Source organism: Erwinia sp. PsM31, from assembly GCF_030433775.1.
GTDB lineage: Bacteria > Pseudomonadota > Gammaproteobacteria > Enterobacterales > Enterobacteriaceae > Erwinia > Erwinia aeris.
The window spans coordinates 230,687-313,759 of sequence record NZ_JARUWZ010000002.1; the positions used below are offsets into that span (position 1 = coordinate 230,687).

Here is an 83,073-nt window from a genome sequence, read left to right on the forward strand (position 1 = left end):
CATATAGTTCAGCTGGCCGATCGCTCGGGCTACACCCGCTGGCATTTTCAGCGTCAGTTTAAAGAGATAACAGGACGCTCTATATCAGAGCATGTCAGGATCCGTCGTTTGGTCCGGGCCGCTGAGGCTATTATGTATACCGCTGGGCGCTTAATGGATATTGCCTGTGACTATGGATATACCAGTCAGCAGGCTATGTCTCGTGTTATACGTTCGGCATTTGGTATGACGCCAACAGAGCTGAGGAACCGCGCTAATGCACATCACTGTACTGAAGAAATCAAAAGCGACCTGGATGCACTGAAGCTCCGGGGCTTACAATAAATTTTAACAGGGAGTCGCAAAGACTCCCTCTGTACTACTCAGTCCTGATCCCTCTGCGCGCGACTTTATATCCATTACTCGTCCCTTTGCCTGTTAATTTTTACCTGGCAATGTCAGTTGCTTTTGATTGACAACTGAGGGTATTCCCTTACCAGCCTTTTATCCTGCGGATAAATCATCAGATATTCAGAAAGTCCGTGCCAGGGGAAACCAGTCCTGCCAAAAAGTCATTGCGGTGGTTTACTGAGGGATTAATAAAATAAAACTTTAATAAAATACCCGTACTCTGCCAAGAGCAGGTTAAGGAGCATTAACTTTCGCCCAGCTAAATATAGCGGAATTATGTAAAGCGCTTACATTATTAAAAAGCCCGGCAGTTGTGCCGGGCCGGAGATGCTATTTGTAAATTATCGCCGTTCCATAATAACGATTTCCGCCGTATGCAGAAGTGACTTTAAGATCCTTAGCGCCTGCTTTCGTCGCTGCCGTTTCAAGGGCGCCAGTCATTTCATCAAGGGTGGTACCCCACGCAGATACATGACCAGCAGGTGAAGTTTTAATGTTTTCTGCTGCATTAGCAGTAGCAAATGCAGATGAGACCAGCAGTGATACAAGTACTGAATTACGGAGTTTCATGGTATTACCTCAATTATTTTTGTTGTTATAATTTTATGAGGTAATGCATATGAGATAAACAAGTAAAAAAGAAATTCATAGTTATGGGTTTCAGAAACAATGAATGAAGATAACGGTATTTATAGGCTTTTAAAATTCTTACGGATTGTGTTATTTATATCCTGGTGTTGATTTGAATGATTTCGGGCGCGAATTTTGATCGATTTTAATATTAAAAAAAAGCCCGTGAGACCTTCTGTCTCCGGGCAATTTATCGCTTGCTTTACTTGTTATAATACGCTTCTTTTTTATGCAGGGTGGAGGAAATTAATTAACAGTTACTACAATTTTGCCTACCTGACCATTTGCTTCCATATAACGCTGTGCATCGGCAATATCTTCAAGAGTAAAAGTTTTATCGATGACAGGTTTAAGTTTGCCTGAGCGCAAACCTTCAGTGACAAATGCTTTAGCACGAGCCATTTTTTCAGGGTTTGTGGTGATCTCAAAGAGTTCGTAACCACGGAGGGTGAGATGTTTGCCCAGAATATCGAAAACAGGTACAAGCATGTCACGGCTATCAAGTGCGCCATACTGGAAGAACATCCCCAATGGTGCCATCACCTGGGTCAGCTTAGCGACGTCCGGGCCACCAACGGGGTCGAAGACGATGTGAGCACCAACGTTATTTGTCTCACGATTAATCTCCGCGACCATATCCTGTTCAGCCGTCGCAATGACGGCTGCAGCGCCCGCCTTAAGAAGCAGATCGCGTTTTTCGCTGGTGCGGGTCAGTGCAATGGGTTTAGCGCCCAACATATTGGCAATCTGAATGGCTGCAAGGCCAACGCTGCTGGAAGCAGCACGAATGATCACGTTTTGACCAGCCTGAAGGTTGCCATATTCTACCAGCGCGCCAAACGCTGTGACATACATCATCCAGCTTGCAGCGGCTTGTTCAAATGACAAATTTTCTGGGTGCTTAACAACCGCATGAACAGGCGCATTCACGATCTCGCCATACATACCGTATTCGTTAAACATAAAGGATGGGATCACGCTGACAGGATCGCCTTTGGCAAAGTCTTTCACATTTTCACCTACGGCCTCAACGGTACCAGCTGCTTCATAACCGAGTCGTGCTGGAAACACGGGTTCGATAACATACTGACCATTGCGATACATGATCTCAGCCCGGTTCAGGCCAATAGCCTTAACGCGGATCTGGACTTCATTGGCTGACGGAGCCGGAACCTGAACATCGACAACTTCCAAAACTTCCGGTCCACCTGTACGGTTAAACGTTACTACTTTTGACATAATCAGGCCTCGTGAGTGGGGGGCGGCTTCAGGCGTGTGTGGTAAAGCACGCCCGTTTCATCTGCCGATAATTTACGCGCTTATAAAACGTATAAAAATAGGTATTCAGGAACTTCAGTATTATCCAATCAGTAACAATCAACCATTGACCTGGCCTGTTGAGAAAACAGTTCGCTGAACCAATCGATGAAGACCCTGACCTTCGGAGAGAGATATTCCCTGTCCGGATACATGACTGAGACAGGCTTGGAGACGGGTGGATACTGAGTCAGTATTTCGACCAACTCACCCGCATCGATATGAGGTTTAAGCGCAGGATAAGTCGCCTGAATGATACCCAGGCCGGACAGGCCACAGCTCAGTAATATGTCTGAGTTGTCTACAAGCATACTGCTGGCAGAACGTTGCGAAACGACGATATTTTTATCGATGAATTTCCACTCCATAACCTCACGGCTATGGTCACTGAAGAAATTTACTGCCTTATGGTTTTGCAGATCGTCTAATGACTCAGGGTTGCCATGGGCCTCAAGGTAAGCCGGAGAAGCACAGGTCACCATGCGGATCTCTCCGAGTCGTTTCGAGATAAAGCTCGAATCCTGTAACTCGCCCAGCCGTACCACACAATCCACCCCTTCGGTAATGAGGTCCGTTTTCTTGTCGGAGGAAAGCAAAACGACTTCAATATCCGGGTATTTTTCTTTGAACTTTATAAGATGCGGAATCAGGATGGCATGCGCTAATGAAAGTGGCACGTCCAGCCTCAGACGCCCACGAGGAGGCAGCGTCGTTGAAAAACTGGCCATCATGTCATTCACTTCAGAAAGGATAGTTTTTGAACGATGGTAGAATTCTTCGCCTTCTGCGGTAACGCTGAGTTTTCGAGTGGTGCGGTGGATTAACTTAACACCAAGATCGTCTTCAAGATGTTGAATGGCTTTGCTCACCGCAGGGCGATGTAATTGTAGAAATTCAGCCGCTTTGGTGAAGCTCCCTTGCTCAACGACTTGCATAAAAATATTAATATATTCAATCATCTTTGAACGCATATTACCGCCTGAAATTGTTGTTCTTGCGTCAGTCATATTCACTGATCCACGGAATTTTAAACCTGATTATTCCATGAGCGTAGTGTAAGGCATGCGTCAGAGACGGCATGATCTCCTGTGCTTTAATACGACAAGCTGTCAGGCCTTAACATAGTCAGCATTGTTATTTTTAAGGAAAAAGTGAAGTACTCTTTGAGTAATTTTTGCTCTTCATTTGCTGAATTAAAATGCCATTCCTGCCGCTATGCTGCGGTACTCAAAAACCTGAAACAGGTGCTGGCCTCCGGAAACCTTCCGTTTAAAGCCTGTCAGATAAGGAAATGAAAATGCATTACGTCTCCGGTCTTAAATTGAAACCTGAGCTCCAGACACATCCCGGGTTTAGCCGGGTCTTTCAGCCAGGCAAGCTCACGTTTGGTTTTATCATGCCTCTTGTGGGATATCCTGACTCACCCTTTCCGCTGCTGGAAGATCATCAGAAAATGGCTCAACTGGCAGATAAACTGGGATTTTCAGCGCTATGGATGCGAGATATTCCTTTCTATGATCCGTCTTTCGGCGATACCGGGCAGGTTTTTGACCCAATGGTATACCTTGGATTTCTTGCCGCTGTCACACGTAATATTGCGTTGGGAACTGCTGGCATAGTCCTTCCGTTGCGCGAGCCTCTGATTGTAGCGAAGCAGGCAGTGTCAGTAGACCAATTGAGCCATGGCAGGCTAATCCTGGGGCTATCCAGCGGCGATCGTCCCGCTGAATATCCGGCGTTCGGCGCTGATTTTGACAACAGAGCTGAAAGGTTCAGAGAGGCTGTTAATCTCATACATCGGGTCACGACTGAAAGCTTCCCTCATATCGATACGAAGCATTACGGCAAATTAAAGGGCATGCTTAATCTTGTTCCCTCCCCACGGGCAGGAAGAATTCCTACACTGATTGTTGGTCGTGCACAGCAGGATATAGACTGGCTGGCGGCGAATAGCGATGGATGGATATGGCATCGCGGAAGCTTTAACCAGTTACCTGAAATTGTAAATACATGGCATCAGAACCGTCCGGATGAATATTTCCGGCCCTATGGATATGGTACTTTTTTTGATCTGGCCGAAGATGCAAATGAGCCGGTTCGCCAGAACTGGGGTGGGATCCGTGCGGGCAGAAATGCGTTAATTGCCATGTGGAAAAAGCATGAGTCAGCGGGTGTTAACCACGTTGCACTTAACCTAAAAACATTACAGCGGCCAGCAGAAGAAGTGCTTCAGGAACTGGCTGAATATGTGCTGCCTCACTTTAAAAATGACTAATAACAGCATGCTGATTAACTCTCTTTTCGGGCTGACGCCGCATACTCTCAGATGACAGAGATCCTGCAAATTCCTGACTGTAAAATTATGACTGATTGCAGCCCCAAAGCAACGCTTGAAAAGCCATTATTTAACAGGAGAACCTCAGAGTATGAAAACATAACGATTCTACAGGTTTTTAACTTCTTTCAGCACTTGTGGGAAAAATCGCTTCAAAAATCATACAAGAGGAAAATGAAAAATTCACGCCAGTTAATAAACGACATGACATGTGGTAAGGGATATGAAAGTAATATCACCACTTAAACATTATTATTTATCGGCCCTTCCCTTTATTTGACAAATATTCGTAGAGCACTAATGTTTTTTAAGCTTTACCTCAGGCAGGAACCAACCAACCTCGCCTGAAAAAACCAATTAAATCAAAAAGATATGCACAACCCCATTCAGAGGTTGATTGGTATTAAATTTAATAACTTAGTATAATCAAAATCCTGTCTTCTGACATTCAGGACAAGCGGATATATTTCTCACCACGGAAATCATTCCGACCCTAAATAAGAGAGACATTATGAGTATCATTAAAAAACCTGCGCGTGATTTTTCTTCCCTTGAGCAGTCGGCTGGATTTCAGCGTCGTATTCTGGGTGATTACACTATTACCGCAGTTTATGACGGCATTGTAGCAATTAATCCTGAAGCATTCGCAGGCGTTACTGATGATAAACGCCAGGCCGCCCTGCAGCGTCAGTTGCACCCTGTAACCGGTGAAATTGATACTTCGGTTAATGCATTTATCGTTGATACCGGTTCAAAAATCGTTCTGATTGACGCGGGCTCAGGTAATAAATTCGGGCCGACCATGGGCCGTCTTGAAAGTAGCATCAGAGCCTCTGGTTATTCTCCTGAAGACATTGATGCGGTTCTGATTACCCATCTGCATCCGGATCACGTTGGCGGCATTTCTGATGATAATGGTAATGCAACCTATCCAAACGCAACTGTCTGGGTGCCTGAAGCTGATGCTGAATTTTGGCTGGATTCAGCAACGACTGCAAAAATTCCGGAAATGCAGCACTGGTTCATCGATGTTGCACAAAACGCTACCGCGCCCTATATCAAAGCTGGCCGTTTCCAGACTTTTGAAAATGGAGACGACCTGCTAAATGGTCTGGTGAAAGTGATTGGCCTGCCGGGTCACACGCCAGGGCATTCCGGCTTCCGTATTGAATCTGCTGGTGAAACTATTTTGTTCTGGGGTGACATCACTCACTTACCAGCAGTGCAGTTGTCTCATGCTGAAGCGACGATTAATCTGGACATTATTCCGGAAAAAGCAGTGAGTTCACGAGAGTGGGCTCTGAAGGAAACGTCGTCAACGGGTATCTGGATCGGCGCGGCGCACCAGGCATTTCCGGGAATCGGTCGTCTGCGCCAGGACGCAGAGGGTTACACCTGGATTGGCAGTGAATATGCCTGGCTGACCGCACGCGGCTAAGTAATTATCAGCCCCAACGATGATTAAGCAAAGGGCCCGTCTGTGTGGAGATGAGGCCCTTTTTGCATAGGGTAATTTTCATTGTTAATACAGTAGCAGCAGTAAAATTCCTGCTGTAAATGGCGATTTACATTCTCTCTGTTTCCTTCAGCTATCCGGCTGGTGCAACACTGTTTTACTCTTCCTGAAGATCAAAGACGCCAACATCCTGAAGGCGCCCTCCGGTTCCCTTGCGCGGCCGGGTTGCCAGCCCTCACCTGATGTGCTGGCGTGGAAGGTGAAGCGGAGGGTCATGTGCTGCAAATCAAGGTTCAGTGTTGTAATGAACTGAAGGACGAGGACGGGCTCACTCTGCTTCGGTGGTGGTAGCTAATCACCACATAATGTCAGATACAAGCAAGAGAGTTTACCCGTAAGTTAATTATCTCACTTCGGCAGCGTTGATTTTATCATCGGCTTTCCAGATACGATATTTAACCTCAATATTCTCTGGCGTATAAACCACGACGGGAAGTTTACTGTTATACCTCAACATGCCATCCGCCCCGAGGTTGGCGGGCACAAATTTCTTTTCCTTTTTACCTGCCGGGCAGGCCATTCTGGTCGAGATGTGCATTGCGCCGGAGTCTGGCGATTTCGCTGCCTCATAGACATAATAATCATAGCCCCAACCATCAACTGTCTTGCTGTGCAGCTGGCCGAGGAGAAGATGCTGGTTACAGTCAACTTCCAGTGTCTGACCAATCATCAGTTCCACTTTATATAACTCTTCATGTTTACGTTCTGGCAGCTGTATTATTTGTCGGCTGATGCCTTTTTCCGGTTTGGGATAAGGGGCAAGATTATCTGAAGACTGTTGCTGAGCAAAAGTGCTGGCTGAAAGGCAACCGGCGGTTATCAGCAAACATACAGCCAGCGTAGGGGTTCTGATCATTCTATAAGTCCTTAGTAGTATTTAATCCAGATTAATTCATTACCATAAATTAATTTAATAGCATTAACTACTGCCATTCTATTAAAGACCAGTCTTTACTGTCACCTCCTGACGAATGATAGACGCTTAACCCCCGTAAAAAATAATTTACACGGCGTGATCCCAGGCGCGAGCGATGGGTGATTGCGCTCAAAACATCCCTGCCCTCAGAGCAAAAGAAGAAAGGGTGCTATATTCCGATAAGCGCTTAATTAACCTATTTCATTTATCCAAATAAGAAACAGCGTTTTTATCCCTCACGCATTTTGTTAACACGGAGTAAGCATGACTGAACCACTGGATACCCTGCTCAAACTGGATCTGACTACCCCTTTGAAAAAGCCCGGCGCCAGTACTGCCCGGACTTTCAAGTCCGCTGAGCTTGTCGAATCGGTGCTGGCCGATCTGGAAGCCAAAGGTCTGATCCGACGCGGTGCGGATTACTTCGACGTGATCGCGCCCACGACTGGCGCCACTACCGGTTCCGTGAAGCGCACTCGCACCGAGTTCAAATTCCCGGAGCCGATCTTCCTGAAGGACTACACCGAACTGCTCATCCGCCTGAAGGGCGAGCTGCTGGCCGTAAACTACGACGGTGACGTGGTAGTGCTGCAACTGCACTGTGACGACGGCAATGACCCTACCATTAAGGGCTTCTACGACAATGGCGAGATCAAGGTAGGCGTGCGGGACTATGACGAAACCAAAGACCCCAACAAAGTCAAACTCGTCAACGTCGGCGCAACCCCGGCGCTTCTGGAGCTGGAATACCGCATCAGAGGGAACAAGCTCACCGTGGTTTGTGGACATGGCGAATCTGCCAGCCGTAAAGAGTTTACGCTCACTGCCGGACGATTAGCTCGCCCGCACGTTCCGCATGTTGGCGTGTACAATCAGATCGACCAGGGCGCTGACACAGAACCTGCCGGCGACCGCTCCGCACTGCGCATCTATGAGTTCTATGTAGGCGAAGCGCCTGATGCGGCGCAGCCTGACCTGGCTCAACAGCTTGACGTCGAGCTGGACAAGCTGTTGCAGGACTACCGGAGCGGCGCGATCGCTCTGAGTGCTGCCAGGATCGTGCTGAACGATATCTCTACCCGCATCAAAGCGGTAGAAGACGCCGACGCCCGCTATGCCTTAAACGTCAAGACGGCCGCCGTTAAAGCCCAACTTAAGTAGAAAGCCGCCTGCGGCCGCGCGCTGCTTCTGTTTTGCGCCAGAAGCAGACGCCCGCGTCAGGGCGTAGCAAGCTTGCGTGGCGATCAGCCCTGAAAAAGCGCGTTATGCCCTGTGCCTGCCGGTTATGCAGCTCCTCGTACGTTATGACTGCACCCTGCTCAAAAAGCAGGCGTCATAACTGGCTTGATACATTCCCGCTTTTATAAAGGAAAATGATGCCGAGGCTATAAAGAAACAGGGTCGCCGGCTCTGTTGCGCCGTTCAGGGTTTTTCGATCCGGGTCACTTTCATAAAGGCGTTATCCGCTCTGCCATAAACGCGACCGCTGACGCGAACCTTGTCATCAGCCTGATAGGTTTTGCCGAGAAAAGCATCGGCAGAAGCCTGTAGCCGAACCTCGTCGCTGGCATCACGAAACAGATAGCTGCCCGGTCTTTGCTCCTTGACAATATATCCCTCAAGCGTTGTGTAGCCGCCCTGTCTGAAATCACGGATCAGGTTTGCTTTCGTGGCGCGCGTGTCCTCTGTGCCTTTCTGTGCCGCATCTTCCTTTTCAGGCGGCGGAGCCTTTTCTCCCGCCTTAAATCCGCCTTCAGCGGCCGCGACGCCGCTGCTTAGTGCGGCAAGCAAAGCCGTGAGCATCAATTTTTTCTTCATCTGTTCTCTCCATTCAGGTGGATGGTTTCATCTTAAACGTGAGTTCATCTGGCTTATCAGCACCGCTCAGCGTGCGATAAGGGCAAAACCGGGAAAGATCAACTGTAGCGCGGATATTTTATTCTGCAACTGATTGACTTATATACGCATTATGCGCAAACCCATTTTTAATGGTTAAAACGGCGTCTTCAGTTAACGGCAAACTGCGGGCGTTGCCGGTGTCCGCGTACCCTGCGCTCTCTTCTGCCGGGGCTTACGCCTGCGCCAGCACCATGCGGCCGCGGTGCGCCAGATGACAATATGGTCATCTTTCTGACAGGTAATGACGACAGCCACGCGGGTATAACAGCAGGGTGATTAATACAGGAGAATTAACATGAAAAGGTTTGTCACTGCCCTGCCTCTCGCTGCCAGTAAAAAACCGTTAAGCGGTATCGGGGGAGCCGAGCACAAATGAAACATTTTATGATTGCCCTTGCGCTCGCTACGACGCCAGGCATGGCTCTGGCTACCGGGCCAGCAGCCGTCTATGACATGACGCAGGAACTCAGCAGTAAGCTGGCCACGGAAGCGCTGTCCGTATGTCACGGTATGAATCGCCAGGGCGTGGTGGCCGTCGTGGATCGTGGCGGAAACCTGGTTTCGCTGATGAGAGATGATAACGTGGGGCCGCATAATACGCAGGCAGCCTGGCGCAAAGCCTTCACGGCGCTGTCTACCAAAACGCCAACAAAAGAGTTTACCCGTAAAGCTCAATCCTCGCCGGATACCGTTAACCTGAACACCGTTAACGAGCTATTGCTGCTGGGCGGCGGCGTACCGATTAAATATCGCGGTCAGTGGATTGGCGCTATCGGCATGGCGGGAACCGGCGGCGCCGAGTCCGACGATCGGTGTGGAACCGAAGCCATTAACAAAGTCATTGGCGAAAGCGAACAGCAAAAATAAAGTAAAGCGCGAGCAGCCAGCAACGGCGGGGGAAAAGTGCTGTCTTCCGTGGTTGCTGGCTATGATGACTTGCGGGTGGCCGCGCGCCGGGCCTGCCCTGCTTAACTGCACTGCAACATCCGTTTATTGCGCAAAGCAGACCGGCGTCTCGCATAGCGGCTGCCCTGAGCAGGAAGCGGCTATTTCTGGCGCTATTTCTTCTTGTTAAGCAGCGATTTTAAATCGGCGAAAGGGCTATAGGTGGCGGCGCCCACATCGTCTTGCGCGTCTTCCCCCGCCACAACGCTGGTACCGTACTGGTCAGCCTCAGTGTATTTTGAGTGTTCGTGATCGTGACAATACAGGCACAATAATTCCCAGTTGCTGCCGTCTGCCGGATTATTGGTATGGTCATGATCGATATGATGGACGGTGAGTTCACGCAGGTTTGAGTAAACAAACTCTCGCGAGCAGCGTCCACATACCCACGGGTAGATTTTTAATGCTTTCTCGCGGTAGCCGCTTTCCAGCCGCGCGTAGTTTTTGGGGATCAAAGCCATTGCCGATGTTACCTGTCATAAAAAGAGATTTATATTCGATGCAGGCAGGCTACCGCGCTTAACAGGCTACTTCAAGCTGTCTGTTGCGGCCGTTTTTCACTCTGCGCGAACGCTCTCAAAAGCGGGCAAGAAGGCTCAGGAAGTCTGCGGCTCCAGCAAACTTTTCAGCAGCGCTAACACCTGCTGATTTTCGGCGGGCGTCAGTGCGCCCTCGCGGGCAAAACGCACCCGCCCTTCGCTGTCCAGCACCATGACTGCCGAGCCGCCCGCTTTTAGCTGCCAGGCTCGCCTGACCGCGCCGTTAGCATCAATAATAAACTGCGACCAGGGCGACGCCTCCTTTGCGGATTTCAGGCTGGCACGGACAAATACCGCGCTGCCCGGAATGGCGTCGTCGGTGTTAACAATGGTGGTGGTCTGGTAGCGATCGTGCGGCAGGTTCGCCTTGCTCAGCGCGTCAATCAATGCGGCGTTCTGATCTTTAGCCGAAATTCTTCCGGCCATATGCAGCAGCACCCGTACTTTGCCACCAAGCTGGGCGCTGTTCCAGGGCCGTGCAGAAATTTGCTGCTGCTGCCAGATTAGCTCACCCTGTACGGCCACGCCGGCAGCGGGAACGCGCTGATTGATCACTATGTTGCTGGCCGATGCGCTGGCGGTGACGATCGTCAAAAGAGCAAACAGAACTGGCTTCATTTTTTCTCCGCAAAAAAGCGTATAAAGGGACAGATCGGCACGGCCTGCACCTGCGTTCTGTGACCTGCGATCCGGAACCTTAACCATAGTCCGTTCTCAGCCAAGCGATTGTTTTAACACCGCCAGAAAGGCGGTTACTCTGCGCGGCGTATAGCGCCGCGTCGGCAGCAGCGCCCAGACGGCCAGCGCGGGCATCGCCATATCCTCGAGCATCAGCGGCACCAGCTCGCCTCGCGCCGCTTCTTCCCGAATGTCCAGCGCGGTCAGCTGCGCAATGCCCGCCCCGGCCACGCACATTTCCCTCACGCCTTCCACGCTGCTACAGCTGAAACGGGCATCCGGCGTGTAGCTGACCGCGCCGCCCTGATTTTCAAACAGCCACCACGGCAGCGCGGACAGCCGCAGGCAGGCGTGGTTTTTCAGATCCGCCAGCTGCTTTGGTGCACCGTTACGCTGCAAATAGGCCGGAGAGGCGCAAAGGACTCTGGGGTTATCCGCCAGCCTGTGCGCCACCAGCCGGGAATCCCGCAGCGGCGCGATGCGGATGGCGATGTCATAGCCCTGCGCCACGATATCGACGGCATCTTCGCTTAAATTCAGCTCGACCTTCATTTGCGGATTAGCGGCCATCAGTTCAGGCAGCAGTGGCAAAACGTTGCGCCTGCCAAAGCCGGACGGCGCGGTCACGCGCAGCAGCCCGAAAGCGCCCGTCGCCCCGGCGCTGAACATATTTTTCGCCGTCTGCTCTGCTTCAACCATCGCCCGCGCATAGGGCAAAAACTCTTCGCCCTCGCTGGTCAACGAGACGGCGCGCGTGGTGCGTTGCAGCAGCCTGACGCCCAGCTCGCTTTCCAGCAGCGCCAGACGGCGGGAAACGGTCATGGCGGTCGATCCCAGCGTTCGGGCGGCCCTGGTCAGGTTGCCCACGGCTACGATCGCGCAGAAAACCTCAACGTCTTTCAGGTTCATTATAACGGTTTCCGTTATTCATCTAGTCAGTTTGCGGCGGTTCTGCCGTTGCATCGCGTTCATTATACTGGATCCTGTATTCATTTATCTTCAGGAACTATTATGCATCCTTTACTGTTTAAAGCGGGTCAGATCGCCCGCATCGCTTTTAAAAACCGGGCGCTCGTCGCGCCGATGACGCGTATCTCCGCTTCTGAAACGGGCCTGCCCGGCGAGATTGTACAGCGCTACTACGCCAGCTTCGCGCAGGGCGGCTTCGGCGGCGTCATCACCGAAGGCCTCTATATCGATAGCGCCTGGTCGCAGACCTATGCTTACCAGCCCGGCATCGTCAGCGACGAGCAGGTAGCCGGATGGCGCAAGGTTACGGATGCGGTAAAAGCAGCGGGTTCGGTGGTTATCGCTCAGCTGATCCACGGCGGCGCGCTTTCCCAGGCGAATATTCACCGCACCACCACCATCGGCCCTTCCGCTATCAAACCGCGCGGCCAGCAGCTGGCTTTTTATCACGGCAAAGGCGATTACGCCGTACCGGAAGCGATGACCGCACAGCAAATTGAGGAGGTCATCGCCAGCTTTGCCAACAGCGCGGAACGTGCCATCACGCGGGCCGGCTTCGACGGCGTGGAAATTCATGCCGCTAACGGCTACCTGCTCGATCAGTTTTTTACCGACTATCAGAATCAGCGTGAAGATGCCTGGGGCGGTTCGCTCGAAAATCGCCTGCGCCTGACGCTGGAAGTTATCCGCGCGGTACGCAACAAAATTGGCCGCGAGGCGATGCTGGGCGTGCGTATTTCTCAGGGTAAGGTCAACGACTTCCAGCACAAATGGCAGGAAGGCGAAGCGGGCGCGCTAAAAGTATTTGCCCTGTTGCAGGAAGCGGGCGTCGATTATATCCATATCACCGAATACAAAGCCTGGCTGCCGGCATTTGAAAATAACGATCGCTCGCTGGTTGAGCTGGCACGCGTCGGCGCGCCGGATACGGTCATTATCGCCAACGGCGGGCTGGACGACGGCGAACGGGCTGAAGAGCAGCTGCTCGCTAATGCGGATTTTGTCGCCATTGGCAAGGCCGCGCTGGCTAACCACGACTGGCCGCAGCGCGTCCAGCAGGGCCAGGCGCTGCGCCCGCTGGCGGAAACGGTTCTGGCGCCCGTTGCCAATATCAAGGAAGACGAATACTAACGGCCGCCCTTTCCCATCAGGAAAGAGAAAGCTACACTCACCGACACCCTGCGCGTCGGTGAGTCCGGCCTGTCGCGCGCCCTCTTTTTTTGCCGAGCGACAAGCCGCCATGTCAGATAGCCTTCTGCAACACCCCGTTGTCCGCCAGCTGCAGACGCTGGAAGCCACCACCTGGTTTAATCCCCATCTTGCCCGCGTGGAAGAAGGCCTGAAGCTGGTCGGCCTGAGCAGGCAGGATGCGCAAGAGGCCGAAGCCAGGCTCCAGCGCTTTGCGCCGCTTTTAGCGCAGGCCTTTCCGGAAACCGCTGCGGCGGGCGGCATTATCGAATCGCCGATCATCGCTATCCCCGCCATGCAGCAATGGCTGGCGGCCGAAAACGGCGCTATCCCCGGCGCGCTGTGGCTGAAAAAAGACAGCCACCTGCCCGTTTCCGGCTCTATTAAGGCACGCGGCGGTATTTATGAAGTGCTTGCCCACGCGGAACGGCTGGCGATAACCGCAGGCCTGCTGACGACAGAGGCGGATTACCGCATCCTGCTGTCGCCACGCCTGCGGGCATTCTTCAGCCAGCAGCGTATTGCCGTAGGCTCAACCGGCAACCTCGGCCTTTCTATCGGCATTATCAGCGCCGCGCTGGGTTTTGACGTCACGGTGCATATGTCTGCCGACGCCCGCGCGTGGAAAAAAGAGAAGTTGCGCTCGCACGGCGTAAAAGTGGTGGAATACGCGGAAGACTACGGCGTGGCCGTGGCGCAGGGACGTCGCGAGGCGGAACAGGATCCGCACTGTTTTTTTATCGATGATGAAAATTCCCGCACGCTGTTTCTGGGCTACGCCGTGGCGGGGTTGCGCCTGCGCGTGCAGCTTGAGGCGGCAGGCAGAACGGTGGATGCCGCGCACCCGCTGTTTGTTTATCTGCCCTGCGGCGTGGGCGGCGGGCCGGGCGGCGTGGCCTTTGGCCTGAAGCTTGCCTTTGGCGATGACGTGCACTGCTTCTTTGCCGAACCGACGCATTCGCCCTGCATGCTGCTGGGGATGAGCACCGGGCTGCACGAGGCCGTCGCCGTCGCGGATATCGGGCTTGATAATAAAACGGCGGCGGATGGCCTGGCGGTCGGCCGTCCTTCTGGTTTTGTCGGCCGGGCGATGGCGCAGCTGATCGACGGCTGCTATACGCTCAGCGATAAGAGGATGTACCAGCTGCTGGCCGCGCTGGCCGCCACGGAAAATCTTCGCCTTGAACCCTCCGCGCTGGCCGGAATGGCCGGGCCGCAACGCCTGAACGCCGACTATCTGGCACAGCATCGCCTTAATGCAGAGACGATGGCCCGCGCCACGCATCTGGTCTGGGCCACGGGCGGCGGCATGGTGCCGGAAGAAGAGATGCAGGCTTATCTGGCGGCGGGCCAACGCGCGCTCAGCGCCGGATAGTTTTCAATAAGGCGATATCGGGCCAGCGCTGACCCGGAAAAAGCGACAGGCGAACGTTAAACAGATAAAACAGCGGCGCAAACACGGCCTCGTCTTTGCCCGCCAACGCTTCCAGCTTCAGCAACAGCAGATCCAGCTCCTCCAGCAAATGCTGATGCGGCTGCGTCTGTAACGATTTCATGCGCCGCTTTAAAAACAGCGCCAGCTCGTGAAACATCTGGCCGCTGTCAATGCGATAGCTTTCCAGCAGCTCGCGATGGCGGGCATAGTAGTCATAGCAGTTAGCGCCCAGCCAGGCTTCCGTCAGCAGATTGCCGCCAGAAACCAGATCGGGATGCGGATCCAGACGCATACGCGGCAGGATAATATTGACCCGATCCAGCATCCGCACCACAAAGTGCTGCCGCGCCAGCAGCGAAGATCCGTTGCGCTCAATCTCTTTCACCAGCCGCAGCAAATCGCTCAGCCCTTTGCGCAGCGTGCGTTTGGCGGTCCATGAAGGGCGCTTGTTGCGGATCAGCGCCGTAATGGTCACCGCCACGATAATGCCGACCATCGATGAGATGGCCGTATTGATCAGGCCGGTGAGATTTGGCGTGAAGTGGTGAGTCATGCCCAAAAACGCCGGGATCTGCGTCGCCACGCTGATGCCGATCAGATTGGTCGAGGGACGGGCAATAACCAGCCCCAGCAGCAGCAGCCCTGGCGTCAGGATCAGCAGCAGCGCCTCGAAGGTGGTTGCCTGCGGGATCAAAAAGGCCACGTAGAACAGGCTGATCGCCAGCGCGATAAACACGCCTTTGATAAACCTTTTCATCGGCACCAGCGGCGTATCCATGCTGGCGAAGAACGACGCCACAATCGCCGCCATCATCGGTGCCGTCGCGCCGTCGGCCCAGCCGCTGCCGATCCAGAACAGGCTGGAAATAAAGGTCGCCAGAAAAGCCGTGGCGGCCGAAAGCAGCAGCAGGCCGTTATCAATATGGCGCTCCGCTCGCGTCTCCTTCGCCAGGCTGGTGTCGCCGGAGAGATCGCTGACCAGCACGCTGACGCTCTGATAGGCGCCTGCGATGCGTACAAAATCCGCCAGCCGTTCCAGCAGGCCCATCAGCAAAATGCTCTCCTCCGTGGCGAGCGCCCCGCTCCGCCACTGCTGTTTCAGCGCCGTCTGGGTCGCGGCAAGCTGCTGCTGCATTTGCGCCGTCTCTGCAATCTCGCCACGATTAAGCCAGCCGACAAAATCGGCAAAGACGTCCGTGACCTCCTGCGGAAAGCGGATTTGCTGTTCGGCCAGAATGCTCAGCCGCGCTTCGATAGCGGTCAGCGTAGGGATCAGGTACGACAGGTGCTGGTACTGCACGCTGACCAGCCGGATTAGTTTGCGTGCCGCATCGCCTTCATAGACGCAATGTACAATCAGCGTTTCCACATTGGTCGGATAGTTTGCCATCTGGATCAGAATATCCTCCCGCTCCAGCGACTTATCTTTTGGCCTGACCGTAATCAGCTCGTGGCACAGCTTCTGCGCGTTCAGATACCAGACGCTGACGCTCTGCTCCAGCAGGCTGCGCATGGAAACCGGAAGGATCAGCTGGTGCACCAGGCTGCTACAGATAATCGCCAGCGTAATCTCCTCAATGCGCGAAATAACGATATCGCTGATGGAGAGCGGCGACACCACGCCGGGAAATCCCATAATGGCGGCGCTGTAGCCTGCCAGCATAAAGATATAGCTTTTTGGCGTGCGGTCGTGCAGCGAGAGATAGAGGCAGACGGCGACCCACAGCGAGACGCACAGGCTGAACAGCAGCGGATACTGCACGGTTTCCGGGTAAATCAGGAAAATAAACAGCCCGCCCAGCAGCGTGCCCAACAGGCGAAAGATCGACTTGGAGATGGTGGCAGCGGAATAGAGCTGTGAAGCCACAAAGACCGTCGTTAACGACCAGGCTGGTTTTTCAAAATTAAGTTCAAGCGAAATATAAAGTGCCAGAAAGGCGGCCAGACAGGTTTTAGCGGAGAAGAGTACCGCGTTTTGGGTAAACCACTTCATGGAAATTATTGAACCGGATGCACATTGCGTGGATGCGTATCCTGCCAGAAGGCGGATGCCGCTGCCCGTCAATTAGTACTACAAATTATTAATGACTTAACTAAATGATTTAGCAGGTAAACCTGTTCAAAAACGGCTTAAATCACCTGAAAAAAACGGGAGAATGGCGAAATTTACGCCAGATCAATTATCGCCTTTTGTGCGGTTTTACTTTTTCTGCGGCCACCCGGCAACGGCTTCGATAAGGATTGCGTCTTATTGAGGCCACCTTGCGCCGCGGCTGGCGTGGATGCTGGTTTACTCGCCTGAATTATTTATACCGCCAGTCCTCTCTCCGCTGAAGATAAAAGCTGACTTACTCAGCGGAGAGCAGCATGTTTGACAGTAAAATCGCACTGATTGTGCGCGAGGATCTTGCCATCTGGCAGCGACTGAACGTAACGGCCTTTTTAGCCAGCGGTATCGCTTACGCCGCGCCGGAAATTAGGGGCGAACCTTATATAGACGCCAAAGGCCAGCGCTACGGTTGTATGGCCGGGCAGCCGATGCTGGTGTTTGCCGCCGATCTCGCCGGTTTACAGGCTGCGCATTGCAAAGGACTGGCGCGCGAGCTGACGCTGATCCCTTATGTTCAGGCGATGTTTTCGACCGGTCACGACGAGGCCAACCGACAGGCTTTTCAGGCAGAAGACCCGGACAATCTTAATTTAGTGGGGCTGGCGATTCGCGGCCCTAAGAAAGCGGTCGATAAAGCGATTAAAGGCCTTGCGATGCATAGCTAAACGGCGTTTCTTGTTGGGCGGCACGGGCAGGCTGTTCCGCCCTTGATGCTGCCCTCTTTTAAGAAGAGCCTTTCTGCTTTGGCTTATTTTAAGCGAGGTATTGTTACCTTATAAGCCTCTCATAATAAAGCATTATACGGCATCTCAATTTACGCTTTACCCTACAGACTATAGTAATGACAAAACGCTATAGGCCAGATCGCTGTAACGTACTAAAAAAGCCTCTTAATGGTTCAGCTGATGGAACATTTCTTGCGCTGTAGCAGGTTATTTGCTGCGTGGCGCTGAACACTTTACCCACCGATTTTGATTATTCAGAGCATTTATTTATCCCACCCGTCAGCGTTTTTAAAAAATAATATTCAGGTTGTAAACCATAGTTACCTTTAACTTCTCGTGGCAAATAACTGCAAAAATCAGCATCTGGCTTTACGATAAAGATCAGGACAAGAATAAAGCCTTAATAATTAATTGATTATTTCTATTCATGAGCGCCACTCATTAGCTTATTCGGTTCAGTCAGCTTATTCTCGCCTTCGTTTTGCGCTACGCTTATCGTTAATCTCATTTCGTCCGCCCTCTTCGCTTGTTCTGCGGCGCAGTCGGCCTTTCATCTGCAAGGAAAAAATAATGACTGATATCTATCAATGCGGTTCTCAGGCTTCTTATGCAGGCCCTGAAGATTGGTTTACCGGCACCGTGCGCGTCGATCCGCTTTTTCCTGCCAACGAACCCGCACGCGCCAGCGGCGGCAGCGTCACCTTTGAACCAGGCGCCCGTACCGCCTGGCATACGCACCCGCTGGGCCAGACGCTGATCGTAACCGCAGGCTTTGGCTATGTGCAGACCTGGGGCGAACCGGCGCGTGAAATCCGTCCCGGCGACGTGGTATGGATCCCACCGTTTGAGAAGCACTGGCATGGCGCCAGCGCCAAAACCGCGCTGACCCATATCGCGATCCAGGAAGCGCAGGATGGCAAAGTTGTGGAGTGGCTCGAAAAAGTCACCGATGAGCAATATGGCGGCGAAGCATAGGCAGAGCGCCGGTGGTCACGGAGCGCGCTACTCTTTCAAAAACGCCTGAAAGCGCGCTTTGTTAGCCACCAGCCAGCCCGGCAAATGCTCGTTATCGACCGGCACTATCTTCATTTTGCGCGGGCGGTTCCAGATGTCGATATTGTTCTCGACGCAGCGGCGAATATGGTCGGGATTATTAAATTCCGGCCGATCGTGCTCAATATGAGAAATAGTCGACATCTTTTCGCTGATGCGTTCATCAGTCATCACCCAGGAGAAATGCCAGCCACCCCGCTGAACGATTTTGGTACGAAATTTCAGCAGGTTCCAGCGTAGCCAGCTGTCCCTAATCGGCGTACCTTTACGCTTCACGTTGCGCAGCAGCTCGGGCTGGCCGTGAAAAAAGCCTTTCAGGTTTTTATAGGTCACCATTTTAGGCAGCTTGCACAGGCGCGGCGTCCCGTCTTCGTTCATGACCTGCAAATTAAATTTAAAATTATAGAAATGCTGATAGAGCGTGGTGCAAAGGTGCCTGTGGCTGAACTGCGCCAGCGCCTGAGGATGGGGGATCTCATCCACATCGGATATGATAATGATATCTTCATCCCGCGCGTCCGTCAGGCCTTGCATAATTGCGTTACGCGCATGGCTTTCGTTTTGCCAGGGATCGGTCTCCCCTGCGTTGACCAGAGAACTGTTGGAATAAAAAGCCTGCTGATAAATAACCGGCACGCGATCGTTAACAACATAAATAATTTGATCCCTGAAGGCCGCAAATTTTTCGATATCAAAATGCAGACGTTCACGTTTCTTGCCCGTAAACGTATAAAGCGACTCAACGACGACAAACTTATCTACGTGTTTATGGAGCGTATTAAGCCGGATTTCCAGCAGCATATCTTCGTCATAGTATAAAAAGCAGTCGTAAATCACGGTAATAATGCCTGTATCGTAAAAAGCAGTGCCACAAATTAACAGAAATTGACACGGCGCTACAGCATTTTGTCAGATTTGCGTAATTACCTGTAAGCAGATGTACGACAGTCTCCTTCCACAATCCGGCCGTCACGGCCCCGTTCGTCAGTCCATCGTTTTCGAGTGCCAGCCGCCTGCCAGCAGAAACGATACGCTGTCGTCAGAAGCGATGGCCGATCCCGTATAAAGTCCCAGCAGCTGCTGTTTTTCGGCGTCATAAAACAAAATTCCGGTCAGCGCCAGGCTGGCGGCCAGGTAAAAATGGGCCGTATCCCGAAACAGCAAGGCATAGTCCGCGCTGCTGAGCGTGCCGGTGCTGGCAAGCTGCAGGGGGAAAATAGCCGGAGCGGCCTTGCCGGTGCAGGTGTTGCTATAGCCTTCAATGATCTGACAGTGAATAAGATGCTCTTCACCCTGCCCTGAAAGCGTGACTTCGGCATTGACCTCCTGAGGCGGCTCGGTAACTAAAATTGCGTTAACGCTGCTCTCCATATCCTCCGGCAGATGCGGAAAATGTTTGCGGAAAAGGGTAAGGATCTCCTCAGCGTTGATATTTAACAGATTGCTCATTTCCGCACTCCCGTTTCAAATTGTAAGCCCGCGTTATTTAATTTGAGTACAGCCTATGATTTAGCTCAGAGCGAGAAAATTGTTTCATTATCGCGCAGGCTTTGCTTGCTCTATAATTAAAAACAGCAGGTTAAGCCGTCTGCTTCTATTTTGTTTAAGACTTTCCTCAGGGCATTTATAAACGAAGCGGCGCGTTACGGCCGCTGCGCTTAATAAGCCCAGGGGTAAGCGGGTTTTATTGCCGCTGCGCTTATTAAGCACGCGGGTAAATGTCAGCTCGTTGGCCGTTAAAGCGGTTTTTGCCCCGGTAGAGCAACGCCTTGCTCGCCTTTTGCGCGCCACAAAGCGTTCAAAAAGGCCTTTTTTGTGCTTTGTTGTAGAGATGTTAATAACGCATCGGGCTGATAATGGGTCAGAAAACCAACAACATATTGATTACTATAGGAAAAACTTAAAGTAATCTTAACAAAATTAATGATTGAGTCGGGGGCTGAAAAGTCCTATATTGGCCGCGCTTTTTTACAGCGCTCACACTTTTAATTTATTTTTCAACTACGGCGTTATTTATAACCCTGGTTGTAGGAGAGATATGATGACGGATAAAGTCCGTATTGATAATTTTGGTGCGAATTCATCAGGAAACAATGAAGCGTTTTTAGCCCGTCAGGCTGAATATGAATCGAACGTGCGGAGCTACCCGCGCAAGCTGCCGTTCGCCATTGCTAAAGCACAGGGAGTCTGGATTACAGATGTTGAGAATAATCAATATCTTGATTGTCTTGCCGGTGCAGGTACGCTGGCGCTTGGCCACAACCATCCTGATATGCTGCAGAGCATCCAAAATGTCATTACCAGTGGCTTGCCGTTACATACGCTCGATTTGACGACGCCGTTGAAAGATGAATTTTCTGCCTACCTGCTCTCTTTACTGCCGGGCCAGGGCAAAGAATACTGCCTGCAGTTTACCGGCCCTTCCGGCGCTGACGCCGTTGAAGCCGCGCTGAAGCTGGCGAAAAAATACACCGGCCGTACCGGCGTGATTAGCTTCTCCGGCGGCTACCACGGCATGACCCACGGCGCGCTGGCGGTAACGGGCAACCTGTCGCCGAAAGAAGCCGTTAACGGCATGATGCCGGAAGTGCAGTTTATGCCTTATCCGCATCTGTACCGCTGCCCGCTGGGTATCGGCGGCAAGGCGGGCGAGCAGGCGCTGGCTTACTACTTTGAAAACCTGATCAACGACGTGGAAAGCGGCGTGCGCAAACCTGCGGCGGTGATTTTGGAAGCGGTTCAGGGCGAAGGCGGCGTGAACCCGGCTCCGGTCGAGTGGCTGCAGCGCATCCGTAAAGTGACCCAGGAACACGGCATTCTGCTGATCCTGGACGAAGTGCAGGCTGGCTTCGCGCGTACCGGTAAGTTCTTCGCCTTCGAGCACGCGGGCATCGAGCCGGACATCATTGTCATGTCCAAAGCCGTAGGCGGCGGTCTGCCGCTGGCCGTGCTGGGCATCAAAAAGCAGTTCGACGCCTGGGCACCTGGCCACCACACCGGCACCTTCCGCGGCAACCAGCTGGCGATGGCAACCGGCCTGACCACCCTGCGTCACCTGAAAGACAACAATATCGCCGATAAAGTTGCCGAACAGGGCGAATGGCTGAAAGCGAAACTGGCAGAGATGCAGAAGCGCTATCCGGTCATCGGCCACGTGCGCGGCCTGGGCCTGATGCTGGGCATTGAGATCGTCAAGCCGAACGAGCCGCAGGATCATATGGGTTGCTACCCAGCCGATGGCGAGCTTTCCGCGCTGTTGCAGAAGAAATGCTTTGAAGCTGGCCTGATCCTGGAGCGCGGCGGCCGTCACGGCTGCGTGCTGCGCCTGCTGCCTTCGCTGCTGATCAGCAATGAAGAGCTGGGTATTTTCCTGGATAAATTTGAAGTCGCCCTGGTTGCTGCCGGCGTTAAACCTGTTTCTGCGGAGTGAAGTTGATGTCCCGGTCCAACCCTATTCTGGCAGCTTCGGCGCAGAGCACCGAAGCCTACCAGCAGGCTATTGCCCAGACCAGCCAGGCCGTCGTGCAGTGGCTGCAACAGCCTGAGATGTATCAGGGCAAAAGCGTAGCCGAGCTGCGTGAGCGTATCGCGCTGGATTTCACCACGGAGGGCCTGGGCAACCAGGCCGCCATTGAGCGTGCGATCGAGTACTTCCTGAAAGACAGTCTGTCTGTGCATCATCCGCAGTGCGTGGCGCACCTGCACTGCCCTAGCCTGGTAATTAGCCAGGCGGCGGAAGTGCTGATCAACGCCACCAACCAGAGCATGGACTCCTGGGATCAAAGCCCTTCAGCCACCATCATTGAGATGAAGCTGATTGAATGGCTGCGCGCTCAGGTCGGCTATCAGGCCGGCGACGCGGGCGTCTTTACCAGCGGCGGCACCCAGAGCAATCTGATGGGGCTGATGCTGGCGCGCGATGCGTTCTTTGCGCGTCAGGGCCACTCTGTCCAGCAGGATGGTCTGCCGGGCGATCTCAGCAAGATCAAAGTGTTCTGCTCTGAAAACGCCCACTTCTCCGTGCAGAAGAATATGGCGCTGATGGGTCTGGGCTACCGCTCCGTGACGCTGGTGAAAACCGATCGCTTTGCGCGTATGGATACGGCGGATTTGGCTGACAAACTGGCGCTGGCAAAAGCCAACGGCGAAAAGGTGCTGGCTATCGTTGCAACGGCGGGCACTACCGACGCGGGCGCTATCGATCCTTTGCGTGAAATCGCGCAGATCGCAGCAGAAAACGAGACCTGGCTGCACGTTGATGCGGCATGGGGCGGCGCGCTGCTGCTTTCTGATAAGTATCGTCATTATCTGGACGGCATCGAGCTGGTGGATTCCATCACCCTGGACTTCCATAAGCAGTTCTTCCAGACCATCAGCTGCGGCGCGTTTCTGCTGAAAGAAGCGCGTCACTACGAGCTGATGCGTTACCAGGCGGCCTACCTGAACTCTGAGTTCGATGAAGCTCAGGGCGTGCCGAATCTGGTTTCCAAATCCCTGCAAACCACGCGCCGTTTCGACGCGCTGAAAATGTGGATGGGTCTGGAAGCGCTGGGCCAGAAGCAGTATGCCGAAATCATCGATCACGGTGTAACGCTGGCGCAGCAGGTTGCGGCCTGGGTTGCCGAACAGCCTGCGCTGGAGCTGGTGATGGAGCCACAGCTGGCAAGCGTGCTGTTCCGCTTCCGTCCGCAACAGGGCGACGATGCGGCAATCGCCCTGCTTAACCAGAAGATCGGCGATGCGCTGCTGGATTCCGGGCGCGCCAACGTAGGCGTGACCGAACACAACGGCGTAACCTGCCTGAAGATGACGCTGCTGAACCCAACCGTGACGCTGGAAGACATCAAGCTTCTGCTGGCGCTGGTAGAGCGCACGGCGGCTTCTCTCGCATAGTTATCTTGTACGGATCAAAGCCGGTAACGCCCGTTACCGGCTTTTTTATTAGCCTTTATTCATCCCATCAGACTGTTTTCAACAACAGGACAATGCGCTTCGCGCCATCGGCTCTTTTCAGGCTGTCAGCGTTTCCTGGTTAGCTGTTGCCGCTGGTCGCACCCGTTTCTGCTTTTATATCTTGAGGGCCATATGTCTTCCGGCGGCATTTCCAGAGCCTTTGCTATCAGGCGCTCTCCTTTGGGCCAGGGTCTTCGTAAGGCATTAGCCAAAGTAGAGGCGGCCAGCCCCGCTTCTCGTGATACAGCGGATAGGTTTGTGCCCTTCTTTTTCAATAAGGCAATAATATCTGCCGGGTGGATATCATTTTTGTTCATCGGATCCCCTTATAATGGGCAGGCCGCATTACTTTCCGTAGAGCTAAGTGGATAGCATAATCCGGATGATATACGGCTCAGGCTTTTAATTTTTATCAATTGATATTGTTAATCGTGTCTCTGGTATTGGCACCCCAGCCTGTTTTACGTTATTTATAGCAGGTGAAAAAAGGTCTGTTTGATGTAAGGTTTATCTCATGTAGGGTTCTTTTTATGTAGGGTTACCGCTATGAAAATTCAGTCGCTTCCGAAAAATCTTATTAATATGTTTGAAAACGATCCGATTACTGGATGGGCCGTCAAAGACATTAATTCCAACTTTGTTTACGTAAACAATGCCTTTAAGATATGGCAAACTATTTCAACCCGCTTCGATTATGAAGGGTTAAATATACGTGATGTCCCTGTTCCCGTAGCCGAGTTTGCTGATATATTTGCACAGCAGGAAAGAGAGATTGAGCAAACCGGCAAAGCGGTACGTGCTATTACCACGCATATTCAGGGCAAAGAGAAAATTTTACAGCCCGCTTATAATATCCAGGAGCCGTTATTTAACGAACAGCGCCAGTGCGTCGGCACGGTGATAAGCGTCAGGCATGTCAATATTATCACGCCGGGATCGCTGCTTAACGGCAAACTCTGTCAGCATGTCACTCTTCAGCCGCCTTCGGCTGTCTTTACGGAAAAAGAGTGGGAAGTGGTTTATCTGTTACAGTGTAACTTAAGCCTGAAAGAAGTAGCGCATGTGCTGGGAATTTCTATCCATGCCGTCAGTGGACGCCTGAGAAGCTGCTATCGCAAAGCGGAAGTGAGCTCATCCTCCATGCTAATTGAATTTTGTAGGGAGAAAAATATAGATAACTACGTTCCTGCCTTCTTTTTGAAAAAAGGACACATTATTATTTCTGGATAATAAAAATGGACTATTACTTTAGCTACTCCCTGTTCGGGTGGGTGATAAAAGACGCCTCTTCTCGTTACGTATATGCCAATCAGAAAGCCTGCCGTTATTTCAGCCAGCCTTTCGAAAAAATAAAAGGCTGTACGGATAAAGACCTGTTCCCCGACCTCTGTGATTTTCACGACAGAATCACAAAGGATGACAAAAAAATTATAGCCACAGGCGCTATGAGCATGGTTTTAAGGATATTTAATCAAGAAGGAAATAACAGAAAACAGGCTTATTTGGTTGAAAAGCGGCTCTGGCGATTGCCTGACGGATCACCTGGCATAATTTGTAATTATATTGAAATCACAAACGTCTACTTTTCAACATTTCTGTGTCAGCACTCTCGTAAACCTCTTACTTTTACGGCACCTTCCCCGCTTTTTACCAATCGGGAGTGGGAAGTTATCCTGCTGCTTTTATGTGGGATGAAAAGAGATCGCATGTCAGCTATGCTCAACGTTAGCAAACTTACGTTAAGAAACAGAATAGCCCGCTGCTGTGAAAAAGCTAACGTAATGCACGGAATCGCGCTTACTCAATATTGCCAGCGTAAAGGATGGGATAATTATATTCCGCCGTTTTTTCTTAAAAAAGGCTATATCACTTTTTCTGGCAAATTCGGCTAAAAATTTAGCAGGCGTGAAAGAAAGGCGTCCCGCAGGACGCCTTTACGCTTACATCTGCACCAGATTTTTGATTTTCACATCCGGGTTGACGTCGGCGTCGTAATCCACGCCGTCCAGGCCAAAGCCGAACAGGTGCATAAACTCTGTTTTGTAGCCAACGAAGTCGGTCAGCTCGTTCAGATTTTCGTTAGTGACGGTCGGCCACAGCTTCACCACTTCATCCTGCACTTCTGGCTGCAGCTCTTTGTAGTCGGCACGCAGGCGGCCAACATCGTCAAGAATTGGTGAGGCGTTATACAGGCTGTCTTTGAACAGGCCGTAAACCTGCTCGATGCAGCCTTCGTGAGTGCCCTTTTCCTTCATCACTTTAAACAGCAGCGACAGGTAAAGCGGCATCACCGGAATAGCAGAGCTGGCCTGGGTAACCACGGCTTTCAGTACGGAAACACGCGCGTCGCCGCCCTTTTCCGCCAGCGTGTCGCGAATAGTCAGGACGCGCTTGTCCAGGTCTTTCTTGGCTTCGCCGATAGAACCGTTCCAGTAGATATCGTGGGTGATCTGCTCGCCAAGATAGGTAAAGGCGGTGGTTTTCGCGCCTTCAGCCAGCACGCCGGCCGCGTTCAGATCGTCAATCCACATCTGCCAGTCTTCGCCGCCCATCACCGCTACGGTGCCGTCGATCTCTTCCTGAGAAGCGGGTTCCAGCGTGATATCGGTAATGGTTTCTTTATCGGTGTTCAGGCCGCGCGTGTGCAGCGTTTTGCCAACCGGTTTCAGCGTAGAGTTAAAGACTTCGCCGGTTTTTGGATGGGTACGACGCGGCGCAGCCAGGCTGTATACCACCAGATCGACCTGACCCAGATCCTGTTTAATCAGCTCAATGGTCTTTTGCTTTACTTCGTCTGAGTAAGCGTCGCCGTTGATGCTTTTTGCATACAGGCCCTTCGCTTCCGCCAGCTCTTCAAAAGCCGCAGAGTTATACCAGCCAGCGGTAGCCGGTTTGTTTTCTTCGCCCGGACGCTCGAAGAACACGCCCAGCGTATCGGCTTCGCAGCCAAAGGCGGCAGAGATGCGGGCAGCAAGGCCGTAACCCGTAGAAGCGCCAATCACCAGCACCTTTTTAGGGCCGTTGGCAATTTTGCCCTGGCGGGTCACGTAATCAATTTGTTTTTCAACGTTAGCTTTGCAACCCGCCGGATGGGCGGTAACACAGATGAAGCCACGAATGCGTGGTTTAATAATCATGTCGACCTCAATAACCGTCTCAGTAAATATGGCCCGTAGAATACCTGCTTGTGGCGTTTCAGGCAAAGTTGACAGTAGCTTATCGTCTACAGACGCTTTTAACACGAGCGCTTTGCATATTATTTATTCAGTCTTTATACAACCGCTCGCGCCTGAGCGGGTGAAAAGCGGCAGCGGAATACGAAAACGCCGTGAACCCATCCGTGGCGGCTCGTTTCGCGCGTCCATGCGCGTTTGCTTTCCGCTCAGCCTTTGCCGTAATGAAGCGATGGTATTGCTGCCAAAAACGGCAGTATTCCGCCAGACCATTGCGTTTGTCATCAATCTTACGGCAGTCCTGAGTCTGCCTGTTAACAGTCTGACTCAGGGCACGTGACACCAGTTACGCAACTGATTAATACCGCCGTCCGGCGAGGTAAAGCCCGCGCAGCCTAACAGGCTGTCGTACAGCTTTTCGTGGAATACCGGCGTTTTATCCTGCGCCATTTTTTTCAGCTGATTAAAGGCCGCCGCGTGATCGGGGTGCTGTAAAAATTTGTCGGATGCCCAGACCATGATCGGCACGCTGCGCTGCGCCATCGGTGCCTGATTGCGCGGCGTGCCGTGGAAATGCATATTTTGCGAAATCGACTCGCCGTGATCGGAAGCATAAAACACAATAGCGTTACGATCGCGCAGTTGGTTAAAGACCTGCTCCAGCACGTAATCGGTATAAAGCAGGCTGTTATCGTAAGAGTTAACCATCTGCTGCGTGGTGCAGTCGTCGTCAATGCCCAGGCATTCCGGCTGATAGCGCGCAAAGCTACGCGGATAACGCTCGGTATAAAGATAGTGCGACCCTTTGGTATGCAGAATAACCAGGTGTTTGCCCTGCGAATGACGCTCGACAGAATCCTTCAGCTCGCTGACCAGCGCCATATCGTCGATAGGCTTGCCGACGTTGCGCTTTTCGGACTGAATGGTTTCCCGCAGCGCATAGTCGTCCGCCAGCGCTTTGTTATAGAACCAGGCCTCGCTCTGCATGGCAAACAGCTCGGAGGAGAAGCCCTGCTTTTTCAGCACGGAAAACACGTTCATCTCTTTCAGCGTGCGCTCTGGCGCTTCCGACGCGCCGCCCTCGCGCACAAACATGCAGCGCAGCGAGAGTTTGGTTGAGGTGTCGCAGGAGTAACCCTGGAGCGCAGCCAGATTAGGCTCTTTATCCAGGTAAGGCGTATTGTCGCGCTGGTAACCGTAAACCCCCATATGATCGCGCCGCGCGCTTTCGCCAATCACAAACACGATATAGAGGCTGTCCGCATCTTTTGGCGGCTTATAGGTAAAGTGCGCGGCGGGATCGAACAGTTTACGACTGTCTTCTGCCTGGCTCCAGCTGCTGTAGGCCAGCAGCCCCATGCCCGACAGCCAGTTTGATGGCGAATAGGTGCCGGCGACCACGCCGCCGTAGCTGGCCATCATGCGGTTATGCTGGCGATCCAGATTATCCTGGTGCTCGCCCATCACCTTCAGCGGCAGCCAGCAGCAGAGGCCTGCGGCCAGCATGACGCCGATGCGCCGGGCGATAGCGCCACCGTTACGCCGCCGCAGGGCCGCTTCCGGCAGCGGCGCGAGCCACAGGATCAGCAGCGGCAGCAGGCTCACCAGGCCCAGCCAGACGCCAAAATCCCAGCCGACCGACTCCCTGGACAGATCGAAACTGTCGGTGGTCATCACCGCCGCGATAATGCCGTAGCCGATATCGACGTTGAAAAAGATCATGTAATAGCTGGCGGCCACGGAAAACACCACCAGCAGCGAAGTCAGAACACGGAACAGCAGCCGGCCGGCCAGCGAGGCCAGCAGCGTGGTAAACAGCACCAGCGCAAAAGCCGCGACCACCTCAATGGCGATCGACAGCAGGGCGTCGTAATGAAGCTGATGAAAGCGGCGGAGAAAAATCGGCAGGTTTAATAAAATGCCCGTGTAAAAGGCAATAAAGCAGCAGACCCGATACTGCGTCAAAAAAAGCAATCTTTTCATCTGTCCCGTCATTGTTATGGCAGTGAATGGCATGACCAAAGCGGCTTTGGTATTGAAAACGTTATTATTCTAACGATACGGCGTAAGACAAGGTAAACGCAGGTGAGTTTACCGTTGGTACTGAAAAAGTGAGTGTTATAATGTAACAAAAGATGTGGCAGACGTTAACCTTTTCGTGCAGCGCGCGCGCCTGGCAGGCTTTCGGCAAAGTTTGAACCGGCTCAAAGTTCTGATAAATAAAGGCGTACCGAACTACATGCAGTGGATATGCATAATTATTCCCAAAGCCTGATACAAAGGCTGGCTACGGGTCAATGCGGTAATTAATTATTCGCCTGCCCTCAGCCGATCCACCTTCCCGTGCTCTTATTAACATTAATTTAATGAATTAAAAACAACTCATTAATGTTAGATTATGCCGCGTTCAGGTCAGAAGCACTGGCTCCCTCATCATTTCGTAGCATTTATAACTGTCAGGAAAGCATTGTTATGGATAAGCTATCTTACGCGTCAGAAAGCCCCAACACCGCCTGGTCCACCTACCTGCAGCAGATCGATCGCGTCGCGCCCTACCTGGGCGAGCTGAGTCGCTGGGTCGATACGCTACGCCATCCTAAACGCGCGCTGATCGTGGATATTCCTCTTCAGATGGACGATGGCTCCATTCGTCACTTTGAAGGCTTTCGCGTGCAGCACAATCTGTCGCGCGGGCCGGGCAAGGGCGGCGTTCGCTATCATCCCAACGTCGACTTAAATGAGGTCATGGCGCTTTCCGCCTGGATGACCATCAAGTGCGCCGCGGTGAACCTGCCTTACGGCGGCGCCAAAGGCGGCATCCGCGTCGATCCCTTTAAGCTTTCCGAAGGCGAACTGGAGCGACTGACCCGTCGCTACACCAGCGAAATCGGCCTGGTGATCGGCCCGCAAAAGGATATTCCGGCGCCGGACGTGGGCACCAATGCCAAAGTGATGGCCTGGATGATGGATACCTATTCCATGAATCAGGGCACCACCATTACCGGCGTGGTGACCGGCAAGCCGGTGCATCTCGGCGGATCGCTGGGCCGTGAAAAAGCCACCGGTCGGGGCGTATTTGTTACCGGTCGTGAAGTCGCCCGTCGCCTGAATATCGAAACGGACGGCGCGCGCCTTGCCGTTCAGGGCTTCGGCAACGTCGGCAGCGAAGCGGCTCGACTGTTTGTCGCCGCTGGCGCGCGGGTGGTGGCCGTTCAGGATCACTCCGCCACGCTTTACAATGCCGAAGGCATCGATCTGACCGCGCTGACCGACTGGCAGGCGACGCATAAAAATATCGCCGGGTTCAGCGGCGCGCAGACGATTGACGCGGAAGCGTTCTGGCAGCTGCCGATGGATATTCTGATCCCGGCGGCGCTGGAAGGACAAATCACCCGTGAGCGCGCGGAAAAACTGAGCTGCAAGCTGATCCTGGAAGGCGCTAACGGCCCAACCTACCCGGACGCAGACGATATGCTGGCGTCGCGCGGCATTACCGTAGTGCCGGACGTTATCTGTAACGCGGGCGGCGTAACGGTCAGCTACTTCGAGTGGGTGCAGGATATGGCCAGCTTCTTCTGGAGCGAGAGCGAGATCAATGAGCGAATGGACAAAATTATGTCCGAAGCGATGATCCATATCTGGGACAAAGCGCGGGAAAAAGAGTGCAGCCTGCGTACCGCTGCCTATATCGTTGCCTGTGAGCGTATTTTGATGGCAAGGAAAGATCGCGGCATTTATCCGGGCTAGGCAGCCTGCAAAAACAGAACGCCGCCTCTTATGGGCGGCGTTTCTTTTTACTGCTTACCCCAGCGGCTGCGCAGGTAGTTCACCGCCTGCTGCGTTTGCGGCTCGTCAAGAAAAGCGTCGCGAAACAGAATGGTTCCGGCCACGCCGGGCTGCGTCTCGTTGAGCTCAATCTGCCTTTTCAGCTCGGCCACGCCCTGCTCTTCGCCCCACTGCGGCTCGGTAGCCGTAGGCTTGCCCACTTTATACAGCGCCACGCCGATATAGAGTTTGACGGGGCCGCTGCCGACCACGTCAGCCCACCATTTCGCCAGCGTGGGATAACGCACGATTTTCCGCTCGAACGGCCAGTAAAGCTGGGGCGCAATATAATCTAGCAGCCCTTCTTTAACCCACAGTCGGGTATCGGCAAAGGCCTGATCGTAAGCCTCGGCGCCGCGTGTATCGGAACCGCGCTCGTCTTTGTCCGCATTGCGCCAGACGCCTGCCGGACTGATGCCGAACGCCACCTCCGGCTTCAGGGACTTGATCGTCGCCGCCACCTCTTTAACCAGCAGCAGCGTATTGTTGCGCCGCCAGCTGGCCTTATCAGCAAAGCCTGCGCCGTATTGCTGCCAGCTGCGGCTGTCATCCAGCGGCGACGAGGGCGTTTCATAATAGAAATAGTCATCGAACTGCACGCCATCGATCGCATAGTTTTTTACCAGCTCGGCGACCACGCTGTTGATCCACTGGCGAACCTGCGGCAGTCCCGGATCCAGCACGTAGCGATCGCTGGCGACGCGCACCCAGTCGCGATGCAGCACGAAAACGCTGGCCGGTGACTGACGCAGCGTTTTTTGCAGCGCACTGACCGTGGCTGGCGAAGTGTTCATCGTGATCCGGTAAGGATTAAGCCACGCGTGTACCTTGAGGCCTCTTTTATGCGCCTCGGTGAGCAAAAACTGCAGCGGATCGTAACCGGGATGCTGGCCGATTGCCCCGGTCAGCTCGGCAGACCAGGGCAAAATCGCGGAGCGATAAAGCGCGGTGCCGTCAGGCTTCACCTGGAAAAAGACCGTATTGATGCCCAACGCCACATACTTATCCAGCCGCTGAACGAGCGCCTGCTGCTGTCGCGCGATGCGCAGTTCGGGATCGGCAAGCGTTAGAGAAGCAGGCGGCGGCCAGTCGAGGTGGTTCACCGTTGCCAGCCAGACGCCGCGCACAGGCTGAGGCTTTAGTACGGGCGTGGGCGGCACATAAGGCGTGACCAGCGATTTGACCTCAGACTTATGGCTACAGCCTGCCATAAGCAGCACCAGCATCGCCCCAAGCCAGCCTGAACCCCTTTTTATTAACATCTTGCCTGCTCCCTGGTTATGGCGTCAGATATTTCTCCACCAGCGCTAAAGCAATGGTTTCCGTCTTTGCGTCGGCGTTGCCGCTGATATCGACCGGGCGGAAATGCATTGGAAAGCGCGGACAGTTATGCGGGTTTCCTCATCCGGAACGCCCGTTAGCGCTATTTTACTATAAGCGTGCGCGCCGCCTGATAATGCGTTTTAAAGGCTTCGTTTTCTTCGCTCAGGCGGATAGCCGCTTCAATCATCTCGTTCTGGTTCAGCGAGGTCGCGCCTTCGCTGGTGCGCCAGTGGATATAGAGCACGCAAAGCGCGGCAACCTGCAACATCTCGTTTTCCGCACTGTCGCCGTCAAAGCCATATTCCTCGTCACACCAGCGGTAAACGTTGCCGACAAAAGGCATATCGCCCTGCTCGTCCAGCGGCGGCAGGCTGGCGAACAGCTCGATCATTTCGGGTGTGGCGACGTAGCTGCTGCGGCCGACCGCATCCAGCTGTTTGCCACGCGCGCGGGCGTTGTTGGCCTGTTTGGCTTTGAGTTTGGCGCGCTTGCTGCGCTTGTCCTGCTTGCTCACCGGTTTCTCCTGGCGAAAAAAAAGAGCGTCATCATAGCAGAGAACGCTTTCTGCGGACGGCTACATTTTACCGATAAACAGCGAAACCAGCCCGGCGGCGATCAGCGGCCCGACCGGCACGCCGCGAAACAGCGACACGCCGATAATCGTGCCGATCAGCAGGCCGCCGACGATAGTAGGCTGCGATCCCATCAGGCTGACGCCGCGCCCGCCTACCCAGGAGACGAAAATGCCTACCGCGATCGCCAGCAGGGATTTCCAGTTCAGAAAGGAGTGCATCAGCGTGCTGGTCGGCAGCGCGCCGCTGGCAATGGGTGCCATGACGCCAATGGTCAGGATCACAATCCCGACGGTGACGCCCTGCTTTTCAATCCACGGGAACAGCGCGTTCAGCGGCGTCATGCGCACCACGATCAGCACCAGCAAAGCGATAGCGACGGTCAGGTTGTGGCTGAAGTAGCTGAGCCCCGCCAGAAACAGCAGAATAAACAGCGTTAAATCGAACATAGTGGTTTCCTGTCAAAGCGTGGGGCTACACCTTAAAACGCTTTGCCGCTGCGCTCTAGCTCTTTTTAACGCCTTAAAAATTAAAGAATAGCTTCGAGCGCGGCCTGCAGGCTGGTTTCCGGGCCGGTCAGCACCGCCAGCGTGGTATTGATCTGCTTTGCCGCGCCCGCCATCGAACTTTGCGCCAGCACGATACAGCCCAGCGCACACTCGTGGCGATCGCGAATATAGTGCGCGATCTCACGATGGTAGCCATCCATATCCCCCTGGTTGAAAAAGGCCCAGGCGCGCGGGATCAGTTCTACGGCCAGACGGCTGCCGGGAATAAACGCCTCGAACAGCCGCGTGGTGGCCGCAAGCGTAGAATGGGCGGTGCAGAGCACCAGCACCGCGCCGTGATAGTGCGAGGCCGCCTTCGCCAGCGCCGCGTCCACGCGAATAACAGGCTTGCTGAAACGTTTAGGATCCAGTGCCACCACGCCCAGCGTGGTACAGGTGACGATCACCGCATCGGCCTGCTGGCACAGCTCGTCGAGGATATGGCTGACGGCCGCCTCAATGTCGGGAGTCACTTCGCCCGCTTCTGCCGCCTGAGTTAACAGCTCGCTTTGCACGCAGTGCAGCAGCTGAACCTCATCATAATCCAACGCTTGCAGCGCCTCTTCAAACAGCACTATGTTGCTTCTTGCCGCATGCAGACAGGCTATGGTTGCCATCTTGCTTTCTCCTGAAAAAGGTCTTTTGCCACTGTGGCAAATTCTTTAGCGCTTTGCCAACACTTCGGCCTTTCCGTCACTTTTGTTTCACTGATGGATCACCATGCTGGTGCAATGCGCCAGCCTGAAGCAGGAATTTAACGAAACGATCGTTTCACCAGGCGCGCGGACTGGACGCACTCCGTCGCCATAACGCCTGTATAGTTCAGATTGTTTCACCCCGCGCGAACCGGACGGCGCAACTGGTACAAAAGTTGCAAAGCCTCCAGGGAAGCCTGAAGGAGAAACAGATGAAAGCATTGATTATGGGCGCGGGGATCGGCGGCATGTGCACCGCCATTGCGCTGCAGCGTTTTGGTATCGAAACCGCAGTATTTGAAGCGGTAAAAGAAATTAAGCCCGTCGGCGCGGCCATCTCCATCTGGCCCAACGGCGTGAAGTGCCTGAATTATCTGGGCATGAAAGAGCAGCTGCGGGCGCTGGGCGGCATGATGCAGACCATGGCCTATCATGATGCGCGGACGGGCAATCCTCTGACGCAGTTCAGCCTGGCGCCGCTGATTGCCGAGTCCGGCGAGCGCCCTTACCCGGTCGCGCGCGCGGAATTACAGTCCATGCTGCTGGGACACTATGGCTTTGACCGGGTACGGTTCGGCAAACGCGTGGCGAGCGTGGAACAGCACGATCGGGGCGTGACGGCCTTTTTTACCGACGGCAGCGAGGCGCAGGGCGATTTGCTGATTGCCTGCGACGGCGCGCACTCCGCCGTCCGTCCTTACGTGCTGGGACAAACCGTGCCGCGGCGCTACGCGGGCTATGTTAACTGGAACGGGCTGGTGGCGCTGGACGAAAGCATCGCGCCAGCCCGGCAGTGGACGACCTTTGTCGGCGAAGGCAAGCGCGTTTCGCTGATGCCGGTGGCGAACAACCGCTTTTACTTTTTCTTTGACGTGCCGCTGCCGCCGGGGCTGGCGGAAGATCGCAGCACGCTGCGCGCCGATTTGCAGCGCTATTTTCAAGGCTGGGCCGCGCCGGTGCAGAAGCTGATTGCGCAGATCGATCCGGCCACCACCAACCGTGTGGAAATCCATGATATCGAACCGTTTCCTCAGCTGGTAAAAGGCCGCGTGGCATTGCTGGGCGATGCGGCGCACAGCACCACGCCCGATATTGGTCAGGGCGGCTGCGCGGCAATGGAAGATGCGGTAGTGCTGGCAAACTGCCTGCAAACGCATTCGATGGGTATTGAAGACGCGCTGCTGCGCTATCAGGCCCGGCGCGCCGGACGCGTGAAGGATCTGGTATTGAAAGCCCGCAAACGCTGCGACGTTACACACGGCAAGGATATGGCCGTCACGGAGCAGTGGTATCGGGAACTGCAAAGCGAAACCGGCGAGCGCATTCTTCAGGGCATGTGCGACACCATTCAGGGCGGGCCTTTCGCCTGACTCACGCCAGCGCGACGGTGACTGCCGTCGCGCTGAAGACGCCGTCAGCCTTCCTCTTTTAATCCCCGGTTAATCAACATGGCTTCGATTTCCGGCTCTCTGCCGCGCCACTGTGCATACAGCGCTTTCAGATCCCCGCTGTTGCCGCGCGACAGAACGGCGTCGCGAAACCGCTGGCCGTTTTCCCGCGTCAGGCCGCCGTGCTCGCTGAACCAGACAAAACCGTCGTCGGCCAGCATCTGCGTCCACAGATAGGCGTAGTAGCCTGCCGCATAGCCGCCGCCCCAGATATGCTGAAAATAGCTGGAGCGATAGCGTGGCGGCACGGCGGCGAGCGCGATTTGCTCGGCCTCCAGCGCCTGCTGTTCAAAAGTGGCGACGTCCTGCTCCTGCTGGTCAGCGGCCAGGCTGTGCCAGTGCATATCCAGCAGCGCCGCGGCCAGCAGCTCGGTCATGTCGTAGCCTTTATTGAACTTGCTGGCGTTGATGATTTTCTTATGCAGCGCCGTGGGCATCGGCTCGCCGGTTTGATAGTGGCGGGCGAAATGGCTGAATACCTGCGGATCGCTGGCCCAGTGTTCGTTAAGCTGAGAGGGGAACTCAACGAAATCCCTGGGCGTGGCGGTACCGGAAAGCGAGGGATAACGCTGTTCGGCGAACAGACCGTGCAGCGTGTGGCCGAACTCGTGGAACAGCGTAATCACGTCGTCCCAGGCGAGCAGCGCGGGCTGCCCTTCAGGCGGTTTGGGATAGTTGCAGACGTTATAAATAACGGGCTTAGTGCCGAGCAGCGTGGACTGTTCAACAAAATTACCCATCCACGCGCCGCCGCCCTTGTTGTCGCGCTTGAAATAGTCGGTATAGAACAGCGCCATCGGTTCGCCATCGACGTCCAGAATTTCATAGACGCGTACGTCGGGATGGTAAACCGGGATATCGCTGCGCGCCTTAAAGGTAATGCCATAAAGTTGGGTGGCTGCCCAAAATACGCCGTTTTCCAGTACGTTATTCAGCTCAAGGTAAGGTTTGATCTGGTTTTCATCCAGATCGTAATTCGCCTTGCGCACCTGTTCGGCATAGAACAGCCAGTCCCAGGGCTGAAGGCGGAAACCGCCCTGCTGCTGGTCAATCACCGCCTGAATATCCGCCGCCTCGCGGTTAGCACGCGCGGTGGCAGCAGGCACGATGGCACGCATAAAATCGAGTGCGGCCTGGGGAGTTGAGGCCGTCTGATCCTGAAGCTTCCAGTCGGCATAGCTGGCAAACCCCAACAGCTGCGCCTGACGCGCGCGGATGCTGGCCAGATTAGCGATCGGCGCGCGGGTATCGTTGCCGTCGCCCTTTTCAGCCCGTTGCCAGGCAGCCGAAAACAGCGCCTCCCGCGTGTCGCGGTTGCTGAGGCTTTGCAGAGCCGGCTGCTGCGTGGTGTTTTGCAGCACCAGCAGCCACTGCGGCTGCAGGCCTTTCTCCTGCGCCGCTGCGGCGGCGGCGCTCAGTTCGGCCTCGCTTAACCCTGCCAGCGCCGCCGCATCGTTGACGGCAAGCCCGCCCGCTTTGGTCGCCGCCAGCAGCTTATTGGTGAACTGCGTGGTCAGCGTGGCCGCCTGCTGATTCAGCACCTTCAGCTGCGCTTTTGTGTCGTCACTGAGGCTGGCCCCGGCGAGCTGAAACGCCTGCCAGGTTACTTCCACCAGGCGCAGCGATTCGTCGTCCAGCCCCAGGCTCTGGCGCTGCTGGTAAACGCTGTCGAGACGTGCAAACAGCTGGCTGTTTAGGCGGATATCATCCTCCAGCGCCGTCAGCCGTGGCGACATCTCCTCGTCAAGCTGCTGGAGCAGATCGCTGGTGTTGGCTGACGTCATGGCGTTAAACACGCTCTCCACGCGCCGGAGCATCAGTCCGCACTGCTCCAGCGCCTGATAAGTATTGGCGAAGGTCGGCGGCTCGGCGCTGTTGGCGATGCGCTCTACCTCTTCCCGTTTTTGCCGCATTCCCTCTTCCAGCGCCGGACGATAGTCGGCTTCGGTAATGCGATCGAAAGGCGGCGCCTGAAACGGCAGCGGGCTGGGCTGGCTGAACGGATTAGTGGGCATGGCATGACTCCTTATCGACTCTCCGAATAGGCGAAACGGGCGGCATCAGGCAGGCATGCTGAACAGCCTGGTCAGCGTCTGGATTTGCCGATCGTCCGATGATAAATCTTTAACAATCAGATGTAAGGGTGTAGCACGTCTGCCGCCGTGCGTCATGGGAAGAATTTTCAGCGTGCCGGCAGCCAGCTGCGAGGCGATACGCTCTTCCGGCAGCCAGCCGTAGCCGACCTGCGCGATCACGGCCTCCGCCGCGGCATCAATGGTGGAGAAAGTCCAGCATTCGGCCGCATCGAGGCTGTCGTCCTGGCCGTCGGGTTCCCGCTCTGCGATGCGGATAAGCGGGTAAGCCGCCAGATCCTCGCCGCTCAGCGGTGCCGCCTGCTGGTGCAACGGATGATCGCGATGCGCCACCGCGACAAAATCAATATTCATCAGCCATTCTCCCCGACCGGTCAGATCCTGACGACGCGTCAGCACCATCACGTCCGCTTCCGGCCTTTCTGCCGCATTGCTTTCCAGCACTTCGGTAAGGTTTACCTGCGTATGCGGATGCTGCTGCTGAAACTGCCGCAGAATGGTAAACAGGCGCCCGCGCGGGAAAATGGCATCCACCACTAAATCCAGGCGCGTCCGCACGCCCGTGGTCAACAGAGCGGCATGGGCTTCCACATACCAGAACGCTTTCAGCAAGGGTCTGACCCGCGCCAGCAGCTGCTCGCCCGCCGTCGTCAGTACGGTCCGCCGCCCTTCAGGCCGCAGCAGCGCCACGCCCAGCCTTTCCTGCAGCAGCGCGAGGTTGTAGCTGACCGAAGACTGGCTGCGGCAGGTCGCCTCCGCTGCTTTCGCAAAGCTGCCCGACTCCACCACTTTCTCCAGCAGCGCCCACTGTTCCAGCGTCGTTTTATGCATGATTGATTTAATTATCAGATGAATTTGACTTAAAATTAGCGTTATTAATTCAGAAAATAAACCGATAAAGTGTCAAAAAAAACACAGGAGGATAAGATGAAATTCGATCGAAATGACCTGAGCGGCTTTATCGGTAAACACCTGGTTTATACCTACGACAACGGCTGGAATTACGAAATTTACGTCAAGAACGAGCAGACGCTGGATTATCGTATTCACAGCGGCATGGTCGGCAACCGCTGGGTGAAAGATCAGCGGGCTTATATCGTGCGTGTCGGCGAGGAGAGCTATAAAATTTCCTGGACGGAGCCGACCGGCACCGACGTCAGCCTGATAGCTAACCTGGGCGACCGCCTGTTTCACGGCACCATCTTCTTCCCGCGCTGGGTCATGAATGACCCGCAAAAAACCGTTTGTTTCCAGAACGAGCATATTGTGGAAATGGAACGCTATCGCGAAGCCGGCCCGGCTTATCCAACGGAAATTATCGATGAGTTCGCGACGATCACGTTTATCCGCGACTGCGGACCCGATAACGACAGCGTGATTGACTGTGCGGCCAGCGAGCTGCCTGCAAATTTTCCTGATAACCTCAAATAATCAGTCAATCAGATTTTATCGCGTGACCTGACGCGCTTCTCCTTTTCCCGGCCAGCCATGCTGGCCGTTTTATTGCCCATAGCAGGCAATAATCTCACCCGCTACCGCTACCGCAATCTCGGCGGGCAGCTTGCCTTTCACGTCAGGCAGGCCAATCGGGCAGCGCAGGGTATCCAGCTGCTGGCGACTGAAGCCCTTGCCCTCCAGCCGATAATCAAACCGCTGACGTTTGGTCGCCGAGCCAATCACCCCGAAGTAACGATAGTCGCCGCGCGTCAGGATCGCCTCGCAGAGCGCCAGATCGGTGGGATGATGGTGGGTCATCACCACGTAATAGCTTTCCGGCGGCATCTGTTTCACCGCGTCGCGCGGATCTTCCGGGCAGCAGATCGTCACCCCTTCCGGCACCTGAACGAACTGCTCTTTACGCTCGTCTACCCAACAGACATGACAGGGCAGCGTCGCCAGAATGGTGACCAGCGCCCGGCCTACGTGGCCTGCGCCAAACACCGCTATCTGCGGCTGCGGCTGGATCAACGGCTCAAACAGCACGGAGGTCATGCCGCCGCAGCACTGCCCAAGCCGGGCGCCCAGGTTGAAATGCTCGCTGCGCGGTTCGCTGCTGCGCGTCGTCAGCATCTCTCTGGCAAGGGCGATGCACTGATATTCCAGATGGCCGCCGCCGATGGTCAGAAAAGATTGCCCGGCGGTGACAATCATTTTGCTGCCGCTGTCGCGCGGCACCGAGCCTTTTTCCTCCAGCACCGTCAGCAGTACGCAGGGCTCACGCTTTTCGTGTAGCGAGGCCAGTATTTTAATCCAGTCGTCAGGTCGCATTATGTTCCCTCATTTTTTCTGCCCCCCAGAAGACCCTTTCCGGCGTGGCGGGCGCATCCAGCAGCGGGTGCTGACGGTAGTCGCCAACGCTGGCTACGGCATCCTGGAGCGCGCACCAGGCGGCAATCCCCAGCATAAACGGCGGCTCGCCCACCGCTTTGGAATGAAACACCGTATCTTTGGGGTTTTTACGGTTTTCCACCAGCGTAACCCGCAGATCCGCAGGCACGTCGCCAATCGCCGGAATTTTGTAGCTGGCGGGGCCGTCGGTCATCAGGCGGCCCTGCTCGTTCCACACCAGCTCCTCGCTGGTCAGCCAGCCCACGCCCTGCACGAAGCCGCCCTCAACCTGGCCAATATCGATCGCCGGGTTCAGCGAGGCGCCGACGTCATGCAGAATATCCGCCCGCAGCAGCCGATATTCGCCGGTCAGCGTATCGACAATGACCTCCACGCAGGCCGCGCCAAAGGCGTAGTAGTAAAAAGGCGTGCCGCGCCCTGCTTCACGATCGTAATGAATGCCGGGCACTTTGTAGTAGCCGGTCGCGGCAAGCGGCACCTGGTTCAGCCAGGCCAGCTGCGCCACGTCCGCAAAGGTGAAATGTTTTTCGCCTGCCTTGACGATGCCGTTGCTGAAGCTGACCTGCTCAGCGCTACAGTTATGCAGGCTGCACAGCATAGCCGTTAATCGGTCGCGCAGGATCTGCGCCGCGTTCTGGGCGGCCTTACCGTTAAGATCGGTGCCGCTTGAGGCGGCCGTCGGCGAGGTATTAGGCACTTTGCCGGTATCCGTTGCGGTGATCTGGATGCGATCGACGTCGATTTGCAGCACTTCCGCCACGATCTGCGCAACTTTGGTATTAAGGCCCTGGCCCATTTCCGTGCCGCCGTGGTTAAGCTGTACGGTGCCGTCGGTGTAGATCAGGATCAGCGCGCCCGCCTGATTAAGGAAGCTGGAGGTAAAAGAGATGCCGAACTTCACCGGCGCCAGCGCCAGGCCACGTTTCAGATAAGCGCTGCCGTGATTAAAGGCGGTGATTTCGCGGCGGCGGGCCGCATAGTCCGCGCTGGCCTCCAGCTGCGCGGTCATCTCCTCCAGCAAATTGCCTTCCACCTGCTGGTGGTAGTGCGTGACGTTACGCGTTTCTTTGCCGTAATAATTGCGTTTGCGTACCTCAAGCGGATCGAGGTTCAGCTCGCGGGCGATATGATCCATGATCTGCTCAATCGCCACCATGCCCTGCGGGCCGCCAAAGCCGCGATAGGCCGTGTTGGACGCCGTATTGGTACGGCAGCGATAGCCGGTGATCAGCGCGTCGCCAAGATAGTAGGCGTTGTCGGCATGAAACATGGCGCGATCGACGATCGAACCAGAGAGATCCAGCGAATAGCCGCAGTTGCCGGCCAGATCGATTTTTACGCCGCAGAAGTGCCCATCGTTATCCACCCCTACGTCATAGCGCACGTAGAAGGGATGCCGCTTGCCGGTTATGTGCATATCGTCACGTCGCGCCAGCCGCATTTTCACCGGTCTGCCCGTCTGCCGCGCCGCTACCGCGCACAGGCAGGCGACGCCGGCGGCCTGCGTCTCTTTACCGCCAAAGCCGCCGCCCATCCGCCGCATATCTATCGTCACCTTGTTCATGGTGATCCCCATCACCGACGCTACCAGCTTCTGCACTTCCGTCGGATTTTGCGTGGAGGAAAAAACCTGGAGCGACTGGTCTTCGCCCGGCACCACCAGCGCAATCTGCGTTTCCAGGTAAAAATGCTCCTGGCCGCCGATGTGGAACTCGCCCTGAAGCCGATGGCTGGCGCGAGCGAGCGCGGCTTCCGCGTCGCCCCGCTGGTGCACGTGCGGCTGCTGCACAAAATGCGCTTTCGCCAGCGCCTCTTTGACGTCCAGCACCGGCGTCAGCGGCTCGTACTCAATAATAGCCGCTTCCGCCGCCCGGCGGGCCGCCTGCGGGCTTGACGCCGCCACCGCCAGCACGATCTGTCCGGCATACTCTACGACGTCTTTTGCCAGCAGCGGATCGCCCGGCTCCAGCGGCCCGATATCCCCTTCGCCCGGCACGCTTTGCCAGGTCAGCACGCTGACCACGCCGGGGATGGCGTAGCAGGGATCGGTATCTATGCTGAGGATGCGGGCGTGCGCATGCTCGCTAAGGCGGGGACAGAGATGCAGCATGCCCGGCAGCTCCAGCCTGTCGTCGATGTAGATCGCCTCGCCGGAGACGTGCTTATCCGCGCTCTCGTGCTTATTGCTTTTACCGACGCCGCTCTGAATGCCTGCCTGATACTGCCGGGCGATAACGTCAGCCGCCACTAAGGGACGATTATTGGACATAGTCTGTTACCTCCAGCAGGGTTAGCTCTTCCGTAAGCGAAGCGTGATAGCGACGCAGCAGGTTCTTCGCTATCTGTAACCGGTAGGCCGCGCTGGCGCGGAAGTCGCTCAGCGGCGTAAAGTCCTGCTCCAGCGCACGGCAGGCCAGCGCCAGCGACTGCTGCGTCAGCGGTTTGCCCACCAGCGCGCTTTCGCAATGGACGGCACGTTTTGGCGTTGCCGCCATGCCGCCGAAGGCGATACGCGCGGCGGTTACCCGGCCGTCGGCGTCGCGCTCCAGCATAAATGCACCGAAAACGGCGGAAATATCATCTTCCAGCCGCTTGGACACCTTCCACGCGCGGAAATGTTGTGACGCGGTCACTTTTGGCACGCTGATTGACAGGATAAATTCGCCGGGCCGTAGCGCAGTTTTGCGATAGTCCACGAAAAATTCATCCAGCGGCAGCGTGCGGATTTGCGAGCCGCGCTGAAGCGTCAGCGTTGCGTTGAGCGCCAGCAGCATCGGCGGGGTATCGCCGATGGGCGAGCCGTTGGCGATATTGCCACCCAGCGTGCCGCGATTGCGGATCTGCAACGAAGCGAAACGCTCCAGCACCTGCGCGAAGGCAGGAATATGGGGCCGCAACAGCGTGGCGCAGGATTGAAGGGAAGCGCCCGCCCCCAGCACAATCGCCTGCTCCTCTTCCCGACAGGCTTTCAGTGCTGCTATCTGATCCAGGGCGATAACCAAAGGCAGCGGTTTATAGCTTTGCGTCACCTGGAGCGCTAAATCCGTGCCGCCCGCCAGCAGCTTCGCCTCCGGATGCGCCAGCAGCAGTTCCGCCAGGCGATCGAGGCTTTTCGGCAGCAGGCAGCGGTTGCCGTTGAACGCCAGCTCCTGCTCTTCGCCGTTGTGGATCGCCATCAGTTTTGCCACCGTCTGCGCCTCGCGCTGCGCAAAGCTGTCCGGCTGCGGCCGTTCGCAGACCTGACGCGCCGCATCAATAATCGGCCGATAGCCGGTGCAGCGGCACAGGTTGCCCGCCAGCGCCTGCTCCGCCTCTTGCCGCCGCCAGCCTTCACTGTTTTTTTGCAGCGTAAACAGCGACATCGCAAAACCCGGCGTGCAAAAGCCGCACTGCGAGGCGTGGCACGTCGCCAGCGCTTTTTGCACCTCGTGCAGCTCGTCGCCCTGGCGGAGATCCTCAACGGCGATCAGCTGTTTGCCCTGAAGGCTGCTGACAAAGGTGATGCAGCTGTTGACGGTTTCATACACCATTTTGCCCGCCTCGACGCGCCCCAACGTGACCGTACAGGCACCGCAGTCGCCCGAAGCGCAGCCCTCTTTGGTGCCGCAGCGGCGCTGGTTCTGGCGTAAATAGTTCAGTACGGTGGTTTCAGGATCGAGACTTTGCTCGGTGACCAGCGTCTGGTTCAGTAAAAACTGGATCATGCGGCTTTCTCCTCGCTCTGCGGCTGCCAGACCAGTTTGCCGTTGACCCAGGTACAGGCGATATTGCGATCGTCGCCCAGCGTCATCAGCACAAAAAGTTTCTCCCAGATATCGCGGCTGTTGGCGCAGCGCAGCTTTTGCAGCGCCGAGACGGCCGGATCGAGCACCACGAAGTCCGCCTCTTTGCCGGGCTGGAAGTTACCGATCTTATGATGCAGATCCAGCGCCTGCGCGCCGCCGAGCGTGGCGTGGTAGAACGCCTCACAGGCGGCCATTTTATACTGCTGTAGCTGCCCGACCTTGTAGGCTTCGCCCAGCGTTTGCAGCATATTAAAAGTGGTGCCCGCGCCGACATCCGTACCGATGCCCAGCCTGACGTTTTTTTGCCAGCAGGTTTGTAGCTTAAACAGGCCGCTGCCGAGAAACAGGTTAGAAGTAGGACAGAAGGCGACTGCCGAATCAGTCTGATGCAGGCAGTCCCACTCGCTATCCTCCAGATGGATGCAGTGCGCGAAGACGCTGCGGCGGCCCGTCAGCTGATAATGGTGATACACGTCCAGATAGCCGTCGCGCTCGGGGAAAAGCGCGTTGACCCAGGCAACTTCCTGCGGGTTTTCGCTCAGGTGGGTGTGCAGCCAGATATCCGGATAGGCTTCCTTCAGCTGCCTGACCTTTTCCAGCAGCGCTGGCGAAGAGGTTGGCGCAAAGCGCGGCGTCAGCGCATAGCTCAGGCGCCCGCGATTGTGCCAGCGCTCAATCAGCTCGCGGGTTTGCCGGTAGCTCTGTTCGGGCGTCTCGGTCAGGTAGTCCGGCGCATGGCGATCCATCATGACTTTCCCGGCGATCAGACGCATTCCCAACCCTTCGGCGGCGCTGAACAGCGCATCCACCGATTCCGGATGCACGGTGCCGAAAACCAGCGCCGTGGTGGTGCCGTTACTCAGCAGCTGGTGCAGAAAAAAGGCCGACATCTTCGCCGCGTGCTGCGGACAGTGATACTGGCTCTCTACCGGGAAAGTGTACTGTTGCAGCCACTCCAGCAGCTGCTCGCCGAAAGCGCCGATCATCTCCGTTTGCGGATAGTGAATATGGCTGTCGACAAAACCCGGCACAATAAGCTTACCCCGGTAGTCGGTTATCGGCTGCCCGGCGGCGAGCTGATGCTGCCCCGCTTCCCACGTCTGAAGCGAAAGAATTTCGCCTTCGCGCAGCAGCAGCAGGCCGTCTTCAATGTAGCGGGCGTGGGCCGGCAGTTCTTCAGGCTGGCTGACCGGTGCGGTGATATCAAAAAAACTGCCGCGAATGGCGGTGATGGATGGCATAGCGCTTCCTTCTGAACAAGTCTTCGGCAATCAGTGAACGGCCTGCGTTCAGAGTTGCAATTGCTGTGCCACATTAATAATCGGAATTTATATGCTATTTATCAGTTACTTAAATATGGATGCATTAAGAAACCCTGAATGAATCGAGGCAATCGTATGCGCAACCGATTGCAGCAATCAGCAAACGATTGCCTGCCTTTTTTTCTTGCGCAGCGAGCAGTTTTTCCCTGTGCCATTGCACCGTTTTCTGGCGTTTTTACGCAGAACGCACCTCGATCGTGCAGCCTGTATTATCAACCATAACCAATCCTTCTTATCAGAATCGATCTGAAGTGTTATCGTGTTGAGAATCCAAAATGCGTTGAGGAACAGTGAGATGATCGTATTTGTTACGGGTGCCACTGCCGGATTCGGCGAAAGCATTACCCGACGCTTTATCCGTGAAGGACACAAGGTAATCGCCACCGGCCGTCGTCAGGAGCGTCTGCAAACGTTGAAACAGGAGCTGGGCGACAACCTTTATACGCTACAGCTTGACGTCCGCAACCGTGCGGCCATTGAAGAGGCGCTGGAGCAGCTTCCCGCCGAATGGCGCAATATCGACGTGCTGGTCAATAATGCCGGGCTGGCGTTAGGCATCGAACCCGCGCATAAAGCGAGCCTGGACGATTGGGAAGCGATGATCGACACCAATAATAAAGGGCTGGTCTATATGACCCGCGCCGTGCTGCCGGCGATGGTTGAGCGCAACGTGGGCCATATTATCAATCTGGGATCGATTGCCGGCAGTTGGCCTTACGCGGGCGGCAACGTTTATGGCGCGACTAAAGCCTTCGTGCGGCAGTTCAGCCTGAATCTGCGCACCGATCTGCACGGCACCGCTCTGCGCGTGACCGATATTGAGCCGGGACTGGTGGGCGGCACGGAGTTTTCCAACGTGCGCTTTAAAGGCGATGACGCTAAGGCCGATAGCGTCTACGACGGCACCGAGCCGCTGACTGCCGAAGACGTGACCGAAGCGGTCTGGTGGGTTGCCACGCTGCCGAAGCATGTCAATATCAACACGCTGGAAATGATGCCGGTCGCGCAAACCCTGGCCGGGCTGAAAGTGCATAAGTCGTAATGTGCTATCTGGCCCGGCGGCTACCTTCTGCCGGGCCTGTTCTGATTTGCTACCCTCTTCCCCAACCGGCCACGATAATCAGCATCCCGCCCAGGGCGATTGCCGCGCCCGCCCAGTCGTAATGACTTAGCTTTACGCCATCCACAAAACGCAGCCACAGCAGCGCCGTCGCCACATATACGCCGCCGTAGGCCGCATAGACGCGCCCGCTCGCCGCCGGATGCAGCGTCAGCAGCCAGACAAACAGCCCCAGGCTGGCCGCCGCGGGCAGCAACAGCCAGGCGGAGCCACCCTTGCGTAGCCACAGCCAGGGCAGAAAACAGCCGACGATCTCGGCCAGCGCGGTCAGAAAAAAAAGCAGGACGGTTTTCAGCAGCATGTTTCCTCACTACAGGCTAAACGGATGCGCAAGTCGGCTGGTTAGCCCGCGCGCGCAGATGATATACTATTCGCGGCGTTCGATGCAGCCGCGCGGCTGTAAAACAGGAATAAGGAATTGATGATGAAAAAGATGACTTTCTGGCAATCTACGCTGGTCAGGGCTGCGCTGCCGCTGGTTCTGTTTGGCGCGCTGGCCTCTTTTCAGCAGACCGCCGAAGCAAGAACGGACAGGCTGATCATTCAGGACGGCGACAGCTCGCTGACTAAAGAGCAGGCCCGCCAGGAGAAAGAGCAGTGGGATGAAACCCATCGTCTGCGCAGCAAAGTGAATCAGCGCGTGGAAAAGAATTTTGATAAGGCTGACCGCGCCATTGATACTCGCGACGCCTGTGAGCAGAGCCTGAACGTTAATGCCTACTGGGAGCCGAGCACATTGCGCTGCCTGGATCGCCGCAGCGGACGTCCCGTCGCGCCCTGATAGCGGATAGCTGCTATAGTTAGCGTAATTTTCAGGCAAAAGGAAAGGACGATGAAAGCGATAAAATGGCTGTTACCGGCGTTGATGGTCGCCGCTCCGCTGGCTGTACAGGCTTCCTGCGAGACGGTTAAAGCGGACATTAATCAGAAAATTATCAATAACGGCGTGCCTGCTTCCGGCTTTACGCTGGACGTGGTGCCCAGCGACCAGGCCGATCAGGCTGGCGGTCAGGTGGTAGGCCATTGTGAAAACGATTCGCAAAAAATAGTCTACAAGCGTGAACGCAACGGCGATAGCGACGCAGCCGTACCGGCCAGCGCCGGGACCTCTCAGGATGCCCCCTCTTCCTGATGGATAAGGGCCGCCTGCGCGGCCCTTTCTTTATTCCGGTTTCTTCGCCGGGATAAATCGCGCCACCGCCAGGCTGGCGAAGGCGATGACCAATGAAACGGCAAACACCCAGTGCAGCGAGCTGGCCACTTCGCCAATCACATGCTGCAAACTCCCTTGCGATAAAGCTTCTCTCTGCGCCTGCGCCATAATCTGCTGCACCGGATCGTCGTGCTGCGGCAGCCGCTGCGCCAGGTTATAGTTGAGCACCGCGCCCATGACCGCCGTGCCTGCCGCCGATCCCAGCAGGCGACTGAACATCACCGAGGCGGTACAAATGCCGCGTACTGAAAACTCCGCGCTGTTTTGCACGGCGATCAGGAACGTGGTGCTGGTCATGCCCATACCGGTGCCAATAACGAACGCGGCGACCCCCGCGTAGCTAATGCTGCTGTCCACGTGCAGCGTCAGCAGCAGCGCCGTACCGGCAATCAGCAGCAGCGAGCCAAGCTGGGCGGTGAAACGGTAAGAGGTGCGCAGCATCAGCCTGCCGCTGAGCGTACTGGCCAGCGGCCAGCCGATCGACATCATCGCCAGCGCGCTGCCTGCCTGGAGCGGCGTGCCGCCGTTAACGCCCTGGATCCACGTGGGCAAAAATGCGCTGATGCCCATCATTGCCGCGCCGATAATCAGGTTGCCGAGGTTGCCCGCCACGATTGTCCGGCTACGCCATATCACCAACGGGAACAGCGGCGCGGGCGCCCTTTTTTCATGCCGTACCAGCATAAAAGCCGACAGTATGGCGACGCCAGACAGCACAAATGCCCAGTTACCGAGCAGCTGTGCCTGCAGCAGCGCCGTCAGCAGCGCGCTGACCGTCAGCATCAGCCAGCCGCTGCCCGCCAGGTTAAGCCTCTGTCGCGTTTCACCTCGCGATTCCGGAAACCAGCGCGCCAGCATCAGCATCGAAACGATCCCTACCGGCACGTTAACCCAGAACACCAGCGACCAGCTGAAATGCGCCACTATCCAGGCGCCGGTCAGCGGCCCGACCACCGCCGCCACGCCCCAGACGCTGGAGAGCCAGCCCTGGATACCCGCCCGCTCTTTTGGCGAGTAGACGTCGGCGATAATAGTCGCGGTCAGCGGCATAATTGCGCCCGCGCCCAGCCCCTGGACGGCGCGAAACAGGATCAGCCAGCTCATGGCGGGCGCGAAACCGCACAGTACCGAGCCAAGAAGGAACAACGACGTGCCGATAAAGAAGACGCGTTTCCTTCCCCACAGATCGGCAAGCCTGCCGTAAAGGGGCACGCTGACCGCCTGAGTCAGCAGATAAACGGAAAAAACCCAGCCAAATTGTGAAAATCCGCCCAGCTCCGCCACGATGGTGGGCATGGCCGTGGCGACGATGGTCACCTCAATGGCCGCCATAAACATCGCCAGCATCGCGGCGATCAGTATCCAGTGGCGATGGCTCACCCCGGTGTGTGCTGTTTCAGTCATACCGCTCCTTAGTGTTGTCCGTTCTTATTCTGGCCTGGATTGGCGCCGGATGTTTCCTGTTTGTGCGCTGGCGCGATAAAAAAACCGCTACAGCAGGTGCTGTAGCGGCAGGCAGAAAAGAAAACGTAAGGGGAACGGCGGCAGTTGCTATGGCTGACGCAGCACGCTCAAATCCAGATAGCGGGCCAGCTCACGCTGTTCCGGTTTCGGCAGGTAAGGCAGCTCGCCCAGCAGCGGTGCCTGAATTTTTTGGCTCAGCACGTCGATAATTTCCGCATAATGCGCCAGACCGGGATTAATGCGGTTGGCGACCCAGCCCAACAGCGGCAGGCCGTCGTTGGCTATCGCCTGCGCCGTCAGCAGCGCATGACTGATGCAGCCCAGCTTGATGCCGACCACCATCACTACCGGCAGCCGCTCATCAACCGCCCAGGCGGAAAGCGGACGCAGATCGTTCATCAGGCTGTGCCAGCCGCCGGTGCCTTCCACGACTACGGAATCAACCTGGGCTGACAGCGCGTGCAGGCTCTCGCTCAGCTTCTGGTAGTTGATAACGGCATCGCGGCTGGTGCTGATCTCATCATCCAGCAGGGTCAGCGGATTAATGGCGGAATAAGGAAGCGTAACGGAAGAAGAAGCCTGTAGCACGAGCGCGTCCTTGTTGCGCGGCCCCTCATCGGTTTGCTGGCTGCTTTTGGCGACGGGCTTATAGCCAGCCACCCGCCGCCCCCCTTCGGACAGCGTCTGCAAGAGTGCGCGGCTGACCACTGTTTTACCCACTTCTGTATCGGTGCCAGTGACAAATAAACGCTTTAACATACTCTCTCTACGCTCCGATTCTGTCGATAATTTATAAACAATAATTAACAATTAAGACGCAACATCTTAGGGTAGCGAACAGGAGTGAGGCTTGCGTTAGCGCAATCTTTTGCGTAATAAAGGGCGTGGCGTCAGCCCTGGAGAAGTTTCACCAGCAGCGTGCCGTTATAGAGCGCATCCTTGACCAGCGCGGCCCCTGGCATGGTGCCCTGATTGTAAAACTGGGTAGGTTCGATGGCGATATGCTGGCCGTAAACCGGCAGGGACTGACGGCGCACGCAATCGGCAATGGCGGGATAGAGGATTTCGCTGGCGCGATTAAGCGGCGATCCTATAACTATTTTTTCAGGGTTAAAGAGGTTAACCATAATGGCCAGGATACGACCCACGTGATGCCCGACGCCGGTGACAATCCCTTTCGCCAGCGGATCGCCCGCCAGCGCGGCATCGCAAAGCGACGCGGCGGTAAGCGGCTGCTGATGCAGCAGGCAGTCCGGCGCGGCCTGCATTTTTTGCGCGGCCAGCTCCAGCACGCTTTCCAGGCTTGCGACCGTCTCCAGGCAGCCATGATTGCCGCAGTAACACTGTTTGCCCCATGGCTCGACCTGCGTATGGCCTATCTCTACCAGCGTGCTGCTGCCGCTGTGCAGCAGGCGGCCACCGGTAATCACGCCCGCGCCGACGTTGTGATCGATAACGACCTGGATAACGTTATTAAGATCGCGCGAGGCGCCAAACAGCGCTTCCGCCATAGTCCAGGCGCAGATATCGTGCTGGATATAAACCGGCAGGCCGGTACGCGCCGACAGCGCCTCGCCCAGCGGCATATCGCTGACGCGGTAAAAAGGCATGCGATGCACGATGCCTTTTTGCGCATTGAGAATGCCCGGCAGCGTGATGGCAATAGCGGTTAGCCTTTCCAGTTTCTGCTGGTGGCGAATAAAGAAAGCGTCGATTTCATTAATAATGCGCGACAGCAGCGGCTGCGGATCGTCAACGGGCAGCGGCCGCACCTCTTCCACCACCAGCAGGCTGCTTAAATCCCGCAGCGCCAGCGTGAACTCGCCGTTGCCGATGCGGGCGGAAAGATAGTGCCAGGCCGGCGTATCCACCACCAGGCCGACAGCCGGGCGGCCGCGGCTGCCCGCTTCCTGAAACTCCGTTTCCTGCACCAGATGCGCTTCCAGCATCTCGCGCACGATTTTTGTGATGCTTGCCGGGGCCAGCTGCGCTTTTTTCGACAGGGCAATGCGCGATATCGGGCCGTAGCGGTCGATCAGGCGATACACCACGCCCGCATTGGTCTGTTTGATCTGATCGATATGGCCAGGCTGACTATCGGCTATCACTTTATTTTCGCGCCTCAAAATAAATCTCTGCTCATGGTGAAACAGTTCCGCTGGCTCGTCAACGCTTTGATTTTTATTGTGATTAACAGCACAGAATAACGCTTAGCTACTTGATCATTACAAATCATCGTTTCTTAACATCAGGCTCAGCATATGCTGCGTAGCGGCGCTGATTTCGCCCTGCTTTTGCCATACCAGCCAGACTTCCGACAGCGCATCTTCTTCCTGCAGCGTCAGCCAGCTGAGCTGCTCCAGCCGCGCCCGACGAAACGACGCGGGCAGGATCGAAACGCCCAGCCCGGTGGCGACCAGCCCGAGGATGGTCATCGCCTCGCCCACTTCCTGAGCAATATTGGGCCGGACGGCATAGCGCTCCAGCAGCGTCAGGGTTTCGCTGTAGAGCGCCGTGCCTACCTGGGGATCGAAAAAAACAAAGGGTTCAGCCGCCAGCTCGCGCAGCGAGACAGAGCCGCGCCCGGCCAGACGATGCGCGCGATGAACCACGGCGCAAAGCGGTTCCCGCAGCAGCAGCCGGTGCTCCAGCGTGTCCGGCAGCGGCGTATTGCGCATCACGCCCAGATCCAGCCGTCCTTCATGCAGCGGAGCCAGCTGCTGGCGTGTATTAATCTCCTGCATCTGTAAATGCACGTCCGGGTAGCGCTGGCGAAAGCTGAACAGCGCGTCGGAAACCGCAGAAATAAACGGCGCGGAGGAGGTAAAGCCGATCCGCAGCGTGCCCTCTTCCCCGCGATGCAGCCTGGCGGCCTTATCGGCCGCTACGGCCACGTTTTGCAGGATTTGCCGGGCGCTGACCAGAAACTGGGCGCCAGCAGGCGTGAGCCGTACGCTACGGTTGGTGCGGGCCAGCAGCCTGGCGCCAATTTGCTGCTCCAGCTGCTGGATCTGCTGGCTGAGCGGCGGCTGGGAAAGGGCAAGACGCTGAGCGGCGCGACCAAAGTGCAGCTCCTCCGCGACGGCAATAAAATAGCGCAGATGACGAAGCTCAATATTCATATCTTAAAAATCTCAATCGAGAGGATTAATAGATTATACAACCTGCTCAATGTTACATAAAATTAACATCAACTTTTCTACGTTTAAGGACAGGCAGTGAACGTTACGACCCGACTCGTTACCGCAGAAGAAAGCGTTACCCCACCCGCCGAAATCTACATTAAGCGCGGCACGCCGCAGTTTATGCGCGTGACGCTGGCACTGTTTTCTGCGGGTTTAGCCACCTTTGCGCTGCTGTATTGCGTACAGCCCATTTTGCCCATTCTGTCGCAGGCATTCGGCGTTTCGCCTGCCGCCAGCAGCCTTTCTTTGTCTATCTCTACCGGTCTGCTGGCGCTGGGCCTGCTGGTAACCGGCCCGCTTTCCGATGCGGTCGGCCGTAAAAACGTTATGGTGACGGCGCTGATGCTGGCAGCGCTGTTTACGCTGCTGTCGGCAGGCATGTCCAGCTGGCACGGCATTCTGCTGATGCGGGCACTGACCGGCCTGGCGCTGAGCGGCGTGGCGGCGGTGGGAATGACTTATCTGAGCGAAGAGATCCACCCCAGCGCCATCGCCTTTTCGATGGGCCTGTATATTAGCGGCAACTCCATCGGCGGCATGAGCGGCCGTCTGTTAAGCGGCGTGATCGCCGATTTTACCAGCTGGCGAGTCGCGGTCGCGGTTATTGGCTGCTTTGCGCTGGCGGGGGCGCTGATGTTCTGGAAAATTCTGCCGCCCTCGCGCCATTTCCGCCCCGCCTCGCTAAGGCCGCGCAGCCTGCTGATCAATTTTCGGCTGCACTGGCGCGACAGCGGCCTGCCGCTGCTGTTTGCAGAAGGTTTTTTGCTGATGGGCGCGTTCGTCACGCTGTTTAACTATATTGGCTACCGGCTGCTGTCACCGCCGTGGTCGCTGAGCCAGGCGGTGGTAGGATTGCTTTCCGTGGTCTATCTCACCGGCTCCTGGAGCTCGCCGAAAGCGGGCGCGATGACCGCTAAATACGGCCGGGCGGCGGTGCTGCTGGCGTCGGTAACCCTGATGCTGGCTGGCGTGCTGATCACGCTGGCGAATACGTTATGGCTGATTTTTCCGGGCATGATGCTGTTTACGGCCGGCTTTTTTGCGGCGCATTCCGTTGCCAGCGGCTGGATAGGCCCGCGCGCCAGACGTGCCAAAGGACAGGCCTCTTCGCTTTATCTTTTTAGCTACTATCTGGGATCGAGCCTGGCGGGTACGCTTGGCGGCGTGTTCTGGCATCATTTCGGCTGGCCGGGCATTGCCGGTTTTATTACGCTGCTGCTGCTGCTGGCGCTGATGACCGGCTTCCGCCTGCGCAGTAAAAAGCTGTAAAAAAAGCGGGCTGGCTGCCCGCTTTCAGAAGTAACGCCTTATTTATTCTGGCTGGCGTAGTGCTTGCGCAGCTTCTGCAGTTTTGGCGGGATCACGGCCAGGCAATAACGGTTTTCCTGCCCTTCGCCTTCCCAATAGTTCTGATGATAATCTTCCGCCGGATACCATTCGCTGGCGCTCTCGATAGTCGTTACCACCGGCTCCGCCAGCTCCGCCTGCGCGCGCGCGATAGCCGCTTTGGCTTCCACCGCCTGCGTTTCATTCAGCGGGAAAATCGCCGAACGGTATTGGGTACCGATATCGTTACCCTGACGGTTTAGCTGGGTTGGATCATGGGTAGCGAAGCTGATATCCAGCAGCTCGCCGTAGCTGATTTTTTCCGGATCGAAGCCCAGGCGGATAGCTTCCGCATGGCCGGTTTCGCCCGTGCAGACCTGCTTGTAAGTCGGGTTGGCAACGTGGCCGCCAATGTAGCCACTCTCTACCGATTCCACGCCGTTAATCTGTTTAAACACGGCTTCGGTACACCAGAAACAGCCACCCGCGATAATTGCATATTCAGTCATCATAATTCCTTATTTGCTTTTGCAAGCCTCGTTAATCATTGCAGCATAAGTTTTTAATTATTGCTACGCCCTTCCATGCGGTGCTGGTTATTAGAGTAAAAGCCAAAACCAATAACGCACAGAAACTATAAGGTCTGATGCGATGAATTTATCGCTTTGTTATTTTTAATTGAATGCTCAATCAATAAAAACTATCATGTGGAGCTTATTTTTAACAATTGAAGGAAGGAGACAGAGCAAACAGCTAAATAATCGACAAAGATCAACCTCATAAACTACCTGCCCGAGCGGTTCCCCAGTGTAGTTAGCGGATATGCGGCGGATGTTTCCCAGTATGCGCTAAGGCACGCTTTGTGAAAACCGGGTTTATTCTTGAGCATTTTTTCGGAGAATCTATGCCGACGACTGAAATACCCAGGAAAGATCAGCAAGACCGCATTAATCCCGTGGTCTTTTATACCTCAGCAGCGTTAATTCTGCTGTTCTCGCTTGCCACTATCTTTTTTACCGATTTATCCGATCGCTGGATAAATAATACCCTGCAATGGGTCTCCAATACGTTCGGCTGGTATTACCTGCTGGCGGCCACCGTTTATATCGTCTTTGTGGTGCTGATTGCCGCTTCCCGTTTTGGTTCTATCAAGCTCGGCCCGGAGCAGTCCAAGCCGGAGTTCAGCCTGATGAGCTGGGCGGCGATGCTGTTTGCCGCCGGCATCGGCATCGATCTGATGTTTTTCTCCGTAGCGGAACCCGTCACGCAATATATGATGCCGCCGGAAGGCCAGGGGCAGACGCTGGAGGCAGCGCGACAGGCGATGGTCTGGACGCTGTTCCACTACGGTTTAACCGGCTGGGCGATGTACGCACTGATGGGCATCGCGCTGGGCTACTTCAGCTATCGTTACGGCCTGCCGCTGACTATCCGCTCTGCGCTCTACCCTATCTTCGGCAAGCGGATCAACGGCCCTATCGGCCATTCAGTGGATATCGCGGCGGTTATCGGGACTATTTTCGGTATCGCCACCACGCTGGGGATTGGCGTGGTGCAGCTGAACTACGGTCTGAAGGTGCTGTTTGACGTGCCGGAAGGGCTGACGGCCCAGGCAGCGCTGATTGCGCTGTCGGTAATTATGGCGACTATTTCGGTGACTTCCGGCGTGAATAAAGGGATCCGTCTGCTGTCGGAACTTAACGTGCTGCTGGCGCTGGGTCTGATCCTGTTCGTGCTGTGCATGGGTAACACCAGCTTCCTGCTTAATGCGCTGGTGCTGAACGTTGGCGACTATATCAACCGCTTTATGGGCATGACGCTGAACAGTTTTGCCTTCGACCGCCCTACCGAATGGATGAACAACTGGACGCTGTTCTTCTGGGCGTGGTGGGTTGCCTGGTCGCCGTTTGTCGGCCTGTTCCTGGCGCGAATTTCACGCGGCCGCACCATCCGCCAGTTTGTGGTGGGCACGCTGACCATTCCGTTTATCTTTACCCTGCTGTGGCTGTCGATTTTCGGCAACAGCGCGCTGTATGAAATTATTCACGGCAACACCGCGCTGGCGCAGGAAACGCTGGCTCACCCGGAACGCGGCTTCTACAGCCTGCTGGCGCAGTATCCTGCCTTTACCTTCAGCGCCTCTGTAGCCACTATCACCGGCCTGCTCTTTTACGTCACCTCGGCGGACTCCGGCTCGCTGGTGCTGGGCAACTTTACCTCGAAGCTGAGCGACATCAATAACGATGCGCCTAACTGGCTGCGTATTTTCTGGTCGCTGGCGATTGGCCTGTTGACGCTGGGTATGCTGATGGTTAACGGCGTGACCGCGCTACAGAAAACCACGGTGATTATGGGTCTGCCCTTCAGCTTTGTGATTTTCTTTGTGATGGCCGGTCTCTATAAGTCGCTGCGCGTGGAAGATCACCGCCGCGCCAGTACCATCGTCAGCACGCCGCCAGCGCCGGTTTCCCGCGAGGATCGCCTGAACTGGAAACAGCGTATCTCCCGCGTGATGAACTATCCCGGCAGCACGCATACGAAAAAGATGCTGGATAACGTTTGTCGACCAGCGATGGAAGAAGTCGCGCTGGAGCTGGAGCGACGCGGTGCTAAGGTGCAGGTCAGCGAGCTGCCGCCGCTGGAGGATGAACGCCTCAACCATCTGGAAATGGTGGTCAACCTGGGCGACGAGCAGAGCTTCCTGTATCAGATCTGGCCGCAGCGCTACTCCGTACCGGCGTTTACCTATCGCGCCCGCAGCGGCAAGTCGGACTATTTCCGTCTGGAAACCTTCCTGCTTGAGGGTACGCAGGGCAACGATCTGATGGACTATACCAAAGAGCAGATCATCAATGACATTCTCGATCAGTACGAGCGTCATCTGACCTTCCTGCATATTCATCGGGAAGCGCCGGGCAGCACCATGCCTTTCCCGGAAGCCTGATAAAAAAACAAGGGCCGGACTTTTAGTCCGGCTTTTTATTGCCTGTCAGCTGCCGCGCGCCTGCCCGCTTCGCTAACCATTTAGCTAAAAGCGGCCCGGTAAGCAGCACCACCATAAAACGCCCGGTTTGCATGGCCATAACAAAGGAAAGATCGACATGGCTGGACGCGGCAATAATGGCTACGGAGTCGGCGCCGCCGGGGCTGGTTGCCAGGTAAGCGGTTAAAGGATCGATACCGGCGAAACGTACCAGTAAAAAAGCCAGCCCGCAGCAAACGGCCACCAGGCTAAATATCGCCAGCAGCAAACGCGGCAGCGCCTTTGCCGCATAGATAAGGATAGCGCGATTGAAGCGCAGCCCAATGCTCCAGCCAATCAAAGCATAGGCCGTCATCAGTAAAACAGGCGGTAATTCCAGTTTTACCCAGTGGGTATTTTGCACCAGTAGTCCGCCAGCCAGCGAAATTAATAAAGCGCCCGCAGGCAGCCTTAACAGGCGGCTAATTCCCACGCAGGCCACAATCACTAATAAAGTGGCGCCGAACGCGGGCCATGCCACCGGCTGAATAATGGCAAACGCCGAAGCTGACGAGGCTGTTGGCGAAGGCGCCCAGATACGTGCGATGAAGGTAGCCAGCACCGCGACAATAACCACACGCAGATATTGCATAAAGGCGACCAGCCGCACGTCGGCATCATAATTTTCCGCCATCAGCGTCATTGCTGCAGCGGCACCGGGCGACGATCCCCATATTGCCGTTGAGCCTGGCAACACCTGCCAGCGGGTTAACAACCATCCCGACAGCGCGCTGGCGATAATAACGGAGAAAATAGCCGCGCCGAACAGCGGCCAGTTTGCGGCTATTTCTGTAAATATCGAGGGCGGCATGGCGCGGGCGATCATGCACCCCACCACGCCCTGCGCTAAATAAAAGAGCGGTCTGGCAATGATCACCGGCTTATCGCGAGCGGCAAAGACAATCGCCACCAGCATGGGGCCAAGCAGCAGCGCGGCGGGCAACCGTAGCTGTTCAAGAAGGCTTACTACAAGCGCAGACAACAGAATGAGAACGGGCCAGCGTAAAAAAGAGGCGTGCATTAATTTATCCTGCTGAAACAGATAAGTTTATCCTGGCACATCAAAACAAACCGTACCAGTATCGCTGGTTATTACCTGCCCGAGCTATAAAGCTTTAGTTCTCTGTTTTAAAGCCACAGAGGAGCTGCGTGTAATAGCGGACTTAACGCCTCCTTTAAAAACCTGACTAAAAGTATGTTGTAACTACAAAGATAAGCCGAACGGATGAATTTGACGATAATTAGTGAAACGGGCAAGGCGAAGCAGGGCAACTTTGTATCCTGATATTTTTATCTTTGCCGCTTTCATTATAAGCGGCGGCTTTACTGATTTTACCTGGCGGCAGAGTTTAAAGCCGTGCAGCATAACAGGCCGATAAACAATCCTGCTGGCAGCTTGCAAAAATTTCTTACGATGCCGTTACAGCAGATTAAATCAGCTCTCTTTACCCGTGCGCTTCGGCGCTGTAATTGTAGAGGTGTTTGATAAGCCTGGCGTGCCTTTTTATTGTCACACTTCAGTATGGCGTTAAGAATTTTCCCATTCATAAAAAAATATAGCGTCATTCTGCCGGCGCTATTTTGCAAAAAATATGAAAAAGTCGCGTAATTAAGGATTTTTTTTGAGATTTAGTGTTTTTAACTGCGGCAATTCTATGTACACTGTCCTACGATACATACACTGATTATGTTTTTTAACTAACTTAACGCTACGGATTCCTTTATGAGCGAAACTCTGAAAGTACTAAATAACATTCGAACTCTTCGTGCACAGGCTCGTGAAGTTTCTTTATCTGAACTGGAAGAGATGCTGGAAAAACTCGAAGCAGTCGTTAACGAACGTCGCGATGCAGAAGCGGCTATCGCTTCTGAAATCAAAGAAAAAGAAGAGAAGCTGGCGAAATATCGTCAGATGCTTCTGGACGACGGTATCGATTTAAGCGAGCTGACCGCAGCTGAAACTAATTCAGGTAAATCTCGTGCCAAGCGCGCGCCGCGTCCTGCTAAATATCAATACACCGATGAAAATGGCGAAACCAAATCATGGACCGGCCAGGGCCGTACGCCAGCGGTGATTAAGCAGGCGCTGGATCAGGGTAAAAAGCTGGAAGATTTCCTGATTTAAATCTTCAGCCACGCTGGTCATTCAGCGTGGCAGCTTTTATTCCCTTTCTGACCGGTTCCTTTATTCCCTCGCTTGCGTAGTTAATCTTTACTCTCTACCCTCTTATAAGTATGTTGTAACTAAGGACATATGATGAGTCGATACGACGCCGTTGAAAATCTGCACCGCTGCGCCACGGATTTGCAGGCCGCTTTAGGCGAGCTTACGCAACGGCTTTCCGGGCAGCGCCTGCTGGCCGCCCGCGTGTTTGAACTGCCGCCTGTTCAAAAAGGTCAGGAACACGATCCCGTCACGGAAATCGCCGTCGTGCAGCATCTGGCGCAGCCCGCCTTCGCCATGGCCCTCGCCCACTACGGCCGCCTTTATATGCAGCACCAGTCGGAAACGGTCAGCACCAAGGCCGCCGTTCGCCTGCCCGGCGCCATTTGCCTTGAGGCTTCACCGGAACAGGCCGATGCTTTACGGCAGCAGGTAGAGACCGTTAATAAACTAAAAAAACGGCTGGAGGAAATTATTACGGTAGAGTCGGGCGTGCCCAGCGAAGATCGTTTTGAATTTGTGCACAGCCATTTGCGGGGGCTAATAACGCTTAACGCTTATCGCTCTATCTCTTTACTCGACGCGCCCGATTCCGTGCGTTTCGGCTGGGCAAATAAACATATAATTAAAAACGTTAGCCGCGAAGAGATAGTGGAAAAACTGAAAAAAAGCCTGCGCTCCGGTCGCGCTATGGCGCCCTGGACGCGCGAACAGTGGGGGGAAAAATTACAGGATGAGATCGCCATGCTTAATTCGCTGCCCGCTACGGCAAAGCTGAAGATAAAAAGGCCGGTCAAGGTGCAGCCGATTGCCCGCGTATGGAATAAGGAACAGCAAAAACAAACGCAGCTCGCCTGCCCTTCTCCCTTGCTGGTGCTCTGCCCCGATGCCTTATCCGTCCCTAAGCTGGGCGAATTATTAAATTACGATGCCGGTAAGATCGTGCATCGATTTAAACCGGAAGCAAAAAAGCTCTTTTCGCTGATCCCTCGTTTACACCTTTACAGTGACCGCCTTGCATAAAAAAAGAGCGGAAACATTTCCGCTCTTATTCAGCTATTACGCTTTCATGCTGCCGACCATCTCTTCCGGCCTGACCCAAAGGTCAAACTCTTCTTCCGTCAGGTAGCCCAGCTTCAGCGCGGACGCTTTCAGCGTCAGGCCTTCTTTGTGCGCTTTTTTGGCAATTTCCGCCGCTTTGTCGTAACCGATATGGGTATTCAACGCCGTTACCAGCATCAGCGATTCATTCAGCAGTTGTGAAATACGATCGCGGTTCGGCTCAATGCCTACGGCGCAATGGTGATTAAAGCTGTCCATACCGTCCGCCAGCATCCGCACCGATTGCAGGAAATTATGAATAATCATTGGACGATAAACGTTAAGCTCAAAATTACCGGACGCGCCGCCCATATTGACCGCAACGTCGTTGCCCATCACCTGACAGCAAAGCATGGTCATCGCTTCACACTGCGTCGGATTCACTTTACCTGGCATGATAGAGCTGCCCGGTTCGTTTTCCGGGATGGCGATCTCGCCGATACCGCAGCGAGGGCCGGAAGAGAGCCAGCGCACGTCGTTAGCGATCTTCATTAACGAGGCCGCCAGTCCTTTCAGCGAACCGTGCGCGTGCACCAGCGCGTCGCAGGTTGCCAGCGCTTCAAATTTGTTTGGCGCGGTGACGAAAGGCTGCTTAGTCAGCTCCGCCAGCTCTTTGGCTACGCGTACCGCATATTCCGGGTGCGTGTTCAGCCCGGTACCAACCGCCGTGCCGCCCAGCGCCAGCTCCGCCACGTGCGGAATGCTCTGCTCAATATGCGTCAGATTGTGCTTCAGCATGGCCACCCAGCCGGAAATCTCCTGGCCCAGCGTCAGCGGCGTGGCGTCCTGAAGATGGGTACGGCCAATCTTCACGATGTCCTTATAGGCCTGTGCTTTTTCATCCAGCGTTTTTTGCAGCACTTTCAGCTGAGGGATCAGGTGCTCTTTCAGCGCGATAACGGCAGCAACGTGCATGGCGGTAGGAAAAACGTCGTTAGAGCTTTGGCTCTTGTTAACGTCGTCGTTAGGGTGCACCAGACGCGACATGCCGCGCTCGCCGCCCAGGATCTCGCTGGCGCGGTTGGCCAGGACTTCGTTCATATTCATATTGGTCTGGGTACCGGAACCGGTCTGCCAGATAGCCAGCGGAAACTCGGTTGCGTGCTGGTTGGCCAGAACCTCGTCGGCAGCCTGCACTATCGCCTGCGAGCGTTCTGCGGGCAGCAGGCCCAGATCGCTGTTCACCTTCGCCGCTGCGCGTTTGGTTAACGCCAGCGCGTGCACCAGTTCAACAGGCATCTTTTCGCTGGAGATGCGAAAATGCTCCAGAGAACGCTGCGTTTGCGCGCCCCAAAGTTTATCTGCCGGCACTTCGATGGAACCCATTGAATCTTTTTCAATGCGGTTGGCGGCCATGTCTCTCTCCTTTACTGGTTATGATGAAACCCAACTTGCCCGTCCGGGCGTTTTGCGCGGGCCATAGTATGACATACAATAATTTAACATTTTGCGAGCCGGTCGTCCTTATCGCATTTCGCCGCCGCCGAAAATTTCTTTCATATAACACAGAGTTAATACTTTTTTTTCTTTCTGCCTGGCCCGCATTTATTCTGGCGACCTGCCGCATTCTTTTTACATTACGCACGGAAGCCAGATTGCGGCTGACGCCGCGAGCCACAGTTGCTATCATAATTAACCTGTTATACAGAAACGTTTTTCTTGCCGGATTGCGCCGGATGCGATTGTCGGCATCGGTGACTTAAAAAAGGACGATTTTACAGATGAAAAAAACAAAAGTAGCGGTGGGCGTGATTGTCGCTCTTGGCGTGATTTGGACCGGTACGGCGTGGTTTACCGGTAAACAGCTGGAAAAGAACAGGGATGAACTGGTGCAGGAGGCCAACGCTCGCCTGAATGTGCTGGCACCGAACAGCCGCCTGAAGGTAAGCTATCAGGACTGGCAGCGCGGCGTTTTCAGCAGCTCGCTGCGCCTGGTGGTCCAGTCTGACTCACAGACCGAAGATACTTCGCCGCTGAAGCCGGGCCAGAGCGTGGTGTTTGACGAAAAAATCGATCACGGCCCTTTCCCTTTCGCCCAGCTGAAAAAATTCAATCTGATCCCCAGCATGGCTTCGGTACATACCCAGCTCGAAAATACCGACGCGGTGAAAAAGCTGTTTGAGATGGCTAAAGGCAAGTCGGCGTTGCAGGCGGAAACCCGCGTAGGCTACGGCGGCGCGACCGCTTCCGTTATTAAGCTGCTGCCGCTGGACTATACCAATGCCCAAACCGGTGAGCGCTTTGCCTCTAACGGCGGCACCATCAACCTCAGCGCCGATAAAAAAGGCGATAAGGTCGATTACGACGGCAAGCTGGAAAGCCTGGTGCTGACCATGCGCAATCAGCTTAATATGCCGGTTATGTTTACCCTGAACGGCCTGACCCTGGACGGCAAAACGCACCTTAACGCCCAGGGCCTGCGCATTGGCGATCAGAAAAGCAGCCTGGATAAGCTCAGCTCGACCGTAAACGGCCAGCCCTCTTTCGAACTGCACGGCATTAAGCTGAACTCCGCTTACGATAGCGTGAACAATCAGGTTTCCGGCACCACCGACCTTGCGCTGGACGCGATGAAAATCCGCGATAGGGACTTCGGTCAGGTCAAACTGTCGCTCAAGCTTTCCCAGTTTGACGCCGACGGTCTTAAAGCCTTCAGCGATAACTATCAAAGCCAGGTGCAGGCGCTGATGAACGAACCGGGCGTGAGCGATAACTTTGCGCTTTATCAGCAGCGTATCGGCGAAATCCTCAACGCCAACCTGCCGCTGCTGCTGAAAGGTAACCCGGTCATCACTATTGCGCCGCTGAGCTGGAAAAACGACAAAGGCGAAAGCAACTTTAACCTTTCCGTGCACTTTAAAGATCGCGTTGCCGGTGCGCCGCAGCCGCAAACCCTGAGCCAGGCGCTGGATAACGTGCTGAAAACGCTGGACGGCAAGCTGACTATCTCTATGGATATGGCCACGGAGATGATGACGCAGGTTGCTATGGCGGAAGGCTATAAGCAGGAAGAAGCCGCTAAGCTGGCCGATCAGCAGGTGAAAGGCGTGGCCGCAATGGGCCAGATGTTCCGTCTGACCAAACAGCAGGACAACAATATCGTCACCAGCCTGCAGTATGCGAGCGGCCAGGTTACGATGAACGGCGAGAAAATGACGCTCGACCAGTTCTTTGCCCGCTATATGCTGGGCGGCGAACCGGCGGCAATGCCGCAGCAGTAACCCCATCGTTAAGCTACCAACCGTACCGTGCGCAAGGCCGGTACGGTTTTTTATTGCGCCAGCGGGCAATTAATCGGCAGTTGGCCCGACAATCGCGCAATTCGCTGGTACAGCAGCGCGGAATGTTTTTATACTGTTATGCACTTTTATCACTACAGAGTGCACCGCCATGATTGATTCCCGTATTCCCCTTACCGATATCCATCGCCATCTTGACGGCAATATCCGTGCACAAACCATTCTTGATTTAGGCCGTGAATTTAACCTTACGCTGCCCGCCACCACGCTGGAAACGCTGCGCCCGCACGTGCAGGTAATGAAAAACGAGCCGGATCTGGTCAGCTTTCTGCAAAAGCTGGACTGGGGCGTCAAGGTGCTTGGCTCGCTGGAAGCCTGCCGCCGTATCGCGATGGAGAACGTTGAAGACGCTGCCCGCGCCGGTATCCACTATGCGGAACTGCGTTTTTCTCCCGGCTATATGGCGATGACCCACAACCTGCCGATCGCGGGCGTGGTGGAAGCCGTTATTGACGGCGTACGCGCGGGCTGCGAAAAGCACAACATTACCGTACGCCTGATCGGCATTATGAGCCGCACCTTTGGCGAAGAAGCCTGTCTGCTGGAGCTGGAGGCGCTGCTGGCGCACCGTGACGCCATCACCGCGCTGGATCTGGCTGGCGACGAGCTGGGCTTCCCCGGCAGCCAGTTTTTAAGCCACTTTACCCGCGCGCGCGACGCTGGCCTGCGTATTACCGTTCATGCCGGTGAAGCAGCAGGGCCGGAAAGCATCTGGCAGGCGATCCACGAGCTGGGCGCCGAGCGTATTGGTCACGGCGTGAAAGCGGTAGAAGATGCAAAACTGATGGATTACCTGGCGGAAAAAGGGATCGGCATTGAGTCCTGTCTGACCTCCAATATCCAGACCAGCACCGTCTCTTCGCTGCTGCACCATCCGCTGGCGACGTTCCTGGATCACGGCATTCTGGCGACCATCAATACTGACGATCCTGCCGTGCAGGGTATTGAGATTGGGCACGAATACAAAATCGCCGCGCCGCAGGCAGGCCTGAGCCAGCAGCAGATCCGTACCGCCCAGGAAAACGGCCTGAAAATCGCTTTCTTAAGCGAAGCGGAAAAAGAGGCGATTCGCGCCAGCGTAGCGGCCTGATCGCTAAAACTGCCCGGCAGCGCGCCGGGGCAGTTTTCGCTAAGCCTGCTGCAGTGCCATAAGACTACTTCAGCGACAGGGTCTGACGCTTCTCGGCGGATTGCAGGCCCAGTTCGATCAGCTCCATCACCTGAATCGCTTCCTGCGCCGTTACCGGATTCGCGCCGTCGCCGTTGATGGCGTCGCGAATGCCGGCGTAATAGGCCGGATAGTTGCCCGGCGTGGTCAGCAGCGTCTCTTCCGCCATCATTTCGCCGTTAGCCAGCGTGACCACGCCGTCGCGCATATCGTAGCCCCACTCTTCCTGCGGCGGACGCGCGCCCGCTCTCAGGCTGTCTTCCTGCGGATCCAGACCATATTTTACATAGCTGCCGCGCGTGCCGTGTACCTGATAGCGTGGCGATTCCGCCGCCGCCAGCATGCTGGCATGCAGCACCACCCGACGCTTTGGATAGGTCAGTACGGCGTGGAAATAGTCGGTAGTCTGCGCGCCCGTGCGTAGCTCCGCCAGATCCACATTAATCGCCACCGGCGAACCGAACAGCTGGAGCGCCTGGTCGATCAGGTGCGGCCCTAAATCGTACCAGATGCCGCTGCCCGCGCCCTTCTGCTCGCGCCAGCGGTTACGCACTTCCGGCCGGAAACGGTCAAAATGGGATTCAAAGTAGCGCACTTCGCCCAGCGTGCCTTCTGCCAGCAGCGTTTTCAGGGTCAGGAAATCGCTGTCCCAGCGGCGGTTATGAAAGACCGACAGCAGCAGGCCTTTGGCAGCCGCCAGCGCTTCCAGCTCGCGCGCCTGTGACAGTGTCACGGTAAAGGGCTTGTCCACCACCACGTGCTTGCCTGCGTTAAGCGCGGCTTTGGCCAGCGGGAAATGGGTGTCGTTAGGGGTGGGAATAACAATCAGCTTAATGGATGGGTCATCGAACAGCGCCTGCGGTTCGGCCACGACCGTGGCGGTGGGCCAGTCGGCGTGTACTTTAGCAGCGTCGCTGCTGGATACGGCGGCCAGTTCCATGCCGGAAGTGCCGCTGATTAGGGGCGCGTGAAACGTCTTGCTGGCAAAGCCGTAGCCCACCAGGCCAACGCGAATAGTGTCGTTCATGTCAATTCCTCTTGTCGCTTACCCGAATGATTTAAGACTATCGTTCGGGCAAGGACAAGACGGATTAGGCTGAATGTTATAAGAAAGTTACTGACTGGCGCTCAGCAGATCCCAGCTTTCGCGCGTCACCAGCGTGTCGGCGTCCAGCGAGCGACGACGGAAATCGCTGGGGCTGACGCCTACGCGCTTGCGAAACACGCGGGAAAAATAGAGCTGATCGTCATAGCCCACAATGCGCCCCACGGTGGCGATAGGCTCCTGAGTGGTCTGCAACAGCAGCCTGGCGCGAATGATGCGCTGATCCTCTCGCCAGCGCAGCAGATTGATGCCCATCTGCTCGCGGAACAGGTGCGCCAGCCGCGACGGCGACAGGCACACGTGGTTGGCGACCTCGTCAATCTTCAGCTCGCCCGCCAGGTTGTTGGTCACGTACTGGCAGGCTTCGATGATACGCGGATCGCGGATCTGCTGATGGCTGCGCGGATCTTCTTCCACCGCGCGCAGCAGCAGCCTTTCCAGCAGGTTCATCGCCAGCTCTTCCGCAAAGCGTTTGCCGGAGGTGTGCGTCTGCTCAATGGTGGTAAACAGCCGTTCGAACTCGCCCCACAGCCGTTCGGGCAGCCGCAGCCTGCCGACGCCGCGCTTCTCATCCTGCCACACCAGCCAGCTGCTCCAGTAGGCGCGCGGGCGGAAGTAGATCCAGCGATGGTGCCAGCAGTCGCTCTCCGGCGAGCGGCCGTAGTAGTGCGAGGTTTTAGGCTGAAACAGCAGCAGATCGCCCGGCTCGCACTCAAACGCCTCTTCGCCGCTGAAGACCTGGCCACGGCCCTTGATGGTCAGGTTGATAATATAGCCTTTCATCCCGGAGGGCCGATCGATAAAGAAGTCGAGCGGATCGCCCGCGCCGATTGGCGTCAGGCCCGCCACCAGCCAGGCGTTAAAGGGATAGCCGGGCAGCAGCGGATTGGATTGCGCCACCGGCGCCAGACGATGATACATAACGCCTCCTCAGGCCGTTTTGGCTTTTTGTTTGTAGCGGTCGAAAATCACCGCCGCCAGCAGGATCAGGCCGCGCACCACATACTGCGAGAACGGCGAGATATTCAGCAGGTTCATCGCGTTTTCCACCGTGCCCAGGATCAGCACGCCCGCCACCACGTAGGAGATTTTGCCGATGCCGCCCTTCAGCGAGACGCCGCCCAGCACGCAGGCGGAGATAACGATCAGCTCATAGCCCAGCGAGGTCATCGGCTGGCCGCTGGTCATGCGCGAAGCGAGGATAATGCCCGCCGCGGCGGAAACCAGCCCGGAAAGAATGAAAATGATGATACGCGTGCGCACTACCGGTACGCCAGCCAGGCGAGCCGCTTCTTCGTTGCCGCCGATAGCCAGCGTGTTGCGGCCAAAGGTGGTTTTGTTCAGCAGAAAGCCAAAGACAATCAGCGTGCCGATGGTCAGCCAGACCGGTGCCGGAACGCCCAGCCAGCTGGCGTAGCCCAGCGCGAAGAAACGTTCGTCTTCAATGCCCACGGCCTTGCCGTCAGAGAAAATATAGGCCAGGCCGCGCACGATTTGCATCGTCGCCAGCGTGGTGATCAGCGCGTTGATTTTGAGTTTGGCGATCACGAAGCCGTTAACGAACCCGCAGAGCACGCCCAACAGCAGGCCCGCCGCAATGCCGATCCACAGGCTTTCCGTCATATTGATCACTACGGCGGCGGTGACGCCGGCGCAGGCAATCACCGAGGCGACCGAGAGATCGAAGTCGCCGGAGGCAAGGCAGAATAACATGCCGCAGGCCACCATGCCGGACATCGACATCGCCAGGCCCAGCCCTTTCATATTGATCAACGTGCCGAAGTTGGGCACAAAGATCGTGCAGCCGATAAACAGCACGGCAAACACCACCAGCATCCCGAAATTATCCCAGATGCGGCTCAGGTTGACGCGCTGCGTTGGCGGCGTGGCGGAAGAGGTAGTTAAAGACATGATTGACTCCTTAAGTCAGGCTACGCGCTGCGTGGTTTTCGGCATGGCAAGCGCCAGCGTCAGGGCTTCGGTGGCTTCCTGATGGCTCAGCTCGCCCGCGATGGCGCCCTCGCGCATCACGAGAATGCGATCGGCCAGCCCCATCACTTCCGGTAAATCGCTGGAGGCGAAGAGCACGGCGATGCCCTCTTCCGCCAGCGCGTAAATCAAACGGTAAATTTCATTCTTGGCGCCGACGTCAATGCCTCGCGTTGGCTCGTCCAGCAGGATCACTTTCATCTCTTCCGACAGCCAGCGTCCCAGGATCGCCTTCTGCTGATTACCGCCGGAAAGATTCATGATTAGCTGGTCGGCGCCGGGCGTTTTAATATTCAGCGAGCGAATATGGCTGGCGGCGTTTTTACTTTCCCACTGGTTGTCGATCAGGCAGCCTGCGGTGAGGTTATTGCGCCGCGCGCTGATATTGATGTTGTCGCGCACGGAATGCACCGCGATGATGCCGTCCGCCTTGCGATCCTCCGGACAGAGCAGGATCCCGGCGCGGATAGCGTCGGACGGCTCACGAATGGTTAACGCTTTGCCGTCAAGCTGCACTTCGCCGCCGCTGATGCGCGTGCCGCCGAACAGCCCTTTCAGCAGTTCGCTGCGGCCCGCGCCCACCAGGCCAAACAGGCCGACGATTTCTCCCGCGCGCACCTCCAGCGAGATCGGCGTCCGCACGCCTTTGGCCTGCACGTTATCCAGCTTCAGGCGCACCTCGCCGGTTTTACGCGGCGCGTAGCCGTAAATATCGCCAATTTCGCGGCCAACCATTGCCTGCACCAGTTCATCATGGCTGGTGGCGCCGACATCCTGAAAGGTCCGCACGTAGCGGCCGTCTTTAAAGACGGTAATGGCGTCGCTGAGCGCGAAGATTTCTTCCATGCGGTGCGAAACATACAGCACCACTTTGCCCTCGTCGCGCAGCTGGCGGATCACGCGGAACAGCTGCTCGATTTCACGGGCGGAGAGCGAGCTGGTCGGCTCGTCAAAAGCGATGACTTTGGCATTCCTCGCCAGCGCCTTGGCGATTTCCACCATCTGCCACTGGCCAAGCGACAGCGACTTCAGCGGCGTATCGGGATCGATATCCATCCCTAAGTTTTTTAGCTGTAATCCCGCCTCGTAGCGCAGCAGCGAGCGGTTAACAAAGCCCGCGCGCTGCGGCAGCTGGCCCAGATAGATGTTCTCCGCTACCGACATTTCCGGCACCAGGTGCAGTTCCTGATAGATAATCGCCACGCCCGCGTTCAGCGCGTCGAGCGTGTTGGCAAAATTAACCGGCTGGCCTTTCAGGCGGATTTCGCCGCTGGACGGCTGATAGCTGCCGCTCAGGATCTTCAGCAGCGTCGATTTGCCCGCGCCGTTTTCGCCCATCAGGGCGTGCACCTGGCCCGCCGCACAGTCGAAGCTGATATCCGTCAGCGCCTTAACGCCGGGAAAGGTTTTGCCGATATTGTGAAAGCTCAGATACGGGGATGCCATGGTCATTCCTCGCTATAAGGTGCGCCGGGAGCCGCAGTGCGGCCCCCGTCCGATTACATCAGGCCTTTTTTAGCCAGCTCGGTTTTAAAGTTGTCGCGGGTGATCAGCACCACGTCGGTGACTTCGGTAAACTTCGGCGGCTCGGCGTCTTTGGTCACCCAGTCGTGGAGCATCTGAATGCTTTTATAACCGTGTACGTCCGGGCTTGGCAGCAGCGAACCGAAGAAACCGGTCGCCTTGCCTTTGGAGAGTTCGCTGATGGCGTCCACGCCGTTAATGCCGATGCCGATCACGTCCGGCGCCTTAAAGCCCTGGCCTTCGGTTGCGCGCACGCCGCCGAGGACGGTGTTGTCGTTCATGCCGACAATCAGCCAGTGTTTCACTTCCGGATGCTGCACCAGCAGCGAGTTGCCCGCGTCGAAAGCGCCGGGGATATCGTTGGATTTGGTCGGTACTTTATAAATCTGAGCTTCCGGGAAGCCTTCCGCCTTCAGCGCGTCCACTGACCCACTGGTGCGGCGACGCGCCGTATCCAGCTCGTCCGCCGTAATCGCCATGACGCCCGTTTCTTTCGCGTCCCAGCCGCGCTTTTTCATCTCCTTATAGAGTTCCTGCCCCTGACGCTCGCCAATTTTGGTTGCCGCCATCATCACCAGCGGCACCGTATCCATCGGCTTGCCTTTGGCCGTAACAAACTGATCGTCCACGGCAATCACTTTCAGATCGTAACTGCGGGCCTTCGCCACGATGGCGGAACCGAGTTTAGGATCGGGCGTGCAGATCACAAAGCCCTTCGCGCCGCTTGCGGCCAGGCTGTCGATAGCGTTCAGCGTTTTTTCACCATCGGGCACGGCGATTTTAATTACCTCAAAGCCTAAATCTTTGTCCGCCTTATCGGCGAACTTCCATTCGGTCTGAAACCAGGGTTCTTCCGGCTGCTTGACTAAAAAACCCAGCTTCATGGTGTCAGCGATAGCTGAATGTGACATAACGGCGGCGAGGCCAGCGATGGCTAACGCCTGAGTAAATTTGTGCATGAGGCTCTCCGGCTCAGTGCCCGCTTTTGGCGGTTTAATGTAAACGGTATCATTCGGTCCTGGCACGCTGTAACGCCAGCATATTCGGCATTAGCGCAGACGCCGATAAGCGCTAGTTGTAATGGTAAAGATGCGTAGAAAGGGAGAGCGCTATCACACCCTGAGCTTTTAGCTGTTTAATCCATATATTTAGCAAAATTAACACAAATCAAACATTTGAAGTCGGTCACAAAACACTGCGCGACGACAGAAAAGTGCATATTTGCAGCGCCCTTTAGACTAACCGCCTGGCGCGCGATTTCTTAGGGTAGTCATATCGTATTCATTGACCGCCCGGAGAGAAAAATGCAGTTGGACGCCATCACAATCGGTCTGGACTTTGGCAGTGATTCCGTACGCGCGCTGGCAGTAGAGTGTGCAAGCGGTAAAGAGCTGCAAACCGGAGTCGTCGCCTATCCGCGCTGGCAGGCGGGTCTGTACAGCCAGAGCCGCATCAATCAGTTCCGTCATCATCCGCAGGACTATATCGACGCCTTTGAGCAGGCCATACGTGACGTTGTCACTAAATTAACGCCCGCTCAGCGCCAAAACATCGTGGGGATCGGCGTTGATTCCACCGGATCCACGCCAGCGCCCATCGATCGCGACGGCAACGTGCTGGCGCTGCGCCCGGAATTCGCCGAAAACCCCAACGCCATGTTTGTGCTGTGGAAAGATCACACGGCCATTAAAGAAGCGGAAGAAATTACCGCGCTGTGCCACAGCGGGCGTTTCGAGGACTACGCTCGCTTTATTGGCGGCACCTACTCCTCGGAGTGGTTCTGGGCAAAAATCCTGCACGTCAGCCGCGAGGATAAAGCGGTGCGCGAGGCGGCGGTCGCCTGGGTGGAGCTGTGCGACTGGGTGCCCGCCCTGCTCAGCGGCACTACCGCGCCGGAAGCGATCCGCCGTGGACGCTGCGCCGCCGGGCATAAATCGCTGTGGCATCCTGCCTGGGGCGGCCTGCCGGGCGCGGATTTCTTTAACGCGCTGGATCCGCTGCTGACGGAGCATCTGGATACGCCGATGTTCAGCGAAACCTGGACGGCCGAACAGCCCGTTGGGCAGATTACGGCGGAATGGGCGACGCGGCTTGGCGTGCCGTCTGGCGTGATGATTTCCGGCGGCGAGTTCGACTGCCATATGGGCGCCGTTGGCGCGGGCGCCACGCCTTACACGCTGGTAAAAGTGATTGGCACCTCAACCTGCGACATCCTGATCGCCGATGTGGACCGCGTCGGCGAGCGCGCCATTGACGGCATCTGCGGCCAGGTTAACGGCAGCGTGGTGCCGAATATGATCGGGCTGGAAGCGGGCCAGTCGGCGTTTGGCGATATGTACGCCTGGTTCAGCCGCCTGCTCAGCTGGCCGTTAATTCAGGCCGCTGAAAAACACCCGCATCTTCAGGCGGAGCTGGCGGAGATACAGAAAAATCTGCTTAACGAATTAACTCAGGCCTGGGCTGCCGATCCACAGCTGGATCATCTGCCGGTGGTGCTGGACTGGTTTAACGGCCGCCGCACGCCTTTTGCCAATCAGCGCCTGAAAGGCGTCATTACCGATCTTAACCTGGGCACCGACGCGGCCACGCTGTTCGGCGGTTTTATCGCCGCCACCGCCTTTGGCGCACGCGCCATTATGGAATGTTTCGAGCGTCAGGATATTCCGGTAGAAAACATCCTGACCCTGGGCGGTATCGCCCGTAAATCCCCGGCCATTATGCAGGTCTGCTGCGATGTGATGAACCGACCGCTGGATATCGTCGCGTCGGACGAATGCTGTGCGCTGGGCGCGGCGATTTTTGCCGCCGTGGCCGCCGGCGTCTATCCCGACGTGCCTGCCGCCCAGCAGAAAATGGCCAGCCCAATTGCTACCACGCTGCAGCCCGACGCCAGCCGCGTCGATCGCTATCAGCAGCTTTATCAGCGTTACCTTCAATGGTGCGACGTGGCCGAACCCCTGTTCGCCCCGCGCCAGCTCAACAGTTAAGGAGAAAGTATGGCTCAGCTCAATGCGCTCAGCGTCTGGTTTGTTATCGGTACACAGCACCTTTACGGAAGTGAGACGCTGCGTCAGGTGGAGCATCATGCTCAGCAGGTGGTGGACGGGCTTAACCGCGACGGCAATCTGCCGTTTCGTCTTCAGCTCAAGCCGCTGGTGAAAAGCCCTGACGAGGCGCTGGCGCTCTGCCGCGAGGCGAACTATGCCGACGAGTGTTTAGGCATCATCACCTGGCTGCATACCTTTTCGCCCGCCAAAATGTGGATTGGCGGCCTGTCGGTGCTGAACAAGCCGCTGTTGCAGTTCCATACCCAGTTCAACGCGGAGATCCCGTGGGACAGCATGGATATGGACTTTATGAACCTGAACCAGACCGCGCACGGCGGCCGCGAGTTCGGCTTTATCGGCGCGCGGATGCGGCTACCGCACAGCGTGATCACCGGCCACTGGCAGGATAAAACTGCCCAGGAGCGCATCGGCAAGTGGATGCGCGCCGCTGCCGCTAAGCAGGCCAGCTCGCAGCTTAAGGTCGCTCGCTTTGGCGACAATATGCGCGAAGTAGCGGTAACGGAAGGCGATAAGGTGGCGGCGCAGATCCAGTTCGGCTACTCGGTTAACGGCTGGGGCGTGGGCGACCTGGTGGAGGTGATTAACGGCGTCAGCGATGGCGACGTCAACGCGCTGATTGACGAATACGAGAGCCTGTATGACTTTACGCCAGCGGCGGCAGCCAACGGCGAGAAGCGACAGAACGTGCTGGATGCGGCCCGCATCGAGCTGGGGATCAAAAGCTTTTTGCAGGCCGAAGGCTGCATGGCGTTCACCACCAACTTCCAGACCCTGCACGGCATGACCCAGCTGCCGGGCCTGGCGGTACAGCGACTGATGGGCCAGGGCTACGGTTTTGCCGGCGAAGGCGACTGGAAAACCGCCGCGCTGCTGCACATCTTTAAAGTGATGGCGACCGGTCTGCCGGGCGGCACCTCCTTTATGGAGGATTACACCTATCACTTCTCGCCGGGCAACGAGCTGGTGCTGGGTTCGCATATGCTGGAAGTCTGCCCTTCCATCGCCAAAGAAAGCCGTCCGCTGATTGACGTGCAGTATCTGGGCATTGGCGGCAAGGCCGATCCGGCGCGCATGATTTTCTCCACGCCAGCCGGACGCGCGGTAAACGCCAGCGTGATCGATATGGGCGACCGCTTCCGCCTGCTGGTTAACGTCGTCGACGCCGTGGAGCAGCCAAAACCGCTGCCGAAGCTGCCGGTAGCCCGCGCTCTGTGGCGCGCACAGCCTTCGCTGGCAACGGCCTCCGAAACCTGGATCCTCGGCGGCGGCGCGCACCATACCGTGTTCAGCCAGGCGCTGACGGTGGAGGATATGCGTCAGTACGGCGAAATGCACGGTATTGAGGTGCTGGTGATTGACGAAGAAACCACGCTGCACGGCTTTAAGGACGCGCTGCGCTGGAACGAGGCGTACTATCGGCTGAACCAGCGTTAAGCCTGCCGATCTGGCAAGCCTATAAAGCCCCAACGGAGACGTCGGGGCTTTTATTTTATCTGTCGCCGGACGGGCTCCCCGCCGCTATCGGGCTGGCTGCTGGAGCATTTGGTGGATCAGCGCCTCCGTTTTTTCAAAAGAGGCGAACACCTGCTCGTCTGCTTTCTCTTTCTGATACTGGTCCGGCAGCACGCCGTCGTATTTGTCCCGGGGATTGTCACCACGCAGCCACTCCGCCGGAAAATCGGCCATTTTCTTTCCGCCTTCCCGATAACGGAACACCACGCCCTGACTGGTGCGCTCGTTGTAGGGAATAATACTGGTTTCGCTCTGTACGCAGATGCCGGGCTGGCCGACCAGCTTCGCCAGCGTCTGTTCAAAGTTCATCACAAAAATTGCGCCGATATCGTGCTGCGCCCAGTGGTCGAAAATCGCGTTAAGAAAGCGGCCGTAAGCCAGCGCGGGTACGGACCAGGGCGCGACCCGGCAGTCGCCTTTGAAATCCGGCGTGACCAGCGTCAGGCCGCTGGCGTCCGGCTCGGACGCTCGCCGCTCCACCAGCGGAATAAACTGCATATAGCGGCTGCCTGCGCGGCGCAAAAAATGGTAAATCTCCTTTGGCCTGTCGACGTTATCGGCGTTGACTACCGTTAGCGTGTTAAAGTCGACATGGTGACGTTTCAGGCAGGCCAGCCCGGCCATTACCTCGTTAAAGGTGCCTTTGCCCGCACGCGAACGCCGGTAACGGTCGTGCGTGATGCTGTCGCCATCCAGCGAAAGCCCCACCAGAAAGCGGTGCCGTTTGAAAAAGCGCGCCCAGTCGTCGTTAAGATTGACGCCGTTGGTCTGGAAAAAATTATTGATGTGCCTGCCCCGGGCATAACGCTGCTGAAATTCGGTTGTGCATACCCCCTCCTGGTGCGTTATCACGCGTGCTGCTGCGATGCCTTCCCTGACTAACAGGCGAAAAAAAACCTGAAAAAAAAGCGGAATATTTCACGCTCTTTTTTCAGGTTTCGCCCGCCCTGCGGTTACGCCCTGCCGTGGATGACACTAAGCCCGCGACGGTCGTTCCCACAACTGCCGACGGGGCATACTGTGATTACAATCACGATAAATCAGTGCGGTTTACCTCTTCGGCAAAAAATAGTCGAGTCAGCTCAGACGCTTCACCGGCGCATTCTGCTGGCGATCCCAGACTGCCGTCAGCAGCCTTTGCAGCGCGATAAAAGCAAACAGCAGGATGCCAATGGCGATTTTGGTCCACCATGAGCTGAGCGTACCGTCAAAGTTAATCCAGGTCTGGATTAACCCCTGGATCAGCACGCCAAAGAGCGTGCCGAGCACCGTGCCGACGCCGCCGGAGAGCAGCGTGCCGCCGATCACCACCGACGCGATGGCGTCCAGTTCTACGCCCATGCCCGCCAGCGCGTAACCGGCCGAGGTATAGATCGAAAACACGATGCCCGCCAGCGTCGCCAGCGCGGAAGAGAGCATATAGATACGTACGGTAGCGCTGCGCGTGCCGATGCCCATCAGGCGCGCGGAGGTGATATTACCGCCAATAGCATAGACTTCGTTGCCAAAGCGCGTACGGTGCGCCAGCAGGATCCCCGCCGCGACCACCACCAGCATAATCAGCGCCAGCAGGCTGAGCCGCCCGCCGCCGGGAATTTTCCAGGCCAGCGAAGAGAGCGTGCCGTACAGCGGATGATCGATGGGGATAGAGCTTTCCGACACCAGATAGCTGCTGCCGCGCAGAAAAAACATGCCAGCCAGCGTGATAATAAAAGCAGGCATTTTCAGCGCGTCGATCAGCCAGCCCATCAGCGCGCCGAATGCCGAGCCAAGCACCATCACCAGCGCAAACGCCAGCCAGGGATCGAGATGAAAATCGCCAATGGCCCGCGCCAGAAAAACGCCGGTAAAAGCGATCACCGCGCCCGGCGACAGATCGATGCCGCCGGAGAGGATCACAAAGGTCATGCCAACGGCGATAATCCCTAAAAAGGCGTTATCGGTCAGGATATTGGCGATCACGCGGGTGGAGGCGAAGCCGGGATACTGCGCCAGGCAGAACAGGTAGCCCGCCACAAACACCAGCAGCGTAATCATTAACGGCAAATAGCGTTTAATCACGGCGACCTCGCTTAAACAGTTGCAGAAAGGCGGGCGATTGCAGCAGCAGCACTGCCATCACCACCACGGCCTTGACCACCTGGTTCAGCTCCGGCGGAAAGCCGGAAAGCAGAATGCCGGTATTCATGGCCTGAATAGTCAGCGCGCCCAGCAGCGACAGCAGCAGGTTAAACCGGCCGCCCAGCAGCGAAGCGCCGCCGATAACCACGGCGAGGATAGCGTCCAGCTCCAGCCACAGCCCGGCATTGTTGGCGTCCGCGCCGCGAATATCCGCCGCGACAATCAGCCCCGCCACGGCGGCACACAGTCCGCTGATGATATAGGTTGTCATCACCACCGCCCAGCCGTTGACCCCGGCGTTGCGCGCGGCGCGCAGGTTAATCCCCACCGCTTCGATAAACATGCCCAGCGCGGTTTTTCTTGCCAGCAGCCAGACCAGCAGGGCCACGACCAGGGTTATCCATACCGGCACCGGCAGCAGCAACAGCGTGCCGCTGCCCAACTGCGCCAGCGAGTCGCTGTTAAAGGTGACGATTTGCCCCTGGGTAATCAGCTGGGCAACGCCGCGCCCGGCCACCATTAAAATCAGCGTCGCCACAAAAGGCTGGATTTTTAACAGCGCCACCAGCACGCCGTTCCACAAGCCGCACAGCAGCCCGCTGCCCAGCGAGGCGAGCACGATGACCGGCAGGCTGTGTCCGGAAACGGTCAGCGTGGCCGCCGTGGCACCGGCAATCGCCATCACCGCGCCTACCGACAGGTCGATGCCGCCGGTGGCAATCACCAGCGTCATGCCGATTGAAAGCAGCGCTACCGGCGCGGCCCGATTAAGAATATCAATCGGGCTGCCGAACAGCCGCCCGTCCTGAAGATGCACGGCAAAGAAGTTGTTTGCCACCAGGCTGTCCGCCAGCAGCACCAGGATCAGCGCGGCGAGCTGCGGCATCCCCGGCGGAAGTTTCCGTCCCGAAGCGGTTTTTTTCATCAGCCTTGTCTCAAGCATGGGTTCCTCCGGCGGCTATCGCCTTAACCACAGCGGTGACGGAGAGATCCTCCAGCGGGATCTCCGCAACCTGTCGGCGATCCCGCAGGATAATCACCCTGTCCGCATAGCCGACCAGTTCCTCCAGTTCAGAAGAGATAACCAGCAGCGCCAGGCCATCCGCGCAAAGCGTTTCGATTAGCCGGATAATCTCCGCGTGCGCGCCAACGTCAATGCCGCGCGTCGGCTCGTCCAGGATCAGAAACTGCGGTTTGGTCACCAGCCAGCGGGAGAGCAGCACCTTTTGCTGATTGCCGCCGGACAGCAGCTCCACCGGCTGTTCGGCATGCGGCGTCCGAATGCCTAAGCTTTTGATATAGCGTTCGGCTATCTGCTGCTGCTCGCGCCTGGCGATAGGTCTGAGCCAGCCGCGTTGGGCCTGTAGCGCCAGAATGATATTTTCCCGCACGGAGGCCGCGCCGATAATGCCGTCGGTTTTGCGATCTTCGGGACAGAAGCCGATCCCCGCGCGCGAGGCCTGCGCGGGCGTGCGGATAGAGCGAGGTTTTCCTCTGATGAAGGCGCTGCCGCTGTCGGCGCTTTTAATGCCGAACAGCAGCTCTGCGGTTTCCGTGCGTCCGGAGCCCAGCAGACCGGCAAGGCCAACGGCCTCGCCGGGACGAACGCTAAGGCTGAAGGGCTCTATCGTCCCTTTCCTGCCGTAATCTTTGAACTCCACCACCGGCTGATGGCTTTTTAAGGTGCTGCCCGCGCGTTGAAGGGCGGTTTCCAGCAGTTCGCGCCCCAGCATCAGCTTAATCAGCTCGATTTGCGGCAGCGCGTGCGTTTCTCGCGTAGCAACAAACTGGCCGTTGCGCAGCACGGTGATGCGATCGCAAATTTTGTATACCTGGTCCAGAAAATGGGTAACGAAAATCAGCCCCATGCCGCGCGCGCGCAGCTGGTTCATCAGCGTAAACAGCATCGTCACTTCGCTGGCGTCCAGGCTGGCCGTTGGCTCATCCAGGATCAGCACCTGTGCGGAGAGATCGACCGCGCGGCAGATAGCGATAATCTGCTGCATCGCAACCGAATAGTGGCCAAGCGGGCGCGTCACGTCCAGCTCAAAGCCGTAATTGTGCAGCAGCGTTCGCGCCTCTTTATTCATGCGGCGGCGATCGATCATCCCCAGCCGACGCGGTTCGCGCCCGATAAACAGGTTGTCCGCGACCGACATGTTGGGCAACAGATTGACCTCCTGATAGACGGTACCTATCCCCGCCTGCTGGGCCTCCGCCGTGCTGCGCGGATCGATAGCCTGGCCCGCCAGCGTAACGGTGCCCGCATCGCGCCGGTAAACGCCGGTCAACACTTTAATCAGGGTGGATTTACCCGCGCCGTTCTCGCCCAGCAGCGCCATGATTTCACCGCCCTGTAGATCGAAAGAAACGCCTGCCAGCGCTTTGACGCCGGGAAAACTTTTACTCAGTCCGCTGATGCTGAGCAGCGGCAATGTTTGCGATGAGCTGGTCATGGCTGGCCTCGAAAGCAGCGCCGTCCGACGAGCGGACGGCAAAGGTGTCAGTAACCCATTCCTTTTTTCTTATCCAGCTGGGCCTGGGCGTCGGCTGGCAAAAAGAGCCTCGATTCGGTTTTGATAATTTTTGGCGGCTGGGCGCCGTTCTTGCGGAATTTCTCCAGCGCGTCGAATGCCGGGCCGGCCATATCAGGCGTCAGCTCGACGTTAGCGTTAGCCTCGCCTGCCAGCATCGCCTTGTAAATATCCGGCACGCCATCAATCGAGCCGGTCAGAATATCTTTGCCCGGCTTAAGGCCGGCTTCTTTAATGGCCTGAATGGCACCAATCGCCATATCGTCATTGTGGGCGTAAACCATGCAGATGTTCTTGCCGTTGTTTTCCGCTTTAATAAAGCTCTCCATGACTTCTTTACCTTTGCTGCGGGTAAAGTCTCCGGACTGCGAGCGCACAATTTTAATGCCGGGCGCGTTAGCAATGGCTTCGGCAAAGCCTTTTTTGCGATCTATCGCCACGCTGGCGCCGACGGTGCCCTGTAGCTCCACAACATTACAGGGTTTACCGGCCAGCTCTTTGACCAGCCAGTCGCCAATCAGCTTGCCTTCCAGCACGTTATCCGCCGTGACGACGGACATATAGAGCGATTTATCTTTTACCACGATAGCGCGATCCAGCAGGAACACGGGGATTTTGGCGTCTTTAGCTTCCTCAAGCACCGGTTCCCACCCTGTTTGTACCACGGGCGCGATAAAGATGGCGTCCACGCCCTGCGCGATAAACGAGCGCACCGCCTTGATTTGGTTCTCCTGCTTTTGCTGTCCGTCGGCAATTTTCAGCGTGATGCCGCGTTTTTGCGCTTCGCTTTTGGCCATGCTGGTTTCCGCCGCTCGCCAGCCCGATTCGGAGCCAACCTGAGAAAAGCCAACCGTTAGGTTTTCTGCCAGCGCGTTACCGCTCAGCGCCGCGCCAATCAGCGTGGTTAAAAGTAAACGTTTCCACATAGGTTTGTTCCTCTGACGGGGGTCATTATCCGGGTGTGATTGCCGCTTAAGGGTGGCTCAGCCAGAAAAAAACATTTACGACAATGCTCACAAAATTCAGCAATTAAGGCGGGGCAAAACGGCAGGGATTTTCAGTGAAGAAAGGAATATGGATAAAATATACGTCAAGGCGGAAAAGTCATTGTTAAATAAGTGTAATAAAGATAAGCGCTTATCCGTCTGCTTCATGAAAGCGATTACAAAGAGAAGCACCGTATCTGCCGACTTACGTTAATAGCCTGTAGCAAGAGCAAAACGTTATTTTGTGAGCAATACCACATCCCGTTGGATCCAGTTATTAACACTGATAACATTTATTAACAAGAGTCGGGCAAATGCTAATTAAAGTCGACAATCACGGCGGCAGGATGCGGAAATGCCTTACTCTTTATTCTGAATTTACTGTGAATATGCATTTTCTACTATAGACAGCGCCTTGCCTGGTCATATACTTAAAACTCCTCATTTCTTATCATAACGGCAACCATGACAGTTCAAGACTATCTGTTAAAATTTCGTAAAGTAAGCTCTCCGGATACCCTGGAGAAGCTGTTTGATCATCTCAACTATTCTCTGACCGATAATAAAGAGATTATGGATATGTATCGCGCCGCCGATCATCGTCGTGCTGAACTGGCTTCGGGTGGACGTCTGTTCGATCTCGGCTGCGTACCCAAATCCGTCTGGCATTATGTCGTTTAGGTTTTCCGTTCTGATCCTGTTACCTGCTCCAGTCTGCAGCTCTTCCCCCCGCGGGCGCGCTGTACCATCCTCAGCGTTTTTATAACCTGAACCTGTATCAAGGCGGGCTGCCGTTGCCGCTCGCCTGAGCAACGCCCGGTTTTTTTTATCTCTGACAGGCTACGTTGACGGTCGGCCTGCCACCTTCCGCTATACTGCACGCTTTAATCACGCTTTCTGGCGCATTCGGTGTCGAAAAAACGGGCAATAATTTAATCCTCCGTGCGGTCGTTGCTGCTCTACGGCGCGCTGATGTTGTTGTCCGGCCGCGAATGACCGATAATAAGCCGCTTTTATTTTTTCTCAGGCGTAAAAATGACCGACTACCTGCTTCTTTTTATTGGCACAGTGCTGGTGAATAACTTCGTCCTGGTGAAGTTTCTCGGCCTCTGTCCCTTTATGGGCGTTTCCAAAAAACTGGAAACGGCGATTGGCATGGGACTCGCCACGACTTTTGTGATCACCCTGGCCTCGATCTGCGCATGGCTGGTGAATCATCTGATCCTGCTGCCGCTGGATCTGGTTTATCTGCGCACCATGGCCTATATCCTGGTGATCGCGGTAGTGGTGCAGTTCACCGAAATGGTGGTGCGTAAAACCAGCCCGGATCTCTACAGGCTGCTGGGCATTTTTCTGCCGCTGATTACCACTAACTGCGCGGTGCTTGGCGTGCCGCTGCTGAGCGTCAACCTGAACCATACCTTTTTACAGGCCGCGCTGTACGGCTTCAGCGCCTCGATCGGCTTTTCGCTGGTGATGGTGCTGTTTGCCGGTATCCGCGAGCGGCTGGTGCTGGCCGACGTGCCTGCGCCTTTTAAAGGCTCCTCTATCGCGCTGGTGACCGCAGGTCTGATGGCGCTGGCATTTATGGGCTTTAGCGGTCTGGTGAAATTCTGATGAGTGCAGTATGGATTGCGGTGGCGGTATTAAGCGTGCTGGGCCTGATTTTCGGCGGCCTGCTGGGCTATGCCTCGCGCCGATTTAAAGTTGAAGAAGATCCTATCGTCGAGCAGATCGACGCTATTTTGCCGCAAAGCCAGTGCGGACAGTGCGGCTATCCCGGCTGTCGCCCCTATGCGGATGCGGTAGGCAACAACGGCGAGCAGATCAACAAGTGCGCGCCCGGCGGCGAACAGACCATGCTCAAGCTGGCCGCGCTGCTGAACGTCGAGCCACAGCCGCTGGGCGACGAAGCGGCGCGGGAACCCGAGCGCAAAGTCGCGTGGATTGACGAAGCAAACTGTATCGGCTGCACCAAATGCATCCAGGCCTGCCCTGTCGATGCCATAGTCGGCGCCACGCGCGCCATGCATACCGTGCTGAGCGATGTCTGCACGGGCTGCGATCTCTGCGTCGCGCCCTGCCCGACTGACTGCATCGAGATGCGTCCGGTCGCCACCACAACGGCAAACTGGAAGTGGGATCTGCAAACTATCCCGGTCAAAGTCATTTCTGTGGAAAGCCATGCGTAACCTGTTCAAGCTGTTTAAAAAAGAGAAGCTGTGGGATTTTCAGGGCGGTATTCATCCGCCGGAAATGAAAACCCAGTCCAGCCGCACGCCGCTGCGCCAGCTGCCGCTGCCTTCCCACTTTATTATTCCTCTTAAGCAGCATATCGGCCACGAGGGCGAAATGCTGGTGAAGCCGGGTGATAAAGTGCTGCGCGGTCAGCCGTTGACGTTTGGCCGTGGTCGGATGCTGCCGGTACACGCGCCGACTTCGGGCACCGTGGACGATATTGCGCCTCATATGACGGCGCACCCTTCCGCGCTGGCGGAAATGTGCATTTTTATCACGCCGGACGGCGAAGATCGCTGGATTGAAAAAAATCCGCTGGCCGACTATCGCCAGCATGAGCGCGCGGCGATAGTCGAGCGTATTCATCAGGCCGGCGTGGCCGGGCTTGGCGGCGCGGGCTTTCCTACCGCTGCCAAGCTGAGAGGCGGGCTGCGCGGCGTAAAAACGTTGATTATCAATGCGGCCGAGTGCGAACCCTATATCACCGCCGATGACCGTCTGATGCAGGACTGCGCGGACGAGGTCATCGAAGGCAGCCGCATCCTGGGCTGGGTCTTGCAGGCCGAGCGCGTGCTGATCGGCATCGAAGACAACAAGCCGGAAGCGATCGCCGCGCTGAAAAAAGCGCTGGGCGGCGCGACGGATATGCAGATCCGGGTTATCCCGACCAAATATCCTTCCGGTGGCGCTAAGCAGCTCACTAAAATTCTGACCGGGCTGGAGGTGCCGCACGGCGGCCGCTCCACCGATATCGGCGTGCTGATGCAGAACGTCGGCACCGCCTGGGCGGTTAAACGCGCCATTATCGACGGCGAACCGCTAACCGAGCGCGTGGTGACCCTGACCGGTGAAGCCGTTAAGCGCCCAGGCAACGTCTGGGGACGCATCGGCACGCCCATCAGCCATCTGTTACAGCAGGCCGACTTTACGCCGGGCCCCGGCCAGATGGTGGTGATGGGCGGCCCGCTGATGGGCTTTACGCTGCCGACGCTGGACGTGCCGGTGGTGAAAATCACCAACTGCATCCTGGCCCCTTCCGCCAGCGAGATGGGCGATAGCGAAGAGGAAAAATCCTGCATTCGCTGTAGCGCCTGTGCGGACGCCTGCCCGGCGGCCCTGCTGCCGCAGCAGCTTTACTGGTACAGCCGGGGCGGCGACCACGATAAGGCGCGCGAGCACAATATTGACGACTGCATTGAGTGCGGCGCCTGCGCCTATGTCTGCCCCAGCAATATTCCGCTGGTGCAGTATTACCGCCAGGAAAAAGCGGAGATCCGCGCTATCGATCTGGAAGCGGAGCGCACCGCGCAGGCAAAAGCGCGCTTTGAAGCACGCCAGGCCCGTCTGGAACGTGAAAAGCTGGCGCGTGAAAACCGTCATCAGCAGGCAAAACGCACCGTTAGCCAGCGGGATCGCGGCGAGGTCGAAGCGGCGCTGGAGCGGGTGAAAGCGAAGCAGACGACAACCAGCGAAGACGCATTGGCTGCGGAAACTGCGGCGGCCGTAGCGCAGCGTGAAGCGCGGAAAGCGCAGGCGCGCGCGCAGCAGGCTGAAAAGCAGTCCGAGACCGAGCCGGCAACGCGTCAGGCAGGCGATCCGCGTAAGGCAGCGGTCGAAGCGGCTATCGCGCGTGCCAAAGCGAAAAAAGCGACGACGGAAGGCGAAGCGGCAGCCCAGGCGCAACCCGTGCAGGCAGCCGCCGCGTCGGTCGATCCGCGCAAGGCAGCGGTTGAGGCGGCAGTTGCTCGTGCCAAAGCGAAGAAAGCGGCAGCCGCGAAAGCCTCTGCTGACGACGCCGTGCAGGTAACCGAAAGCCAGCCCGTGCAGGCAGCTGAACAGCAATCCGTACAGGTAAACGAACAGCCGGAAGCCGCGTCGGTCGATCCGCGTAAGGCAGCCGTTGAGGCCGCAATTGCCCGCGCCAAAGCGAAGAAAGCAGCGGCCGCGAAAGCCTCTGCTGACGACGCCGTGCAGACGACCGAAAGCCAGCCCGTGCAGGCAGCTGAACAGCAATCCGTACAGGTAAGCGAACAGCCGGAAGCCGCACCGGTCGATCCGCGTAAGGCAGCCGTTGAGGCCGCTATCGCCCGCGCCAAAGCGAAGAAAGCGGCGGCCGCGAAAGCGTCTGCTGACGACGCCGTGCAGATAACCGAAAGCCAGCCCGTGCAGGCAGCTGAACAGCAATCCGTACAGGTAAGCGAAC

General features: G+C 56.2%; 73 protein-coding genes (1 of these 73 running past the window's edge). 31 read left to right on the plus strand and 42 right to left on the minus strand.

Features of this window, described 5'->3' with window-relative positions:
• Window positions 1-324 carry the 3' portion of a helix-turn-helix domain-containing protein gene (locus QCD69_RS02595; protein WP_301250915.1) on the plus strand. 213 nt of this gene lie to the left of the window's left edge, so 324 of the gene's 537 nt are visible here — the last part of the coding sequence; its start codon lies beyond the left edge, outside the window; the stop codon is at window positions 322-324.
• Window positions 325-720: 396 nt separating this feature from the next.
• On the opposite strand, the gene QCD69_RS02600 is transcribed toward QCD69_RS02595, so the two are convergent.
• The 3 genes from QCD69_RS02600 to QCD69_RS02610 form a co-directional block, all read right to left on the minus strand.
• Entirely contained in the window at window positions 721-960 is a 240-nt protein-coding gene (locus tag QCD69_RS02600) for a YdgH/BhsA/McbA-like domain containing protein (RefSeq protein WP_301250917.1), read from the minus strand.
• Between the two features lie 306 nt (window positions 961-1,266).
• On the minus strand, window positions 1,267-2,259 hold the full coding sequence (locus tag QCD69_RS02605) for a zinc-dependent alcohol dehydrogenase family protein (protein WP_301250919.1): 993 nt from the start codon (window positions 2,257-2,259) through the stop codon (window positions 1,267-1,269).
• A 128-nt stretch (window positions 2,260-2,387) separates the two neighbouring features.
• Window positions 2,388-3,308: a LysR family transcriptional regulator gene (locus QCD69_RS02610; RefSeq protein WP_301250972.1), complete on the minus strand. Its 921-nt coding sequence runs from the start codon at window positions 3,306-3,308 to the stop codon at window positions 2,388-2,390.
• 326 nt (window positions 3,309-3,634) lie between these two features.
• On the opposite strand from QCD69_RS02610, the gene QCD69_RS02615 reads away from it, so the two are divergent.
• Together QCD69_RS02615 and QCD69_RS02620 are read left to right on the plus strand one after the other, a co-directional pair.
• Complete coding sequence (locus QCD69_RS02615; RefSeq protein ID WP_301250921.1) at window positions 3,635-4,612, plus strand: LLM class oxidoreductase; 978 nt, start codon at window positions 3,635-3,637, stop codon at window positions 4,610-4,612.
• A 571-nt stretch (window positions 4,613-5,183) separates the two neighbouring features.
• Window positions 5,184-6,110, plus strand: a complete 927-nt coding sequence (locus QCD69_RS02620) for an MBL fold metallo-hydrolase (protein ID WP_301250923.1) — start codon at window positions 5,184-5,186, stop codon at window positions 6,108-6,110.
• Window positions 6,111-6,531: 421 nt separating this feature from the next.
• On the opposite strand, the gene eco is transcribed toward QCD69_RS02620, so the two are convergent.
• Complete coding sequence (gene eco / locus QCD69_RS02625) at window positions 6,532-7,044, minus strand: serine protease inhibitor ecotin (protein WP_301250925.1); 513 nt, start codon at window positions 7,042-7,044, stop codon at window positions 6,532-6,534.
• A 324-nt stretch (window positions 7,045-7,368) separates the two neighbouring features.
• Between eco and QCD69_RS02630 the strand changes: the two genes are divergently transcribed.
• Entirely contained in the window at window positions 7,369-8,265 is an 897-nt protein-coding gene (locus tag QCD69_RS02630) for a polysaccharide lyase family 7 protein (RefSeq protein WP_301250926.1), read from the plus strand.
• A 261-nt stretch (window positions 8,266-8,526) separates the two neighbouring features.
• Here QCD69_RS02630 and QCD69_RS02635 read toward each other — a convergent pair whose 3' ends face one another.
• On the minus strand, window positions 8,527-8,922 hold the full coding sequence (locus tag QCD69_RS02635) for a YgiW/YdeI family stress tolerance OB fold protein (RefSeq protein WP_301250928.1): 396 nt from the start codon (window positions 8,920-8,922) through the stop codon (window positions 8,527-8,529).
• A 453-nt stretch (window positions 8,923-9,375) separates the two neighbouring features.
• Here QCD69_RS02635 and QCD69_RS02640 point away from each other — a divergent pair, with 453 nt between their 5' ends.
• On the plus strand, window positions 9,376-9,870 hold the full coding sequence (locus tag QCD69_RS02640; RefSeq protein ID WP_253454310.1) for a GlcG/HbpS family heme-binding protein: 495 nt from the start codon (window positions 9,376-9,378) through the stop codon (window positions 9,868-9,870).
• A 191-nt stretch (window positions 9,871-10,061) separates the two neighbouring features.
• On the opposite strand, the gene yajD is transcribed toward QCD69_RS02640, so the two are convergent.
• From yajD to QCD69_RS02655, 3 genes are all read right to left on the minus strand, one after another.
• Complete coding sequence (yajD, locus tag QCD69_RS02645) at window positions 10,062-10,409, minus strand: HNH nuclease YajD (RefSeq protein WP_253454311.1); 348 nt, start codon at window positions 10,407-10,409, stop codon at window positions 10,062-10,064.
• A 135-nt stretch (window positions 10,410-10,544) separates the two neighbouring features.
• Window positions 10,545-11,105 carry a YtfJ family protein gene (locus tag QCD69_RS02650; protein WP_253454312.1) on the minus strand — a complete coding sequence of 187 codons (561 nt, stop codon included), beginning with the start codon at window positions 11,103-11,105 and terminating at the stop codon, window positions 10,545-10,547.
• 96 nt (window positions 11,106-11,201) lie between these two features.
• Window positions 11,202-12,074 (minus strand): LysR family transcriptional regulator, encoded by an 873-nt coding sequence (locus QCD69_RS02655; RefSeq protein ID WP_253454313.1) that lies wholly within the window; start codon window positions 12,072-12,074, stop codon window positions 11,202-11,204.
• A 102-nt stretch (window positions 12,075-12,176) separates the two neighbouring features.
• Here QCD69_RS02655 and QCD69_RS02660 point away from each other — a divergent pair, with 102 nt between their 5' ends.
• Window positions 12,177-13,265 (plus strand): NADH:flavin oxidoreductase, encoded by a 1,089-nt coding sequence (locus QCD69_RS02660; RefSeq protein ID WP_301250931.1) that lies wholly within the window; start codon window positions 12,177-12,179, stop codon window positions 13,263-13,265.
• A gap of 109 nt (window positions 13,266-13,374) precedes the next feature.
• Window positions 13,375-14,697 carry a D-serine ammonia-lyase gene (locus QCD69_RS02665; protein WP_301250932.1) on the plus strand — a complete coding sequence of 441 codons (1,323 nt, stop codon included), beginning with the start codon at window positions 13,375-13,377 and terminating at the stop codon, window positions 14,695-14,697.
• On the opposite strand, the gene QCD69_RS02670 is transcribed toward QCD69_RS02665, so the two are convergent.
• A complete protein-coding gene (locus QCD69_RS02670; RefSeq protein WP_253454316.1) occupies window positions 14,684-16,750 on the minus strand; it encodes an FUSC family protein in 2,067 nt (688 codons plus the stop codon). The genes QCD69_RS02665 and QCD69_RS02670 overlap by 14 nt on opposite strands.
• Before the next feature lie 374 nt (window positions 16,751-17,124).
• On the opposite strand from QCD69_RS02670, the gene QCD69_RS02675 reads away from it, so the two are divergent.
• Window positions 17,125-17,532: a DUF2000 family protein gene (locus QCD69_RS02675; RefSeq protein ID WP_125290061.1), complete on the plus strand. Its 408-nt coding sequence runs from the start codon at window positions 17,125-17,127 to the stop codon at window positions 17,530-17,532.
• A gap of 630 nt (window positions 17,533-18,162) precedes the next feature.
• Window positions 18,163-18,567: a (R)-mandelonitrile lyase gene (locus tag QCD69_RS02680; RefSeq protein WP_253454317.1), complete on the plus strand. Its 405-nt coding sequence runs from the start codon at window positions 18,163-18,165 to the stop codon at window positions 18,565-18,567.
• Between the two features lie 27 nt (window positions 18,568-18,594).
• Here QCD69_RS02680 and QCD69_RS02685 read toward each other — a convergent pair whose 3' ends face one another.
• Both QCD69_RS02685 and QCD69_RS02690 read right to left on the minus strand, forming a co-directional pair.
• Window positions 18,595-19,482 carry a benzoate transporter gene (locus tag QCD69_RS02685; protein ID WP_301250933.1) on the minus strand — a complete coding sequence of 296 codons (888 nt, stop codon included), beginning with the start codon at window positions 19,480-19,482 and terminating at the stop codon, window positions 18,595-18,597.
• Window positions 19,483-19,629: 147 nt separating this feature from the next.
• A complete protein-coding gene (locus QCD69_RS02690) occupies window positions 19,630-20,094 on the minus strand; it encodes a hypothetical protein (RefSeq protein WP_253454319.1) in 465 nt (154 codons plus the stop codon).
• A gap of 589 nt (window positions 20,095-20,683) precedes the next feature.
• On the opposite strand from QCD69_RS02690, the gene QCD69_RS02695 reads away from it, so the two are divergent.
• The gene (locus tag QCD69_RS02695) at window positions 20,684-22,075 is read left to right on the plus strand and encodes a diaminobutyrate--2-oxoglutarate transaminase (RefSeq protein WP_253454320.1); all 1,392 of its coding nucleotides are present in this window, start codon (window positions 20,684-20,686) and stop codon (window positions 22,073-22,075) included.
• A 5-nt stretch (window positions 22,076-22,080) separates the two neighbouring features.
• On the plus strand, window positions 22,081-23,538 hold the full coding sequence (locus QCD69_RS02700) for a pyridoxal phosphate-dependent decarboxylase family protein (RefSeq protein ID WP_253454321.1): 1,458 nt from the start codon (window positions 22,081-22,083) through the stop codon (window positions 23,536-23,538).
• A 125-nt stretch (window positions 23,539-23,663) separates the two neighbouring features.
• On the opposite strand, the gene QCD69_RS02705 is transcribed toward QCD69_RS02700, so the two are convergent.
• Entirely contained in the window at window positions 23,664-23,915 is a 252-nt protein-coding gene (locus tag QCD69_RS02705) for a helix-turn-helix domain-containing protein (protein WP_301250934.1), read from the minus strand.
• A gap of 229 nt (window positions 23,916-24,144) precedes the next feature.
• Between QCD69_RS02705 and QCD69_RS02710 the strand changes: the two genes are divergently transcribed.
• Together QCD69_RS02710 and QCD69_RS02715 are read left to right on the plus strand one after the other, a co-directional pair.
• Window positions 24,145-24,828: a helix-turn-helix transcriptional regulator gene (locus QCD69_RS02710; RefSeq protein ID WP_301250935.1), complete on the plus strand. Its 684-nt coding sequence runs from the start codon at window positions 24,145-24,147 to the stop codon at window positions 24,826-24,828.
• Between the two features lie 5 nt (window positions 24,829-24,833).
• Window positions 24,834-25,490 carry a helix-turn-helix transcriptional regulator gene (locus tag QCD69_RS02715; RefSeq protein WP_301250936.1) on the plus strand — a complete coding sequence of 219 codons (657 nt, stop codon included), beginning with the start codon at window positions 24,834-24,836 and terminating at the stop codon, window positions 25,488-25,490.
• A 48-nt stretch (window positions 25,491-25,538) separates the two neighbouring features.
• On the opposite strand, the gene fabV is transcribed toward QCD69_RS02715, so the two are convergent.
• Window positions 25,539-26,735, minus strand: coding sequence for an enoyl-ACP reductase FabV (gene fabV / locus QCD69_RS02720; RefSeq protein ID WP_253454325.1), 1,197 nt, complete (start codon window positions 26,733-26,735; stop codon window positions 25,539-25,541).
• A 363-nt stretch (window positions 26,736-27,098) separates the two neighbouring features.
• A complete protein-coding gene (eptB, locus tag QCD69_RS02725) occupies window positions 27,099-28,754 on the minus strand; it encodes a kdo(2)-lipid A phosphoethanolamine 7''-transferase (RefSeq protein ID WP_301250937.1) in 1,656 nt (551 codons plus the stop codon).
• A gap of 489 nt (window positions 28,755-29,243) precedes the next feature.
• Between eptB and QCD69_RS02730 the strand changes: the two genes are divergently transcribed.
• Window positions 29,244-30,518, plus strand: a complete 1,275-nt coding sequence (locus tag QCD69_RS02730; RefSeq protein ID WP_253454327.1) for a Glu/Leu/Phe/Val family dehydrogenase — start codon at window positions 29,244-29,246, stop codon at window positions 30,516-30,518.
• A 47-nt stretch (window positions 30,519-30,565) separates the two neighbouring features.
• Here QCD69_RS02730 and QCD69_RS02735 read toward each other — a convergent pair whose 3' ends face one another.
• From QCD69_RS02735 to QCD69_RS02750, 4 genes are all read right to left on the minus strand, one after another.
• Window positions 30,566-31,858 (minus strand): glycoside hydrolase family 10 protein, encoded by a 1,293-nt coding sequence (locus tag QCD69_RS02735; protein ID WP_301250938.1) that lies wholly within the window; start codon window positions 31,856-31,858, stop codon window positions 30,566-30,568.
• A 161-nt stretch (window positions 31,859-32,019) separates the two neighbouring features.
• The gene (locus QCD69_RS02740) at window positions 32,020-32,433 is read right to left on the minus strand and encodes a hypothetical protein (protein ID WP_301250939.1); all 414 of its coding nucleotides are present in this window, start codon (window positions 32,431-32,433) and stop codon (window positions 32,020-32,022) included.
• Between the two features lie 60 nt (window positions 32,434-32,493).
• Window positions 32,494-32,940, minus strand: coding sequence for a DUF441 domain-containing protein (locus QCD69_RS02745; protein WP_125290076.1), 447 nt, complete (start codon window positions 32,938-32,940; stop codon window positions 32,494-32,496).
• Window positions 32,941-33,020: 80 nt separating this feature from the next.
• Window positions 33,021-33,656, minus strand: a complete 636-nt coding sequence (locus tag QCD69_RS02750; RefSeq protein WP_301250941.1) for an aspartate/glutamate racemase family protein — start codon at window positions 33,654-33,656, stop codon at window positions 33,021-33,023.
• Window positions 33,657-33,946: 290 nt separating this feature from the next.
• Here QCD69_RS02750 and hpxO point away from each other — a divergent pair, with 290 nt between their 5' ends.
• Window positions 33,947-35,104, plus strand: a complete 1,158-nt coding sequence (gene hpxO, locus QCD69_RS02755) for an FAD-dependent urate hydroxylase HpxO (RefSeq protein ID WP_253454331.1) — start codon at window positions 33,947-33,949, stop codon at window positions 35,102-35,104.
• A 44-nt stretch (window positions 35,105-35,148) separates the two neighbouring features.
• On the opposite strand, the gene dcp is transcribed toward hpxO, so the two are convergent.
• Window positions 35,149-37,197, minus strand: a complete 2,049-nt coding sequence (dcp, locus tag QCD69_RS02760; RefSeq protein ID WP_253454332.1) for a peptidyl-dipeptidase Dcp — start codon at window positions 37,195-37,197, stop codon at window positions 35,149-35,151.
• Between the two features lie 45 nt (window positions 37,198-37,242).
• Window positions 37,243-38,106: a LysR family transcriptional regulator gene (locus QCD69_RS02765; RefSeq protein WP_301250942.1), complete on the minus strand. Its 864-nt coding sequence runs from the start codon at window positions 38,104-38,106 to the stop codon at window positions 37,243-37,245.
• A gap of 96 nt (window positions 38,107-38,202) precedes the next feature.
• Here QCD69_RS02765 and QCD69_RS02770 point away from each other — a divergent pair, with 96 nt between their 5' ends.
• The gene (locus QCD69_RS02770) at window positions 38,203-38,706 is read left to right on the plus strand and encodes a phenolic acid decarboxylase (RefSeq protein ID WP_301250944.1); all 504 of its coding nucleotides are present in this window, start codon (window positions 38,203-38,205) and stop codon (window positions 38,704-38,706) included.
• A gap of 69 nt (window positions 38,707-38,775) precedes the next feature.
• Here QCD69_RS02770 and xdhC read toward each other — a convergent pair whose 3' ends face one another.
• From xdhC to guaD, 4 genes are read right to left on the minus strand one after another with little or no spacing between them, the layout of a single operon-like run.
• Window positions 38,776-39,543: a xanthine dehydrogenase accessory protein XdhC gene (xdhC, locus tag QCD69_RS02775; protein WP_125290082.1), complete on the minus strand. Its 768-nt coding sequence runs from the start codon at window positions 39,541-39,543 to the stop codon at window positions 38,776-38,778.
• Window positions 39,533-41,893: a xanthine dehydrogenase molybdopterin binding subunit gene (xdhB, locus tag QCD69_RS02780; RefSeq protein ID WP_301250945.1), complete on the minus strand. Its 2,361-nt coding sequence runs from the start codon at window positions 41,891-41,893 to the stop codon at window positions 39,533-39,535. Before xdhB ends, xdhC begins: the two co-directional genes overlap by 11 nt.
• A complete protein-coding gene (gene xdhA, locus QCD69_RS02785) occupies window positions 41,883-43,328 on the minus strand; it encodes a xanthine dehydrogenase small subunit (RefSeq protein WP_301250946.1) in 1,446 nt (481 codons plus the stop codon). The genes xdhB and xdhA overlap by 11 nt, the downstream gene beginning before the upstream one ends.
• Entirely contained in the window at window positions 43,325-44,650 is a 1,326-nt protein-coding gene (gene guaD, locus QCD69_RS02790; protein ID WP_301250947.1) for a guanine deaminase, read from the minus strand. The genes xdhA and guaD overlap by 4 nt, the downstream gene beginning before the upstream one ends.
• A 376-nt stretch (window positions 44,651-45,026) precedes the next feature.
• On the opposite strand from guaD, the gene ydfG reads away from it, so the two are divergent.
• Window positions 45,027-45,773, plus strand: coding sequence for a bifunctional NADP-dependent 3-hydroxy acid dehydrogenase/3-hydroxypropionate dehydrogenase YdfG (gene ydfG / locus QCD69_RS02795; protein ID WP_301250948.1), 747 nt, complete (start codon window positions 45,027-45,029; stop codon window positions 45,771-45,773).
• 49 nt (window positions 45,774-45,822) lie between these two features.
• Here ydfG and QCD69_RS02800 read toward each other — a convergent pair whose 3' ends face one another.
• Window positions 45,823-46,152, minus strand: a complete 330-nt coding sequence (locus QCD69_RS02800) for a YnfA family protein (protein WP_301250949.1) — start codon at window positions 46,150-46,152, stop codon at window positions 45,823-45,825.
• 132 nt (window positions 46,153-46,284) lie between these two features.
• Here QCD69_RS02800 and QCD69_RS02805 point away from each other — a divergent pair, with 132 nt between their 5' ends.
• Together QCD69_RS02805 and QCD69_RS02810 are read left to right on the plus strand one after the other, a co-directional pair.
• Window positions 46,285-46,632 (plus strand): DUF1283 family protein, encoded by a 348-nt coding sequence (locus QCD69_RS02805; RefSeq protein WP_253460987.1) that lies wholly within the window; start codon window positions 46,285-46,287, stop codon window positions 46,630-46,632.
• Between the two features lie 51 nt (window positions 46,633-46,683).
• Window positions 46,684-46,983: a DUF1161 domain-containing protein gene (locus tag QCD69_RS02810; RefSeq protein ID WP_253454338.1), complete on the plus strand. Its 300-nt coding sequence runs from the start codon at window positions 46,684-46,686 to the stop codon at window positions 46,981-46,983.
• Window positions 46,984-47,013: 30 nt separating this feature from the next.
• Here QCD69_RS02810 and QCD69_RS02815 read toward each other — a convergent pair whose 3' ends face one another.
• The 4 genes from QCD69_RS02815 to QCD69_RS02830 all read right to left on the minus strand — a co-directional run bounded on the left by QCD69_RS02815 (window position 47,014) and on the right by QCD69_RS02830 (window position 51,650).
• Window positions 47,014-48,468: an MDR family MFS transporter gene (locus QCD69_RS02815; protein WP_301250951.1), complete on the minus strand. Its 1,455-nt coding sequence runs from the start codon at window positions 48,466-48,468 to the stop codon at window positions 47,014-47,016.
• 147 nt (window positions 48,469-48,615) lie between these two features.
• Window positions 48,616-49,287, minus strand: coding sequence for a dethiobiotin synthase (gene bioD, locus QCD69_RS02820; protein WP_253454340.1), 672 nt, complete (start codon window positions 49,285-49,287; stop codon window positions 48,616-48,618).
• Between the two features lie 131 nt (window positions 49,288-49,418).
• A complete protein-coding gene (mlc, locus tag QCD69_RS02825; protein WP_125290144.1) occupies window positions 49,419-50,636 on the minus strand; it encodes a sugar metabolism global transcriptional regulator Mlc in 1,218 nt (405 codons plus the stop codon).
• A 117-nt stretch (window positions 50,637-50,753) separates the two neighbouring features.
• Window positions 50,754-51,650, minus strand: coding sequence for a LysR family transcriptional regulator (locus QCD69_RS02830; protein ID WP_253454341.1), 897 nt, complete (start codon window positions 51,648-51,650; stop codon window positions 50,754-50,756).
• A 96-nt stretch (window positions 51,651-51,746) separates the two neighbouring features.
• On the opposite strand from QCD69_RS02830, the gene QCD69_RS02835 reads away from it, so the two are divergent.
• Window positions 51,747-52,982, plus strand: coding sequence for an MFS transporter (locus tag QCD69_RS02835; protein WP_301250954.1), 1,236 nt, complete (start codon window positions 51,747-51,749; stop codon window positions 52,980-52,982).
• A gap of 38 nt (window positions 52,983-53,020) precedes the next feature.
• On the opposite strand, the gene msrA is transcribed toward QCD69_RS02835, so the two are convergent.
• Complete coding sequence (gene msrA, locus QCD69_RS02840) at window positions 53,021-53,551, minus strand: peptide-methionine (S)-S-oxide reductase MsrA (RefSeq protein ID WP_253454343.1); 531 nt, start codon at window positions 53,549-53,551, stop codon at window positions 53,021-53,023.
• A gap of 392 nt (window positions 53,552-53,943) precedes the next feature.
• Here msrA and QCD69_RS02845 point away from each other — a divergent pair, with 392 nt between their 5' ends.
• Window positions 53,944-55,983, plus strand: a complete 2,040-nt coding sequence (locus tag QCD69_RS02845; RefSeq protein WP_253454344.1) for a choline transporter — start codon at window positions 53,944-53,946, stop codon at window positions 55,981-55,983.
• Window positions 55,984-56,005: 22 nt separating this feature from the next.
• Here QCD69_RS02845 and QCD69_RS02850 read toward each other — a convergent pair whose 3' ends face one another.
• Window positions 56,006-57,082: an AbrB family transcriptional regulator gene (locus QCD69_RS02850; protein ID WP_253454345.1), complete on the minus strand. Its 1,077-nt coding sequence runs from the start codon at window positions 57,080-57,082 to the stop codon at window positions 56,006-56,008.
• A gap of 702 nt (window positions 57,083-57,784) precedes the next feature.
• Between QCD69_RS02850 and QCD69_RS02855 the strand changes: the two genes are divergently transcribed.
• On the plus strand, window positions 57,785-58,186 hold the full coding sequence (locus QCD69_RS02855; protein ID WP_125290095.1) for an H-NS family histone-like protein: 402 nt from the start codon (window positions 57,785-57,787) through the stop codon (window positions 58,184-58,186).
• Between the two features lie 132 nt (window positions 58,187-58,318).
• A complete protein-coding gene (gene tus, locus QCD69_RS02860; RefSeq protein WP_301250958.1) occupies window positions 58,319-59,248 on the plus strand; it encodes a DNA replication terminus site-binding protein in 930 nt (309 codons plus the stop codon).
• A gap of 36 nt (window positions 59,249-59,284) precedes the next feature.
• Here tus and fumC read toward each other — a convergent pair whose 3' ends face one another.
• The gene (gene fumC, locus QCD69_RS02865; RefSeq protein ID WP_253454347.1) at window positions 59,285-60,682 is read right to left on the minus strand and encodes a class II fumarate hydratase; all 1,398 of its coding nucleotides are present in this window, start codon (window positions 60,680-60,682) and stop codon (window positions 59,285-59,287) included.
• A gap of 365 nt (window positions 60,683-61,047) precedes the next feature.
• Between fumC and QCD69_RS02870 the strand changes: the two genes are divergently transcribed.
• Entirely contained in the window at window positions 61,048-62,547 is a 1,500-nt protein-coding gene (locus tag QCD69_RS02870) for a YdgA family protein (protein WP_253454348.1), read from the plus strand.
• 169 nt (window positions 62,548-62,716) lie between these two features.
• Window positions 62,717-63,715: an adenosine deaminase gene (gene add, locus QCD69_RS02875; RefSeq protein WP_301250959.1), complete on the plus strand. Its 999-nt coding sequence runs from the start codon at window positions 62,717-62,719 to the stop codon at window positions 63,713-63,715.
• A 64-nt stretch (window positions 63,716-63,779) separates the two neighbouring features.
• Here the strand turns inward: add and QCD69_RS02880 are convergent, their stop codons facing one another.
• The 5 genes from QCD69_RS02880 to QCD69_RS02900 all read right to left on the minus strand — a co-directional run bounded on the left by QCD69_RS02880 (window position 63,780) and on the right by QCD69_RS02900 (window position 69,370).
• The gene (locus QCD69_RS02880; protein WP_125290100.1) at window positions 63,780-64,820 is read right to left on the minus strand and encodes an oxidoreductase; all 1,041 of its coding nucleotides are present in this window, start codon (window positions 64,818-64,820) and stop codon (window positions 63,780-63,782) included.
• An 87-nt stretch (window positions 64,821-64,907) separates the two neighbouring features.
• Window positions 64,908-65,819: an arabinose operon transcriptional regulator AraC gene (araC, locus tag QCD69_RS02885; RefSeq protein WP_125290101.1), complete on the minus strand. Its 912-nt coding sequence runs from the start codon at window positions 65,817-65,819 to the stop codon at window positions 64,908-64,910.
• A 9-nt stretch (window positions 65,820-65,828) separates the two neighbouring features.
• The gene (gene araH / locus QCD69_RS02890; RefSeq protein WP_253454351.1) at window positions 65,829-66,809 is read right to left on the minus strand and encodes an L-arabinose ABC transporter permease AraH; all 981 of its coding nucleotides are present in this window, start codon (window positions 66,807-66,809) and stop codon (window positions 65,829-65,831) included.
• A gap of 15 nt (window positions 66,810-66,824) precedes the next feature.
• Window positions 66,825-68,339 carry an L-arabinose ABC transporter ATP-binding protein AraG gene (araG, locus tag QCD69_RS02895; RefSeq protein WP_125290103.1) on the minus strand — a complete coding sequence of 505 codons (1,515 nt, stop codon included), beginning with the start codon at window positions 68,337-68,339 and terminating at the stop codon, window positions 66,825-66,827.
• A gap of 47 nt (window positions 68,340-68,386) precedes the next feature.
• A complete protein-coding gene (locus QCD69_RS02900) occupies window positions 68,387-69,370 on the minus strand; it encodes an arabinose ABC transporter substrate-binding protein (protein ID WP_301250960.1) in 984 nt (327 codons plus the stop codon).
• A 345-nt stretch (window positions 69,371-69,715) separates the two neighbouring features.
• Here QCD69_RS02900 and QCD69_RS02905 point away from each other — a divergent pair, with 345 nt between their 5' ends.
• Together QCD69_RS02905 and araA are read left to right on the plus strand one after the other, a co-directional pair.
• The gene (locus tag QCD69_RS02905; RefSeq protein WP_301250962.1) at window positions 69,716-71,398 is read left to right on the plus strand and encodes a ribulokinase; all 1,683 of its coding nucleotides are present in this window, start codon (window positions 69,716-69,718) and stop codon (window positions 71,396-71,398) included.
• 9 nt (window positions 71,399-71,407) lie between these two features.
• Window positions 71,408-72,913, plus strand: a complete 1,506-nt coding sequence (gene araA / locus QCD69_RS02910; RefSeq protein ID WP_301250963.1) for an L-arabinose isomerase — start codon at window positions 71,408-71,410, stop codon at window positions 72,911-72,913.
• 84 nt (window positions 72,914-72,997) lie between these two features.
• On the opposite strand, the gene QCD69_RS02915 is transcribed toward araA, so the two are convergent.
• The 5 genes from QCD69_RS02915 to ytfQ all read right to left on the minus strand — a co-directional run bounded on the left by QCD69_RS02915 (window position 72,998) and on the right by ytfQ (window position 78,572).
• Window positions 72,998-73,843 (minus strand): radical SAM protein, encoded by an 846-nt coding sequence (locus QCD69_RS02915; RefSeq protein ID WP_301250964.1) that lies wholly within the window; start codon window positions 73,841-73,843, stop codon window positions 72,998-73,000.
• A gap of 225 nt (window positions 73,844-74,068) precedes the next feature.
• Window positions 74,069-75,052, minus strand: a complete 984-nt coding sequence (yjfF, locus tag QCD69_RS02920) for a galactofuranose ABC transporter, permease protein YjfF (RefSeq protein WP_253454356.1) — start codon at window positions 75,050-75,052, stop codon at window positions 74,069-74,071.
• On the minus strand, window positions 75,045-76,055 hold the full coding sequence (ytfT, locus tag QCD69_RS02925) for a galactofuranose ABC transporter, ATP-binding protein YtfT (RefSeq protein ID WP_253454357.1): 1,011 nt from the start codon (window positions 76,053-76,055) through the stop codon (window positions 75,045-75,047). The genes yjfF and ytfT overlap by 8 nt, the downstream gene beginning before the upstream one ends.
• On the minus strand, window positions 76,048-77,568 hold the full coding sequence (gene ytfR, locus QCD69_RS02930) for a galactofuranose ABC transporter, ATP-binding protein YtfR (protein WP_253454358.1): 1,521 nt from the start codon (window positions 77,566-77,568) through the stop codon (window positions 76,048-76,050). The genes ytfT and ytfR overlap by 8 nt, the downstream gene beginning before the upstream one ends.
• Window positions 77,569-77,615: 47 nt before the next feature.
• Entirely contained in the window at window positions 77,616-78,572 is a 957-nt protein-coding gene (ytfQ, locus tag QCD69_RS02935; RefSeq protein ID WP_253454359.1) for a galactofuranose ABC transporter, galactofuranose-binding protein YtfQ, read from the minus strand.
• A 525-nt stretch (window positions 78,573-79,097) separates the two neighbouring features.
• Between ytfQ and ydgT the strand changes: the two genes are divergently transcribed.
• The 4 genes from ydgT to rsxC all read left to right on the plus strand — a co-directional run.
• Complete coding sequence (gene ydgT / locus QCD69_RS02940; RefSeq protein WP_125290112.1) at window positions 79,098-79,313, plus strand: transcription modulator YdgT; 216 nt, start codon at window positions 79,098-79,100, stop codon at window positions 79,311-79,313.
• 354 nt (window positions 79,314-79,667) lie between these two features.
• Window positions 79,668-80,249: an electron transport complex subunit RsxA gene (rsxA, locus tag QCD69_RS02945; protein WP_034914646.1), complete on the plus strand. Its 582-nt coding sequence runs from the start codon at window positions 79,668-79,670 to the stop codon at window positions 80,247-80,249.
• Window positions 80,249-80,824 carry an electron transport complex subunit RsxB gene (rsxB, locus tag QCD69_RS02950; RefSeq protein WP_125290113.1) on the plus strand — a complete coding sequence of 192 codons (576 nt, stop codon included), beginning with the start codon at window positions 80,249-80,251 and terminating at the stop codon, window positions 80,822-80,824. Before rsxA ends, rsxB begins: the two co-directional genes overlap by 1 nt.
• On the plus strand, window positions 80,817-83,073 hold a 2,257-nt coding region (gene rsxC / locus QCD69_RS02955; RefSeq protein WP_301250965.1), incomplete at its 3' end, for an electron transport complex subunit RsxC. The genes rsxB and rsxC, both read left to right, overlap by 8 nt.

Coding starts and splice junctions, on each gene's coding strand:
- tus (WP_301250958.1), top strand. CDS start 58,319: ATGAGTCGATACGACGCCGTTGAAAATCTGCACCGCTGCGCCACGGAT.
- QCD69_RS02870 (WP_253454348.1), top strand. CDS start 61,048: ATGAAAAAAACAAAAGTAGCGGTGGGCGTGATTGTCGCTCTTGGCGTG.
- QCD69_RS02605 (WP_301250919.1), bottom strand. CDS start 2,259: ATGTCAAAAGTAGTAACGTTTAACCGTACAGGTGGACCGGAAGTTTTG.
- QCD69_RS02880 (WP_125290100.1), bottom strand. CDS start 64,820: ATGAACGACACTATTCGCGTTGGCCTGGTGGGCTACGGCTTTGCCAGC.
- dcp (WP_253454332.1), bottom strand. CDS start 37,197: ATGCCCACTAATCCGTTCAGCCAGCCCAGCCCGCTGCCGTTTCAGGCG.
- xdhA (WP_301250946.1), bottom strand. CDS start 43,328: ATGATCCAGTTTTTACTGAACCAGACGCTGGTCACCGAGCAAAGTCTC.
- QCD69_RS02830 (WP_253454341.1), bottom strand. CDS start 51,650: ATGAATATTGAGCTTCGTCATCTGCGCTATTTTATTGCCGTCGCGGAG.
- QCD69_RS02900 (WP_301250960.1), bottom strand. CDS start 69,370: ATGCACAAATTTACTCAGGCGTTAGCCATCGCTGGCCTCGCCGCCGTT.
- QCD69_RS02670 (WP_253454316.1), bottom strand. CDS start 16,750: ATGAAGTGGTTTACCCAAAACGCGGTACTCTTCTCCGCTAAAACCTGT.
- rsxB (WP_125290113.1), top strand. CDS start 80,249: ATGAGTGCAGTATGGATTGCGGTGGCGGTATTAAGCGTGCTGGGCCTG.
- ydgT (WP_125290112.1), top strand. CDS start 79,098: ATGACAGTTCAAGACTATCTGTTAAAATTTCGTAAAGTAAGCTCTCCG.
- QCD69_RS02610 (WP_301250972.1), bottom strand. CDS start 3,308: ATGCGTTCAAAGATGATTGAATATATTAATATTTTTATGCAAGTCGTT.
- ydfG (WP_301250948.1), top strand. CDS start 45,027: ATGATCGTATTTGTTACGGGTGCCACTGCCGGATTCGGCGAAAGCATT.
- msrA (WP_253454343.1), bottom strand. CDS start 53,551: ATGATGACTGAATATGCAATTATCGCGGGTGGCTGTTTCTGGTGTACC.
- QCD69_RS02805 (WP_253460987.1), top strand. CDS start 46,285: ATGACTTTCTGGCAATCTACGCTGGTCAGGGCTGCGCTGCCGCTGGTT.
- ytfR (WP_253454358.1), bottom strand. CDS start 77,568: ATGACCAGCTCATCGCAAACATTGCCGCTGCTCAGCATCAGCGGACTG.
- QCD69_RS02680 (WP_253454317.1), top strand. CDS start 18,163: ATGACTGATATCTATCAATGCGGTTCTCAGGCTTCTTATGCAGGCCCT.
- araH (WP_253454351.1), bottom strand. CDS start 66,809: ATGTCTTTAACTACCTCTTCCGCCACGCCGCCAACGCAGCGCGTCAAC.
- QCD69_RS02800 (WP_301250949.1), bottom strand. CDS start 46,152: ATGCTGCTGAAAACCGTCCTGCTTTTTTTTCTGACCGCGCTGGCCGAG.
- QCD69_RS02745 (WP_125290076.1), bottom strand. CDS start 32,940: ATGTTCGATTTAACGCTGTTTATTCTGCTGTTTCTGGCGGGGCTCAGC.
- QCD69_RS02615 (WP_301250921.1), top strand. CDS start 3,635: ATGCATTACGTCTCCGGTCTTAAATTGAAACCTGAGCTCCAGACACAT.
- QCD69_RS02700 (WP_253454321.1), top strand. CDS start 22,081: ATGTCCCGGTCCAACCCTATTCTGGCAGCTTCGGCGCAGAGCACCGAA.
- QCD69_RS02660 (WP_301250931.1), top strand. CDS start 12,177: ATGCATCCTTTACTGTTTAAAGCGGGTCAGATCGCCCGCATCGCTTTT.
- QCD69_RS02845 (WP_253454344.1), top strand. CDS start 53,944: ATGCCGACGACTGAAATACCCAGGAAAGATCAGCAAGACCGCATTAAT.
- QCD69_RS02640 (WP_253454310.1), top strand. CDS start 9,376: ATGAAACATTTTATGATTGCCCTTGCGCTCGCTACGACGCCAGGCATG.
- hpxO (WP_253454331.1), top strand. CDS start 33,947: ATGAAAGCATTGATTATGGGCGCGGGGATCGGCGGCATGTGCACCGCC.
- QCD69_RS02630 (WP_301250926.1), top strand. CDS start 7,369: ATGACTGAACCACTGGATACCCTGCTCAAACTGGATCTGACTACCCCT.
- rsxA (WP_034914646.1), top strand. CDS start 79,668: ATGACCGACTACCTGCTTCTTTTTATTGGCACAGTGCTGGTGAATAAC.
- QCD69_RS02690 (WP_253454319.1), bottom strand. CDS start 20,094: ATGAGCAATCTGTTAAATATCAACGCTGAGGAGATCCTTACCCTTTTC.
- QCD69_RS02655 (WP_253454313.1), bottom strand. CDS start 12,074: ATGAACCTGAAAGACGTTGAGGTTTTCTGCGCGATCGTAGCCGTGGGC.
- QCD69_RS02750 (WP_301250941.1), bottom strand. CDS start 33,656: ATGGCAACCATAGCCTGTCTGCATGCGGCAAGAAGCAACATAGTGCTG.
- xdhB (WP_301250945.1), bottom strand. CDS start 41,893: ATGTCCAATAATCGTCCCTTAGTGGCGGCTGACGTTATCGCCCGGCAG.
- QCD69_RS02730 (WP_253454327.1), top strand. CDS start 29,244: ATGGATAAGCTATCTTACGCGTCAGAAAGCCCCAACACCGCCTGGTCC.
- QCD69_RS02815 (WP_301250951.1), bottom strand. CDS start 48,468: ATGACTGAAACAGCACACACCGGGGTGAGCCATCGCCACTGGATACTG.
- araA (WP_301250963.1), top strand. CDS start 71,408: ATGGCTCAGCTCAATGCGCTCAGCGTCTGGTTTGTTATCGGTACACAG.
- araG (WP_125290103.1), bottom strand. CDS start 68,339: ATGACCATGGCATCCCCGTATCTGAGCTTTCACAATATCGGCAAAACC.
- QCD69_RS02710 (WP_301250935.1), top strand. CDS start 24,145: ATGAAAATTCAGTCGCTTCCGAAAAATCTTATTAATATGTTTGAAAAC.
- QCD69_RS02850 (WP_253454345.1), bottom strand. CDS start 57,082: ATGCACGCCTCTTTTTTACGCTGGCCCGTTCTCATTCTGTTGTCTGCG.
- guaD (WP_301250947.1), bottom strand. CDS start 44,650: ATGCCATCCATCACCGCCATTCGCGGCAGTTTTTTTGATATCACCGCA.
- QCD69_RS02715 (WP_301250936.1), top strand. CDS start 24,834: ATGGACTATTACTTTAGCTACTCCCTGTTCGGGTGGGTGATAAAAGAC.
- QCD69_RS02695 (WP_253454320.1), top strand. CDS start 20,684: ATGATGACGGATAAAGTCCGTATTGATAATTTTGGTGCGAATTCATCA.
- QCD69_RS02855 (WP_125290095.1), top strand. CDS start 57,785: ATGAGCGAAACTCTGAAAGTACTAAATAACATTCGAACTCTTCGTGCA.
- add (WP_301250959.1), top strand. CDS start 62,717: ATGATTGATTCCCGTATTCCCCTTACCGATATCCATCGCCATCTTGAC.
- QCD69_RS02650 (WP_253454312.1), bottom strand. CDS start 11,105: ATGAAGCCAGTTCTGTTTGCTCTTTTGACGATCGTCACCGCCAGCGCA.
- QCD69_RS02675 (WP_125290061.1), top strand. CDS start 17,125: ATGTTTGACAGTAAAATCGCACTGATTGTGCGCGAGGATCTTGCCATC.
- ytfQ (WP_253454359.1), bottom strand. CDS start 78,572: ATGTGGAAACGTTTACTTTTAACCACGCTGATTGGCGCGGCGCTGAGC.
- QCD69_RS02905 (WP_301250962.1), top strand. CDS start 69,716: ATGCAGTTGGACGCCATCACAATCGGTCTGGACTTTGGCAGTGATTCC.
- yajD (WP_253454311.1), bottom strand. CDS start 10,409: ATGGCTTTGATCCCCAAAAACTACGCGCGGCTGGAAAGCGGCTACCGC.
- QCD69_RS02665 (WP_301250932.1), top strand. CDS start 13,375: ATGTCAGATAGCCTTCTGCAACACCCCGTTGTCCGCCAGCTGCAGACG.
- bioD (WP_253454340.1), bottom strand. CDS start 49,287: ATGTTAAAGCGTTTATTTGTCACTGGCACCGATACAGAAGTGGGTAAA.
- QCD69_RS02735 (WP_301250938.1), bottom strand. CDS start 31,858: ATGTTAATAAAAAGGGGTTCAGGCTGGCTTGGGGCGATGCTGGTGCTG.
- QCD69_RS02600 (WP_301250917.1), bottom strand. CDS start 960: ATGAAACTCCGTAATTCAGTACTTGTATCACTGCTGGTCTCATCTGCA.
- eco (WP_301250925.1), bottom strand. CDS start 7,044: ATGATCAGAACCCCTACGCTGGCTGTATGTTTGCTGATAACCGCCGGT.
- QCD69_RS02765 (WP_301250942.1), bottom strand. CDS start 38,106: ATGCATAAAACGACGCTGGAACAGTGGGCGCTGCTGGAGAAAGTGGTG.
- fumC (WP_253454347.1), bottom strand. CDS start 60,682: ATGGCCGCCAACCGCATTGAAAAAGATTCAATGGGTTCCATCGAAGTG.
- ytfT (WP_253454357.1), bottom strand. CDS start 76,055: ATGCTTGAGACAAGGCTGATGAAAAAAACCGCTTCGGGACGGAAACTT.
- xdhC (WP_125290082.1), bottom strand. CDS start 39,543: ATGCGACCTGACGACTGGATTAAAATACTGGCCTCGCTACACGAAAAG.
- QCD69_RS02635 (WP_301250928.1), bottom strand. CDS start 8,922: ATGAAGAAAAAATTGATGCTCACGGCTTTGCTTGCCGCACTAAGCAGC.
- eptB (WP_301250937.1), bottom strand. CDS start 28,754: ATGAAAAGATTGCTTTTTTTGACGCAGTATCGGGTCTGCTGCTTTATT.
- QCD69_RS02620 (WP_301250923.1), top strand. CDS start 5,184: ATGAGTATCATTAAAAAACCTGCGCGTGATTTTTCTTCCCTTGAGCAG.
- araC (WP_125290101.1), bottom strand. CDS start 65,819: ATGTATCATCGTCTGGCGCCGGTGGCGCAATCCAATCCGCTGCTGCCC.
- QCD69_RS02810 (WP_253454338.1), top strand. CDS start 46,684: ATGAAAGCGATAAAATGGCTGTTACCGGCGTTGATGGTCGCCGCTCCG.
- QCD69_RS02705 (WP_301250934.1), bottom strand. CDS start 23,915: ATGAACAAAAATGATATCCACCCGGCAGATATTATTGCCTTATTGAAA.
- QCD69_RS02770 (WP_301250944.1), top strand. CDS start 38,203: ATGAAATTCGATCGAAATGACCTGAGCGGCTTTATCGGTAAACACCTG.
- fabV (WP_253454325.1), bottom strand. CDS start 26,735: ATGATTATTAAACCACGCATTCGTGGCTTCATCTGTGTTACCGCCCAT.